This window comes from Cloacibacterium sp. Arc13 (genome assembly GCF_041431305.1).
GTDB lineage: Bacteria > Bacteroidota > Bacteroidia > Flavobacteriales > Weeksellaceae > Cloacibacterium > Cloacibacterium caeni_B.
In genome coordinates, this window is sequence record NZ_JASMRM010000005.1 from 1 (window position 1) to 115,343 (window position 115,343).

Sequence of the window (115,343 nt, forward strand, 5' to 3'; positions counted from 1 at the left end):
TTTTTAATCCTAAAATAATTTGTCGTTTGTTCATTCTTTTACACTTTTTTGTGTAAAGCTATTTTAGGACAAGACAGTAGGATAAAATCTCTCTTTGGAAATCATAAGTGGGAACCAAACTCACCCTAAAAATGGTCTCCGTTTCGTTCTCCGCGATTACGGTTTGGGAATGATGCAGTGGCAAAGCTTTGACATAATTGGCTTGTTCACGGTCAAATTTCAAGAGAATTTCCTGTGTTTCTTTGCCCAAAGTACTGATGATGCCAAAAGAATTTTTATACGCCTTTTCTATATCAATATTCTCTCTTTTGAAAGAAGTATTGCTGATATTGAGGTCAGAAATGCGGTCTAATCCGTAAGTTTTCAGGAAAAAAGAGGGGTTTTTGGACTGATAATCGGCTGCCAAAAGATACCAACGGTTTTTAAATTCCTTCAACGCATAAGGCATAACGACTTTGCTAGACTTTTCGTTTTCCCAAAATTTTTGATAGGTAAAAGAAAGTACTTTCTTCTGGGTAATGGCATGAATCAAACCATTAAGGTGTTCTAAACCTCTGGCTCTTCTCGGCTCGAAAAACATCACATCTGCTTTTCCTTTGGTTTCGCGGTAAGCTTCTACCAATAGCAATTGGTCAAATACGCTCTCTTGGGAAAGTTCCAGTTCTTCTTCCTCTATGAAGTGGGCATTTTTCTTTCGGGAATAAGAAATCTGAATCCCAAATACATCTGCAATCGCCAGTTTATCTCGCTGAAAAGTGCGTTCGGTAAATTTGAGTTCCAGTCCTTTTTCTGCAAACTGCGATTCTAGATAATCTGCAATTTCTGGATAAGTGGCGCCTCGGTCTTTTCTTCTGCGTAAAAACTCTTCTATAAAGAGCAGTCTGAGCATTTGTTCGTTTTTTGCCATGGAAAATAGATTAAGGTTAAGGTTGAGGCAAAGGTAAGGAAGTAAAACGTCAAAAGGTGACGTTTTTAGAACTTTTCAAATCTTTTGATGCTAAATTCTGTTCTTTTACCATCACCGTAATACGTAAATCTATTGGGAATTTTCCGTCTGAATTCGACTTAGCTCTTTTTATATAAAAGAGAATAGATCACTTAGTGTTTCCTAGTGGTGACTTATAGGTTAAAATTAAACTAGCTCTATGGTACCTACAAGATGTTCAAAATATGTACTCCCTTTAATACTGGGATAAAACAAGATTAGGGGACTGTTATTTTGATAAATTTGGGGTCTCCATATTAGAAAGACACCTATATTTTTAAACAGAAAACCTCTTTCTTTTAAAGTGAAATTCTGAGGAAATTTTTCACTAGAAAAAATAGAAATCGGGGTCTTATGAAAAGGTTCTTAAAAATAGGTGACTCCGAAAAAGACACCCACATATTGAGAATTATTAATAAACTTTGAAAGTCCAGCTCAACAAAAAACCCTTTAAATATAAAGATTTAAAGGGTTTTGTTGCAAATTGCATTTTTAAATGCGATCCGGACGGGACTTGTTATTTTTTCAAAAAAGCCCTATCCATAAGCTTTATATTGTTCTCTTGTTTAAGAGGTCACCGAATAGGTCACTTTTTTAAACAATCAAGAGATCGTCGTTTTTACTGGTGCAAATATAGATCATTTTTAATTATTTCCAAACTAAGAACATCCTTTTTTTCTTCTACAGTATGCAATCAACAGATAATCAATTGTTTTATTTATAATACTTCTTTGTTATAGATAAAAAAGAGAGAAATTATTGATTCACTACGGCTCAGTCAACAATTGTATGTCAATTTATATGTTTTTGGGATCAAACAATTCTCAGATCTGTCATAATTTTTTAGTTTAAAATCATAAAATCAAATTATTATTTAAAAAAAATTATACTAATTTATTTTTTCTCCAAATTTATAAAATCGGAAAAATCCGATTCATCTACTTTAAAATCAGCACTTTTGATAATAGTTTTAACTTGTAAAATAAAATAATTAAACTAATCCAGTCACATAAAAATATATAAATCTAAGTACTTACATCAGCCCTATTTAATTTCCTTGAGAAGCCGCATTCAAATAATCATCACTGATATCTTTTTCCTTTTTAAAATCTTTTCCAAACTTATAACTGAAGCTGATCCCGAAAGAACGAAGCGGTAAATAACGTATAGAAGATGAGCTGTAATCACCAGTCTCAACAGTTGTCGCCTGTTTGATATACTTGTTGAAAGGATTGGTTGTTGTAATTCCAATACTTGCTTTTTTATTCCAGAACTGTTTTCTCGCTGCTATACTGTAAGTGATCGACTGTGGATTTTTACCCTGAATATTTTTCGCCGCAGAATTATAATTCCCAAATGCTTCTACGATAAAATCTTTTGGAAATAAGTAATTCAGATTTAAATTCAGGCGGTAACGCATTCCCATATCAACGTTCCCAAAATAATTACTGACGATATATCGGTGAAAAACCATCATATTACCACGAAGATTTAATTTATTATTTAAAAAAGCAACAGAACCTGACAATATTCCACCAGAATTATATTCCTTGCCGATGTTATCTCTTCTGGTTACTGAAACATTTGTATAATTTATACCGCTTACCGTATAAATTGGGTAAAAAGTAGTGATTTGTTTCAGATCCTGACTGTTGATCCTTTCTGTAAGGGTGAATGAAAGATTAGCGCCGTTTTCAAAATTCTTATTGTAACCTAATTCCATATTATCCCCTATTTCCGGCTTCAATGCAGGATTTCCTGTTGTGATATTATGAGGATCGCTGAAATTTAAGAATGGGTTTAATTCAGCATATTCCGGTCTTTCAACTCTTCTTGTATAGGCTAATTTTATCGTTTCGCCACTGTCAAATTTATGAGACAAAATGAATGACGGCACGAGCAAACTGTATGATGGAATATTGGTATTCTGATAATCTATTTTTACCGTCGTATATTCGTAACGTGCCCCTGCTCTTACATCCAGCCAGTTATTAAATAATTTTAATGAAGAGGAAACATATGCGGCATAAACTCCCATATCATATTTCAAACGGTAAGACTGGAAAGGATCAAATTCATATTGTCTTGAAAAAGCATCCAAAACATTCACATCCGTATTTGTTGTAATGTGCTGGAAAATTGCTTTTGTACCCATTTCCAATGTAATTTGGTCATTGATCGGCTGCACATAATCGACCGACAAATTATGACTGGTATCCGTTCCCGGATTTCTCCCCGAAATACCATCATAAGGAGATAAAGCTGCTGCAAGACTTTGAGTTTGTAAATAATTACTTTTAGGTGATCCGTAGCTTACAACGAAATCTGCTGTCAATTCCTGTCCTTCTCTTTGGAATATTTTTCGATAGCTCAAATTTCCATCAATAGAATTTACCGAAGAACGGTTGTCTGAAGCTCTGTAACCAATGATCGACTGGTCAGTTGAATTAGAAAAATCAGCAATATATTGTTGCTGATTAATGAAACCGATGCTTTTGTTGGCAAAATCGTTGTAAGAAATGGAACCGCTTAATGTGTTCGTTTTGTTGATTGTCCAGTCAAAGCCCAATCCTGTACGATAACCGTGTCTCTGAAAATCGGTGTAGCCGTCCTGCAATAATCGGGTTTGAGTGGTAGCTGTATGAGAAATCCTGTCTTGTGAAAAAGGTGTTCTGGATTTCAACTGTGCATTTCCGCTGAAAAAGGTATTTAAGCTGAAATTATTATTTCTGAAGTTCAGATTTAATGAGCCCGTTTCAAAACGTGTTCCCGCAGACGCAGTGATCAATCCGTTGATGTCTTTTACTTTGCTTTCGTTCAGAACAATATTGATGATTCCGCCAGTTCCCTGCGCATCGTATTTTGATCCGGGACTAGTTATTGCTTCAATACTTTTGATCTGACTTGCAGGAATAGAAGCCAGCGCATCGGCAAGACTATTCCCAAATATGCTTGAAGGTTTTCCGTTGATCAGGAATCTGACATTCGGATTTCCCTGTAACTCCACAATTCCGTCTGCATCCACCGTTACCTGTGGAACCTTTCTCAAAACATCAATTGCAGCTCCACTTTGTGAGGTTACGTCATTGGCAACATTGTAGACTATTTTATCAACTTTATTTTCGACAATAGGTTTTTTTCCATTGATAATAACTTCCTGAATGGTTTTAACCTGATGGTCTTTTAAAGTGTCAGATGCTTTTTTGTCTATAGTTTGAGCACAGACTAACGTTGTCGATATTAAAGCGAAAAGAATTGATAGTTTTTTCAAAGCGATGTTTATGATGAGGCAAAAATGAAATTCAATTCTGAAAACATTTTGAATTCGACTAAAAAATCAAAATATTTTATAGATGACCGGATCTTTATTATTTAAACGCAAGTAAAATAGTTCCGCCGATAATCAACAAAGCCCCGATCGCAGTTTTCAATGTTAATGTTTCTTTAAAAAAGAAGATTGATAAAATAATAGCAATAGCTACACTTAATTTATCTACCGCCGCGACTTGCGAAACTTTGCCTATCTGTAAAGCCTTAAAATAAAACAGCCAGGATAACCCAGTTGCGACACCGGAAAGGACAAGAAAAATAAGATTGAATTTTGATAATGATCCAATATCGTTAGACTCGCCTTTTATAAAAACAATGCTCCAGACCAATACCAAAATAATTACTGTTCTAATTCCAGTTGCTAAATTAGAATTGATATTGGATACTCCCATTTTTGCAAAAATTGCTGTGAATGCAGCAAAAACAGCTGAAAGCAAGGCATAATAGAACCACATATTTTTATTTTTTGACATCAATTAAAAGGTTTTAACAAAACCAATCCCTACACTTTTATTCTGATAAAAAGGCATTACCATAGTGGCTGAATTTTGATTTTTCCCTCCTATCAAATGATTGATTTTAGGATATAACCAATAAGCCAGTTCCGTGGAAAGAATACCGAATCCGGCTCCGCCAACGACATCTCCAACCCAATGCTTATCATTCAACATTCTGTAAACTCCCGTAAAAACAGCGAGTGAATATCCAGAAATTCCGAGCCAGAAATTGGTGTCCTTGTACTCTCGGAACATAAACTGTGCAGAGGCAAACGCAATCGCTGTATGACCTGAAGGGAAAGAAAGATTATTGGATTGATCCGGTCTTTCTTCCTTTACCATATGCTTTAATGGAACTACAAACGCTGATGTAATCAACATCGAAGTTCCGTAAATGATACTTCTGTCACGGAAATTATGTTTTCCTTCTACCCCAAAAGCATTTAATCCATAGACCAAAGCGGCAGGTGCGAATTGGGTGTAATTATCCAGTCTGATGTGATCCGGTTTGTGTTCATTGATCTCATCTCTAGTAGAGAAATTCAATTGTTTAATCCCTTTTACTGACAAACTTGCAACGCCGTAGCCTATTAAGGCCGCAGGAACAATCAATCTTTTATAATTAAGATGATCTGTTTCTGTATTCAGTTCAACGATGCTATCTTGCTTTGTTTCCTGAACCTGAATGGTATCATTACTTTGGGCAGAAATTTTTCCAAATGTTGAAAATAATATGAAAATGCTAAAAACTGTTTTTTGAGTGAATTTTGACATCTTATGTTTATTAATTTGATTTAAAATTTATTTAGGACAATGCATCTGAATGTTGGTCTCTTTAAACTTCGAAAGAACTTCTTGACCAAAATCTGTGTAATAGGTATGTTCTGAGATAAACCAACAGTTCTTTTTGAGCCATTCCTCGTCAGTGTAGATCAGTTTTAGAAATATTTCAAATTCCCTTCTCAATGCCTTTTCATACTTTGGATAATTCGCTCTTGTCAAATGATACAGATCAGCATCACATAACACTTTTTCGATTAGTGAAGAAGGTTTGGGCGGATATTTTGTGGATTCAATGCAGTTTAAAACTGAACTGATAAAACCGTTCTCGCATCCATAGTTTTCTAAAAAATCCTTGGCTATTTTCTTACTTTCGTTTTCGTGACCGAGATATGTGTTTGCATACCCACAATCGTGGAACCAGGCAGCAACTTCTAAAGCAAGAGTTTCATTGTCAGAAAGATCGCATTGAGAGCCAATTTCTCTCGCCGCAGCAACAACTTCATAGGTATGGTTGATGTTATGAAAAACAAGCTCATTCGAAAGATTTTCTGAAAGAAACAATATCACATAGCTGCTTACAGCTTCTACTAGATTGTTCATATCAGCATTGAATATTTAATTAAAATTTATAACTATACCCTAATCTTACCACCTGAGTTTCGTAATAATCATCGCTTATGTAAGCAAATCCATTACCCTGAATTTTCTTCTTAATGACCATTGTATTCAGCAAATCGGTTGCGTTTACAAACAGTTCTCCTTTTCCATTCTGAACTGATTTTTTTACACCTAGATCCATTGAAAATCTCGAACCTATTTTCCCTTGCGGAATGATATCCGGAGCCAGATAAACAGCTGTTAGCTGAGCATCAAAACCTTTAGACAATTTAAAAACGTTGTTCAATTTTACATTTCCGGAAATGGCAGTTTCCTGATTGGTAGAAAAAATATTGGGTTGTGGATAAAGATTTTCCACCGAAAATGCATCTATCTGATTTCTGTAGATATTTCCATTGATATTGAAAGAATAGGCTTTCGAAACTTTCTGATTCCATATCATTTCCAATCCTGAATTATAACTTTTCCCTGCATTTTGAAACACCGTATAGATCAAAGTACTTTCAGGAACAATACTTGAAATTCTGGTAATTGTTCCGTTTGCAAAACGATGATAAAGAGCAGAATACAAATAACCGTTATCCCAATTATATTTGTGTCCCAATTCAATCGAATTGGTAAATTGCGGTCTCAATTGTGGGTTTCCAACTTTAATGATTTCAGCATCATCGTATTTAGGGAAAATTCGGATATCAACTTCATTCGGTCGGTCTACTCTCCTATTGTAAAATATCGATAACTTATTGTGGTCGTTTAATTTATAAGCCAATCTCAGGTTTGGAAACGGCTGTGTATAATTGTAGCTGTCACTTTTGTAAGTCGGATGATTTGGATTGACGTCATACTGAATTTTCACATATTCGAGTCTTACACCAAGCTCGGCTTCCCATTTTTCATTTTCAAAAATATAATTACCATAAATGGCAGGAATTAATTCTTTATAGGTCGCCCAACCTCCCGCATTAATATCCAAAACAGAATTGACGCCCGGAATAAAATTCATATTGGTTGGAATACTTCTGTTTCTCAGCTTAATTCCCGTTTCGATTCGTCCGTATTTCAAAGGTTTTACATAATCAATAGTAAAATCATAAACCTGTTCGTCTGACAATAATTTAAAAGCATCTTTTCCTGTTGAAGTAGGCAAATAATTATCATAGAAATATTTCTCGTCTTCTCTATGGAATGTATAATTAAATCCGACATTCAGTAAATGTCCGGCATCTTTGAATTTGTGCTGATAAGAAGCCGTTCCCATAATTGTGGTTTTCAACTCATCCTCCAAAAACTGCCAAAGACGAAGACGCTGTGAAAAATCTCTATAAAAAAAAGGTTGGTCTCCTCGGTCAATAATCTTTTCACTTCCGTATAATCCTGAAATTGTCAAGGTATTTTGAGCATCTATATTCCAGTCGATTCCGGCTTTTGTTGTGAGATAATTTGTGTTTCTGTTTCTTTTTAATTGTGAATTGATGATTGTTCCGTCGTCGTAAGTTCGCTTTACAAATTCATTTTTATTTAATGTTTCCGTGTATAAATTATCAGCCTGAAGAAAAATATTAATCTTATCTTTTCTGTAATTAAGCGAAAGAGAAGGGTTGATTTTTGGCGTAATCGTATATTGAGGTCTTATCGTCGGCAGATTTTCTTTTCTTACCCAATAAGAACCCGTTCCATAAGTAAAACCAACTTTTCCGTTCCAGCCGTTTTTATTGTTTTTCATCATTATAATATTGATGATACCTGCATTTCCGTTGGCATCATATTTTGAAGACGGATTGTTGATGATCTCGATTTTATCAATCGCAGAAGCCGGAATATTATCCAATCCTGATTGGCTTCCAAACCCCATAAGAGCGGTCTGTTTACCATCAATTAAAACAGTTACTTTATCATTTCCACGCAATTGCACTTTTCCGTCCTGAACAGTTACGCCAGGAAGATTTTGCATACTTTGCAAAACAGAACCTCCACTTTGGCTGATATTATCTGCAACAGAATAGGTCTTTTTATCAAGCTGATTGCTGATTTCATTTTTTTTCGAAGCTGTCATAACAACTTCTTCGATTTTTGTTTCTTTATCAGCTTCTTGTTCAAGTTCTATTGGTGGAATCTCTAAAAACTCAGATAAACTTCCTACAAAAAGTGGCTGCCTCTGCTTTCGAAATCCCGAGAGCGAAAATTCCAATTGGTAATTTCCAGGCTTGATTCCTGTTAACGAGAATCTTCCTTCTTCATTGGTAATTGTTCCTGCTACAAATGCGGTATCTTTTTCTGTTCTTGCCAAGACATTCACGTAAGACAAAGCCAGCTTGTTTGTTTTATTTTTAATCAATCCGGAAATTGTTATTCCCGCAACCTGAGCATACGCTATAGAAGAGCATAATACCGTTATTAAAAAAAGCAATAATCTGATTCTATACATTACATTTATTTTGATACAATATTCAGTAATGATTTAGAAGAAATTTTGAATTTTAAAAAATCAGAACAACCGATTTGAAAAAAGAAAGCCACTTTTACAAGTAGCTTTTCTAATTCTTTTTACTTTCTATCAGAACTTAATCTTTTGCAAGTTTCACAAAGTGACCTTTGGCATCAAACAAAACGTCTCCACTTTTAACTTCTGCTTCGTACATGACAGAACCATCAGCTTTAGTAATTTTAGAAGCTTCCTTGATTTTGCCTAATTGCTTTTTTGCTACATAAGATGAAGCCATCGCCGGAAGCTGGCTCACTTTAATCTCTGTTTCTTTTTCCTCCCAAACGCCTTGTGCATTGTAGAGAACGCTCATTTCTTCTCCATTATACTTAAAGCCTGCTTCATATTTCCCATTTTCGTTTTCCCATTTTGCATCTTTAACTGCCGGAAATTGTTTTTGAAACCCTTTCTGAACTAATGCAGGAATATCCTTCTGTTGAATTTTTTGTGCACTGACGAAAACTACACCAGTAGTCACTGTTAATAGAAATGCTAATTTTTTCATTTTAATTTAATTTTAAATTTGTAGTACAATATTCAGGGATGATTTAGAAGAAATTTTGAACTTTTAGCTTTTGAAAGCTTTTTAATATTTATTGATTGTTTATTTCTTCTTGTTTTAAATTGATTTTGTTGAGCAATGTTGGCAGAACGATGAGTAAAAGTGGCAATGCAACGATAAATCCGCCGATAACAGCAATCGCCAAAGGTTGGTGCATTTGCGCTCCTGTTCCAATTCCCAATGCTAAAGGCATTAAGGCGATAATAGCTCCCAAAGCGGTCATTAATTTTGGTCGAAGTCTTGTACTGATGGCATAAATAATGGCTTCTTCCTTGGTTTTTGCAGCTAAACTTTCGTGGAATTGCAGATACGTGAAGATGGCGTTTTCTCCAATGATTCCGACCATCATAATAAGTCCTGTGTAACTTCCGACATTTAAAGGGGTGTTGGTTAAATACAGTAATAAAATACCTCCTGAAAGTCCCAGAACTGACACAAATAAGATGATAAGCGCCACCAAAACGTTCCTAAACAGAAACAGCATCACAGAAAAAACTAATAAGCTGGAAACCACCAAAATAATCAGCAATTCTTTAAAAGATTGCTGCTGTTCAGCATACGCACCACCATAAACTACAGAATATCCGCTCGGCAGTTTTATTTTCTGATTAATCTGATTCTGAATTTCTTGAATAGTTCCACCCAAATTTCCATTATCCAGTCTTGCGGTTACAATACCTAATGTTTGTAGATCTTCTCTGTTAACTTCGGCTGAACCGGTTACAACGCTTACGGTTGCAAATTCGCTCAAAGGTTTCAAAGTTCCGTTTGGCAAAGCAATCATACTGTTGTTGATCTCGCTTAAAGACTGGTTGCTTTTTTCGTTGTACAATAATCGTATCGGCGTGTATTGAACTTTGTCAAAGATATTTCCGGCTACATTTCCGTCCAAATTAGCTTGCAATTGTTTTTGAAAATCAGGTAAAGAAATATTGTATTGGGCTAAAACAGAAAGTTTTGGGCTTACAACCATTGATGGTCCTGAAATGATAATTCCGTCGAATACATCGGCTGTTCCGTTGACTTTACTTACAACGTTTGCTATTTTTTTTGAATAGTCTTCAATGATTTTCTGATCGGTTCCAAAAATTTTAATTTCAATAGGCTGAACACTGCTCATCAAATCACCCAGCATATCTGTGATAACTTGTCCAAAATCTACGGTTAAAGGCAACCCGGAAGCATCAATTTTAGCACGGATATCGTCGGTAACTTCATTCGTGGTTTTACTTCTGCTTTTCTTTAACTGAATTAAATAATCACCTCTGTTAGGTTCAGTAATAAAGAATCCCATTTGAGTTCCTGTTCGTCGGCTGTACGCCTGAACTTCGGGTGTTGAAGTGATGATTTTCTCGACTTCTTTCAGCTCTCTGTCGGTTTCTTCCAATGAAGTTCCGGGAGGCGAATTGTAATCTAAAACAATACTTCCTTCATCCATATCCGGTAAAAATCCGGTGCTGATATTGGGAAGAATAATCGCTGGGGCAATAATCAACACTAAAATAAAAGCATAACTGAATAATGGTTTTCTGATAAAAAATCCCACCCATTTTCTTTCTTTTACGTCGTGATGTTGAAGATTTTTTTCTTTTTTCTTTCCTGATGACAAGAGTAAGTAAACGATTGGCAGTAATATCCAGGTTGCAAAAAAAGAACAGATTAATGTGATAATCATCGTGTCGGTCATTACTTTAAAATAAGCTCCAGCTACTCCACTCATTAACATAAAAGGCAAGAAAATCACAATCGTACTGAGTGAAGAACCGACCATTGCTTTTAACAAATAATTAATCGCTTTTTGCACCAATATTTTTGAAGATTCTTCGGGATGTTCCTCGTGGGTTCTATGGATTTGTTCAACCACAACAATCGCATCATCAATGATTAATCCTATCGCAGCGGCAATTGCTCCCAAAGTCATAATATTGAACGTCTGCCCCATCGTATAAAGTACAAGCATCGTAAGACTTAACGTAATCGGAATTGTAATTAAAATAACCGCACTTGCCTTCCAAGAACGAAGAAAAATAATCGCCACGATAATTGCTAAAACCAATCCTATCCACAAAGCATCGGTAACACTTTTAATGGAATCATTCACAAAATCTGCCTGAACATAATACGGTTTTAAGACAATATCTTTCGGCAAGGTTTTTTGCAGTTCGGTAATTTTTGCTTCCATTGCTTTGCTAAGATCTACCACATTCGCATTGGGTTGTTGGATAATGGCAATCAGAATACTTTCCTGTCCGTTGGCATTGACTTTTATATATTGTTTTGCATTATGAACATTGATTTGTGCAATATCACTCAACAAAACGATACGGTTTCCATTATTGCTTACAACAAGATTTTTAAGCTGACTTTCATTGCGAATCTGGGCATCCGTAAGCGTTAAATATAAATAGCGAAAATCTGAGGAATATCCATTTGATTTAATAAAATTGCTACTGTTGATTGCTTGTTCCACCGAAGCAGGAGTAACACCCAATCTCGCCATCATCGACTGATTCATCACCACACGAAATTCCTTGTCCTGTCCACCGATAATTCTCACTTCACTTACTCCGGCAACTTGTGAAAGAAATGGTTTGATGGTGTACAGCGCCAATTGTTTCAGCTCAATCGGATCTTTTGAAGTTGAATTCAACGAATATCCCATTACGGGAAGAATCGACGGATTCATTTTTTCAACAGAAATATTAATATCTGGTGGTAATTGATTTCGAACTTCATTCACACTGCTTTCGATCTGTTGTTTGGCTAAATCGACATTCACATTCCAATCCATAAAGGCGGAAATTTCACAACTTCCTCGGCTCGTTGTGCTTTTTAAAACCTGTAAATCGGGAACTCTTTTTACGGCATCTTCCAAAACTTTGGTCACACCGACTGTCATTTGGTTTACAGGTTGTTGTCCTGCATCAGCAATGATCTTTATTTTTGGAAAAGTAATCTGCGGAAATAAAGCCGATTGAATTTTGGTATAAGAATAGATTCCGCCCGCCAGTATTAAAAAAATTAATACCAACAACGGACTTTTATAGGTTACAAAAAAGGACTTTTTCATAAAGTTATTGTTTTTGTATTTTAACAATAGCAGTATCGCTCAATCCGAAATTTCCTGAGACAACCACTCTATCTTTTGTTGTCAAATTCCCTGATTTTATTTGAATATATTGATCGGTTTCCACACCTTTGGTGATTTCTGTTTTCACGGCTGTTGTGTCATTAATTAATTTCATGACCCAAAAAGAAGATTGCGTTTCATCGCTTACAACCGCCATTTTAGGAACAGAAAGTCCGAAAGCAGAAGTTTTAGAAAAGCTTATCGTCCCAATCAGATTTTCAGGAATGTTATTATTGTTTGAAACTTGTAAAAGTACTTTTACGGTTTGGGAAACTGCATCAACGGAAGGCATCACTTTTGCGATTCTTCCCTGCAACACTGTATCGTCGGGTAAAGTAATTGGTAAAGAACCTTTATTTTTTATGATTTGAAGATATTCGTAAGGCACATCTACCACAAAACCAAAACTGCTTGCATCGGTAATCGTCGCCAAAACTTCGCCATCCTGCACATAATCTCCGATTTGATGATTCAGCATTGCAACATAGCCTGTTGCAGGACTTGTCACCGTTGTTGCTCCGTTGAAACGGAAGGATTTATCTAATTTATTGATGGTATTTCCCAACGCTCTTGCTTCTTTGGTCTGCAACCCGAAAAGTACAGCGCCTTTACCAACACGGTCTGCCAATTTGATGGTCACTTTTGTAATATAACCGTTGCTGTTGGCTTTTACATCAGATTTTAACAAATAAGTTGCCGTTGCATTCAGCGTGATCATATTGTTGAGTTGAGCTGTATCAGAAGGATAGGCAACCGTAACCAATGTTTTGGGTTTTGCATCTGTAGGAGCCGTTTCACTTGTTTTATTACAACTGAAAACAACAAGGGAGAATATGATGAGGGTGATTATTTTTTTCATAATTATTGAATGATTAAATATTGCAATTGGTTTTTCAGGTTGAATAAAGTCGTATTATACTGAATGATATTTCCTTTTAAATTCAATAAATTATTAATGGACAGAATAAAATCCACCATTCTTACATCGCCTGTAGGAAGCTGTTTGGCATTGGCTTCCACCAAAGTTTTGGCATAAGTCGTTTGTTCGTTTGCTGTGTTGATGATCTTATTATATTGCTCAATCTGATTATTGATTTGAAGAATCTGCTGCTGATATTGTCTTTGGGTCTGCTCAAGATATTTTTGGCGGGTTTGCAGCGATAATTGATTTTGCTGTAACAACATTTTTTTCTGATGACCATCATAAATCGGAATGGTGACACCAACTCCTACACTCAGTCCAAAATTTTTATACGGAGTTGTTGTAAATGAAGACTGATAACCGCTGTCTGAAAATGCTGTTATTTTTGGTTTGTAATCGTATTGGATTATTTTGGCGTCGTTAGCTAATTTTAAACTATCTGCCTGAAAAGCCTTTTGATACATACTTTTGTCAAAAGAAGTAGAATTCAGTTTTTCAGTAAAATATGGAGCTTCAACAGGCTCGAAAGTATCATCTACAATTCCTGATAAATATTTTAACAAAGAATAATTATTTTGCCAATCGGCTTTTTGCTGTTGTAATGTGAGTTCGTTCTGTTGAAGGGTAACTTTAAAGGTCAGATAGTCCGTTTGTTTGAAAACCGCAGCCTGAGTCAATTTTTTCAAAACAATATCTTCCTGATTTAATAAATGAATAATTTCCTTGCTTACATTATACTGTTGCTGACTTGCATAAGTCGTAATATACTGGTCGGTAATCTGTTTATTAAGCGTTTGAAGACTGATATTTTTCTGGGCTAAAACCTGTGCAATACTTGCATTAACACCGGTAAGTCTCGTATTCAGGTTATTCCGGCTGATGAATTCTTTGGCAACTCTTACGCCTGCAAAAATCGATTGTCCGTTTGTCAGTGCGCTGTCGTATCCCCAACCTTTAATATTGGGTGAATATCCCGCTGTTCCCTCTCCTGTAACAATGAATCCGTAAGTTGCTCTCAATTTTAAACTGTCGATTCGGTTGGATAGTACCTGATTGTTAAAATCATTTAAAACCGGACTGTTCGTTTTTGCCGTTTCAAGGAAATATGATAACGTGTTTTTTGATTGTGCATTTATTTTAAAACAACAGAAAAACAACATCAAAAACAAAAAAACACGAACGAGATATGTACGAAAAGTAACCATATTCTGTAAATTATATGGTAAAGATGAGACCCGATTTTGTAGAAATTCTGAATTACCTATTTATATTTCCATTATTTCTAACATAGAAATGTGCCATAATTAAAACACAGAGAATACCTAAAATAAATCCGCCTAAAACATCTGTAAACCAATGCGCTCCAAGATATACTCTCGAAACAGCCCCTAAAAAAATCATAGAAAGACAAATGATAATCAGAAATAATTTGACCTTATATTTAATCTTTTTTAAATGAAGTATAATCAATATCAACGCACCAAAAAATACAGTATAAAACAAAACGTGACCGCTTGGAAAGCTCTGGTATTTTGTTTCTTCCAAAAGAACAACCAAATCTTTAGACGGACGTGGTCTGTTGATAAGCACTTTAAACCCTAACCCTAAAATTCCGGACAAAAGTGTAGAAACCATCAAAACAGCTTCTTTTTTTAATCTTAAAATAAAAAAGACAAGTGAAGTTATACCGACCATTACAACCGAAACCGATGTTCTGCCAAACCAGCTCAGCCAAATCATCAGTGTATTAAGGTTAGGAGTTTGTTTTTCCTGTATTTCTTCTGAAATATGGATGTCCAAATATTCCAGAGGCAGAAAGAAAACATTATAGCTTAATATTATAAAAGCTATTAAAAGTGTAATAAGCGTGGCTCGAAATAAAAGCCTTTTGTTATTTTGCAGAAAAGTTATCAATCTCATAATTCAGGAATTAACTGACACAAATTAATATCCTAATTCTGAATTAATTTTGAATCTCAGGTTTTAAAAATTGATTGAAATTCAAATTTTAAAACCTTATTAGCCGACAAGAGATTGATAATATCATCAATCTCTTGTAAGGTTTTTATATTTCAGAATATTTTATTTAGCTTTCATTTTTCCATTCTTAAATCTCACACTCGCAGTCTGATAATAAGAAATGGTTTGAGAGGCAAATTCCTGATTTTTTGTTTTTATTTCTGATAAAGTCTGTTTTTCATTTCCTGAAACTCCAAACTGTTTTAACCTTTTTCTATCGTCAATCTGTGTGAAAATATTACCTTTCAGCATTCCCAATGTTCTGTAATTGCCAATAAAAGCTCTTTCTTCTCCAACTTTTGTTTGATTGATGTCTTTTCCATACAAACTTGTGTTGTAATTCCAACCGAGATATCCGAATAAAGTCGGCATCAAATCGATCTGTGAAGTCAAACGATCAATTCTTGTTGGTTGTTGCTGTGGAAGATTATAAATAATTGCAGGTATGTGATGTCTGTCGATATTGATCTCCCACTTCCCGGCACTGCTTGCACAATGGTCTGCAACGATTACGAATACCGTATTTTTGAACCAAGGTTTTGTCTTCGCATCCGCGATGAACTTTCCTAAAGCATAATCTGTATATTTTACTGCAGCATTTCTGTCACCTTGTGGAAGATCAATTTTTCCGGCCGGGAAAGTGTAAGGTTTATGATTGGAAGTCGTCATCACAAACTGGAAAAACGGTTTGTTTGCTTTAGCACTTTTATCAGCGTATTTGATAGATTGATTATAAAGATCCTCATCACAGATTCCCCAGGCATTTTCAAATTTCACTTCGTTATCAGGAATTGCAAATCTTTGTGTTTTAATCTCGTCTGATAAAGGATTTCCTCTGTTTCTGTCAACAATATCAAATCCCTGTCCACCAAAAAAAGTATTCATATTATCAAAATAGCCATCGCCACCATAAATAAAGTAAGGTTGATAATCTTTTGATTTCACAATCGTAGAAACGGAAAATAGATTCTGATTATTAGGTCTTCTTACGATGCTATTTCCCGGAGTTGGAGGAACAGATAATGTCAAAGCTTCCATTCCGCGAACAGTTCTGGTTCCTGTTGCATAAAGGTTTGTGAAGAAAATACTTTCGTTCGACAACTTTTCATAGTTAGGTGTAAGATGATCTTTATTGCCAAATTCTGTCAGAAAATCTGCGCTGAAACTTTCTATGGCAATAAGGATGATATTAGGTTTTTGTTCATTATTTCCTGTGGTGAGCCTTGATATATCATCATATTTTGCGGTTGTATATTTTTGATTTTCCTGTAAAAGATTCTTCTTAACTATTGAATAGGCTACTTTCTCCGGAAGTTTTGGGTAGAAGGTTTCATAATCAAGCTCGTTTGATTTGAAGGCAGTTACAAAAGAAAAAGCACCGTTTTTACCCAATTCATTTACCACCAAATTATTACTGAAATCCGCCTGCTTGTTTTTCATCACCAAGCCTAAAATAATGGCAATTGCCAAAACCGGAACTGCATAAAATAAACGATTATTGATAGAATTTTTATCAGAAAAAGTATTTTTGAAGATATTCAGTTTTTTAAATAAAACAAATGTAAGGACGATCAATCCTACCAAAACAACTCCAATCACAGGTAAAGGATAAGACTGATTGATGTTTTCGACAACTTCATAAGTGTAAATAAGATAATCTACCGCAATAAAATTGAACCTCACGCCAAACTCATCCCAAAAAGGTATTTCTGCCAAAAGGCTAAAATAAATAATAATGAAAATCAAGCTTAGATAAAAATAGGTGAAGATTTTATCAAACAAAGATCCGATCCATCTTTTCGGAAAGATCAAAAGATAAAAGGCGTAAAATGCCAAAAACAAGGAACCCATCGTCAGGTCAAAAACGAACCCTGTGAAAAAAGCTCGCAAAATATGTAGGAAATTAAGCTCAAGATCTTTTAAAGACCAGATCAGTAATATTATCCTAATTACAAATGCTAAAAAAACATATAAACTCAGAACACCAAACAGTGTTGAAAATCTGCCATTGAATAACTTTTTCATAAGTAAGGGTAATAGATAAGAGTGAGTAATATTAAAACTGAGATCACAGCAAATGTCATAGCTCCGGAAGCGATGTCTTTTACAAAACCGATTTTTTTATGATATTCCGGATGAACGAAATCGCAGAGTTTTTCTACTGCGGTATTAAGGCTTTCTGCCGTGAGAATAAGTCCAAAGCCAAGTATCTGAAACATCCACTCAACTTTTGTGATTTTAAAATAGAAGCCTAAAACAACGAAAACAACCCCGATGAAAGACTGTGTCATTATCGAATGTTCCGTTGTCAGCAACAGAAATGCACCTTTAAAGGTGTATTTAAGGCTTTTTGCCCTTCCTTTCAAAAAACTATCATTAATATTTTTCATATCAATGATTTGAAATTTGGAAAGAGATCTTTAGCAAAGGTCGTTTGCAGTTATAAATATGGAAGAACGGTTGCATAAATTAAATTATGCAGCAAAACTAAAAGTGAATTTTGAAGAAATTTTGAATTTTACAGTTTTACAGAAAAAATGTGCAAATTATTTTCAAATTTATAACTGATCGTCCAGTGATGGAATTTGCAAATCTCACTGATGATGGCTAATCCCAAACCACTTCCGCTATTCTCAGCGGTAAGCTTAGAAAATCTTTTGAACAAAAGATCTGTATTTAATTTTTCAGTTCCGGAATTGGCAACTTCAAATACTGAATTTGTCAATTTCACCGATAATGCTCCATCACGTGAAGTATGACGAATTGCATTCAAAATCAGGTTATTGATAAGAACTTCAGTTAATCCGCTGTTTCCATTTACTTTGATGCCTGAAGAAATATTTTCTGTAACAGAAATATTCTTTTGCTCAAAATGTTCATTAAAGACATCAAAACTTTGGTGCAATAGATCGTCCAGCATAATGCTTTCAGAATTATCGAATTGGCTGTTATCTATCTTTGCTAATAACAAAAGGTTCTTATTAATTCTTGAACTTCTTGTTAAAGCTTTGTTCATTTCCTCGGCAATGTTGTATTGCTTTTCGGTCAGGTTTGCATCTTGCAGTAGAAGATCAAGTTTATTTTTCAAGATGGCCAACGGAGTCTGCAACTCGTGAGACGCGTTTTCTGTAAACTCTTTCTGCGTTTTATAAACGGATACGTTATGAGTAATTAATTTTCGTAATGACTGATTTAATTCTTCAAATTCTGCAGTGTCTGTCTTGTCAAATTCAATCTGAGTCTGTGTGTTTAAATTAAAATTCTTCAGTTTATCAAGTGTGTTTCTAAAAGGTTTCCAGATTGTTTTGGACAATCTCCTGTTAAGTATAAATAATCCTGTCACAATCAAAAGAAAAAAGAATAATGTAATGAGACCAATGATCATTACAGTGCCTTCCGTTTCCTCAATATTGGTCTCTATTGTAAAAAGATAAGGTTGTTTTTTTATATAAATGACCTTTTTAAGACATCGGTAGCGTTCAATCGTCGGGTCCGCAGAAAAAGGTTTGTATTTTTCAGTTGTAAAAAGTGAGTCTTTCCTTAAATGATTGGAAGTTATTTTTTCAATATTGGTTCCTGGCTGGATATGATTCCACAAGGTAATACTGTTCTGTATTTCTTCTATGGAAGCATTCATCTTGTTAAATTCATAGCCTGTTTTTTCTGCAACGATCGCGTTGTGTTCGTCAAGTTCATCCTGCCATATTGCATCGACTACAAAATAGTATACTGGGATACTGAAAACCAGAACAATCATTACAAAAATCAAAAACGGTCTAGTAGTTTTACTTAATAGTGGCTTCATAATTAAATATTTTCCCATTTATACCCCGTCCCATAAACTGTTTTCAAGTAATGGTCACAGCCTGCTTCATACAGTTTCTTTTTAAGATTTTTGACGTGCGCATAGACAAAATCGTGATTATCCAGCATATCCGCAAAATCACCGGAGAGATGCTCTGCTAAGGTGCTTTTAGAAATAACTTTATTCTTGTTTCCAATAAAGTAAATAAGAAGGTCAAACTCTTTTTTTGTTAGGATGATCGTTTGATTATTAATAGTAACAGTTTTTGCTAAAAGATCGATCTCTAATTCATTCTGCTTTACAACATTTGAGTTATTGAACTGTTTTCTTCTTATAATTGAATAGATCCTTGCCATTAATTCTGAAAGATGAAAAGGTTTTGTAAGATAATCGTCTGCCCCTAACTGCAATCCTTTTATTTTATCATCCAGAGCATTCTTCGCCGAAATAATAATGACCCCATCCTGTTTATTCTGCCTTTTTAATTCTTCTAAAATGGCAAGTCCATTGCCGTCCGGAAGCATAATATCTAATAAGATACAGTCATACTGGAAAGTTTCAACCTTCTCCATTGCTTCACCAAAAGTGGGTGCGAATTCACAAATATAGTTTTCGCCTGAAAGATATTCTGAGATACTTTTAGCTAACTCGGTTTCGTCTTCTATAATCAGGATTTTCATTTTGCTAATTTACATTTTGAATTTCGAAGAAATTTTGAAGAGCTATAGAAAGATCAATAATTTATTATCTTTTCCTAATTACAGTAATTGTATTATCCCTATTTTCCTTTTGATTAAAAACTATATTTAAAGAATTCGTAACATTACCAATTAAATTTACCTTAAGTAAACTATTATATAAAACACTATTCTCATTGGCTCTTTCTCTCACATAGTCCCTATTTTCATTCACTTTAAGCTGTTCCTCTTTTTCTATTCTGTATTGAACTACTAAATTTTCTCTAACTGCTGGAAGTTCTTCCAGCTCTTTATCCAGTTCTGCAATTTTATCTTCAGTGGTTTTGGTTTGAAATTCAATTTGAGTAACATCTATTCCTTTCTGAGCTAAATTTTCAATTACTTCTTGTACTTGAACTTTATGAAGGTCAATTGTTTTTTGATATGCTGGTAATTGGGTTGCCCAATATTCAGCATTTGCATCGCCATTTTCCGAATAGCCTTCAATTCTATTATATGAATGCTCAGCTTTGGTAACTAACTCTTGAACTTTCAAAACATCTTCGTATTTTCTCAAGACAAAAGCACTATCTGCGAGATGCTTATTTTTTTCGCTTTCAATCCTTTTTTTCATTAATTCGATTTCAATGTTGGCTCTGGTTTCGGGATTGGTAATGATGGATGTTTTAAGCTCTTGTGTACTTATGTCCGAAATATCCAAAACATCGGCTCCTTTTTTCATCGCTTCTAAATATCTTGCCTGTTTGGATTGCAATTTTTGAAGCATAAAAACATCAATACTGTCATTGGTCAACATAAAATTGATTCTCACATTTTCGTTTTTATTTCCTTGCCTCCACGCTCGTCCTTCCACTTGTCGAAGTGAAGTAAAATTATAGGGCAAAGTAAGCATATAAACATCGGTTGTGTTTTCCTGAAGGTTCATTCCTTCCTGAATGGCTTCACTACCAATAACTACTTTTATTTTTCCTTCATTAAAATCATTTTGAATAGAAATTCTTTGATTTTTATTGGTCGCTCCGGTAATAATGCCGATTTCTTCGGGTTTGTAACCGATTTCTTTAATGAGATATTCTTTTAGTTTAGGAAATTGAGCAACCGCCAATTCAGAATAAATAATTTGTCCCGATTCCGGAATGTCATTTTTATTTTGTTGAATTAAATCCATTGTTTGTTTCAACTTTGGAGAATTTTCGACAAATTCTTTTACAGAAGGTTCGTCACCTTCAAAATAAGGAGATAAATACGGCGAAATCGCAATCAGTCGGGCATTGAGAATATGAGTAAGAATTGCACCCTTTTCAGTTTCGCTGAAATTTTCATTGAGCAAGTCATATTGTTCTTTTGTGAGATCATTCTGCTCAATTTTATACTCTTTGTTGATTTTATTCGGACGGATCAATTCAGGGTTATCCTCCTCTCCTTTTATATCAATGAATTCCGAAAGTAACTGCTGAAAAAGCGAATTGTTTTTAAATCTCCGAACATTGGCTTTAAACTTCACATCGCCCTTTGCATCAATTTCCATATCATTATCCGCTTCCATAAAGGTCTCGAAGAATGTATTGACGTTGAAATATCCCGATTCTTCCAACCGTTTATTCGCAATCAGAGATAAAATCGAATAATATTCTAAGGGTTTGTTGGTAAAAGGAGTCGCAGAAAGCAAAGTAACATTTCTTCCGTCATTTTTGTCTTGAATATATTGCGCAGCCATCCAGGTATTAATTCCCAATTTGGAAGTCTGTTGGTTTTGACTTCTAAAATCGGAAGCAAATCTGCGATCTTCAATTTTTACTTTTCCTACTATATGATTCGCATTGTGAACTTCATCGTAAGTCAAATGGTCGAATCCAAAATCTTCCCAATCATAGATCTTTCCACGCTTCATTTTTCCCTCAATCTCCTTTTCTTTCTGAAGTTCAATTTGGATGTCCCTTTCCGTATTGGTAACACCTTTCAGTTCGCTTGTAGAGATGTAGCTGAATTTTGAAGAAAGTTCTTCGGTTATTTCTGATGAAAACCCGATATTATTAAAACCTTCATAAGTAACGATCGTAATTTCTCCGTCTTTGTTGTCAAATTTTGAGAGATCATAATCTTTCCCCAAATTCCCTAAAACATTAACTTTAGCATTGGGAACGGTTTCAAAAATGGTTTCCACCCACTGTTTCAGAATACTGTCATTCGGAACAACGATTATTGGTCTTTTAGCATTTGCTCTCTCCATTGCTTCGTGCATTGAAAGGATTCCTGATAATGTTTTGCCAAAACCCACTTCGTGAGCTAAGAGCCCTACTCCTTTTGTTGTTTGTCTTCCGATTCCTGCTTTCTGAACTTCGGTCAAACGCAATTCCTGACCTTTGAAATGCATATAGATTCTGGAAAATAATGGGAATTTAGAATAATCCGGAACGTGAATGTTATTGTAGTTTCGATTAAAGTCTTTTACAAAGCGATTTCTAATATCATCGGAAAGTTCCTCCCGGACAAATTTGTAAAACAAATCATTCGCAGCAGCTTTTCGCCTTTCTCTGACTAACGCATTCCTCTCTTTATCGCTTCCTGTAACTGTTTCATTATCTACAAAACTTTTTACTTCCCAAGCTGAAGAACCCGCAAAGGCTTCACTTGACAAAGTGCCGAGAAAATCTTTGAATTTTTCTGCAAGATTGTAATCTACAATGACTGATTCAGTACGTTTTGTAATATGATTATATTGGTCTTTTTCTGTTTGGCCTAACTCAAAATTGTGTACAAACTCGTGGTTCGGACTGATATAAATCTCATCTAGCGATTTCGCTTTTGGTAGTACATTTTCTAATAATGCTTTTTGTTTTTCGTATTGACCGGCAGTGCCGGCGCCAATTTTATCATTAATTAAAAAATTGGAAGCCGAACTTCGGCAAAAATCCCGCTCCAGCTGTTCCAGTTTTGCGTAAATATTTCCTTCAGTATAATAAAAATCGTGAACCCAGTTTCCATCAATGAAGTTCGCAAACTGATGGTGCTTTCCACGATTATTTAATGTGCCGTCATAAGAGGTATCTCTGAATGCTTCAATTTGTTCTTTCGTAATATCAGAACTATTTTGCAAGGAAGTATTTACAATTTCATCCTGTTTTGAGAATTGATATTTTAAAACACCTTTCTTTATTTCCGGTTTTGTTTGAAGTTTATACTCGTTCTGATTTTTGGTATTGTAAATAGAAATAATCCTATCACTTTTTTCAATCAATTCTTTTAATTTTTCATCAGAAAACGATTTCGGCTTTGTGATTAGATCTTCGCGCAGTTTTTGATACTTGCTAATTTCAGTCGTAATTGTGGGAGATTTAAACTTGATGTCATTAAGTTTGGAAAGTACCTGGTCAATTTTTTCTTGAGTTTCTCTTACATTGAGTTCATTTTCATTTTGGTTTGTAATCCTCGTAGAATCTTCGATTTCTGCACTTCCTTTTTTGGGTACAGGAACTTTATTTTCAGCTTTAGGTTCTTCCTCTAAAAACAAATCTTCAAACAGATTTCCGATCCGCTGGGTTTCATTCCTATTTTTAAACTGTTCAATCTTAAATAAAGCTTCATCTAAATTACCGTGAATATATTTTTCTAATCGACCAAAACGGTTGGTTTTTTCTCGGGTTTCTCCCAAAATTCTTGTTGGATTATTTTCAAAATAATTAGAAATATCCGTCGAGATATTTTGAGTGTTTTTTCTTAGAATGATAATGTCGGTTCCGATTTGTGTTCCTGCAAAAGCGCCATTGGGTAAACGGAAACCTTCCAAAACACTAGCATTCTGCAAATTCTTTTGTCGGTTGAGCCAACCTGATGGAAGAACCATCGCCAAAACGCCGTTTGGTTTTAAAGAGTCAAGTGAACGTTTAACGAAATAATCTTCGTATTTTGAAATTTTAGGCTCTTCTCCCAACCCTTTGTAAAGTCCCCGATGTTCACCATAGGGCGGATTTCCAATTACCAAATCGTATTGCTGAGAAAAGTCCTTTTTATTTCCTTTTTCGTCAATGAATTCAGTTTCAAACGAACGAAGATTGATGTCAGCTTCGGGATGCAGAATCTTGGCAATTTTTGCGGTGGCGTCGTTGATTTCAAATCCTGTAATTTTAGAATTTACAGGTAATTCGTGAGTAGCATAAATGAAATTTCCAGTTCCAACACTTGGTTCTAAAACGGAAATTTCTTTTTGAGTTTTGAAATGGTCTTTTATTAAATTACGAACCGAATCTACAATTTTATCCTGCGTATAATATTCGTCTAAAATCCCTCTTCCTTCTTTTGCCGTTCCGCCACTTTGGAATTGGTTGCAAATTTCTATTAAGTCATCAGTGATGTTAAGATTTTTCTTCAGATTAATTTTGTGATCGTCGGAAACAAAACAAGTTGCAGAAACTACTTCTGCAACTTGATCATTATTCAGTTTTTGCCCTTTATATTTTGAAATAATAGCATCTAACTCTACATTATTTGTTGAATTTTCACTTACCTCGGAAAGTCCTCCATCGGGTCTTCTTCTATCGGATACAGTTCTCCCGGGTACGATTCCGCCCACGGAAGGTCCTTGAGTCTCTCCAACATTATTCTGTTGTGAGTCGTTATAGGATCCTCTTCCTCGGTCTCGGTTTCCCAAATTGCTCCGCTCTGTGCCTGCAAGTCCATTTCCAACATTGTTGCTGCCCACTGCTTGTCCGCTTCCGTAACTTCCGTTTTGCTCGGATTGGATCTTATGGATAAGTTCTCCAGTGTTGTGTTCAGGTGTTCCGTTTCCCACTTGCTGAGAATCGGATGCTGCTCCGGATTCAATTGCATTGCTTTCATTTTCAGAAATTTTTGATTCAACTAAATTAATATTTTTATTTTGAAGACTTAATTTGTTTTGTAAATATTCGCTCAGGTCTTGATTCCCATTTTCAGAAATTTCATACAACGGACGAACGTCTTTGATATTTTTGCCATTAAATTCTGTAAGAATTTTCCTGGTTATTGCATTTCCCGTTCTATCCCCGCTCAGACAAAGAAACATTTTACCATCATAATTCTGGTATCTATTGAGGAACTTTTTGCTATTTGAACCTGAATTAAGGGTTATAAGTGTTCTATTATTGACTTGCTTGTTCAATTGAAGAAGCTCCAAGAATGAAAGCGTATCCTTACTGTTTGTGAAAACAATAAGTTCCTTTTTATTTCCTTCAACTACAGAAATGTCATCATTTATCTCATTAAAAAAATCTTCATCTTTCACTTTTTTCTGTTTTTTATGAAGTGGTTAAATTCAAAAATTTCTTTGGCTTCACTGTCCCAGTTTTTTCTCGGTATTAATTGAAGCGTCACAAATATGTCCGTCTTTTTATTGTAAGAATCAATCCTTTCGAGCCTTCCGTGGTAGTCCTTTTCCGCGTGTTTGTAAATGGAGTATGGTAAAATTGTATCTGTTGGATAAATGTAAAACCGGGTGTACATCCAAGGAGAATTGATTTCAAATCGTTTGTATTTTTTCTTAAACAAAACCGTATCACTCAGATTTTTTCTGTTTCTGTAATTGGGGATTTTTTCCTGAGAAAACAATGTTCCTCCTTTTTTCTTTTCAATCGGAAGCGGCTTTTGTTTCTTTATGATGTCTGACAGAATAATTTTGCCGGGATTTTCATTTTCAATGGTATAGTACAATGAATCTTTAATGAAATAGATCTGTTGGGTTATTTCGGGAGCATCAGCATCTGAAATCCTTTCTATAATAGAATCCCCTGAATAATTAAGGCTTGACAAATGAAAACTTTGGATGTTGTCCAGATTTTTGGAAACATCAAAATAGACATTGGAGACAACATCGATTCCCCCTTTTTCGGATTTGATTTCTTTGTGGCAGGAATAGCTTACAAAAAGAAAAAATAGACCAGGTAGTATTAAAATTTTTTTCATAAAAATAGAGTTTAAAAAAGCGGCAGCCCAAATAATTTGGGTTACCGCTAAGAAATAAATGATTGGTTGTACGTCTTATCTATCTTTTAATACTTTGTTCTTTCACGTTATTTTTTTCGTGCTTGTTGTCTTGTTCCAAACCTTCTAAAGGCTTGTTGGTATTGATTCTGTTCATATCGGAATCATACAGATTCAGATTTTTGTATTGCGGATTCAGCACCGCTTTGCCTTCTACCACTTTATCGTCCAATTCAAATTTTACCTTGACGATATTTCCTTTTTCCAAAGATTTTATGGTACTTTCCTTCCATTCTGGCTTATCGAATATCAGTTTGGATTTTTCTACGATCTGAGCCGTATCAACACCATAATTTTTGTAAAAATTCTGGAAATTATAATTTCCTTTTTCAATTTTGGGTTCGTTAAAATTCAGTTTGGCAAATGCCGGTTCTATTTTTTCTGTTTTCGGATTGTGAAATTCTATTTTTACCGTACGCCCTTCCAAAAGGTTGATTGCTTCTTTAGCAGTAAATGTATTTACCCTGTTAACAGGAAAATTGTGGGAGATAACGTCGCCATTTTCTTTAGTGAGTTTTGCATTATAAAAATTCATAAAGACACTCCCATTTTCTATCTTATTAAATTTTAATGTGAATTCCATTTCATTTCCTGGCATCGTTTTGTCGGAAGTGGTCTTAATTTCAAACTCTTTTTCGGGAGCATTAATCCCATTTTCTAAATCTTTGTGCAGTTGTTCTCCTTCTCCGAAACCAAGATATTTTAACTGAAATTTCGGATACTGAGATGGTTCATATTCGTTCTGTGTTTCCATAATGTTTGGGTTTTGATTGTTAAATTTTATATCATTCATTGTTAATATTCTGTGTCTTGAAAAAACATTTTCATCCAGATAATTTTTTAGAATTTCACCGCTATCCAATAATTCGTAGGATTCCCCATATAGCTGTTTTTCCAATAGGCCGAAAGCCAATTCGTATTTGTCATTTTGTGACAACGTATGACCATCAATAACATTTGGGATTGTGTCCATTTGTGCCTTTGTAAGAGAATAATCTCCATCTGTTGTTCCAAATTCCATTTTTTCTGAATAAGCTTTTCTTTGGTTCGCTGTGATCTGCAAGTTCTCCAGTATGAATTCGTTTTCTTTCATAAAGATCCTGTAATTGAGAATATCATCTTTTTCCTCTTCGGAAAGTTTCGGATAAAAATTATTTTGCACCGCTTTTGCTTTTAAGTCGTTTTCGACATAGCTTTTGAATTCGTTCAAACTTTTTGGAGCATCATAAAAATCTCTCATACCTGTCCATTCTTTGCTGCCATACGGTAATCTATATTCCTGCGTTTGCAGATCATAGCTGTAGTAACTATAACCACCTGGGCTTTTCAGAGATCCGCTCCCATCATCGTAGTCGCGCCATACCCAGCCATCCGGAAGGTCAGATGCAGGAATTAAATTTTCATCAAAGCCTTCATCCGAAAAAAAGCCTGCATCTTCCAGATCAGTCATTTCAACTTGATGGCCTCCTTCTAATGATAACTTTGTAGCTTCAACTTCATAATTTCGATAATGATGAGCTTGCTTTTCATCAATTTGTGTATTGGTCAATCCGGAACTTAAATCAGTTTTTTTCTCCAATTCCTGAGCCCAGAGATCAGAGAGAAATTTCTGCTTTATTGACTCGTTACTTATAGTAATTTCAGTAGACTCCCTGTTATTTTGCAAAATCAACTGTTTATTGGCTAGTTGCTGCTTTTCAATAAATCTGACTAATTCAGCAGGATTGTTAAATGTATCCCTAATAACGAGATCGGGATTTGAATTAAAAATTGATTTCAATGTAAAATTTGAACCTTGAATAAATTCTCTTCCCTTAGATTGGTGAATGGACATAAAATTTTTCTCTTTATCAGTAAATATCCTCTCTCCGTCCCGAAAAAACTGTTCAGGTGAAGTGTTTTCCATTTCCTTCACAAAATTTTTATAAGCCTTCGTTCTCGGAACTATATTCTTATCAAACCAGGTTAGATTATCTTCCATTTTATTTACCTTCTAAACTTTCTTGATTTCTCCACTTCTTCGTCATGCTCCTGCTCATCGTCTCTTCTTTGATTGGCATCCTGATAAACATCCGGATCGTTCACATTCAGCTGAATGTCGGAATCATCTGCTTTGGAGATTTGTTTTTGGCTTGTAGCGATGCTGTTCACGGAATTGATCTCTCTGGAAACGATGTTGAGATCATTCGTTATCTCCTTGGCTATTTCAGGATACTGGTCTATCTTTTCCAAAAGATAACTTTTCAGTTTCAGCAATTCATTTTTATAACGATTCAGTTCTTCCGTATCCTTTTTATCGGCAATGATGGCAGTAAGCTCCGTAGCGTTTTTGATGAAGTCAAACTCAACAACTTTGCTGGTTTCTTTGTCGAAAACGAAGGCTTTTTTCTCAAGCGTCGAAAACTCCGGTAACAGCGTGTTTGAAAGCTTTTGAATATCGGTATATTCAACTCTGTTCATACTGTTGTTAAGAATTTCCGGTAGTTTTTTATCTCGCTCTAAAAAGATGACCTTCAGTTGGGTATTATTATCCGTAAGCTGAAAAGTTGCCCTGTTTTTGTCGTTGTCCGCCACAATGGTGTATCCCTTCAGAAATTTCTGAATATCATCTGCATTCAGTTTTTTAGAGAATGACAGATCTTCATTGATAATACCGTATTTTTTTAGTTCGTCTGTTGGTAAAGTATTAGTGTTCATAATGGTTTGCTATTAAATTGTTTACTTTTATGAGGTCATTTAAAAAATGAGAAGGGTTGATGCTTTGTCCGAATTCTTTCACCGAAAAATGCAGATGTGGACCTGTGGAGTTTCCTGAGTTTCCACTTTTCCCAATGATAAAGCCTGCTTTTACTTGTTCTCCTGCCCGATAATATATTTCTGAGAGATGTAGGTAAGAGGTTTGAAAACGGTCAAAATGTTTTACTTTTATAAAATTTCCACCGCCTTTAGAATCCCAGCCTGTTGCAGTAACAATTCCATCCATTACAGAATAGACATTCTCATAGCTGGCTTTTAGGTCGATCCCATTGTGCTTTTTTTTTGTTCCGAAAATAGGATGCGTTCTTGTTCCATAGGAAGATGTAACTGTTATTTTGTTTTTAAGGGGCATCACAATTTTTGAAAAAAAATCTTTCGGCTCATCAACAAAATCATACGTGGTAGAAAATTTTTGTTTTTTTGATGTTTGCCCTGTTTCTCCTGCTCTATTCACTGCTTGCAGCATCAAAGAATCTTTCAGTTTTTCAAACTCATTTTTTCGCAGTTCTTTTGCACTGCTATATTCTTTAATCAACATTTTCAAAGAATCGATTTGACTCGATAACCACTTCGTCGAACCTTTGGTTTCATTTTTTAAATCTGATTTTGTGGTGATATTTAAAACTTGCTTCCAAGATTTCTTAGCCTTCTTTTGGTTTACCGGCTCTTCGATATTAGATTTTTCTGATACATTCGGATTTTCAGATTTCTTTTGTATTGTTGCTGTAATCGTATTGAATTGCGCAAATGATAAGCAACTGCAGGACAATCCCATCAAAGTAAATATGTATTTTAGTTTTTTCATTTTATGCAGCTTTTATATTTTCATTTACAATGAGTTCCACTTCTTTATTGATTTTTCTAAAATTGGTCATCAACACTTCTTCTTTTCGGTTAACCCCTTTTTTATCAACAAAAGAGTAATATGAAGGCATTTTCACATAGTTTTTTTCTTCTTCTTGAATGGCTTTCCTATCCAAATTAATTTTACCGCTGACTGCAGAGGTTTTGTACTCCTCAGCATCATTTTCTACTCCCTGTGCGATCATTCCAACCATTTCCCCGGTTTTCAAGGCTGCTATTTTACCTGCCGGAATCATATGATCCATCTTTTCATTGATACTGGTGGTTGTTCCTTGCTGTGAAATGGATTGTGAGTATGACTTCTGTTTAATTTTCCCAAATAGTTTTTCTAACCAATCGAGTGTATTTTTGTCTCTTGCGGACCCGGAAAGAATATTTCCGACAATGGCAGAAATTGTATCAGCAACTTCTTTTTTGTAGAACTGTCTGAGCTGCGGAATTTCTTGTAATCCAAGCATTACAGCGACTTTATTGCTTCTTGCAGTAGCTACGATGTTGTCAATTTTGTGGATATAGATGGTGGGAAACTCATCAGCTATAATGCCTCCAGGTAAATTGTGTTTGGAATTAATCAATCTTAAAGTCCTGTTTAATACTGAAGAATACAATGCAGAATTAATATCCTGTGTTCCCGGGTCTGATGCCAGAATAATAATTGACGGATTATCTCTGTCGGTTATTTTAAGCTCCACTTCGTCTCCCGAAAACACCCAGAAACTTTCTTTTGTTGCCAATCTTGAAAGGAAAATTTTCAGTGTTCCGATTTGTCCTTCCAGTTGGTCAAATGCTTTGTTGTCATAAGCCGTTTTGAAAGGAGACAGCAAAGAGAAAATTTCTTCATTGGTAAAAAGAGTATCGAAAATTTCTTTATAGCTTCTATTCATAAAGGAAAGAATATGAGGCAGATCAGAATATTTTCCATTTTCGAATGTTGCAAAAAAATAAATGCAGGACGAAAGGAAATTTATCGCAGATTGGGTAAAGAAAGCTTCAGAACCACCTCCGGAACTGGAACCACCTTTTTGCAAAGATGAAACCATCGATTCTGCCATTTCCTGGGCTTCTGCTAAAGTTTGAATGTACTTTTTATGAAATGGATTTACTCTTTTTGATTTTTCCACCTCGTTCAGATTAATGACGTGGAAATTGTAATGATAATCTGATTCTTTACTTTTTTTCAACAAGTAATGATAGTATGCAATCTGTGCCAAATCTGGAAACTTAAAATCATAAATACAAAGACAGAAATCTTTGGCGATCATCTGTCGGATTGCAGGATTGATGACTCCGAAAGATTTTCCGCTTCCCGGTGTTCCGATGACCATTGTTCCTCTAAAAGGATTGATGTTCATCCAACCTTTATTGCTTTTGTTTTTGTAACGGAACAAGTATGGAATATTGATTGTGACATCCGATGTTACCAATTCCTGATTTTGGTCGAAAGATTCTTCTTCAACATTCCATCGGTCTTTTCCCATTTTCTGCTGCACCAATTTTGAAATACTGTCCGCACCCATTTGAAGAATAACGGCTCCTAAAAAAGAAAGAACAGCATAAATTACCTGATAGAGATTGAAGCCGGGAAATACTTTTGAAAGCTTTGCATTTCCTGCCTCATTTTGCCATATCAGCGAAGAGAAAATCATCAGCAATCCCAAAATCATAGGAGCGACAATTTCTGTAGCAACATTGAGGTCTTTCTTTTTCTTGGCTTTTGTACCAATCGCAACTAATCCTATCAAAATCAAGGTTGCAAATTTGGCGTTGATTGGTGGGTAGATAAAACTCAGCTTTGAAAAATTTTTCAATAAGTTGGAGAGAACCGGAATATTGGCATTCAGATAAAAAAGCGAAGCACAATCTAATGCAACGACCGCATAAACAGCTTTTTGTAGAAAGCCATAAATCTTGATTTGATGTTGTTGTTCTTGCATTAAGAATAATTTTCGAAATATTGATTCAGTAATTTGTGTTCTTCCAGTAAACTATCGTGTAGCTTCTGTTGCCGTTCCTGCAAATTTTTATGATGTTCCTGTATTTTAACAAGTTTCGCATTCAACAGATTCAATCGATTAATTAATTCTTGTCCTCTTTTTTCGACGCTCTCCACAATGTATGAGCGACTTGCCTCTTCAATATTTTTCAACAGGTTATCTTTAAACTCACTGAAATGCTTTTCCAATTTATAGTTCTCAAGTTCCCTTTCTAGTTTTCTATTTTTCCCTTTTTCAAAAATTATATCTAAAACCACTAATACAAGCATGGTAAGTAATAGGACGATATAAAGATTTTTCACATTATCAATTAAGTATTCCATAATAAAAAAATTAAAAAGTATCGGCTTTAAGAATTTCGGAATAGTTGACCTTCATTTCGATGGTGCGTCCTGAGAGTTGTTCTTCAATCAGACGAATCATCATTACCTTACTGTTTGGGTATGTAAATTTTTTGAAAACATAAATGTTCCTGAAATTTTTCCTGAAATGTTTTTGAGGATTCAGTTGAAAAAGCGGGGTCATTTCTACACTTTGGTTGTTGGTTGCTTTATGGATTTTTTTGTCTTCCAAGGAGAATTTGAAATCCTCAATATCGTAACTCAGATTAGAGTTATTTTTGATGGTCATATCCAAAAAGATGTAATCACTGATCACATAGACATTATTGAGTTGAAAGCTGAGTTTTAGGTTTTTTTCTTCCCTTATCGGATTTTTCTCAGATTTTTTTTTAATAATGTCCATTGCGAATTTTCTTAATTCAAGATTTGAAAATGTCATTTTATCAAACTCTATGGGTTGCATCGCTTCGGGTTGAATATGGATATTTGTAATCGTATTGAGGTTGTCCTGGTTTCTGTAAACAACTTTGTATTGAGCGATGAAAGACTGCGCAACAACGGTTATAACTCCGATTTTATCTCCATTAAAAGAAACGGAAGGTATTTTGATTTTTTCTTTCTCATCAGAATTAGGATTGTCTGTGATCTTTATTCTGGCAATATTGCTAGTGGGCAAATCTCCAGTCAGTTTTTCTGTTGAAAGATCCACATACTGAATGGGCTCCGGCGAAATAATATGCAAGTTGATTCCTTCAGTAATTTCAATTTCCGGTAAGTCGGAAATAATTTGCTCTTTGGTTGCTGTTTGTGCAGTGAGTAAGTTTGCTATGAAAATTAAAAGGGTGTATAATAAAGTTTTCATTGTTTTATTTTTTTTGGTTTTGTGAATCTTTCAGTTGTTTTTCGTCGATTAAAAAGACATAGGAATTGTACTTCAACTTTGCTTTATTCTCTTTGATCAGGTTGGCGATTGACTTAGATGTTGATGTAAAAAGGCTGGATCCAATGCTTGAGAAGAATCCTTTTCCACCCATATCCATCTGAGTGCCCTGTACGGAGTTACTTCCCATCTCCCTCATCATATCTCTGAAAACACTTTGTGGAACATACAATCCTTTCATCCCATCAACATCGTAAATGGAGAGATTGACAGGATATATTTCTCCTTTAGTAAAGACTGAAACAATGCTGAGATTGACCCTTTGCATTGAAAATCCTGAGATCTGCCCATACAATATCGAACCCTTTCCTATTTTTTTATTCCCTACAAAAATGTCTTCCAGCAAGCGGAACCTGATCCTGCTTCCTAAAAATCCTTTGTTGTTTTCGTCAATGACCGCTTTGATAAAGCTGTTTTCTTTTTCCTTATAGAAAGCATTAAACCCACTGTTAATACCGGATTTACTGACATTGAAAGTTGAATTGAGAAAATCTTCCATCTTATCCTTATTTGATTTCAGTCTTTGCTCTGCTGCCAATTTGCTCTGATACTCGGGATCACGAGATTTTTCTAAAGAATCCATCACGAGCATTTGTTCTTTCAGATATTTTACAGGGTCTGGTTGGACACTTTGTGTCTTTTCTTTAGGTATATCAGCGTATTTTTCTTCGTGGTTTCCGTAGGATTTGTCATTCAGCATTTTAATGATTTCTGAAGACCTGTTGTAATCTTTGTCATCCCTCTGTGATTGATTTGGTTTGTAATACGAGGATTGATTTTCTTTTGCCTGGTATCTGTTTTGTCTACCGTTTTCTGCTTTTAAGGAGTCAATTTTTCTTTTTTGGTCCAGTGACAATTGGTCATCATAGTTCAATAAACTATCTTCTTCTTTATTCAAACCACCAAGCATCGTTCTGTTATCCTCTTTTTTGAAAAAAGCATCATACGCATCATTTTTGTTCATAATGGAATCCTGCGTATCGCCCAATGAAATAGACAATTCTTTTGGCTTGTCTTTTTCAGAAGTGTCCTCTTTGAGAAACTGAGCGCCTACATAGCCGAAAAGAAAAAGAAATGGCAGAGCCAAAAGCGGCAAAACATATTTTTTTTCTTTAAAATTTATTTTTTTAACGTCCATTTTTTAGTTTTTGGTATTGGTTAAACAAGTAGTCAATTCGTAAGCTGTCTTCTTTTTCAAGAGCGTTTTGGTCTCTTTTTACTTTTAAAGTTTTCAGTTCGTTCACAATCTTCTCCATCTCTTTATCATTATTTAAGGATGTATTTTGACTCATCTTACTTTTTGAATAGAGAACAGGAGGCCTTATTTTGAAAGCCGTTTCGGAAGGGAAAAAGACACCTTGAATGAGAGATCCTACAAATGAAACCGACAGGAAAATCATTGAATACGTAAAGAATTTCTTTGGATTTTGCACTGCCCATTGTAGCCATTTCTGACCCTTTTTTTTAAATGTAGTTTCCATTTTTAGTAAGAGTTTTTATTTTGATTGGATAGTTCTTCATTATTGATGATTCTCCAGTTTTTAAGAATCACACCGTGAGGATTATTGGGACTTCTGATGATGTCTTCAAAGAAACCTTCGGTGATGAGCTTTCTGGTAATGACAGAAGATTTTCTTGTGATCATCTGTTTCCCGAAAAAAGCGAATTTCTTCTGTTCCATATTGAGAGCAATAGAATCGGTATGGATACTTACCATCGAACTGGAGGCGATGATCTGATTGTAAAATCCTTTTTCCTTTAAGTTGGTATATTCTTTTTTTCCGCTGTCATCAATGAGGTACAAGGACTTTTGAATATTATCCTTGATGTAGGTGTCATCGGGAGCAAGTGTGAAAAACAATCTATGGAATAATTCTATTTGTGCTTTGTATTCAACAGGTCGGTTCAGCAAGACATCAGTCTGCTTGGCAAGTACAGGAACGCCATTGTCTAAAATGTAAATTGATTTTCTGGAATCTTCAATCATTCTGTATGCAAAGAAAAATCCTGCAATAACAATGAAAACAGCAAAAGCAATGGTCGAGATTGAAACAATCTTGTTGATTTTAATTCTTTGTTCTATATTTTTAATAAGCATCTTTATTTTAGTTGTTGGTTGATAGTATTTGGTTGATGGTTGTCTGTTGATGGTTGTCGGTAATTCGTAATTTCTAATTAATGATTACATTTATTTCCCGTTTTTCATAGCTTCCTTAACCCTTCCCGAAGCGGAACCTGCTGCTGCACTTGCTGCTACTGAAGCACCTCCTGTTTTGGCAGCCAATATTGCTGTTTTTGCACTACTAGCCATTTTTCCTGCGGCACTTTTCATTTTCGTCATCGCCCCGGCTCCTCCGGCTGAAACGATACTGTCTGCAATAGTTGGAGTCATTAAAACCCCGATGCCTGTTACAACATAGGCAACACAGGTAAAGAGCTGGTTATAGATCATTCCGGAATTTGAAACGTAAACCATTAAAGCGTCCAAGTTGGTAATCGTTCCATTGGATAAAAGGGTATCATACCTTTCGATCTCCATTGTATAACCGGAAGCGATCAATTGCTGACCGATGTTGATGATCGTGTAGGCAACAAAAGTGTAAAGATTAATGTTGATGAATTTTGAGACCCAACTATATAATGAATTTTCAAATCCGGGAATAAGAGCCATTCCAACAGCTATCGGTCCTAAAATAATTAAAATGTAAGACCATATTTTTTGAATGAAGAAAATGAGATATACACAAATCCGAAGAATGGAAAGGCAACAAAATTCGATGAGTTCTGCGACTAATTTTTGCATTTGGAACTCCATTCTTATCGACCATTCTTTGATAGGCTGAATGAGTTTATCCAATCCCTCGCTGATATCAAACCACGAATCATCTGCATCTTCGGTAGTGTTCTCAATTACTTCCTGCTTCGCATCTTCTTCCGCTTTCAGTTTGATGACAGCATCGAGCAATTGCTGTTGCTTTTTGAATCTCTCGACCCGCAAATCATTAACTTCAGATTCTATCTCGCTGAAAATTGAAATCCCTGGTTCGGCAATGGCCTCAAATGGTGCCTGAATCATACTGACAAATCCACTCCAGTAAACAAGCGTAAATCCTATGAGAATTGGTTTCAGCATCGGGGTAATTTCCCATTCCCGGTCTCCGGCTGCCATTTGCCACCCCATATATCCGAGATACATCAATGCTCCCAAACCGCCTATAGCTCGTCCTACCAAAGCAGAACCGGCGGCACTATCCTGTACACTGTTGTCTAATTTGGTAAAAACCTCCATAAACCATTTCTCAAAAGCACCGTCACCTTTTAAAAATTGGAGTAAATTACTGTAATCGCTATCTGTTTGGGCAAAACCCATAACCGGTAAAAGAATTGCCAATAAGCAAAAGGTTAATGTTATCGTTTTATTCATTTTTAAAATCGGTGTTTATAATAATTCATCATATTTTGAACAATTTGCTGGTCTGATGCCGGTGTCCACGCAGGTGGCAAGGCATAATTGGAATGATTTTTTAAAATATTTTTATAATCTGTAAGCAGTGTTGTCTTGTTGTTGTAATCCTTTAATTCCCGTACAAATTTTCGCCATTTGATCAGGGTTTCGTGGTACATAATGAACCGTTTTCCCCTTGGCATATCCATGCTTCTCGACATTGAATATTTTTCTTTGATCAGATCCAGTTCTTCCTGAAGTCTTTTGATTGTTCCCATTGTGCTGAGTGTTTCAAAAGTTTGCTGGTCTTTCAGCCGCCATTCGATAAAATTTTGTGGTGTATCGGGAAATTCGGTAATGGGTTTTAGCATTCGTTTGTAATACAATAACCAAAGAGGATCGGCATCGACCGTTGCGGAAGTCCAATGGGCAAAATCCTGAACGCTTCTTTTATGAATAGTGTCTGAAGCTGCTTTTATTTTTTTTGCTTCTTCCTCCTGAAATTTTAATTGAGCGAATCTTTGATTTTGCACTCCGGTAGGTTTTAATGGTCGAATGTCTTCGCCATCTTTATAATCCCTGTTAATTTTCGGAGCCCACATTCCCCAAACCGTGGCGTAGGCAAAATTGGTTTGAATGCCTAAAAAATATTTTGGGTAAGGTCTCCAATCTCCCCAATCTTGAAAGACCATTCTTTTATGCTGGGCAACAATGGAAGGGTCATTCAATCTCTTTACACTCAATTGTGCAAACACAGTGGCTGCAAAAAAGAGCAACTGAAATAGACTGATTTTTTTTAGTAGATTTTCCATAATTTTTTAATTAAAGAGGTACTGGTATTTAGTGATGATGTCGCCAACAATGGCTTTGTCTATATTGATGTAATTGCGGAGAACCGGAACCTGATACAGGTAAGGTATTTTCTTGGCATTCTCTAACCGCAAATTGATGTACAGAATATTTCCGTTGATATTTCTGACACGGGTAAATATCTTTTCAATAAGCATTTCCCTATCCATAGCATCCATCAGAAAATCTTTATCTTCATTGAGAATATCCTGGGTAACTTCCTGCTGAAGTTTGATCGTTTGCTTGCCTATCTCAACATAATATTTTGATACCAAGACGGCGTATTCAGGATGTTGTGCCGATAAATCCAGCATTTTGTTGGAGTTCGTCACTATTTTACCCAAATATTGATAGAGGTAAATGAGTTTTTTACTCTGGGTCAGGGCTGAATTCACATTTTTCAGTTGTTGATAGATGTATTCCTGAATGGCTATGATCTGCGTTATCTTATTATTGACATCGTCATACAGTTCTTTTTGCTTTTCATACGAATCCAAAAAAGTCTGTTCACTTCCCAATCGAACGCCGTGATTTACGGTGATCTGTGATAAAAGTTTGTCATTGATAACTATCTGCTGGCTTTTTACGGATGCAACAGTGAAGAATAAAACTCCGGAAAAAAATAGTTTTTTCATTTTAGAAAGATTTGATGTTATCCATGATGCTTTCAACTACTTGCTTATCCCTATTGACATAATATTGAAAGGCTCTTTTGTTACGTTTTACTTTGGCTTTAATATCTCTTATCTTGAGCAGCATATGCGTAGAATTCCTGCTTATTGTCTTTAGTTCCCCTAAAGCATAGTCCAATAATACTTTACGTTCTGATTTTTCCATTTGGTTGATGGCTCCGTAAGACAAAATGATCCCTGTTACTAACCTTGTTACCATTTGCAGATCATCAACAAATTGAACCTGGGAAGGCAATACCGCAATAATTGAATAAGGAGCATCACTTATTTCATTGATAATAGCAGTCTGATTGTTTGTTATTTTGGTTATTTCCCTGCTCATTGCTATTCCTGTCGGTACAGCTTGAATGGCAAATGAAATAATCCGCAATCTGTCCTGAACTTTGGTAATCTTTTCCTTGAATTGGTTCCATTGGGTTCTATTAGCTGTTTCTACGGTAGCATTGGCAATTTGTTTTTGTCGCATTTCTTTTTGCCTGTCGTGTTCTTTCATCGTGGCATTGATTTCTATATCCATCATCGGAAATGATACATTTTCCTGTTGCCAAGCCGGTGTAGAGCCACCACCGGAGGATGTCAATACGAAATAAACTACAGGAATAAGCAAACTGACAACAATTTTCTTTTTGACTCCGCATAGTCGGCAAATCTCATTTTTCGATTTCATCATAGAAAAATTTAAAAATTCCGTTTGTACCTGTTCATTATGTTTTCAACAATAGCTTTGTCTGTATTGATGTAGCCTGCAAATGGATTAATGGAATTCCAGAATCCCAATCGATTGGCTTTTTCCAGTCGTAGTTTTATCGCCAAAAGCCATAGTTTCAGATTTTTGACATTACCTGAAATATTATGAAGAATTTTGTAGCGGTCTCCTGCTGTTGCAAGATTCAGCTCTCCGGAAGCGAGAATATCAGAAACATCTGTAACAATCTTTAGACTTTGCTCATACGTTTTTTGTGAAGCTTTCACCCCAAAAATGGCATACTCAGGATGTTCTGATGCTAGTTGTATCACTTGTGATGAATAATTGTAGCATTTATTAAGTTCAGAGTAGATTTCCTGTGCCTGAATTCCATTTTGTAAAGTGCCGGAAACCTCTTTTAAACCCTTCAGAATTTTATTCTGAATGTCATTAGCTGCCACCATCTGAGTCCCCACCCAGGTCTGTGCGTCCTTTAATTTTGAAGTTTCATCAATGACTTCGTTCTGTTTGGCTTTTAGATTTTCAGAATAAAGAATCATTGCCGCTGTTACCGTAGGGTCGATGTAAGTGTTTTGAGCGAATCCCATTGTCCCCCAGAAGGAGAAAATTAGTAGAAAAACCTTCAATATAATATGGTTCGCCAGAGATGAAACGTGACGAAATCCTCTTGGTAAATTTATAGGTCTAAACGTTTTCATAAGCGTAATTTTGTTTACTGATTAATTCTGAAAAACTGATATTGCGGTCTTCTAATTCCTGTGTGATAGTCTTGAAGACATTCTTCCCTTTGTGTTCATTTTTCATCATTCTGTAGAAAGAATTGATTTTATCATCCAATGGATTTTGATATAAGTTCACCAGTGACACTAAGTTTTCCAGACTGTCTCCGAAGGTTTTGAGATCACCAACTATTTTGCGCAATGCTTCATCATAGTCGCCATATTGACATACATAATATTCAACTGCCGATTTTTCCGGTTTTTCTGTAGTGTAGGTGAGATATTGCTCCAATGAAACCTCATTTCCATAGACCTCTCCTTTTGAACCTCTTTTTAAGTAAAATTCTTTGAATCGGCTTCTCCCGAATTTGTTGTTGAGATTGTTGATGGTAAAAATCTTGTTTTGCTCTACTTTATTGAGCGATAGCAATGAAGCGATTTTATCAAAGTTGTCTTTGAACTTCGTCTGGTCAAGCAATATAAAAGTGTCCGAATTATTGATGATGGAATCTTTAACCACTGCATTTCCAATAATGTCATCCAGTTCCTGCGTTACCACCACCGCTTCTCCCCAAAATTTCCTCACCGTTTTATATAAATAAAGAATGTATCCACCCATCAATTTACTAGCAATGGCCTTCCACGCTTCTTCGATTATTAAGGCTTTTCTGCGGTCTTTTCTGAGTCTCATTTTCTGAATAAAAGTGTCCATAATAATGAGCGTTACTATCGGAAACAATTTCGGATTATCCTTAACATTATCAATTTCAAAAACAATAAAAGATTCGTCAAAAAGCGTATTATCGGCACTTTCATTTAAAGTGGTTCCGTACCTTCCGCCTTTGTAAAAATCTTTCAGTACAAATAAAAAGGTGCGGAGATTGAATTCCTTTTCTATGATATTGTGTTTCTTATTATTCAGGTAAATAGGAAGAAATTGATCGCAATAATCATAAAACCCATTGAACGAAAGTTCTTTTACAACCAGCTTTTCTTCCAGTTCTTTTATTTTTCTGATAATGGCTTTTCTAAAGGATTCATTCCATTCTTCAGCTGATCTGGGTTGCCTGATGATATCATTCGACCTGATTAAAATCAACTGCGTTTCATTGTATATTTTCCTTCTTTCTTCATCGTTCAGCGTGTCATACGCTTCATAAACCTTGTAGAAATTTTCGCTTTCATATTCCGGGTTATTAATGTTCTTGTCGGGATGATAAAATTTCAATAATTTTCTTCCCGCTTCCTTTATTTCATCGGAACTGGCATCGAAAGTAATTCCCAAAATGTCATAGTAAGTATACTGTCCTTTGGCTTCGTTTTCATATTCAGAAAAAAGATCATCTTCGTGAATGTTGTATTTACCCAGATAGAGAATGAGTTCTTCAGAAGTTTTATTTTCATACCACTCTGTTCCTGAGTTGAAGTATTGATGGTAATAAGACATCAAAACATTATCTAAAATGGATTTTTGAGCCGATGACATTGCAGCATCGGGACCTTGCCAGATCAGAAAGATCAGGTTGGTCAAAAATTCTATTTTTTCGATATTAAATTCTTTTTGATCCATCAGAAAAGGATTCATAGTAATCGGTTTTTCTTCTGTGTATTGGATGTATCTTCCTCCTTTGTATTTACAAGTTCCTGAATAAGAATCTCCAGTGTCAACAATAACTACGTCATAGTTATACGTGAGATATTGCTCTATAATATTGTTCATCAAAAATGACTTTCCGGAACCTGATGGTCCTAATACAAATTTATTTCTGTTATTAATTCTTCCTGTTTTCATCGGTAAATCCGAAGGATCAACTTTCAGCGGAACACCTTGTCTATCGGTAAATCGTAAATAGAAATTGGATTCTTCATTCACGGGGTAACTTTCTTTAAAAAAAAAACACAAGGCCGCTTCGCTTGTCGTCATAAATAGATCGTATTCCCTAAGTTCTGTTCCATTGCCAGGAATGGCTGATCGCCAGAGTTCGAGTTGGTTGTAGGCATTTTTAGAAACAATAATTCCTTTCGTGAATAATTTGTTTTCAATCATCGACTGAATATTTTCCATTTTCTCCAGTGTTTCTGCGGAAAATAAGATTGAAAAATGAGCATTGACAACGAGCTGTCCGTCAATCGCTATATTATGAAGCAGGGTCTGAATTTCATCTGCTATAATCGCGTTGGACGGAGAATTGTTAGCTGCTCCTTCGTGTTTTTTCTTCTTTTTATCAAGCTCCCTTTGTTGTTGTGCCTGAAGCGGAATGGTAATGATCTGATTGTAGACAATGGTCTCATAATCTTCCAGTTCATTAATAAAACTAAAATTATCAACCGCCGTTTCAGCTGCCGCACCGTTTCCTCCGAGAAAAGAGTAAGGCTCAATTTCTGAAGGCAGATCAATATTTTCTACATCCACGTAAGAAATATTCTTCACGAATCGGTTCCCAATCTGTAAAAATTCGTTGGTGCTTTTGATATTATCAAATGTTGGAGATTCGGAAAACTGCATCGACAAAACTCCGGAAATGTAGTATTCGAAATCTTTCTCAAATAGAAACTCAGGTTCACAATTGTTCTGCTTCAAAAGCATCAATACTTTTTGGCACTTATCCCTTAATTCTTTGTAGCTTTTATCCGAAAAATGATAATGCTTCATTTTCTTTTTCAGCTTATCATCGATGATATCTGTAAAGAAAAGAACCGTTTCAATGGTTTTGAAAAGCCTGCCGTCAAAATGTTCCGAATATTTTTGTTGTAGAAATTGGTTTGATTGTTCAGCGGTGTATCTTTTTTTAGAAAAAATATCGAGCTTCTGAACAATTCTTCCTTCTCCAATGATCGACACCACCTGATTTAACACCGTGTGGAAATTGAGATAGCTGTCAGGATCTGCCGAATATTGTTCGACAATATTTTTTACCTTAATCCCAATAATAGGGTTTCCGTATTGTCCGAAAAGAACATCAAAATCCCAATTGAAATCTTTTCCATAATCGTATCCAATAAATGGGATGCTAAAGGCTTGTTTTTTTGCTGTTGCCATTCTTAAGAAGTTTATTATTATGTAATCTTTTTGGAAAAATTAAAATCTGATCGAAGTTTTTGGTTTTATCATACAAACCATACTTATCCTGTCTTTTGAAAATGAAGTAAACACCTCCCGCAGTGACTGCAAGACCAAGCAGAGAGCCTAATAGACCGAACTTTGAGAGTACCAATGCTGAAATCACCCCGCCTCCGATAACGCCGACTGCATAAATGATGTACTTCCCTTTGAGCCCGAAGAATACAAGGGGTTTTTTCAACCCCTTGTAAAGATAGAATCCCATACTAGGCAAAGAATGCTGTTACAAATTCCGGAACTACAATCAAGAAGATCATCGCTCCTCCATAACCAAGGATCTCTTTGTTGACATCCTGGTCACCATTCGTCCATTTGTTATACACACGAAGACCTCCGATGAAACCGACCAATCCACCCACTGCTTTCAAGATCAGCTTTACGGGATCCCAATAATCTGTAATATCACTTGCTGCGTTGGAGATAGCGGTTGCTCCTCCTTGTGCAAATGCTGGGGTTATTGCCATAATTGCCAAGGCTAGGGTTAGAACTTTTTTTGTTGTCACGTTTTTTGTGAAAAAATTTTTCATCATAATTCAAAAAATTTATAAAGGGTTAATAATCAATTGAGTGTTAAATTTTGGGCATAGAAGTCCCGGACAACGGATGGAAATCCGCTGTTAATTCTAATAATCAGTGCGTTAGATTTTGTTTAAGTTGGCTAACTACATCGTGGATTGATAAACTTTGTATCCATCGTAGTTCGCCACCATTTGAACCAAGGTTTCAGAAAGATTAAGCATCGCCTTCCAATCTTTTATTCTGGAAGTTTCCTGGTCTGCACTAACCGTGATTGGGTTTTCGCTAATCACTTCGTTAGGTTTCTCGTTTTCAATTTCGTCTGGTATTTCTTCTTTCTGGTCAAAATACGCATCGCTTAATTCAGCTTTTTGAGGGTAAGGTTGGTTTTCAATTTCCGTGGAATCCTTTTTTGATGGATTGTCGAATTCATCCAAATCTTGTTCAGATTCAAATAGTTCCCTCAAATGCTCCAGATCTTGTCTTTCTTCATTTCCTTCAGTGATATCAGAATGGACTGGATTTTTATTAAAGGATTTGGGAGTGTTGAGATTTTCTACATCTTCAATCCCTATAGTTGCAGTAAGATCTTCGTACTGCTCGGAAATTTCGGACAACGAAAATTCCTCCGTCTCTTCTTTATAGATTTCTTTTTCTTTTTTTAGAAACAGATCGTATAAGATATTTCCGGCGTAATACGTCAGATAAACAGCTAAGATGCAAAGCGAGATTTTTATCATTTTTACTGAAGTTATAGAGATTAATACTTAGGTATATTTTTTATTTCAAAGGGTGATCTTCAATGTTTGATTAATATATTCTATCAATTCATCGAAAGATTTTCTTACCCCGTATTTTTGTTCGTAGGTCAGCTTTCTGGTATCAATCTTTTGCAGGGCATTTTTTTTGAATACAGGATTTTCTAGCAGCAATCCGAATTTTTTCAGCTCAATGTCCATTCCTTCCTGATTCAGATACTTGTAGCCCTTATCATATTTGGAGCGGATAAATACTCTTTCTGCCTCACTTTCCAATAGTCCCAGCATATTGATAAAGACCAATGTGGACTTGACAGAAACATCTGAATACTCAAATGGAATCACGATAAAATCACTGTAAATGAGCAGATCGCTGTATTTTGCATCGAGTGTCCCTGCCAAGTCAAAAAGGTTGATCTCATCGCTATCTTTTAAATTAATGAGGGTCTCAAAGTCTGAAAATGGCTGTTGGTCTTCATCGCCAATAATTTCCACTTCATATAATTTCGGACTTTCCGATAATTCATCATCTTTCCATTTGTAGTAAAATGATTTCTGATAATCAAAATCAAAAACATTGATTTTCCTTTCCGAAATTGCCGAAATGTAATTGGCAAAAGCGATGGCTAATGTCGTTTTTCCGGTTCCTCCTTTTTGTGTGGCAAATGTGATGATCATTGGGTCTAGTTTTTTGTTTTTAGTTGAATGTTGTTGGACTGGAGAAGATTTTTCTATCAACCGACAACTACCAATTTTATCGTCTTTTTTTTCGTCTTTTTTTGAGTTCATTTTCGGCAGGGTCTTTTGCAGTTCCCGAACTTTTCATTAACTCAAACAGCATCTTGTTAACGGCTTTGTTTAATTCTGATTTCTCATTGTTTTCGGTCCGGTTTTCTGTCTGCACTTCATTTACACCTGTCGGATTCAGAAATTTTTGATATTCCTTTTCTCCGATTAATGGTTGAAGTTCACCCACGTAATGGAATCTGGTATGAACAGCATACAGCTTTCCGTCTTCAGCAGTCGTTATAGAAATATCTTTTTTTTCATCATTTGTGTTTTTTTGATTTCTAATAAAATCCTTTACTTCAAACTGGACTTTTCGATAGGTTTCCAGATCTTTCTTTCCTTTGTTCTCAAAAAGCATAAAATCCTTGATTTGCGTTTCCGGATTGTTTTTATTGAAAAATTGAAACAGGATATTTTTTGTTTCCTGACTGCGGGTATTATAATCCTTCAGTATTTCAAAAGTCTTCTTATCCAGCCTGTCATAAGTAAATTCAAACACTTCATTCATTTTCAGTAGATCACTTCCTTTATATACTTTTCCTGTTTTGTGGTCGATTAAAGTGTAGCCAAAAGGATTTTTATCTTCTTTATGATGAAAAACCATATCGATCCCGAAAACATCTTTCAGCTTCTTTTGGAGTTCACTTTCAAAACTGATTTTTATTTTTAATTCATTTTCTCGTAACTTTTCCTTTGGGAGCATCGATTGCTGTTGCCTATCATCTTCCACTTTAAAAACCTTGGTGGAATACAATTCTTTGTATTTGCTTAGTATGGCTTTGATCTGCTTTGCCCTTTTATCATTTTTACTGTTATCAAAAACAATCTGATTTCCTGAAAGTGTTTGCTGTATTACGCCGTTTTTTAAAATGTTAAAAGAATTTTCATCATTTGTGTTTTTGCCTATCTTATATCCATTTCTATTGAGTAGAGTTTCTAACTGATTAAGCGAACTTATTTTGTAGTTCAGCAGTTTTTCCAGTTCTTCTTCCGGTTTCTGACCATACAATTTTTCCATTGTAACGCTTAATGCTTTTTGGGCTTTAAGCCTTTCATAACTGTCATTGATCTTTTTCCCTGTCTGTTTATCAACCCGGGTTGAAACAATGTGTACGTGATTATTATCTGTATCCTTATGAAAAACCACAATAAAAGGCTGTCCGCTATATTTCATTTCATCCATAAAATTCTCCGCTATCTTAGTAAGCTCTTCTTTCGAATGTCCTTGAAATTTCGTAGAGATCATCGCATGAAATTGAGGCTTTAATACTTTCTTGTTCCCAATCGAAATAGCTCTCAAATAGTCTCTTACTTCTTCCTTGCTGCTTGATTCGTTAATGAAGGAAGGAAAATTTTTCATCAGCATTAATTCTCCAGTTCCTTTATCAATTTTCTTATCATTATAATGAACTCCTGGAAAACTGGGACCTGCCGGATCCATAATCTTAACAATCATCTTGATAGCTTTGCGTAGATTTTTGTAAACATTTCATTCTGTTCTTTCTTCAGAATGATGATCTCTGATAACTTATTCGAAAAATTTCTAAGTTCAGTTTCGCTGATAAATTTTTGACTATTTGCTATTTTTGCAACCTGATTGATATTATTTTCAATCTTTCCGAAGATGTTATCCTGTTTTTCTATGAACGCCAATATTTTCCTTCTCTCATCATTTAAAATCCTGTTCTCAACAGAGTCGATGATTAAGCTTGTCAGAGAAATTTGTTTTTTGGAACAAAGATTTTTCCAGTCTTTCTTTTTTTGACTCTTTATCCTGATCAAAATCACCTCATCTTTTAATTCGTCCATACTCAGTTTCAAATCAAGTTTGATCTAATGAATGCTATTACTAAATAGGCATGAAGATGACCGCTGCAATTGCCATAATGCCCACAACAATGGAACTCACGACTTTTACTTTTTTCACTTCCCTGATGTGTTTTTTATCAATTGATATAAAATCTCCTTTATTGGAAATGCCGTAAATACTTTTGCTGTCAATTGATGTTATTTTTATTTTATGAATTTTTGTAGTGAAATCTTGGACTTCATAGTGATGATTTAATTCTAAAGAATTATCTTTTAATGGTTTGCCAGGATTCGAAACAATAGATTTACAGGATGTGAGACACATACAAATAACCAGGATAATGAGTTTGAAATAGATTGTCATTGTTCTGTTTTTTAGATTATGAAATGCTTGGTAGAAGTCTTTTATTACATTGATCTTAGGGTATTACCCAACTCGCTACTCCATTCACACTTTTCAGAATATACGTTCCGGTCGAGGGAGGGTTAGGAACTGTCTCTGTTGCAAAACCAAATGAGCCATCAGCTTTGGCAACTACTTTTTTTGTATAGGATGAATCTCCGTCTGCATTGGGCATTTGGGAAGGTGTAACGCTTAGCTTGCCATTGATATTTAACCATCTTTCAGAAAAATCCCCCGAGATCAAAGCAAATTTGTAATCCGTATAATTGTTCGTGATACTATCCCAAAAGCTGGTTGAACTTGTTGTAACGGGGGTTGAATGTATAGCTAGTTTATTACTTACGCTTCTGTTTCCTGTGGCCGGACTACCAGCGCCAATGCCAATGAAAATATTGTTAGACCCTGTTCGGTTTCCTGTTCCTGACAGATAGCCAATAGATATGTTATCATTTCCTGACGTAATGTAGGACATCGCTCCTGGACCAATTCCAATATTTCTGCTTCCGGAAATCACTCCGTTTGCAATCCCATTCAATGCCGAAACTCCTGCGCCATAATTGAGCTTGCCCGTTACTTCGCCTTGAGACATTGCATAAGCACTGGCTGAGTTTCCTTTTCCTGACGTTATATTAGAATCTGTCGCAAAAATAGAATTGTAGTCACCGGTGATGGGACTTCTGGAAATGCCCAGTATGTAATTTTCTTTCTCATCAAAATTAAGATGAAGACTGTTCTTGACAATAAGTTCAACCGTAGAAGTGTTGCCCTTGAGTGCAACTGTATTTAGTGGGTCTTCTTGTATAAATGACTTCCATAGATCACCGTCAAAATAATACAACCCGGACTTTGTGATATGAATGACCTGACCGGATAAATTAGTAGCTGGAGATGTTACAAACACGACAGCTCCTTTTTTTGCAGATGAATATGTTTTTGCTGCGAGTTGGTTTCCTGTAATCCGTGGAGGAATAATCCCGTCATAATGATTGGTGTCATTTGGTTTCCCTACAACTTCTAAAGTGGCCTCGGGCGTCTGGGTGTTGATGCCAATCTGTCCCTGTATTGATATTGCTATGAAAGGCAGAAAAAAATAAATTAATGTTTTCATTTTATTTTTTATTAAAATTCATTTGGTCTTAAGAATCGTATTAACTGTTTTAATTTGTATTAATTGCTATAATTTTAGCATCCTATTGTAGATAGGGTCTAATCCAATTTGAGTAACCCTGAACTTCTCCATAAGTATAATATGATGTTGATATTGCGCCTAAAGAAGCTTGAGGAATTTTTATGGTAAAATTTTCAAGCAAGGCAGGAATAAGCATTGTTGAATTCTCAGGATGTAAAAAAACAATCTGGTTAGGGATATACCCTATGTCACTAAAGATATCCGGAATATTTATAAGTGCATCTGAAGTAATTGGTTCTGAATCAGTCGACCTGAATATTTGAAATTTTACATTGACGATACCATTAACTTTTCTGAATGATACGGATCCTTTTAGTCCTCCATAATTTTTGGTTCCAATCGTATAGAATTTGGAAGCCATTAAATAGGCATTAGTATTTCCATTATAATTAACCGGAGCGAACCAGGTAGAAGTTGCACTAAGAGCTGCAGTACTGTTATGGTCAAATGTTAATAGAATTCTATATTCAGTGGGTTGCTTTTCCTTTGAAAATGTTTGCCACAAATTGCCATCAAAATAATATAATCCGGGTTCAGTTATTTGAATGACTTGTCCCGATAAATTGGTAGCCGGAGATGTTACAAAGACGACAGATCCTTTTTTTGAAGATGAATATGTTTTTGCCGCAAGTTGGTCTCCTGCAATCCTTGGAGGAATTATTCCATCATAATGATTGGCATCATTTGGTTTTCCTACAACTTCTAAAGTCGCTTCAGGCGTTTGGGTATTGATGCCGACCTGACCTTGGATTGATAGTACAATTAATGTTAGTAGAAGATGACTCAATTTTTTCATTAGTATTTTGATTAAAAATTCTGTGACAAAATTGGGCGTTAAAACCTTCTAAAACAATAGTATTCAATGGGTTTGGGCTAAATAAGAATAATCTGGATTAGTCTGGAAACTTCCCTGGATTAAAAAAGAATGATCTGGATTAATTTGGATTCTTCAAAATATTTATTGTAATATTGCAATATTAAACTTTGCAATTATGGGAGCTACTAAAACAGAACATTTTACGGATAAACAAAATCAAATTGCAACTATTGCAAAAGCATTAGGGCATCCTGCCAGAATAGCTATTATTGAGTATTTGATGAAAGTCAATGAGTGTATTTGTGGCGACATCGTGAATGAATTACCCTTAGCTCAACCTACCGTTTCTCAGCATTTGAAAGAACTGAAAAATGCCGGGATCATAAAAGGTAACATTTCCGGAAACGCTATCTGCTATTGTATAGACGAAAAGACCATCGAAATTCTCAACACTTATTTTTCCGCAATAGTACAAACTGTTACCAAATCAAAATGCTGTTAAGCGTTTTTTTACCTTAATATATCGCAATATTGCATTTAACCTATAAGCATTTAATTATGAAATTATCAGAAATAAAACAAATTTTACCAACATTAGAAAATGTTGAATTCCAATTAGAAAATGGAACTTTTGTTCCGGAACATTTTCACGTTACGGAAGTAGGAATGATCAATAAAAACTTTATTGATTGTGGCGGTGTCATCCGTTCAGAGAAGGTTGTCAATTTCCAGCTTTGGAATGCAGACGATTTTGAACATCGTCTGAAGCCTAACAAATTACTCAACATTATCAAACTTTCCGAGGATAAATTAGGAATCGAGGATTTCGATATTGAAGTGGAATATCAGAGTGATACTATTGGAAAATATGATCTAGAATTCAATGGGAAAACATTTATTCTAAAAAATAAAACTACAGCTTGTTTAGCACAGGATGCTTGCGGAATCCCATCAGAAAAAGAAAAAAAGAATCTAATTGAACTTGGTGTAAACCAAAACAGTTCTTGTACGCCTGGCGGAGGTTGCTGCTAAACATAATTTACTCACTAATCTGCCATTATAAAATAATCAAAACCAAAGATTAATGGATGAAATATACGACGTCGTTGTTATTGGAGGAGGACAAAGCGCTTTAGCCTGCGGATATTATTTGAGAAGAGCTAAACTGAATTATGTAATATTGGATAAACAAAATATATCTGGAGGTGCCTGGCTTCATACTTGGGACAGTCTAACCCTTTTTTCACCAGCCGATTACAGTTCCTTGCCTGGCTGGGCGATGCCGAAATCTAAAAATAAATTTCCTCCTAAGCAAGAAGTAATAAATTACTTACAGCAATACGAAGCACACTATCAGCTGAATATAAGACGGGGATTTGAGGTTAATAATATCAAAAAAAATGGAGATTTTTTTATCGTTGATATACAACAGAACACTATAAAAGCTAAGTCAATTATCTCAGCAACCGGAACCTGGGGAAACCCTACTATTCCAAACATAGATGGCATCGAAAGTTTTAAAGGAATACAAATTCATTCCGGAAACTACAAAAATCCAGAGAACTTTATAGGAATGAAAACTTTAGTCATTGGTGAAGGGAATTCCGGTGCACAGATTGTAGCTGAAGTTTCAAGATTTACTGAAACAAAATGGTCTACAAAAAGAGAACCTCAATTTCTTCCAGACAATGTAGATGGTTATTACCTATTTAATGTTGCGTCAGCGAAATACAAAGCGGAAAAAGAAGGAAAACCCTTTGATGCATCGCAGTACAATTTAGGAAATATCGTTATGGTTCCTCCTGTTAAAGAAGCTCAGAAAAGAGGCGTTTTAGTTTCAAGCGGTTCATTTCATAAAATTTATGATCAAGGCGTGGTATGGGATGATGGAAATTCAGAAGAGTTTGATGCTTTTGTCTGGTGCACAGGCTTTGGTTATGACACCGCCTACTTAAGATCAATCGTCCGTATAGATGAAAGAGGTATCGCTAAAACCACAGATAGCAGATCTTTGGAAATGGAAGGTTTATGGTTTGTTGGCTATGGTAACTGGACAGGCTACGCATCTGCAACATTAATTGGTATAAACAGATCTGCAAAACAAACAATAATTGAAATAGAAGAATTCTTAAATAAAAATAAATAAAATGAAAATTGCATTATTCAGCGACATTCACGCTAATCTCCCTGCATTGGAAGCATTCTTTGCAGATGTTGAAAAAAGAAATCCCGACAGCATTTATTGCTTGGGAGATTTAGTAGGTTACAATATTTGGCCAAACGAAGTGGTCAATGAAATCCGTAAAAGAAGAATACCAACTATTGCAGGCAACTACGATTTTGGCATTGGGAGAATGAGTAATGAATGCGGTTGCGCCTACAAAACAGATGCTGAGAAGGACAACGGAAATATCTCCATTTCATTTACCAATTCTTTGATGAAAGATGATGAAAGGGCGTACCTGCGCACACTTCCAGCACATATAAAAGTAGAATTTCAACTGAACGAAGACAAACTGAACCTGCTTTTGGTACACGGGAGTCCGAGAAAAATAAATGAATATCTTTTCGAAGACCGTGAAGAAAAAAGTATGCTTCGTATTATGGAACAAGCCGATGCCGACATTATGTGTTTCGGACATACACACAAACCATATCATAGAGTTTTAAATTCGGGTATTGATGGACAAGATCATTTTCGTCACGCAGTAAATATCGGTTCCGTTGGGAAGCCGAAAGACAATGATATCAGAGGTGGTTATGTGATGTTGACAGTTGATGAAAACAGTTCTGTTTTGAACAAAGAAAGCATCAGTGTAGAATTTATCCGCTTCGACTATGACTTTGAAAAGGCAGCAAAGGCAGTGGAGGACAGCCCTCTTCCAAACGAGTATGCAGAAAATCTAAGACGTGGCTATTAATTGTTAAAATCTAAAAAAATGGAACTTCCAAAAGATCTACATTATTCAAAAGAACATACTTGGGTACGAATCGACAATAAAACTGCAACTGTCGGTATTACAGCATTTGCTCAAAATGAATTGGGAGAAATCGTATATGTTGACTTACCGAATATTAATCATAATTTCAAACAAGACGAAGTATTTGGTTCTGTAGAGGCCATTAAAACCGTCAGCGACCTATTTATGCCTCTTTCAGGGAAAATAATTGAAACCAATGAGCAACTTTTAAAAGAGCCAACGCTTGTAAATTCTAATCCATTTGATAATGGCTGGATGGTGAAAATTGAAATTGAAGACCTGAGAGAAACTGAAAATTTATTAACAGCGGAACAATACGCTCAACTAAATAATTAGAAGATGCAACCAAAATTAAAATTCCTCGACCGCTTTCTTACCCTATGGATTTTTTTAGCGATGCTTTTGGGTGTTGGCTTGGGATATTTCTTTCCTGATATTTCGACTGTCACAAATTCTTTGTCTGTCGGAACAACTAATATTCCTTTAGCAATAGGCTTGATTTTGATGATGTATCCACCGTTGGCAAAAGTGGATTATACTCTATTACCAATGGCTTTTAAAGACAAGAGAGTAATGTCGGTATCTCTACTGCTAAATTGGATCATCAGCCCTATTTTAATGTTTGTATTAGCTATCATTTTTCTACGGGATGAGCCAGACTATATGATTGGTCTAATTTTGATCGGTCTGGCAAGATGTATTGCAATGGTAATTGTCTGGAACGATTTAGCAAAAGGTAATCGGGAGTACGCAGCTCTGCTAATCGCATTAAACAGTATTTTCCAATTGGTGTTTTATAGTTTTTATGTTTGGCTTTTTATTAATGTATTACCACAAAAACTGGGCTTAGGAAATTTTAACATTGCTGTGCCAATGAAGGATGTTGCCGAGAGTGTATTCATTTATTTAGGGATCCCATTTATTGCAGGATTTTTGAGCCGTTACTTCTTGATTAAATTAAAAGGAAAAGAGTGGTTCAATAGGAAATTCATTCCGGCTATTTCACCTATTACTTTGTATGCTTTGCTGTTTACAATCGTATTGATGTTCAGTTTGAAGGGAGACAAAATTTTAGAGCTACCAATGGACGTTGTTAAAGTTGCAATACCATTAGTAATTTACTTTGTTCTTACATTCTTCATCAGCTTTTTCATTAGTAAGGCATTGAAAGTACCCTACGACAAAAATGCATCTATTGCTTTTACAGCGACTGGAAATAATTTTGAATTAGCGATTGCTGTTGCTATAGCAGTTTTTGGAATTCATTCCTCACAAGCATTTGTAGGGGTCATCGGTCCTCTTGTGGAAGTACCTGTTTTAATTTTATTGGTAAGGGTTAGTTTGTGGCTGAAGAAAAAGTATTATCCCTGAAAAACATTATTATAATGTCTGTCAATAGTATTTTCTAAAAACTATTTTGTACATTTGTTGAAAGGAAATGGTGCTCTTCCTTACCCAACCGCCCTAAAAAAGCTGATGACGCCTGATTAGACAATGTTAACACATTTAATCAGGTAAATTATGTCCAAAAATCAGCATTTTAGATCCAACAGCAAAGCAGCTCAGCTTCACACAAAGATCTTTTTCCGTAAATACCCTACTCTCCCATACATCGTTAAATGGTTTTTAATCAGTTCCATCATTGGGATCTGTGTAGGGTCTGCCTCGGCAGGTTTTCTGGTATCACTGGACTGGGCTACGAATTTCAGGGAGAATCATCTGTGGCTCATTGCTTTTCTGCCAATTGCAGGTCTGTTAATCGGCTTGCTTTACAATTATCTGGGGAAGGATATTGAGGCTGGAAATAATTTATTGATTGACAGCATCCACAATCCAAAGGAAATTATTCCTTTCAGGATGGCACCCTTTGTTTATTTAGGAACGATTGCAACCCACTTTTTTGGAGGTTCCGCAGGTAGAGAGGGAACGGCATTGCAGATGGCGGGAGCAATCGCTGATCAATTCACAAAACCTTTCAGACTAACTGAACCTGAGCGCAAAATACTACTGATCTCGGCTATTGCTGCTGGTTTCGGTTCTATATTCGGAACACCTTTGGCGGGTGCCTTGTTCGGTCTCGAAGTATTTCTGATAGGAAGAATAAAATATGATGCGATATTTCCTGCGTTTGCTTCAGCAATACTGGCAGACCTGGTCACTAACCTCTGGCAGGTTAAACACACCCATTATCATATCGACCTTGTTCCCCAATTGGAAGCTTTGCCAATCATCTATAGTATACTGGCAGGGATCTTATTCGGCCTTTGTGCAGCGACCTTTAGCAAGGTCATCCATTATGTTACTTCTATTTTCAAATCCAGAATATCTTTTCCGCCGCTCCGCCCTTTTGTGGGAGGGATCATAGTTGCCGTCGCTGTGTTTGCAATGGGAACCACGAAATATATCGGATTGGGTATTCCGACCATTGTTCAATCTTTTGAGCAGCAATTACCGCCTTACGATTTTGCATTGAAGATGGCCTTTACCATTATTACCCTCGCAGCAGGATTCAAAGGTGGCGAAGTAACGCCTTTATTCTTTATCGGAGCTACTTTGGGAAGTGCCTTGTCATTATTCATCCCTCTTCCGACAGGTCTTTTGGCAGGGATGGGATTTGTGGCGGTATTTGCAGGGGCAACCAATACCCCTTTAGCCTGTATGCTGATGGGAATAGAACTCTTCGGGGCTGAAAGCGGAATCTATATGGCCATTGCCTGCGTGGTATCATATCTTCTTTCCGGTCATAACAGCATTTACGGCAAACAGGTCATCGGGGAAGCAAAACATTCCAGATTTCAAAATCAGTCCGGAAAAAATATAAACGAAACCAAATAAATGAACACAATGGAAAATAAACCAACAGTGATCGCAAGGATTTATTTCGAATACGGAGCATCTGTAAAAGATCAATCGTTTTGGAAAAGATTATGGAACAATTCACTAAGTGAATTGTTGTTAAAGAAGGCAAAAGAGAGCAAAATAGAGCAAGCCAACATCTTTATCGCAAAATCAGGTTACCTGAATTATAAGACTATTACGTACAATATTTCGGAAATTCCTGCTTTGGAGAATCCTGCCTGTCTTGAACTTATTGATAATAAAAGTAAGATCGACCAATTTTTAAAATTGAATAAAGACCATTTAAAACAAACTAAAATATTACTTATTCAACCTAGTTCTGAAATATTATTAACCTAAATACATCAAAAAATATTATGAAAATTACAAAAGTACACGCAAGAGAAGTACTCGATTCCAGAGGAAACCCGACAGTTGAAGCAGAGATCACCATCAATGGTGAGTTTAAAGGGAGAGCAATCTCTCCTTCAGGAGCCAGCACAGGAGAAAAGGAAGCTGTGGAGTTAAGAGATAACGATAAAACACGCTATCAGGGCAAAGGCGTTTCAAAAGCAGTCAGTAATGTCAATACTATTATTGCTAATGCACTGGTCGGTAAAGAAATGCTTCTTCAAAACGATGTAGATGCCTTGATGATCTCGTTGGATGGGACGCCCAACAAATCTAATCTCGGTGCCAATGGCATTTTAGCCGTTTCCATTGCTTATGCCAAAGCATCAGCTGCCTTTAACAAGATCCCACTGTACCGACAATTCAGGGATGAATCAACATATACCATGCCTGTACCTTGTATGAATGTGATCAATGGCGGAAGACACGCTGACAATAATATCGATTTTCAGGAATTTATGATTGCACCACACAATGCCCCAAACTTTAAGGAGAGTATTCGAATGGGTGAAGAGGTCTTCCACACCTTAAAAGAAATTTTAAAGGGAAAAGGATATTACACAGGAGTTGGCGATGAAGGAGGATTTGCACCAAATCTAAAATCCAATGAAGAAGCCGTTGATGTCATTTTAGAAGCGATTACCAAAGCCGGTTTTACGCCTGGAAAAGATGTGTCGTTATGCTTAGATCCTGCAACAAGTGAGATGTGGAACAATGACAAATATGAATTTTTCAAAAGCACCAAAGAACAAAAAACAAGTGAACAGATGATTGAACTTTGGGAAAGCTGGACATCACAATATCCGATTGTTTTGTTGGAAGACGGTCTTGGAGAAAATGACTGGAAAGGCTGGCAGCAATTGACGGAGAGATTAGGAAACAAAGTAGAACTGGTGGGAGATGATATTTTCTGTACGAATCCAAAGATTCTACAGGAAGGCATTGACCAAAAAATTGGAAACTCTGTTTTGATAAAATTAAATCAAATTGGAACCGTTACAGAAACTCTGGAAACGATTGACCTGGCCTATAAAAACAATTACAACTGCTTTATCTCGCACCGAAGCGGAGAAACAGAAGATACAACAATCGCCGACTTGACAGTGGCAGTTGGTGCAGGGCATTTGAAAACAGGAAGTGGCTGCCGAAGTGAGCGGGTTTCAAAATTCAATCAACTATTGAGAATTGAGGAGGAGCTTGGAAGTGCAGCAAAGTTTGCGGGAATCAAAGCGTTTAAATAATACACAAAATATCAAATTTATTGAAGGCTAATTTCAATACTAAAAAGTTAGCCTTTTAATATCACATATTCTCACACAACACTTTATGAAACAATATCAAATTTTCGCCATCATTTCGATGATATTTGCAGGTTTAACCTCAGTCATAGCAAAAGCAGGACTGAAAAATGTTGCATCAGATACAGGTTTGGCTGTCCGGACTTCATTTGTGTTTTTTCTAATTTGGCTCAATATATTCGCATTTAATAACGCCAAAGATTTTTCAAATCTTACCAAAAAAGATATTTTATTGCTGGGATTTTCGGGAATTACGACCACAATTTCGTGGATATTCTATTACAGGGCAATGAAGGTGGGTAATGTTTCAGAAATAGCATTAATAGACAAGGGAAGTATAATTATTACGCTGGCTCTTTCCTTTTTCTTCCTAAACGAGCAATTTACCTGGAAAATTGCTGTGGGCGGTTTTATGATCATCGGGGGAATATTAATATTGACTCTCAAATAAAAATAACAACAACTTAAAATATTCATTATTAAGACATTACTATGCTCGAAAATATAAACCAACTCGACACTCAGCTTTTTCTTTTTATAAACCGAAAGCACAATTCATTTTTTGATCCGATTATGTATTGGGCAAGTGATAAACTGTTTTGGATACCATTTTATACTTTTCTTTTGTATATCATTATGAGAGAATTTAAAAAGAAAAGTGCTTACGTACTTTTGGCAATTGCTTTTCTGATCACGATCTGTGACCAGACCGCATCTCATCTTATAAAAAATGCGTTCAAAAGACTAAGACCATCACATGAACCATCTCTCGAAAATTTGATACATTTAAGCAAAGCAGGACCAGGTGGTCAGTATGGTTTTATATCGTCTCACTCTGCGAACGCATTTGGCTTAGCAACATTCCTAATCTTTTTGCTACCAAGAAAATATAATTGGCTAAAATATGTTTTAGTCTGCTGGGCTGTTTTGGTTGCATACAGCCGTATTTACAACGGTGTTCATTATCCTACGGATGTTATTGTGGCAGCATTCTTGGGAATTTTTTATGGAATTATCGTTGCTCTCTTTTTACAAAAAAAAACATCTTAGATAACTTTCTCATGGAATTCTTGAGATGAACCTTTCGGTAAGATTAATAAATTTAATTATTTAAACTAAAAAAAACAAGTTCCGCAGTTTTTTCCCCTTTTTGCAAAAAAGGCAAGATCGTCTTTGGATATCAAACTTGAAAAGTTTGTATATACAAAGACACATCTTGCTCTTCAAAACGCTCATACTTTTCAGAGTTCTCAAAAACAAAGTAACCTATTGATTATAAATAATTTCATAATAAAATGCTTCAGAAACAAAAAAAAATTTTAACCTGTATCTCTTTTGAGTAGGTTCTAAAATTAAGTTGTAGCTAATTTGAGCAGGTTTAGAAATATAACCTATATCTGTTTTGCGCAAGTTTTTAGAAATGAGCTGTAGCTGTTTTGAGCAGGTTTATGAAATATAACCTGTACCTCTTTTGAGCAAGTTTTTAAAAATGAGCTGTATCTACTTTGAGCAGTTTTATAAATACAACCTGTATCTCTTTTGAGCAGGTTCTAGAATTAAGCTGTATCTACTTTGAGTAGGTTTAGAAATATAACCTGTACCTTTTTTGAGCAAGTTTTTAGAAATGAGTTGTATCTACTTTGAGCAGGTTTATAAAATATAACCTGCATCTCTTTTGAGCAGGTTTTTAGAAATGAATTGTATCTACTTTGAGCAGGTTCTAAAATTAAGCTGTATCTATTTTGCGCAGTCTTTAGAAGTATTTTTTGATTTCTGCATTTTGTTTTGGGAAGCAAAATAGAATGCATTACCGGTATTCATATCCAAATAAATATCCAAAATCTTTGCTTAGGGAATATTATTTCTAAGCATTTTTCGGTATTCCCAAGGTGAAACAGCATTACTGTCCTGCCACAAACCCAGTTTTTGAGATTTCGCATCCTGTTCCATTTTTTCTAAAGACTGGTCTTTAGAAAAATAGTAATACCACCAACCCAAGCCTGCTTTTATGATTTCTGCCGAAAGGTATTTCCCGTTATCATAATAAACTTTGGCAATGGTTCTTCCATAGCGGTCAGTATCGGTTTCTCTAAAAGATATTTGTTTTTCAAAAACCTGTTCCGAGGTAAACTGTTTAGCATTCTTTCCGAATGCCTGTCTGCTTTCGGGACAATCCACTTCTGCCTGCCGAAGCTTTTTTTGAATATTTCCTTCCAATAGTACCGTAATAGTATCTCCATCCGAAATACCTATAACTTTTGCTAGGATTTGAGAAAAAGCAATAAATGGGAATAGTAAAAATAAAAATATCAGCTTTTTCATCACCTGTTTTCTATTTGGTTTTTTAAAATTTGTATATCATTTTTTAAAGATAAGAACATTGCCTGTACATCCGGTTGGCTATTATTCCAAAGCCCCAGATCATCCCTGTTGATACTGCATTCATATTCCCAGATTTCCAGTACATCCGACCACTCAATTTCGTAAGAATTGTAAAAGCTATTATCAGCGTTTACCACCGTTCCGTACTCATTTTGGTCGGCATATCGTTTATAAGTCATCCCTTCCCTTGTAATAAAAAGATATGTTTTCCCGATTTTAAGATCATTTCTGCTTTCAATATATTTTCCTACGATAAAAGTCCGGTCATTATAGGGTGGCATAGAATCTCCTTCAACAGGAAAGGCTCTGTATATTCCGTTCCTCAGAAATGGCAAAGACATATGCTGTAAACTTTCAATGTATTCCGGATCACTATAACCTTCCAAATAACCCATGGAAGCCTTATGAGGAATGATTTCAATTTTATTATCTCCTGCCTCGTCCACTAATATGGGCAGAACAATACGATTATCCGGGAGCTTTATGACATCTTCTAAAGAATATTTTCTCACATCTACGGTAAGCATGAGATCAATACTTACAGAGAATAACTTAGATATTTTCACCAAAACATCGAATGGTGGCTCTGAGCGTCCATCTTCATACTTTGAATAACGAACCCTGCTTATCCCAAGGTGATCTGCTGCACCTTGCTGAGATAAATTTCTCTTGTTCCTTAGAAACCTTATGTTATCTGAAAAAATCGACATTGATACAAATTGTATCTGCAAATATAATAAAAATGATACAAAATGAATATAATTTTGTCAGCATGAAACGAGCGATTGCACATATGGACTTAGATACATTTTTCGTATCGTGTGAACGTCTGAAAAACTCAGGTTTGGTAGGTGTTCCTCTCATCATTGGTGGCGGGGAGAGAGGTGTTGTAGCATCCTGTTCTTACGAAACCAGATACTTTGGGGTACGAAGTGCGATGCCGATAAAAATGGCGTTGAGGCTTTGCCCCGAAGCTAAAGTAATCAAAGGGGATATGGAAATGTATTCCAATATGTCCAGAACGGTGACTGAAATTATTCAGGAAAAAGTACCTGTTCTTGAGAAAGCAAGCATTGATGAATTTTATATGGATTTGTCAGGAATGGATAAATTTTTCGGGTGCTACCAATGGACTACCGAGATTGCAGAATCCGTTACTAAAAATACAGGACTGCCGATCAGTTTTGCCCTTTCCACCAATAAAACTGTTTCCAAAATAGGAACCGGAGAATCCAAGCCTACAGGCAAATTAGAAATTAACGAGCAACAAGTAAAACCATTCCTCAATCCACTTTCTATAAAAAAAATTCCAATGGTTGGAAATGTAACTTTTCAGCTGCTCTCCCGAATTGGCATAAGGAATATCGGTACGCTTTCTGAAATGCCTATAGAAGTTTTACAGCAACTCATTGGAAAAAATGGCTCTGAGCTTTGGAAAAAGGCAAACGGAATTGATGAAACACCTGTTATCCCCTATTCTGAAAGGAAATCTATTTCTACGGAAAATACGTTTTCACAAGATACTATTGATATTGAAGGTATCAAAAGTATATTATCGGGAATGGTAGAACAGCTCTGCTTTCAGCTTAGAAAAGAAAAATGGCTGGCTTCAGTAGTAGTGGTGAAAATCAGATATTCCAATTTCGATACGGAAACCAAACAGTACAAAATTTCCTACACTTCTTCTGACCATACACTGCGCAAGTATGTATTAGAACTATTCAATAAACTTTATACCCGAAGAATGAGAATCCGTTTAATCGGAATAAAATTTACTGATTTGGTGCACGGATGTCATCAGATGGATTTATTTGAAGATACTCAGGAGCTTATGAGTCTTTACCAAACAATGGATAAGATTAAAGTAAGATTTGGTGCAAAAAGCATAAGGCTGGGTGCAGGATTATTAACATCATAATTTTTGCCATGTTTTTGAATTGTCATTCTTATCACAGCCTGCGTTACGGAACGATTTCCGTAAAGGAACTCGTTCAGCAATATGTTGGGATGGGTATTGATACGGTTGCTCTAACAGACATCAATACCATTACAGGAATTTATGATTTTCACAGGTTGTGTAAGAAACATCATATAAAACCAATCGTTGGTGTCGAAATCAGAAACGACAATCAACTTTATTACATTTGTCTGGCAAAAAACAGAACCGGAATTGCAGAAATCAACAGGCTTCTGACCGAACAGAATTGTGAAGGAAAAGAATTACCTATATACCATCCGTCATTTTCAGAAGTGATTGTGATCTATCCTTTCAATAACTTTCCTGCTGAACTACACCAAAACGAATATATCGGAGTGCGACCTGAAGAGGTGAACCTATTGATGAATGCATCCCTCAAAAAGTATATTTCGAAAATGGTCATTTTGCAGCCTGTTACTTTCAGTACAAAAAAGGAATATAATCTCCATAAAATACTTAGGGCGATTGACCGGAATACTTTGGTCACAAAACTGGAAGAGAATGATTACTGCAAGAAAAGTGAAACTTTTATTCCGCCTTCCCAGCTTCTGAATAAGTTTCAACAATACCCTCAAATCATTCAAAACACAAAATGGATTTTGGAACAATGCCATTTTGAATTTGATTATTCGACACCTAAGAATAAAAAACATTTTACGGATAGTAAGGAAAATGATTTCAATTTATTAAAGCGGCTTGCCTACAAAGGGTTAAAAAAAAGGTATCCCAATAATGACGAAACAGCAAAAGCAAGGGTAGAAAAAGAGTTGAATGTAATTCATCAGCTGAATTTTTGTGCCTATTTCCTGATTACCTGGGATATAGTCCAATACAGCAACAAAATGGGATTTATGCACGTGGGAAGAGGTAGCGGAGCCAATAGTATTATTGCCTATTGTCTGGGAATTACCGACATCTGCCCTTTGGAACTCGATCTCTATTTTGAAAGATTCCTGAATCTGAACCGGAAAACTCCGCCTGATTTTGATATTGACTGGAGCTGGCAGGAACGGGACATCATTTTGCGGTATATTTTTGATAAATATGGCAAAGACCATGTTGCTTTCTGTGGAACCAATGTTGAGTTTAAATACAAATCTATTTTACGGGAGGTCGGAAAAGTATTCGGATTGCCAAAGGAAGAACTGGACGCCTTAACCACAAAACCTATTGAGCAGCACGATGATAACTCCGTATCACGTCTGGTGCATCAATATGGTAAGCTTTTAGAGAAATTTCCTAATCAAAGGAGTATGCACTCCTGCGGAATTCTAATTTCTGAGGAACCTATAACCAATTTTACCGCTCTGGAAATGCCGCCGAAGGGTTTTCCAATTGTTCAGTTCGATATGCACGTTGCAGAAGAAATAGGATTGGAAAAATTTGACATCCTTTCCCAAAGAGGTTTAGGAACAATTGACGATGCTGTAAAGCTGATTGAGGAAAAACAGGGTATAAAAGTTAATATCAGAGATGTACGCCTATCCAAAGATGAAGCTAAATGCAATGAATATTTAAGCAAAGGAAAAACAATCGGTTGTTTCTATATTGAAAGTCCTGCCATGAGAGGATTGCTCCGGAGATTGCAATGTGATAATTACAAAGTACTGGTGGCAGCTTCTTCCATTATCAGACCGGGTGTTGCCCAAAGCGGGATGATGAAAGAATACATCTTCAGGCATAATAATCCTGATCAATTTGAATACTTCCACGAGGTTTTTAAAAAAGAACTCGGGGAAACCTATGGAATCATGGTTTATCAGGAAGACGTGATTAAAATTGCACTTCATTTCGGAGGGCTTTCTGCTCCTGACGGGGATATTTTACGCAGGGCAATGAGCGGAAAAGGAAGGTCGCTGTCTGCTTTGCAAAAGGTGAAAGACCATTTCTTTGAATCCTGTAAGGCGCTGGGGCATCCGGAACAGTTATCCAAAGAAGTATACCGCCAGATTGAATCTTTTGCGGGATATTCGTTTTGCAAGGCACATTCTGCTTCTTATGCTGTGGAAAGCTACCAAAGTCTGTATCTGAAAGTCTACTACCCTATTGAATTTATGGTATCCGCCATTAATAATGGTGGTGGTTTTTACCGAACGGAAGTTTACATTCACGAAACCCGAATGTCGGGAGCAACTATTCAAAATCCCTGTGTGAATTCGAGTGAGTTCAAAACTACACTTTACGGAAAACAGGTGTATCTGGGTTTAATGCACATTGAAAAACTGGAAAGTAAAATTGCCCAATTAATTCCTGAAGAGAGAAAAATCAACGGCGATTATCTGTCATTGGAAAATTTTGTGAAAAGGATTCCTATCGGAATTGAAAACCTGCAAATCCTGATTTTTATAGGGGCATTCCGGTTTACAGGAAAACAAAAGCACGAACTATTGATTGAAGCGAGGTTTCTTTTAGCAGGAAATAAGCCCAACTACAGGCACCCGACTTTACTTGAAGGACCACAGAAAAACTATACACTCCCCAAGGTCAGCAGACATCCTTTGGAAGATGCCTTTGATGAAATTGAAATATTGGGATTTCCGGTTTCGGTAAGCCCGTTTGATTTACTTCAGACAAAATACAGGGGAAGTATAATGGCAAAAGATCTGACAAAGTATCATAAAAAACAGGTTAAAATGCTGGCGTATCTGATTTCAAGGAAACACGTTCCTACCAAAAGAGGAGCAATGTATTTCGGAACATGGATTGATGCGGAAGGTGAATATTTCGATACGGCTCATTTTCCGGATAACCTTACTCAGTATCCGTTTCAGGGAGGTGGTTGCTATTTGCTGTTAGGAACAGTGGAAGTGGATTTTCATTTTCCTTCAATAACTATTTTGAAAATGGCAAAAATGCCTTTCATTCCTGATCCGAGATATGCTTTGGATAAGGATAAGTCTTTGGAAATACATCATAATATTAAAGAAGATGTCAGTATGACCTCAAGAAAGCCCTATCCGCAGACACACGAAATCGGATTACCCAGAATGAAGATGAAATAATCACGAAGTCAATAACTGCCTGATAGTAAGAGTTACAGCCAATCAGTTCATAATAAGATCAAAATTAAAAACGGATTGTTATATATTTATCAGGACTTTTATATATTTGTCTTGCAAAATTACCAGTGCCTCAATATCAGTAAGTGTAGTGTCTGCGCTTTTTTGTGCATTCTACGAAATAAATGCCCAAAATATGAGTGCAGACATCAATAAAAAGTCATTCATTTCTCAAAATACTTTAATGACTATGGAAGAAAATTCTATAAAAGACCTAAGTATTTCAGAACAAAAAGTCATTGATATGACAAACAGATTTTATCTTGAAATTTCTAAAAATCTCCTTTCTGACAGAGAATATGAAATTTTAGAAAAAATACTTATTAAAAAAAGTACGTTGAATAAAGTTTGTGAAGAATACGGAATCTGTGCTGAAAGGATACGGCAGATTTATACTGAAGTATTTTTTAAAATAAAATCTGTATCAGAAATATTTAAAGATATAGATGCTCTAAAAAATATGAGAAATCAGCTTCGGAATGAATGTATTTCACGAAGAAAAAAAATTCCTCAAAAAAAACAAAAAATAAAAATATCTCTGAATAAGAAGCTTATCAACAGTGGTTTCCCGTTCAGCAAAAGGCTATGGAATATATTGAGTTCTATAGATTGTCATACTTTAGAGGATCTAACTAAAGTGCCACTGGAAAACTATTTAAAAGTAAGAGGTTTTAAAGGAAAATGTATGAAAGAAATTTTACAATTCATCGAATTTGAGAATATTGAAAATGAATTTGAAGGCTTCCATAAATTAAAAAAAATATATAATTCATAATACCCCGCAAACTTTTTTCAAAAACATTACCGCCAAAGTAGAGCTATGTTTTGGAAATGGGGTTGCTCCGATTTTCGCAAAAATGCGTTTCCGACCAAAGGGAGGAAATGCATTTTTGCCCACTTTAACCTTTTTTGAGTGTCTTACAATAAATTATCTTTGCTTTCATTATTATTCCAGTAAAAATCTTCCAATTTCCAAGTATGGTTTCTAATTTGATACACCAAATCTTTTAATTCATCGGAATAGTCAGTTTCACCAAATTTCATTTCTATTTCAGTTTGTATAGTCCACAAAGACCTACTCAAAAAATTAATATATTTTTTTAATTCATCAATTCTATCTGAAGAAAGCGAAACGTTTTCTCCAATAATATAATTTTCAGTAACAAACATATCGCTTGAAATGAAGTATTCTCCATCTGTACTTTTTACAAAGCCTAAATTTAATGCTACTTTTTCGGAAGCTTCAAAATTAGCCAAACCAATTTCAAGCTCTTTTATGGTTATTCTTTGTTCATCTCTGGTAAGAAACAAATGAGGAAGTATTGTATTCTTCATTGCTTCTGTCAAATGCCCTTTACCTCTAAAATCGGGATGAACAAACCAATGCAAATCTCTTTTCATATCAAATACAATGGCAACAAAAATATTCTCATTATTCTTTATCAAATAAAAAATGTCCGGTCCATCATAGGAAGTTACACTATCGGTCAATTTTGGCTTGTCCAACCAAATTTTAGCAAAATCAACATTAGAACTTATTGGTCTACAATAAATCAAACTAGACGATGTATCATTTTTATTTAATTTTTCAATTAACGACTGAAGAGAATCACTTGTCATGCTATCAATAATTATGTTTAAGGTTTCACCATTCTATTTCATAAATATCATCGTCATCGTCTAACTCTAAATCTTCAATGGCACAATTATGTTTTTTTGCTTCAGATTGAAGAAAATTAAGTAAACCTTTGTATTCCTCGGTAGAATATATAGACGTTCTAAGTAGGTCAGCTAATTTTCTGAAAGAATTCTTTCCACCTTTCATTTCAAAAAATGTTGCGTTTATATTTCTCATATAAAGATATAAATATTCGTTTCCCGCATCGATAGCATCATTCAAAAATGGTAATAGTTTTTTTGCTCCTATAGAATCATAGCTTTCCATTGCCCTTTCAATCCAATATTCGAGGTGTAAAAACATTGCTATTTCTCCTTTATTGCTTTCTACCATTCTCATATTATATCTCAATGCCGCTATAGAAAATACAATGTGTACCCAAGAAACTTTAAAGCCTAAATATGGAATTTCTTCAAAGGAATAATGACTACTATTTCTGGTTAGCCTACTTCCATATGATGCTTTTCGGATTTCATAAGAAAAACTGCTAATCAATTTATTTTTGTCTTCATAACCTTTGATGTGAAGGAGATTTTCATCATTCCAAAATTTTGAAATAACTTCATATAAGTATTCCAAATCTTCACGAGTTCCCCATAACTCAACCCCTAATCCTTTTTTTGTTGGTACAGCATAAATCATTTTAGATAGATTTGTTTTAGACAAATATAAACAAAGAGAATTTTTCTAAAAAATAATATTTACTTTCAAAATATAAATCCCGCAACCTTTTTTCAAAAACATTACCTCCAAAATAAGGCTATGTTTTTGAAATGGGGTTGCTCCGATTTCCGCAAAAATACGTTTCCGACCATAGGGAGGAAATGTATTTTTGCCGTCCGCCCCGATTTTCGGGGTTGTAGCTAGACGGCTTGTTTTACAGTTTTATCGGTTGGGAATGGAAATTTTTCAGATTAAGAAAAAATCCCCTGTTTTCGGTCAGCCCATTACGAAATAGATTCCATAAAAGTGAACTTCCCATTTGTGCCAATACCGAATTAATATACAAATCCTGCTTTTCCAATGCTTCTGCAAGTGAACAGCTTGGGGTATCGTCCTGTTCTTCGGATTGTTTCAAAAGTTCTCCAAATTCTTCCGTAACAAATGGAAGATTTGACACCGTTTCATATTTCTCGGATTTGGGCTGTCTGATGTCCCCAACTGTTGAAAGCAATACCTGTCCTGTAAATTGGCTATTCCCCATATCAATCCAATATTTCGGTTCGTTGTTGTAATTCCTGTACTCGTTTTTTCCTTTCAGAATTTCTGCAACTTCAAACCTTGCTTTTACGCTGTCCACACAGGTAACTGTAATGGTTGCCTTTGCATTTTCGGGAAATCTTTCAAAACGGTCTTTTTCAAATTTTACAGTTTCGGCTTTCCAACTTGTCCCGAAAAAACGATTTACACGATTGATTAAGGCAACAGATTTATACAATCCTGTTTCACTTTCTGCAAAACGCTGTCTGCCTAAATTGGCATTTGTGATAATATCATCATCCCATAAACGAACCTGCAATCCTGCGTGTCTTAGTTCAATTAAGGAATGGTTCATTTCCGCTAAAGCGGTTAAAACTTTTGAACCTGTTCCTCCTGCTCCAATAAGGTTTACCGAAATCGGATTGGTAGGATTCAGTAAGTCGTTATCTACAAAATGAACTGTTGGTTTTGTTATATTCATCATAATAGATTTTTGAGGGTTTTATTGTTCTTCTTTAATATGTCGGCAGGAAAATCTTCATTTTTTTCCATTAATTTTTTCCAAAGATTTACACAGTTTCCTTTTATCGGATTGTAGTTGTCCAGTAAGTGACTGAAATAAGAATTGAAAAAATAATCTTCCCAAGCGGTGGTCAATTCTTCTACGGAAGCTGAATTTTTGATATTGACATCCACCGTTCCCATACATACTGCTCCGTCCTCATACACATTGAAAAATGGGGCATAATACAAAGGTGTTTTTTCTGTTGGTCTTTTGTCACTTGTCAATGCAAAAACCGAAAGGTTTTCTTTATCGGCAAACCAAAGCATTGCAGGAACATGGGCTTTTCCATTGGGAATTTCCAAATTCTTCACAAAATACATCTGTCGCTCCTGTGATTTAGTGTACCAAAGTACAGAACCGTTTTGGCTAGGGTCGATATTCAGAATGTTGATTGGTAAAATCCCTTTTGATTTTAGAAAAGTTTTGTCCTTTTCTTCATCAGTATGTAATGATTTTGCTAATGCTTTTGCTTCATTTACGGTCAAAGGATGGGCGTTGATTGGATTGCCATTCCTATCCATATCAAAATGCTCGACATACATCGTTGCATTGTTATCTAAGGATTCATAAAAAACCAATGCAGATTTTGGCTCATATAATGCCCCGAAGTCATTTGCTATATCAATTATTTCGTTCATTTTTATTATTTTAAGGAGTTAATATTTTATATAAATCTTCCATTAGGGTAAAAAAGCGATTTTCAAAATTAAAATCTGCTTTGCTCAATTCAGTTCCATTAATAGGAGTATATATGGTAGGCTCTTCAATACTTCCGTATTCGTTGAACTCTGCATTAATGCTTTCTTCTATATTATCATATAGGCAACCTTTAGTATCGGCAACAAATGAAATATACATATCCATACCGATTGCTCTATTTTCATCATCATCAAAATATGGGTTTTTATCGGGGGTTGGCTGATTTCTGAAAATGCTTGTTTCCGGATATTCCGTATAAAGGGTAAAAGCATCGGAAGCCACTTTATAGCAATCGTGGTCGAAATCAGTACGGCTTTTAAAATGGTTCAAACGCTTTTCAAATAGTTCCAGATTTTTACGGTTAAATAGTTTTTTCTCTATCTTGTCGCCTATTGTTTTTGAGATTTTAAATTCACGTCTGAACTCCTGCATATCTTCTTCAGCTTCATCGCCCTGTTCTATCCAATCCTCGTGCATTTCGTATATCCAATACATATAACTGTTCTGTTGTCTGTAATACGGTACATCTGCAATATGATACAGATAACTGCAAACCGAAAGCAGTAATTGAGCATTCTGTTTATGTTTTGGGTCTTTCAGCATTTGAAAAAGCGGTACAATGGGAACATAATAAAGAGATGTTCCTGTATAATATCGTTCCTCTTTCACAAAAAGAATTTTTCGATTGTTCCGTATCAGCTTAAAACTATTCCAATCTTCATTGACCTGCTCCACTTTATTTTCTAAATCCCACATCGCCAAAGCTATATTATAAGGAAATCCAAAATCTTTGGTCTGCATCGGCTCTATATTGTATTGTCGGGCAAAATTGGAAAGGGATTGATAAAAATCCCTTTCTATTTTTAACCTTTCTTTACAATCCTGTACGGTTGGCATTTCTTCCTGTTTTGGAAGAAAACGACACTTCAGAAAACCATTGAAAGCATTGCTGTCGGTACGGATTTCTGTTGGTCTTTCTGTATTTCGTGTGCTGTTTTGGGTCTTTGAAGCCACTTTGCGAAGTCGCCCAATTGCCAATGTAATATTTGTTGTTCTTTTTCTTCGGGAAGACTGATTTTTCCCGATATGATGTTGCGTTGCATAGTTCATCGTTTTAAAATTTTGGTTTAACCTTTTGTACCCATTACGCTCTCGAATTTGTATTCTACAGCATCATCTTTGATTTGTGGTGCGGAAACTTTGGCAGTAGTTAAAATAGGATAAGTATTGGCGTAAAAATTCATTACGGCTTCTACACTCCATTTGGGTTCGGGGTCAGTCAGTTTTATTTCCTGTCCGTTGTCTTTCAGTATGAAAACTCTTTCTAATAGGGTTGCTAATAACATTGTTCTGATTTTTGAGATTAAACATTTTCATTGGCAGGTTCTGTAAAAAGACTTGGGGCAAAATGCTTTTCGTATTCAGCCTGCTTCTTGCGAATAGTTTCTGCGAAATCGGGGTTTTCCGATACTTTCGGAAGTGCTGACCACGCTTCTTTGTATTTACTCTCTTTTTCGAGTGCTTCGGCTTTCTGAAAAGCATCTTTGTATTTCTTCTCTTTGGCTTCTTTTTCCTTTTTCTCCTTGTCGGTCTTTTCTTTTTCCATTGCAGATTTCTTTTTGACTTCTTCCAGTTGCTTCATGAAGCTTTCCATATCTACCATTAGTCCCGAAGCAGTCTGTAATGGTGCAGAAATACTATCAAAAAAACCGTTGTCTAATTCTTCTGCCGTGCCCTTTAGATTTAAGGGCGGTATCAATTTTCTTGCTTCATCCCCGCACTGCTCATTATTGAGCAGTACAGAAAGGACAAAACTGTTTTCTTCTGTTGGTCTTAGGGTGAAGTGTAAATCACCTGTAAGATTTAATTTCGCTATATGTCTGAAAAAATTGGTTTGCATTGTTTAAAATTTTTATTGCTGTTTAATAGATTTTAGGTAAATGTCATAGCGTTCCGTTATATCCTTTCCTTTTCTGAAATTCAACTTTGTATAACTGAAATGCTCTTCAAAAAACTTAACTTCTTTAGTAATTAGGTTAATCGTGTATCGGTACGTTGCGTTGGTTCGCCTTTCATCCATCGTACAATGTTCTGATAGTAGAGCCATTTCCTGTTCGCTATCGTCAAATGAAAGAAGTGGCAATAAAATTTGTTCTACAATATAACCCTGTTCGGGTGCGGAACTGCTATCGGCAACACATATAATGGATTTTCCATTGCTCAATTTGATATGTAAGTTTGAACGTGTCATAACTATTGATTTTTAATAATCTTAAACTGATTTTTGATTTTTCGTTCCAAAAGGATTTGCAAGATTTCGCTATCGCTTTCATATTCTTTGTCCTCAAAATGATAGCAATCGTTTTCTTCATCATACTCATATTGTTCAAAATCTTCGTCTTCGAGATAAATGTCTTGAAGTATTTCATTGTGATGTATTGCCTGTCCGTAGATAAGATTTCCCATCTCTTCGTAATCCTGCACAAAATCTACTTTGTAATATTCTGCTATCTCTTGGATAATTTCAATATTGGGCGACCATCTGGTCTGATACTGAAATACTGTTGTTTCTTCATTATCAAAATACAAATCGAAAAAATATCCGCCATTGTATTGATTTACAAAGTCGGGAAGTTGCCCTTTTTGTTCCTGCTGTTCTTTTGTTGCCATGCTTTGAAACAGCCATTTTATCTGTTCTATCGTTTCGGGATTACCCTCGAAAACCACTGTATTACTGCACCAGTTTGCCATAATTTCTGATTCTTAAAGATTATTCGATTTCATAAATGTATGTTCCACTTGTTTTGAATGGATTGATTCCTTGTGTCATTCTGATTTCTGATTTGAATATTTTAGAAAGTTTCCTTGCATAGCGTATTGCTGTGATTCTATCGCAATGAGTTTGGTAATAAACCTCAATGTTTTCCCATTCTCTTTTGTCGTTTCGATTTTTCATTTGAAAATTAAATTGTGCTTCCATAATTCTCTGTGATTAGGTTAAAATGGCAAATCGTCATCAGTTTCATCAGCAAAAGGATTACTATTGTTATTTTGTGGATTTACCGTTGATGCATTATTGAATTCAGATTTTTGCTTTCCACCATGCAATTTGATGTTTGATGTACGGAAGTTCAATCCCGATTTGATTTCTCCGTCCTTTCCTATCCACGCACTACTGCTTGTTCTACCCGATAATTCCACTAAAGTTCCTTTAGTAAGAAACTCTGCTATTTTGGTATTTATCCAATAAGAGCAATTGTAATAGGTGGTTTGTTCTTTACGTTCCCCTTGTTTGGTTTTGTAGCTGTCATTAATGGCTACCGAAAAGTTCACGACTTTTTTGTCGTTTTTTAAGATGTTGATTACTGCATTTTGAGTAATTCTGCCTACGATGATGTTCATAATTTTTCGATTTAGTTTGTTAATTTTTTAATTGATTTTTTGTCTGTTATTGGTTGAAATTTTCGAGTGAATTGATTAGGTATCGAGGACACTCGGCTTTTTTCTTTTTCCGTATTTTCCAAGTTGGAAATGCGGTATTTTTTGTTGGTTTTTATTTTTGTTTTTACCGTTGATGTCAAAGAACGTCTTGGGTTGAATTGATTCGTACAACTGAGGTTCCGGCTTTTTCTTTGCCGATGATTACAGCACAGTATCAGGTACACAAAACCCGATTCAATTCCCGTAATTGCTTACAAGTTTTGAATCGGGCTTGAAATTTTTTTGTCCGAAGGATTTAGGAGTGTCTGAAAAGATTTTTGGAACTTGTGGAGAAAATGTTTTTAGAAACCCAAAAAGATTTTTTTGAGTGAATGATGCTGTGCTACATTTGCAACAGTAAAAAGTAAAACCGCAGTCAGGAAATCATTCAACGACGTTTTGTCAACGTAAAACCAAAAAGGAAACCCCTGAAGAAAATGGCTTTTCCAACGTCTTTTGAAGATTGAAAAAATTAGTTATAGTCAGATTTTTATTTAGTTTCTTTTTTAAAAAATATATTTAAAAAGTTTACATTAAAAAACTGATAACCTTAATCAATTTTACAAGTGAATTTTTAAAAGAAAATTTAAAAAATACAACTATTCAGAAAAATACAGAAAAACAGGTTGACAAAAATAATAGCAACACAGAGAGTTTTCAGAAGGTCTAAGTCGAAAATTCAAATCATGAAATTGAATAATAAATTTTTAATCTCTCAAGTTCTTTCATCATGTATCTAAATTCAATATACTCTAGTTAAGAAACCAAAATATTATTTTTAATACGACGTGTTTTGTCGTTACTATGGCGGAAATTTGTTTCATAACGACAAAATAAGAACTAAAATGATTTTTAATTTATTCCAAAATCTAAAACAATTAAAAATTAATAAGTATTTTATCAATATTGTATTTTATACTAGTAAAAATAATTATTTTTGGTTTATGATTGATAAAAAACTAAGACTTGAAACTTCAATTAGTAATTCTGGAGAAATTTTTAATCTTAATAACATTCAAATTCTTAAAAATAAAAATTACTATATAAAAGATATACCATTAGATGGTGATGCTCCAAAACAATTCATTTTTGTGTATGAGTATATTAAAAATTCAAAATTAAAAAAGAAAAACTTAGAGACATGGACCCCATATATTGCAAAAACAGCCGAAAAATGGTATCCTCATGAATCTATTATAGAATTTGCAATAAATAGGATTGGTGATATTTTATGTCTGAAAATGAATGAAGCTAGACTAGTGATTGCGAATAATCAAATAAGATTTTTAAGTAAATTTTTTTTAAGTTCTGAAGAAGAAGTCTTAGTTCATGCTGCAGATATTTGTGGTGAATATATAGGAAACTTTGATGAAGCTAGATATATAGCAAATAATAGAAAAATGGCAAGAGAACTATTTACTTTTGAGTTTGTAAAAGATGCTATTAGAAATGTTTTTCCTGATGAATTTGAATATATCATGCAAGAGTTTGTTAAAATGCTGACTTTTGATGCTATTGTAGGTAACAATGATAGACACTTTTACAATTGGGGTATAATAAGGAATATCAAAAATACAAAAAATAGTGTTATCTTTGCACCAATATATGACTCGGCACGAGGATTGCTTTGGAATTTTGACGAAGCAAATATTGAAAAGTATCTTATTAATTATGATAGAGATAATGGAACTTTAATAGATAAATATTTAAAGAATTCATGTCCAAGAATTAGTATAGAAGATGATAAATCAATTAATCATTTTGAATTAATCAAATTTCTGTGGAATTATAATGATGAATTCAAATCCATAATTGAAGAGCTTATAAACGACGAAATGGAAAATAATATATTAAATTTATTAGAAAAAGAGATTTTTATTTATTTTTCAGAGCAAAGAAAAAAAATTATACGAATTATTATTAAAGAAAGATTTCAAAAATTAAAAAGTAAATTATGTTAGGATTAGGACGTATTTTAGCAATTTTACGAAAAGAAGGAGCTTCTGTACCAGTAGACGAAATTATAGATGCTTCTAAGGGTTATGAATTACAACCAATTGTAAAGAGTTTTAACTTATTTTTAAAAGATTTAAAAGTAGGGGTATTGTCGTATTCGAAAGAAAATGGAACATGGTATTTTGAATATTCGGAAGAATTTAAACATAATAGTAATAATTATAATTTAATAATAGGCTTTCCAGATATAAATAAACGATATGAGAGTGATCGCTTATGGCCATTTTTTAACATTCGTATTCCAGGATTAAAACAGCCTAAGGTTAAAGAAATATTAATAAAAGAAAATATTAGTCCTGACGATAATGTTCAATTATTAGAACGATTTGGAAAAAGATCCATTAGTAATCCATTTGAACTGGAAGTAAACGTTTAATAAATGTTTTAATTTAATATAATGAAACCCTCTAAAATAGAGGGTTTCTTGTTTTTCAGCCTTAAATCTTTCTTATATATTTTTATACTAAAAATAAAATCAATACTAAAATAAATCGTGCTTTTTGCATTATTGTCAACCTAAAATTACCATAACGAATTAGTTTTATTCGACTTTTTTAAGATTATGCCATTTTAAAGCATCTGTTCTACTTGTAATAATACTGAAAGATCTTTTGGTTTTACTTGCTGCTTTTTTAGCTTTTTCTAAAACTATTTCATAATCTTTTTTATCTAGATCAAATGGTATTACTTTATTGTAGAAATATTCTCCATCAGGTAAATGATATTCTATATTATCATCACTTTCAATTGTTTTATTAAAGTCTTCTCTTTCCATTTCTTGATGAAGAATTTCATAGTCATCTGAATCAGCATTATGCAACTCAATCCTAGTAATAAATCTTGCCATGAATAAATATATTTTTGTTAGATCCAAAAATAATTAAAGATGTATAAAGTATTTTACGGTAATCCGTAAAGAGTAAAAATTTCCTTAATTTAAGATTGGTATAAACTAGTATACTATTATCAAATATAATTAGAAATTAGGAAGGGATACCGTGCAAGGTTCTGCCACAATCATTTTATTGTTCTCTTAAGAACAGAATGGATGGAACTTAGGGTAAGTTTAGATAGCTTAGTATTCCAAAACGGCTTATTTTTATTAATGACCAAAAGTTTTTTATCATACATATCAAATTCGGTCACAAAACAAGAATAAAGTAGTTTGACCATAGAGATGGGTACGTTCTTTTGATTATGACGCAACGTGCAATACAAAGAGGATGAGGCATCACTTTTAACATATAGGTATTGGGATAAAATCTGTTCCTTTAAAAATATTTTTCTCCCCTTGGAAGTCCAGCCACTTAAACGCTTTACCCTTCCTTTGTCTGAAACGGCGAAACGGTCTTCAAAACCAGGTATTACCTTCCAAAGCTCTTCCGGCAGATCTTTCAAAGATAGATTCATGCAGGCAGGCGGATTATTCTTATCAATGGTTGGTTTCCCAAGTCTGTTCCAGAGTAATTTATTGAGTATAGGAATTGAATGGTCAGGTTTTGGAGTAACCAGAAAATCTTCTTTTTCCGGAGGCTGGCTTTTTAAAAACCATCGAAAACCTCCCGCTGTTAAAAATTCTTTATTGATAACGTCCATGATTCTTTCACATCTTATACCGATCGTTTTTTCAGCATCATACATACTTTCAAAACTTGCTACCAGCTCACCTTCAACGGTATATTGACAAACGGACTGTAAATAAATCGTATTTCGGTTTCTGGCGCGGTTCATGCTGAAAGTTTTATACCGATTTTCACTACATGAAATTTTCTCCAGATTACTCCAATGCAAATGAAGCCTGTTACCATCTTTGCAGGAAATGATAATATTGCGGTCATTAAAATCAAATTTTTCAATGAAATGATAATACACCAAACGAGCAACAGACTTTCGGTAGTTCTCCCCTTCTGAAGATAAAGTGCAATGAACCTGATAAAAATTACTTTGAAGATACTGATTAAACTGTTTTACGAATGTCAGCTTCATAATCATCTCAGGTTCTTTTTTTCCCTTTTTCTTACCGGGTAAAAAAGTCCAGCGCTCAAGACTCTTTAAACGCCCATAATTAGATATTGCATAATTCTCAAAATCATCAATCAACTTCCATTCTTCATCAGGAAGGTCTGTTAAAGAGGTATTGTAAAGTACTTCTTTAACATATTGATCTTCTAATTCAAATAGCAGTTTCATTGCTAATTTTAATTAATATGAATATAGATAAAATTTCTCAGTAAAATTAATGTATAACTGGTAAAAAAAATGTAAATCCTTCTGCAATGTGCTACAGAATGCAATAAACGATTATATTTGCAAACCTATTAAATAATTTATAAAACATTCTTATGAAAGAACTTATTGAAAAAATTAATGCTGAATTTGCAGCATTTTCTAAAGACGCTGAACAACAAGTTGAAAAAGGAAACAAGGCAGCTGGAACAAGAGCAAGAAAATCTGCTCTGGAATTAAGCAAATTGTGCAAAGATTTCAGAAAAGTTTCTGTAGAAGAATCCAAAAAATAAACTTGTCAAAACTAACTTCCCTGCTTTACAAGCAGGGATTTTTATATCCAGAACAGGATACAGATAATACTTTTTAATTTTCCTTTTTGCAAAACCACTCATTCAAATCCTTATAACCATGGTAAATTAAAGAACAGTCTTCCACATTCTGATATTGATTTTGAATTCTTGCTTTAACTGTGTTTCCATTGGCATCATTATCAAGAAACAAAGAAATTTTATCATATTTCTTAAGCTTTTTTTCGACTTTGTAAAGCATTACCGTAGAGTTTAAGATCAGATAATCACAATTAGAGTGTTCTCTTTCAAGATTCCTGAAGGTTAAATAGTCAAAAAAGCCCTCGAAAACGGCAATCTCACTGTTCGGATTATTTTCACTTTCAATCAATGTAATATCTTTATTCCCTAGGCAAATTTTAGAATAAAGATTTCGGATTTCAAAACCACCAGAATTGTTCTGGAAACCGATCCCGAAATATTTCTTCCCTTCTAATTCGTAATGAATTTCCTTAATCAGAAGCTTTTGCTCAAAAACTTTTCTGGATTTCAAATACTGAATTAAAGCAGGATGCCGTATTTCTTTAATTTCTAAAATTTTATATGATGTTTGAAATTGTATTTCTTTATTCAAAGATTCATTTTGCATTGAAAAATTAAATGTCGAAAGGTATTTCAACGCTTCCGAAACAGAACATTTTTTCATCAGTTGCACAATAGAAATCACATCATAGCTTTTTCCGGTTCCAAAGTCAAACGCTGTATTTTTCACAAAATCAACGGAAAGACTGGGAACTTTTTCTTCTCTGTCCAATGCGAAATAAAATGCGGTCTTCCTGTTTTCTTTAACAGGAAAAAGATGAAAAGATTCGAGAACGGTTCTGATTCCTATTTTTTGTTTGATTTCTTCGCAATTCATTTTTTTTCTTTTTTAAAGCAATTTTTTTATCCACATTTTCCTTTTAAATAAAAAAAGACTTTTTAATTACTTTTATAATACTTTTAATTACGTGCTGCATCGCCCTATGGAAAAGGGTTTCAGTCACTTTTTCGGTGAGTGCAATTCCGAATTCCGGTGAGTGCAATTCCGAAAGTGGAGTGAGCGCAATTCCGAAAACTACCCCTATTTATGGTGAGTGCAATTCCGAATTCAATTTTTAGTTTTCGGTTGATATTTGGTATTATCCACAATATTTTATGGTTATCCACTTTTTTGAAGGATTCAAAAACATGGGAGTGAGTGCAATTCCGAATTCGCAGTCAAAAAATCGAATATTTTAACATTTTCTTAACTTTAGTGAGTGCAATTCCGAATTCCGGGTGAGTGCAATTCCGAAATCAGACAATGATCGGGTAACCGTTGGGGAGTATTTCTCCCATTTTGGTAGTCCTGTATAATTTTATAATGAGCTCCTGAATTTCATTCAGAAAAGCAATTCCCCGAAATTCTGTTGTTTTAATTCCTTTCATTCGATTTATCTGGATAAACTCTTTGAAAGCTTTTTCTATCAATACCCTGGTTTGTGGAATATGCCTGTACTGATGAAAGAACTGCAACATTTCAATTTCCTTCAAACCATATCTTTTTTTGAAATACATCAATCTTCGGTTGATTTTTTGACTCTGTTCAGGAAACGTTTCGCCTGACCCGGGTGGAATTTTTGTATTTATAGATAGATTATTGCTATCTAAAATCGTTTTTGTCAAAAATGGAATAATGGAAATTGAATCCTTGTTGTAGGTATAGTTGAACGATAATGTATTGAAAGTATTCAAACCGATTCTTGCGGGTTTTAAAAATTTAAAGCAAAAATCCTTAGTTGTTTTGTAATTCAATCCAAACTTTTTATTCAGTGTATGGAGTTTTAAAACCGTTCCGTTTTCAGGAAGCTTTGAAAGCCATATCGCAAAAATAATATGCTTATTGTTTCTGATATTGTAGACCAGATTGTATAGGATATAGTTGTATTCAGGGATAATCATCAGCCTTTTCAGCCAATAGCTGCTGATGAGAAAACTGGTAAAGCCTCGCTGGTCATAGCTCGGAGTGGAGATTAAGCCGCCAAAGGTTTTAATCTCCTTCCCTTTTGAATTGAGTGATTTGTACCACGCCATTTTGAATTTGGCAAGAAATTCATAGGCATCTATCACCTGCTTTGTTGAACCGCTAGGAGAGATTTTACTATTCCTGATCTTAATGGAAGCAAAAATATTGTTCTCGGTTTCAAATTCTTCATCAAATAATGACAGTTGTTTCGGACGGTCTTCAGGACGAAACTGCTCACTGCTGATTATGGAAATAATATTGAAGATCACCCGAAGCGCATTGATGGGGATATCCGCAGCCTGATGGTCTTCAAAAATAAAATCATCCACAAAATGGTTTCCCAGACGTATTTTGTCAGGAACTTTTTCAGTTTTATCTTCAAATTTTTTACGGACAAGCCTTATATCTTTTTCGGGAACAGCCATTATCGTATTCTGCTATGTTTAATTAATCATCTTAAATTGTAATTTTCAATCATCCGTATTCAATCACAATTCAATTTTTTACCTTTCTGTCTTATAGAATGGATACAGTTTTTTTGGTCATTCAACTTTTTTGGATCAGAAGATTTAGGTCGTTTGATATCTGGAATTGAGTCAATACGCATGGTATTGTCATCGGTCTTATTGATCATATAAGGAAAAGTATTTTTCAAAGAAGATTTCCAGTTGGTAATGGGCCTGTCCGAAACACTTCGCCAATGATTACCAACCCAGGATAAGTATTTTTTCTCAATCTCGGAGTCCAGCGATGTTTCGTAGCCCTCCAACGTTTGGGCAAACGCTATAAATTCTTCCAGAGAAGGAATATCAGTCGCTTCAAAATGATATTTTAATGGATTAACAGGTAAAGGTTCGCTTTGTTGTACTGTTATTTCCTCTGTATTTTGAATAGGTACAACAACCGATGATGCATTTTCATCTTTTTTAACTATTGAAGGATTGATTTTTTTTCTGGTTTTTACCTTTTGAGCTTTTTCAGATTCGGAAATCTGCGCATCATAATCTGGCAGTAATTGGTAGGAACAAGCTCTCCCCTTCTTATTTTTATACTGAATTAATCCAATGCTACCCAGCTTTTCTTTTGTTGGTTTTATCGTATTTCTTGCCAGTCCTAAAACTTTACTGACATCAACATCGGAAACAATTATATCATATCCTTTGTTATCATTTCCTAATTTTAGCAGATACAGATACATTGCAATGGCATTGGAGCCGAGATGCATTTTTTGGTTCAAATCCCAAAATCTTTGTATAAGTTCCTGATAGTGCTTCATTATTTTTTGGCAAAAAGCTTTAATGCCTTTTCTTTGTTAATGATGATGATATTCCCTCTTTGAATAATGGCATTATTTAATATACCGGAAGACTTAATCTCCGAAGCTTTTGAAACAGAACAGCCAAGTAGCTTTGCCAATCCTTTCAGTCCATACTCATATTTGCCTTCAGAGCTAAGTTCTTTGCAAACTTCCAGAAATTCTTCAACCGTAAGCTTCCAGATAGGGGTTAGTGGATCTATGTTTTTCATTGACTGTTATTTTTAGTTCGTACGTTTCTATCACTTTTCTTCAGTTCAGAAATCCAGTTCCTTGCGGCAGCCTCCCAACTGGTCATTAATTTACTGTTGTACAATAACCAATTCCTGGATTGATAAAAGGAATAAAAAGCAGATGCTTCTGCAGAAGGAAAATCCCGCTCGTTAAAATAGAGTTCTACTTCATTAAACATCGGTGCGGTAAAATGGTACTCCTTTCCCGAAAATGCTTTTTGATCCTGAACTAAAGTACTTTCAACTATCGCTTCGCTGTCAAAATTTGTCATTTCAATTAAACTGCCCCTGTATGCGTTATAGCTGGGGGAATAAATGATGAATCCTGCCTGATGCAGTTCTCTGATACATTTATGGTAGGTAGCCAAAGATTTTATTTTACTCACTTTCATGACATCTTCACGGTTAATCCGAAAAGGATTCCGAAAGCTGTTGAAACTCCACAATTGAAAAAGTGAAACGTACATGCTGATATGAGATGGAAGCAAGCGATCATCTTTAATTATGCGTTCAAAAAAATCGATGATATTTTTAGTCTGGTTCATATAATTCAGATTAAAAATTAAGATTGGGTGCCTTCCATTAGCTTCTGAATATCTTTGTAATTGTAATAGAGGGTTCCCCCCACCTTACTACAGGACAAAGTCCCATTGATCCTCAGATTCTGTAAGGTTCCTGAAGATATATTGAGTAGCTTTTTGACCTCGGAAGTCCGAAGCCATAATTTTTGTTCTGTACTATTCTCTTTGAGAAGATGTCTGATACCTTCCAGAAGTTCAGTTTTAAACTGCTGAAGGTCTTCCTTGGTAATAACTGATATATCCATGATTTCAAGATTGTTTTGTCTGACAAAATTTCAAAATCACAGAAAATATCTTTCGGTAGCTTTTCGGTACTACCGAAAGATTTCTTTGTATCAGCTATTAATAAACAGGTTTACAAGTAAAAATCAATGGAATTATTCATTGAAAGCTCAAGAAAAGCTGGAAAATCAGATATAATAAAATAAATATCTGCTTTTCATCGTAAAAATTGGTCTAAAAACATCATAATTCATATTATACATCCAAATCCTCAAGAAACTGGTCTAAATTTTTCTTAAGTAACGTTATAAATTTGGTTCTGTCGGTTTTTCGTAATCTTATTTCACCTAATGTTTTGTGGTAATTGCCTAAATTAATATTCAAAGCGTTTTCCGCCCACCTGAAAATTTCGGCAAGATCTGAATGACCTCCGTTGAAACATTTGGTTTGATGAAGTGAATACAACAACTCGATTAAGGCAACCTTCGGAGCCGTCCATTCCAGGTTCTTAATATGAGCTATTGAACTTTCCTGACGGTCTTTTGAATCGATTTTACCTGTTAAGTACTGATCTAATAAATCATTCCCAAGAATTTGAGAAACAATATGGTCGTGAGAAGTTGAGAATCCTTCATCATAGCTGTACAGTTCCGGACTGAGCTTTAGTTTGAAATCAATTTTGAAACGGAGAAAGTATTTCTTATCCAGATAGGTAGATTTCCGACGGTAGTAGCTGATAAATTCTTTTTGCTCATTATAGAAATACAAAAGATTAGCTCTTTCTTTTTCATAATAGGCTTGTAATGCATGAGGATCAGCATAAGGCTTGGAGGCTTCTATTGCCAAAACTTTGGAGTAATAAATATACACCGCTACGAATTGCGGTTTGGTTTTCTTGAAAAAAAAAATCTCATCACTCCAATCCGAGAACCGGTACTGCTTTAAAATATCCTTAAGTTGCCTAATGGCTGTGTCGGTTTCCATCAGGATCTCTTCAGCCCGAATGACAATATCATTATCGCTTCTGTTAATCTGGTCTACGGTTGTTGTCAGTTGTTTCCATAGCTGATCAATTTTCTTTCTGAAATTTTCTCGGTTCATACGTCTATTTTTTTATTTAATGTTACTTTTAACGTAAAAACCGGACTAATGGTAAAAAAATCAGGATTTTTCCAGTTCTTCCTTTCTCTTTCTTATAAAATCAACCGGTCTCATACCATTGATCTCCATAAAATGTATGGAAAAAACCTGCCTGCTTGTCATTCCGCATTCTTCAGCAAGACTATCAATTGAATAATTGAGGTATTTGCTATTCTCCAAAAGCAGATTGGTGATGTATTGAATACGCAAAACTTTAAGGTATCTATTAAATGTCATCTGATAATGTTCATTGAGAACATATGATAATTGCGTACGATGACTTCCTATCATCTTAGCAACAATTGGAAGGGTAAGATTTTTCTTGAGAAAAAATTTTTTGTTTTCAAAAAGTTCCAGATGGCTTTTGACTTCATCAATGATTTCCTGATTGTATGTGCTTCTCCCATAGGAAGGAATATTGGAAGTACCTTCGAAAGCATCATATTTTTTAGAATCATTAAATCTTTGCAATAATTCCTGATACTTAATGTCAATTTCATGCTCTCTTTTTTTTGAATTCCGAAATCTCCAAATTGAAAAACCTGCTAATAGCAATAAAAGAATACCAATGGCAATGGAAATATATAAAAGTACAAGACCATTATGATGCTCCTCTTCAAGTTGCTTTTTCTCTGCTAATAAAGTACCGGTATCATATTCACGGTAGATTTTTGAAGACAGCATGGCAAAGTCGGCATTGATGATGGAGTCCGCCTTTAAAAGCTGATTGGTATAATATAGCTGCTTTTTAGAGTTCCGGCTTTGCTTGGCATCTTTGATCAGATATTCATAACCTTCCCTGATCTCCGGGGTAATAAACCGAAATTTATTGACCAGTGAATCTACTTTATTAAGATAATGCAATGACTTTGTTCTGTTGCCTCTCTGCCAATACAGCTTTCCCAGGTAAAAATAGACGGTATTCAATGACGTATAATCCTGATTATGGATTAAAATATCCTGCGAAAGCTCAAGATGTGTTAAAGCTTCATCCGATTTTCCTGCTTTTAAAAGCTGAACTCCTTTCCCTTTCTGAAAATATCCATACTCTATAGAAAGTTCACTCGTATTTTGCAGTCTTTCCAGACCAATAGTAATAAGGGAATCTTCTTTGCGGTATAAATGCAGGTTTTTATAGCAGGTACTTAAACGGTAAATACTGTTGAAATATCCGGATTCATTATTGAGCTTCAGATTAGGATGAATATTTTCCGACATATGACTTTCAAAGTAGCCGGCGGCTTCTTCAAAATGCTCAGCTGCTTCCTTATAATACCCCAAATAGCATTTGACCATTCCTAAATGGTAGATGATTTTATTTTTAAGGTAATCATCCTTTGAATCTTTTGAAAATTTAAACGCAAGAAGATACTGATCTAAAGCTAATCTATACTGTCTTCGGTTGTAATAATAAATAATTCCTTTTCCAAGGTAAGCTCTGGAAATCTGACTCGGATTATTGTACTTTTTTGCAGTAATAATCGTACTGTCTGCATAGGAGAGTTTTCTATCTATACTTTTGTTATAGTAAATCGCTTCCTCATATCCTTCAATCAGTTTACTTAAATTACGTTCATTCTTTGCTTTATCAATATACCTATTGACAAAAGACATTGCCCTATCGTCATTTTCAGAATAAGACTCAAACAGACCATAAATTTTATCATAAGATTCTTTGAGGTATTTTTCCTGTCGTTCCTGACCTTGTATGGATAACAAAATCAAATTAAAAATAATCAATAATATCTTATTATTATAGAACATAATGGAAAAATATATTCAAATTTAATAAAAGTCATCAATTAAACGATTGTTTTAGTCCTCTTAAACAGTAAATAATTATATATTGACTTTAATTAAAAAAGATTAGTAAAAAGCAAAAATAAGCAAAACGGTTAAAACCTTTGCTATACAAGGCTTTATAAAAAGAGTAGTCTTAGTTCAGAAGTCGGTGTCTGATAGGTTTGGGGCTTAAATTGACAAGGTTAGGTTACTAATTCGTTACCGATTGACAAAGGTAATGATATGGCTTAACTGATTATATTTCAGTCTTTTGCGCCCTTTTCTACATTCCCTTGTAACTCAATGTAATTTAATTTTAAACATTAAACATTTGAGTTATGGAGCAGACAAAAAAATCGACGTTCAAACTGCTTTTCTATTTGAAAAAGAACGAACTGAAAAAGAACGGTAATGCCCCGATTATGGCACGTATTACCATTGACGGAACCCCTAAGACTTTCGGAACAAAGTTAGAAATTGACCCCAATAATTGGGATTTGAAACACGGAAGAGTTCAGGGAAAAAGTGCGCAGGCACTAAGCATTAATAAAAAACTGGATAACATACGTGGGCGTATCGACAAGATTTATGAAGATATGCTGAAGCACGAGGGCTTTGCGACCGCCCAAAAAGTAAAGCTATCTTTTTTAGGTGTTGGTGTAATGGATGATGCAATACTTAAAGTCTTCAACGACCAAAATGAGGATTTTAAAAAACTGGTCGAAAAGGAAGAACGCTCACAAAGCACCTACAACAAGTATATCACAGTTTACAATCATCTTACCACGTTTATCAAAGAACGCTATCATCGTGATGTCTTGTCCTAAAATAGCTTTACACAAAAAAGTGTAAAAGAATGAATAAACGACAAATTATTTTAGGATTATATTTGAACAGCAAACGAATTTTAGTATTAATATAAAAAGTGTAAACTTTTTTTAGGACGTGACAAAATTTTACGTGATAAATTTCGACGACCCACGCAAGAGCCACCGTTGCAACCCGCTCAATCCCGACTTTATGACGGATATTTCAGATGCCTACGAAGCCGCATATACCATAATGCTGAACCTTAACAGGTCGTGGATACAGAAGCAAGGGGATTTTTTCGTGGAAAGCCCAATTATCTTATTGGCTGCTATTATTTGGTATCTGAAAATCTATGAGGATGGCAAGTATTGTACATTCCCACACGCTATTGAATTACTGAATAAAAAGTATTCGGACGTATTCACGATTTTAACATCATACCCCGATTTGGAAAATTATTTGTCGCCCTTTATGGATGCGTGGCAAGGCGGAGCGCAAGACCAGTTGCAAGGACAAATAGCATCGGCAAAAATTCCGCTATCAAGAATGATCAGCCCACAACTATACTGGGTAATGACAGGCGATGATTTTACGCTTGACATCAACAACCCGAAAGAACCTAAAATTTTGTGCGTGGGTAACAATCCCGACCGTCAAAATATTTATTCAGCAGCGTTGGGTTTGTACAATTCAAGGATTGTAAAACTGATTAATAAAAAGGGACAGCTAAAGAGTTCGGTTATCATAGATGAGTTGCCCACGATTTATTTCAGGGGACTGGACAATCTTATCGCAACGGCGAGAAGTAATAAGGTAGCGGTATGTTTGGGCTTTCAGGATTTTCCGCAATTAACAAGGGATTACGGCGACAAGGAAAGCAAGGTAATACAGAATACTGTCGGTAATATATTCAGTGGTCAGGTGGTTGGCGAAACAGCAAAAAGCCTTTCGGAACGTTTCGGTAAAGTATTACAGAAACGCCAAAGTATGACCATTAACCGCAATGATAAATCTACCTCTATTTCGACACAGTTAGACAGCCTTATTCCGGCTTCCAAAATCTCAACACTTACACAAGGTTTGTTTGTTGGTTCTGTATCAGATAACTTTGATGAACGTATCGAGCAGAAGATATTTCACGCCGAAATTGTAGTGGACAATGAAAAGGTAGCGGCAGAAAGCAAAGCCTATCAGCAAATACCGCAAATCTTATCTTTTGTAAATGAGCAGGGCGAGGATAAGATGAAGCAGGAAATAGAAAACAATTACAAGCAGATAAAATCAGACATTCTGAATATTGTTGTTAGTGAAATGGAGCGTATCAAGAATGACCGTAACTTACAGCATTTGGTGCAGAAAGAATGATTATACTAAATATTTTTGTGATTTTTCTATTAATATATTGTTAGAAGAATTAAAAGTAACAGCACCATTACGTCAACATATAAAATGCCAAATTTTAATACTCATAATTTAGCATTTGCTTAAATAAACAAATTAGTTACATTTGCATTATGGATAATACTTCTTGTACACGACAACAGGCAGACATTAAACAAATCAATCGCTGTAAAGAAAGAGTTTCGGAACTCCACAGTTCGTTTGACTATTTGTCGAACGCACTTGAATTGACTGGAAACAATGTAAGACTGAAAATTCTGTTTCTTCTTTATGAAGAAAAACGACTTTGTGTTTGTGATGTGAGTGAAATTCTTGGAATGACAATTTCAGCGATTTCTCAGCACTTGAGAAAACTTAAAGACCGAAAGCTTATTGAAACCGAAAGAGAGGCGCAAACCATTTTTTACTCATTGACAAAAGAGTATGAGAAAATGTTGGACCCATTTTTTAAAATACTTGACGATAAAAAAAATTTAGAAACAATATGGTAACGGACGGAAAACTAATTGGGACTGGACTTTTGACAGCAATAGCAGCTTCATTATGTTGCATTACACCTGTTTTGGCTCTCATAGCAGGAACAAGTGGACTTGCTTCAACTTTCTCTTGGCTCGAACCTTTTCGTCCATATTTTATCGGGTTAACTATTTTAGTGCTTGCTTTTGCTTGGTATCAAAAATTGAAACCGCAAAAGAAAATTGACTGCAACTGTGAAACAACTGAAAAATCAAACTTTATGAAAACAAAATCATTTTTAGGAATTATTACCGTTATGGCGGCTTTACTTTTATCATTTCCGCTTTATGCTCACATCTTTTTTCCAAAGACCGAAAGTAAAGCAATTATTACCCAAACTTCCAAAATTCAGAAAGTTGAGTTTACAATCAAAGGGATGACTTGTTCAGGTTGTGAACACCACGTTAAAACGGAAGTTAGTAAACTAAAAGGAATTGTGGAAGTTGTGGTTTCTTATGAGAAAGGCAATGCCATTGTTAAGTTTGACAACAAACAAACAAGTATTATAGAAATTGAAAAAGCTATCAATTCGACAGGTTATAAATCACTAAAAAGTAAAATTATATCATAATGGAAATTAAATTACAATCAATTATAACTTGCCCAAATTGCGGATACAAAAAAGAGGAAACAATGCCAACAGATGCTTGCCAATATTTTTATGAATGTGAAAATTGCAAGACAAGATTAAAACCATTACAAGGCGATTGTTGTGTGTATTGTAGTTATGCCAGTGTTCCTTGTCCATCAATACAACAGGATAAAAAATGTTGCTATTAGAAACCAATTAAGAGAAAAAAATGTTCAGTTTTTTCAAAAAATATTTTCAAAAATTTAAGAAGAATACTTATGCTATCAACAGAAAAAACATTATCAGAAGTAATTGAAGTACTAAGACAAAGGGGTTATACGGAAGACTTTAATCTATTGGAAGAAAACATTTCGTACAAAATAGACGGAGAGAAAGTTAATTTAAGGGACATTGTTATTGATAAAATTTATCGTTTTACTGGGCTTAATGACTTGGAAGATGAGGCTATCTTATATGCGATGAGAAACCAAAAAGATGGAGCAAAAGGTGTTTTCGTAAATGGTTATGGTACATACTCTGACAGTGCAGCAAACAGCATCATTGAGCAAATATCAGTTGACGAGGACGATAATGATGATTGGACGATAGAAAATTAAATCACAATGACTGAATTAGAAAAAATTTTACAGCAAAAAGCTATAAAACCCACCGCTATGCGTTTGTTGGTAGCAGAAAAGCTATTGAAACAACAATATGCAGTAAGTCATAAAGAATTGGCGGAGCAATTTGAAAAAGCTGATAATGTAACGCTATTCAGAACGCTGAAAACTTTTTTAGAGCACAAACTTATCCATACTATTGACGACGGAACAGGAGTTGTAAAATATGCACTTTGTCAATCGGGTTGCAATTGCAAACCTTCAGAACAGCATACGCATTTTCATTGCTCCCAGTGCCAGCGAACTTTTTGTCTTACCGATACCGAAATTCCAAACATCAATATTCCACAAAATTTTAAATTAGAAGGCATCAATTTGGTACTTAAAGGACGATGTGACAGATGCAACTAACATGCTATGAAACTTTGCAATCGGATTGCAAGGATTATTTTTCTATATTTGTACTATAAATGAGATGGATAATCACAATATTGACTTTTTACCTGATGGTACTTTCTTCATTGCCTTGTAGCGATGGAAGTAATCAGTGTGAGGATACCATTCCTAAAATTGAAACCGTTCAATCTCACGACCACAATCAAGATAGCGATGACAATTGCAGTCCTTTTTGTTATTGCAATTGTTGTAGTATAAGTATTGCTACTTACCATTTCAAACCTTTTGAAATCAAGCAACCTAAACCCACTCTTGTTGTTAAAAAAATTACACTTCGTGATTTTACTTTAATTTCCTTCTACTCAGGAAGTATTTGGCAACCGCCAAAGATTAATGCTTAATATTTTTTAGCAAATGCATTTATAGGTGGGGCGTTTGGCATTTCCTCCACTAATAAAGAAGCGTACTATCTAAGTCGTGCATTTAGCTGTTCTTTTTGCAATATACAGAAAGAACTTATATCCACTATTATTAATCATTAATCAAATGAATTGTGTTAGACAGTATCATAAAATTCAGTATTAAAAACAAGCTTGTCATTGGAATAATGACCTTGTTACTTATCATTTGGGGAAGTTGGAGTATTACCAAATTACCCATTGATGCCGTACCCGATATTACTAATAATCAGGTGCAAATAATTACGGTTTGCCCTACATTGGCAGGGCAAGAAGTAGAACAATTAGTAACCTTCCCTATTGAGCAAAGCATTGCCAATATTCCAGATATAGAAGAAACAAGGAGTATTTCAAGATTTGGCTTATCGGTAATTACAGTAGTATTTAAAGATAAAGTAGACATTTATTTTGCCCGTCAGCTTATCAATGAAAAACTAAAAGAAGCAGAGGAAAATATACCTAAAGGTATTGGCAAGCCAGAACTTGCACCAGTAAGTACCGGATTGGGAGAAGTCTATCAATACATCATCCATCCGAAAAAAGGCAGTGAAAAAAAATACAATGCAAAAGACCTACGCACAATGCAGGATTGGATTGTAGCTCGTCAGCTTTTCGGTACACCCGGAATTGCTGAAGTAAATAGTTTTGGAGGCGAACTGAAACAATACGAAGTAGCCGTAAATCCAAATCGCTTAAAAGCAATGGGTGTAAGCGTTACCGATATTTTTACCGCATTAGAAAAAAACAACCAAAATACTGGCGGTGCTTATATTGATAAGAAACCAAATGCTTATTTCATTAGGGGGATTGGCTTGGTTACTTCATTAGATGATGTAAAAAATATCAGTGTAAAAAATAATGTAGGCAGTATTCCCATTTTTATAAAAGACGTAGCAGATGTACGTTTTGGAAATGCGGTAAGATATGGAGCTATGACCTACAATGGCGAAGTGGATGCCGTAGGTGGTGTAGTGATGATGCTTAAGGGGTCAAACAGCAACGAGGTTGTTAACCGTATCAAAGAAAAATTGCCTATTATTCAAAAATCCTTACCCGAAGATATTATTATTGAACCTTATTTAGACCGTACAGAATTAGTTGGCCGAGCAATAAGTACTGTAGAAAAAAACTTGATAGAAGGTGCATTGATTGTCATTTTTGTTTTGGTTCTTTTCTTGGGGAATTTTAGAGCGGGATTGATAGTAGCATCCGCTATTCCTTTGGCAATGCTATTTGCTTTGGCTTTAATGAATGTGTTTGGCGTAAGTGCCAATTTAATGAGTTTGGGAGCAATAGATTTTGGATTAATTGTAGATGGTGCGGTAATTATTGTAGAAGCCACATTGCATCATTTAGGTTTAAGGAAATCTACACAAAGGCTCACACAGCAAGAAATGGATAATGAAGTATTTACCTCAGCTTCCAAAATTCGTAATAGTGCAGCCTTTGGTGAAATCATTATCCTTATAGTTTACATTCCTATCCTTACGTTGGTTGGTGTAGAAGGTAAAATGTTTAGACCAATGGCACAAACAGTAGGTTTTGCAATCTTTGGAGCGTTGATTTTGTCTTTGACCTACATCCCGATGATGTGTGCTTTGTTTCTATCAAAAAATCCTACGCATAAAGAAACTATTTCAGATCGAATGATGAATTGGCTACAAAGAAAATACCAGCCATTGTTAGAAAAAGCCATCAGAATAAAATATTGGCTAGTAGGTATAACCGTTGCCATATTTGCTTTTAGCCTTTTTTTATTCAGCCGAATGGGTGGCGAATTTATACCACAGTTACAGGAAGGAGATTTTGCCTTTCATTGCATTTTGCCACAAGGAAGTTCATTGAGCCAGAGTATAGAAACCTCAATGCAAGCTTCAAGAATTATTAAAGAATTTGACGAAGTAAAAATGGTAGTAGGCAAAACCGGAGCCGCAGAAGTACCAACCGACCCAATGCCACCTGAAGCGACAGATTTAATGGTTATTTTAAAACCGCAAAGTGAATGGAAATCACATAGAACTTATGATGAATTAGCTGATGCTATTAATGAAAAACTGGAAGCAATACCTGGTGTATTTTTCGAAAAGAACCAGCCAATACAAATGCGTTTCAATGAGTTGATGACAGGTATTAGGCAAGATGTTGCAGTAAAAATATTTGGAGAAAATTTAGATACGCTTGCCTTGAATGCTGATAAGGTTAGTAAGGTTATACAAACAGTAGAAGGCGCTACATCTCCACAAGTAGAACGTGTGAGTGGCTTACCGCAAATAAATGTGGAATATGACCGTACTCGCTTAGCCAATTATGGGATAACGGTAGAAGATGTAAACAATGTAGTAAGCACTGCATTTGCAGGAAAAAGTGCTGGTGTAGTATATGAAAACGAAAGAAGATTTGAATTAGTCGTTCGGCTGGATAGTGTTTACCGTAACAGTATCGAAGATGTAAACAATTTGATGATACCAACTTCAACTGGTAATCAAATTCCGCTTTCGCAAGTAGCAACTATTGATTACAAATTAGGACCGGCACAGATAAGCCGTGAAGCAGGAAAACGTAGAATTGTAATCGGGTTCAACGTTGTAGGCAGGGATGTACAAAGTGTGGTAGAAGAAATTCAGCAAAAATTAAATACACAGGTAAAATTACCACCGGGCTACTATTTCACGTATGGCGGTCAATTTGAAAACTTGCAGGAAGCCAGTAACCGATTAATGATAGCCGTTCCGGTTTCTTTGTTATTGATTTTTGTATTGCTTTATTTCACGTTCCGTTCCTTTAAACAGGCAGGCTTAATATTTACAGCTATCCCAATGAGTGCGATCGGTGGTATATTGGCTTTATTACTTCGTGGTATGCCGTTCAGCATCAGTGCAGGAATTGGATTTATTGCTTTGTTTGGTGTAGCAGTACTCAATGGAATTGTATTGATAGGCACTTTCAACCAATTAGAAAAAGAAGGTGTAAGAGATGTTTTCAAACGAGTAATAGAAGGAACTAAAATCCGACTGCGACCAGTATTGATGACAGCAACTGTAGCCAGTTTAGGATTTTTACCAATGGCATTAAGCAGTAGTGCTGGTGCAGAAGTACAAAAGCCTTTAGCCACTGTAGTAATTGGCGGATTAGTTACAGCAACATTCCTTACCCTATTTGTACTGCCATTACTCTATATCATTTTCAATTCAAAAATTAAATTAAAAAGAAAGCCACAAGTGAAACCCATTGTAACCATAATTGTATTGCTTTTATCAATGGTAGGCTTTACAGCAAATGCACAGACAAAAAGTTTAACTAACGTTGACGATGCGATAAATATTGCACTTCAAAATAATCAAACCATAAAAGCTTCAGATTTAGAAATTGATGCCAGCAAAGCCTTAAAAAAAACTGCTGGAGAATTACCCAAACTTGATTTTAATGCACAGTTGGGGCAGTACAACAGTATCAAATTCGACCAGTCTTTTCAGGTGTCGCAAACCATTCCATTTCCATCATTATTTGGAGCAAAAAAACAATTGATTAATGCCGAAATAAAAGGTAAAGAATTACAGAAAAATCTTTCAGTGTTGGAGTTGAAAAATCAAGTACGTACTTATTATTATCAAATTTTGTACTTGCAACACAATCAAAAACAGTTACAGCAATTGGATAGTTTGTACAACGATTTTATTAAAATAGCCCAGCTTCGCTATAAAACGGGAGACACCAAAAAAGTGGACATCAGCACCTCGGAAGCTAAGAAAGGCGAAATCAATTTATTGTTAAAACAAAATGGAGTGTTCTTATCCAATGCTGTTGCCAATCTGAAAACATTGATGAACACAAAAGACGATTTTTCCATTGCAGAAAACGGAATATTTCAGCCTCTACAAATCAGTAATTTGTTGGATAATGAAGCCGTAGCAAATCATCCTGCCATTCAATCTTTGTATCAGGATGCCATTATTGCCGAGCAAACCAAAAAGGTAGAACGTTCGCAAGGTTTACCAGATTTTACGATTGGCTACGTCAATCAGTCTTTAATTGGTTTTCAAAATGTAAACGGATCCGAACAATTTTTCAATGGTGGAAACCGATTTAGTTCTGTAAACATTGGTATTGCTATTCCCATCACTTATGGTGCTACCAAAGCCAGAATAAAATCTTTAGATTACAGAAAACAAGCAGCCGAAGCCAATGCACAGCAACAGCAAAAAACATTAGCTACGCAAATGCAAAATGCCTTGCAACAATACCAGCAAGACTTACAGCAGTTCAATTATTTTGAGAAAGAAGCATTGCCCAATGCCAAGGAAATTGTATCAGCAGCACAATTGGGTTACAGAACAGGCGAAATCAGTTATGTAGAATATCTTTTTGCACTGCAAACTGCCACCGATATTCAGTTGAATTACCTCAAAAGTATTCAGCAAGTAAACCAATCTGTAATCACTATTTATTCATTCATCAATCAATAAGAAAAAATGAAATTCAATATAAATAAAATCACGTTTATAGCAACGATAGTTGTTTTAATATTTAGCTTTTCGGCTTGTAAGAACGATAAGCAAAACGAAGGTCAATCTACAGAAGCAGCAGCAACCGAAAAAGCTGAAGCTCCTCACGAGGAAGAAGCACCAACCATTGCCACACTAACTGAAGAACAAATAAAAACGGTAGGCATACAATTGGGCGTAGTAGAGCAAAAAGAATTAACGGCAACCATCCGAGCAAATGGTTTGCTGAAAGTTCCCAATAACAACAAAGCCAACGCAACTTCTTTGTATGGTGGTGTAATAAAAACACTGAACGTACAAATTGGAGATTATGTGAAAAAAGGACAAGTAATAGCCACTATTGCCAATCCGCAGTTTATACAATTGCAGGAAGAATACTTGAGTACTGCCAGCAGAATAACTTTTGCTGAACAAGAATTGGCAAGGCAAAAAGAACTAAACCAAGGCAATGCAGGAGCGAAAAAAAATCTACAAAGTGCCACAGCCGAACTCAATAGTTTACGTACCAGAAGAGCTTCCTTACAACAACAGATACAATTAATGGGCATCAATCCAGGTTCTGTTTCAAATGGTAATCTAAAATCGACATTGGTTGTAACCAGTCCTTTGAATGGTACGGTTAGCAACGTTTTTGCCAAGATAGGAAGTTATGCAGATGTATCTTCGCCTGTGATAGAAATTGTAGATAACAGTTCATTGCATTTGGATTTACAGGTTTTTGAAAAAGATTTACCACAGGTAAAAGTGGGGCAAACCATTCACTTTACTATAACAAACAATCCATCAGCCGAATATGATGCTACTGTTTTTAGTATTGGTTCATCATTTGAAAATGATAGTAAAACTATAGCCGTACACTGCCGTGTAAATGGCAATAAAAAGGGTTTAATTGACGGAATGAACATCACAGGAATTGTAAGCCTTAACAATGTAACTACTCCTGCTGTACCCAATGATGCCATTGTAAATGCTGATGGCAAATTTTATGTTTTTGTACAAACCGATAAAAAAGCAGAAGAACACCACGAAGAAGGAGAAGAAGAAGGAAGTCAAAAAGAGGGCGAAGAAAAAAAACATAAAAATAGTAAGAATTTTGAAAAAGTAGAAGTACTGAAAGGCGTGTCTGATATGGGTTATACCGCAGTAACTTTTGTAAACGAAATTCCTGCAAATGCAAAAATTGTAACAAAAGGAGCATTCTTTGTAAATGCAAAATTGAGCAATACTGGTGGTCACGAACATTAATTTTTTTGTTATGAAAAATATTGAACAGAAACTTTTAAAAAAAAACACCAACCCTACCAGTATGCGGATTTTGGTGTATGACTTTTTGGAAGAACAACAGATAGCGATGTCATTATCTGAAATAGAAAGTCATTTTTATAAAGCAGATAGAATTACTATTTATAGAACCCTGAAAACTTTCGAGGAAAAAGGTATTGTACATAGTATTCAAGACAATAACACGAGTAAGTATATTTTATGTGACGATGGGTGCGATGAGAAAACTCATAAAGATTGGCATCTGCACTTCTACTGTAAAATTTGTAAACAGACAACCTGTAAAGAAGATTTTACAATACCACAGGAAATTAACTATGAGTTTAGAATTGACGAGATAAAACTATTTGGCAAGGGTATTTGCGAGAAGTGCTTAAAGGAGAGTTTGCAATAGCATTGCAGGCTCTCTATAATTAACTTTGATATTAAAAAGAAAGATATGGAACATAAACATAAATATGATGCACAAGGCAAACAGCTTTGTTGCACACCTCAAGAAGAAAAAATAAATACCGATGCTAAAATGCTATTGGAAAAACATCACGACGATGATGGACACAACCACGAACACACCGATGATGACGGTCATAACCACGGAAGTACCGATAAATCTACCTTTCAAATGTTTTTACCTGCTATCATCAGTTTCGTATTATTGATGATAGCCATTGCTTTCGATAATTGGGTGCCGCAATCTTGGTTTACAGGTTGGGTAAGAATTGTTTGGTATGTAGTAGCGTATGCACCAGTTGGATTACCCGTAATTAAAGAAGCATTTGAAAGCATCAGAAAAGGCGATGTATTTTCAGAGTTTTTATTAATGAGTATTGCAACCATCGGAGCTTTTGTCATTGGCGAATACCCTGAGGGTGTTGCTGTAATGTTGTTTTATGCCGTTGGCGAAGTATTCCAGACTTTGGCAGTAACAAGAGCGAAAGCTAACATTAAAATGTTGCTCGATCAAAGACCAGATGAAGTAACTATTTTAGAAAATAATCAAGCTAAGACCATAAAAGCAGAAACCGCAAGTATTGGCAATATAATTCAATTAAAACCCGGAGAAAAATTAGGACTAGATGGAGAATTATTATCCGAAACCGCTTCATTCAATACAGCAGCACTAACAGGAGAAAGTAAGCCCGACACCAAAACCAAAGGTGAAACCGTATTGGCGGGAATGATAAATTTAACGACCGTTGCACAGGTAAAAGTAACGACTGCTTATACTGATAGCAAACTTTCTAAAATTTTGGAATTGGTACAAAATGCCACTGCACAAAAAGCACCAACAGAATTATTCATTCGAAAATTCGCAAAAATCTACACACCGATTGTTGTATTGTTGGCAGTGCTAATTACCATAATACCTTATTTTTTTGTGAGCGATTACGTTTTTAGTCAATGGTTGTACAGAGCATTGGTGTTTTTGGTTATTTCTTGTCCTTGTGCCTTGGTCATAAGCATTCCTTTGGGTTATTTTGGTGGAATTGGAGCAGCTTCCAAAAATGGAATTTTGTTTAAAGGAAGCAACTTTTTAGATGCCATTGCCGATATTAAAAATGTAGTAATGGACAAAACGGGTACAATGACCGAGGGCGTTTTCAAGGTACAAGAAGTGGTATTAAAATCTGAATTTAATAAAGATGAAATCCTGAAAATGGTCAACGCTTTAGAAAGCCAAAGTACACATCCGGTCGCGACCGCTATTCATCAATACGTAGGCGAAATTGATAACTCAATAAGGTTAGATAATACCGAAGAAATTGCAGGTCACGGTTTGAAAGCCAATGTAAACGGAAAAGAATTATTGGTAGGGAATTTTAAGTTGATGGATAAATTCAATATCAGTTATGATTTAGACCCAACCACAATTGTGTACACTTTAATTGCCATTGCTTACGATGGAAAATTTGCAGGATATATTACCATTGCAGACAGCATCAAAGAAGATGCACAGCTTACAATTGACAAACTGAAAGCATTAGGTGTAAAGACCACAATGTTAAGCGGAGACAAAAGCACCGTAGTAAAATTTGTTGCCGATAAATTAGGAATTAATAATGCCTTTGGCGATTTATTACCCGAAGACAAAGTAAATAAAGTAAAAGAAATAAAAGCCCAAAACGAAACCGTAGCATTCGTAGGCGATGGAGTGAACGACGCACCAGTAGTAGCTTTGAGCGATGTAGGAATTGCAATGGGCGGTCTAGGAAGCGATGCCACCATAGAAACTGCTGATGTGGTTATTCAGGACGATAAGCCGAGTAAAATACCAATGGCAATCACTATCGGTAAACAGACAAAGAAAATAGTTTGGCAGAATATCATATTAGCATTTGCTGTAAAAGCAATCGTGTTGGTTTTAGGAGCTGGGGGCTTAGCGACTATGTGGGAGGCGGTTTTTGCCGATGTTGGTGTTGCATTATTAGCTATCCTGAACGCAATAAGAATACAGAAAATGAAATTTTAATATAACCCATTTATGAGTTTTGAAAATAGAAGAGAAATACGCAAAAAGTTATTATTTAATTTGTCATACCTCTATTTAGAAAGCCTATGAAAAGGATAACATTGTTAAAATCGAAGACTTAATTGGCTATGATTGTTTTCGCTTCTGCAATAGTTGATAATACGTAACTTTTTATCGACCAGTATATTTTTTAGGAAACGGCAACTTTTTTTCGAGCTATCCTTGTTGTGACGGCAGTTGTGGGAGATGTTTTTTACTGATACGAGAATGTAAATCACAAAAAACGTAAAACGATATAAAAAACCAATCTAAATTTGTAACTTTGTTGCGTTGAAAAATTATAGAATACATATAGGCATTTTGACATTGTTCTGTTTGGTTTTCTTTATGATGCCAAGTCAGAGCTATGCCTGTTCCAAAAATTCAACAAAGACCGAGCAGTCTTCCTGCTCAAAGGAGAAATCCAAAAAATCAGAACATAAAAAAGGTTGCAAGAGCAAATCCTGTAAAAAATGCAAAAGTGACAAATGCGGGGGCGGTTGTTCACACAGCTCTTGCAGGTGCGGTGCTTCAACCACTTCCCTAAATGTCCCAACCATAATCGAATTAAAGGCAAAAAATCACTTAGCAGCGGCTAAAAAGCAAAAATTCGGTTTCAAAGAAGCCTACTATTCTTCGGGCTTTTTCTCCATTTGGCTACCGCCTAAAATAAGCTAAAACTATGGCCTGATAGCCATAGGTGTGCCTTGTCAAAAGCTATTTCGGCTTTTGCAAATCCCCTATTTGTACTATTTATTTAAAATTCAAGGGAAATGGGTTTGCTAATACCCCTTTTCCGAAAATGTATATTATTATGAAATCATTATCAAAAATAGTGATGGTAATCGCCGTATTACTATCATCAATAAACGGCTTCGCACAAATCAAGAATGCGAAAACAGAAACCGTAAAGATTTATGGCAATTGTGGTATGTGCAAAACCACCATCGAAAAAGCAGGTAACGTAAAAAAGGTAGCCAGTGTGGACTGGAACAAAGATACCAAGATAGCTACGCTCACCTATGACGGCGACAAAACAAATCAGGATGAAATCCTGAAACGTATCGCTTTGGCTGGTTATGACAGTGAGAAGTTCCGTGCGCCGGATGACGCATATGCTAAACTGGCTGGTTGCTGCCAGTATGATAGACCAGTGAAGACGGTTGCCAAAAACAAGGAGGCGGGAATGGACATGAATGCCGGACATGGCAATCACGACCATAGCCAAATGGCAGCTAACAAAGATGCAGCCCAAAACCAATCACAGCTAAAGGCTGTATTTGACAACTACTTTTCAGTGAAAGATGCTTTGATAAAAACCGATGCAGCGACCGCATCTGCCAAAGCCGCTGAATTGGCTACATCCCTTAAAGCAGTCGATATGAATAAGCTATCAGCAGAGGAACATACGGCTTGGATGAAAGTAATGCAGGACTTAACGGCCAATGCGGAAAGCATTTCAAAATCAAAAGACGTTGCAAAACAAAGAAGTGCTTTTGCGGCACTTTCGGGAAGCATCTACACACTGGCTAAAGTGTCTAAACAGGACACCCCCGTTTATTACCAGCACTGTCCTATGTACAATGGAGGTAAGGGAGCCAATTGGCTAAGTAAAGAGAATGCCGTTAAAAATCCATATTACGGCTCACAGATGCTTACCTGCGGCAGTACGGTCGAAACCATTAAATAACAGGTCTGAAAGCTATGGTACAGTACAATGACATGGTGCAGGCACTTAAAGACCTAAGACAGCGTGGGTACAGTATGGACTTTAGTCTGTTGCCGGACTGCCTTTACTGTGCGTCAAAGAGCCTGAAACTAAAACCGGAGGATTTTACGGTTACGGAAACTCATAGGTTTGAAAGCCTCGACAGTAGTCCTGATAACAATGCCGTGATTTATGCCATATCGTCCAATGACGGTAAGAGCAAAGGGGTACTTGTTGATGCCTATGGTACTTATGCTGAAGAAATGTCCCATGAGATGGTAAAAAAATTAAATGCAACATAACTTTTAAAATCCCTTGTTATGAAAAAATACACGTGTCCTATGCACCCGCAGGTGCTAAAAGACGAACCAGGCAAATGCCCTCTTTGTGGCATGGCATTGGTTCACGTTGGCGGTACGTCAGCTTCTCATGAACACACATCAGAACATGGGCATTCCGGGCATTCTCAACATGGCCATGCTGATGAAAACTTTAATAAACATGAGGGACATCATACAGGCGATTTCCTCACACGTTTTTGGATAAGCCTTGTCATTACAATCCCTATCCTGCTCCTGTCGCACATGATACAGCAATGGTTGGGTTTCTCCCTTGTTTTCAATGGCGATAAATATGTGCTGCTGGCATTGGGTACGGTGATTTATAGCTATGGAGGCTTGCCATTCCTAAAAGGAATGATTGGCGAGATAAAAGCCAAGGCCATAGGCATGATGACCCTTGTCGCCATTGCCATATCCGTAGCCTATGTCTATTCCGTAGCCGTTGTATTTGGCTTGCAGGGTATGGACTTCTTTTGGGAACTGGCAACCCTTATTGACATCATGCTGTTAGGGCATTGGCTGGAAATGCGTTCCCAAATGGCTGCTTCACGGGCATTGCAGTCATTGGTGGCTTTGCTGCCCAACGATGTTACCGTGGAACGTGGCGGAGAAGCCGTAAAGATAAAGCTCGAAGACCTGCAAAGCGGTGAAACGGCTATCATAAAACCGGGTGAAAAAATTCCAGCCGATGGATTGGTACTGGAGGGGCTTTCGTATATCAACGAGAGTATGCTTACCGGAGAAAGTGTTCCCGTAAAAAAGGAAAAAGACGGAAAGGTCATCGCAGGCTCTATCAATGGCGATGGTGCGCTGAAAGTCAAGGTAACAGCCGTGGGAAAAGACAGCTACCTGAACAGGGTTATCAATCTTGTGCAGGAAGCGCAGGCTACCAAGTCTAATACACAGAACCTTGCGGACAAAGTTGCCAAATGGCTCACCTTTATTGCCATTGCCGTTGGCATAGGCACATTTGCCTATTGGTATGCAAGCAGTGGAGATATTGCCTTTGCGCTTGAAAGAATGGTGACGGTGATGGTAACGGCCTGCCCGCACGCATTGGGCGTGGCTATCCCGTTGGTGGTCGCCATTTCCACAACGCTATCGGCGACCAATGGTCTGCTCATCCGCAACCGCACAGCATTTGAAACCACCCGAAAACTTTCCACTGTCATTTTTGATAAGACCGGAACGCTCACCAAAGGTTCCCATGCCGTAGAAAAGGTTATACCGTTAACAGACGAATATAATGCCGATGAGGTTATCCAGTATGCTGCCGCAGTACAGCAAAATTCGGAACACCATATCGCAAAAGGCATTATGGCTACATTGAAAGAAAAGAGGCTTCCTTTATGGAAGTCTGAAAACTTTAGCTATATGCAGGGTATAGGTGTAAAAGGTGTTGTAAACGGAAAGAGTGTTGTAGCTGGTGGCCCGAATTACTTCACCGAAAACCACCTTTCTTTGCCGGAAATTCCAACCGAAATTAATCAGGAAGCCGAAACAGTAAACTTTGTTCTCATTGATGACCGGGTAATCGGCCTCATTACTTTGGCAGACAGCATCCGTGAGGGGTCGGCACAGGCGATTGAGGAACTCAAAAAAATGGGCATCAAGTCCTTTCTGCTCACGGGGGATAACGACAGGATTGCTGCTGCCGTAGCCGGAAAATTGGGTATGGACGGGTATTTGGCCAATGTGCTTCCGCATAACAAGCAGGAGAAAGTAAAGGAGTTTCAGGCAAAAGGCGAAATCGTAGCAATGACTGGTGATGGTGTAAATGATGCACCTGCACTGGCACAGGCAGATGTGGGCATTGCCGTGGGTTCCGGTACGGACGTGGCTGCCGAAACAGCGGATATCATATTGGTAGACAGCGACCCGAGGGATGTGGTCAAACTGATTGACTTCGGCAAACTTACCTACAAAAAGATGGTACAGAACCTGATATGGGCGGTTGGCTACAACGTGGTGGCAATACCGCTTGCGGCAGGCGTACTCTATCCGAATTTTGTTTTAAGTCCCGCTATGGGTGCTGTGCTGATGAGTGTAAGCACCATTGTAGTGGCTATTAACGCAAGTTTTTTAAAAATCAAAAAATAAATAAAAATGAAAAATCTAACATTATCAATCATTGCTGTTATCATGGCATTTGTAACAGTATCATGCAATCAGGCATCCAACAAAAACGAGCAGTCTTCAAGTGATACTGCTGTTGTATCACAAGAACAGTCAGCTTCCCAACCAAAAGAGGATGATACGGTAGCTGCGCCCGTTGTGAGTGAAACTCCGAGCGGTCAGGAAGCAAAAGCAACAGGAAAAGAAGAAGCAAAAAACTTTTCTATTGCGCCCATAGTTACCGATTATCTATCATTAAAGAACGCACTTGCTTCAGATAATGACAAAGCTGCCGCCAATGCAGGAAAAAAGCTGTTGGGTACTTTGAATAAGGTGGATATGAAAACTATTCCAGCCGATAAGCATAAAGAGTTTATGGAAATTTTTGAAAGTGCAAAAGAAAATGCCGAGCACATTGGCGAAAATGCTGGGAAGATAGACCACCAAAGAGAACATTTAGCGTCGCTTAGCGAAGATTTGAAAGACCTGGTTAGTTTGTTCGGCACATCACAAACATTGTATCAAGACCATTGCCCGATGTTCAATGACGGGAAAGGAGCTGTTTGGTTCAGCGAAAGCAAAGAAATCAAAAACCCTTACTACGGTTCTAAAATGCTGACCTGCGGTAAGGTGGAAAAAACAATTAACAGCAAATAAAATTTAGGGTTATGGAAAATATGCAGAACAACCACCATACAGGTCATGCTTCAGGGCATGGTGCGCACAATTCAAGCCATGCTTCAGCCATGTACAAACGCTTTGCGATTATGGCTGTCGTAATGTTCGGTGCAATGTATTTTATTATGTACGCTATGATAGACGGGTTGCGCAACCTTATACCCAATATCAACAATTTGTATATGACCCTGCTGATGACTTCGGCAATGTTGCTTATCGAATTAGTGGTAATGAAAGTAATGTACCCCAACAGGAAGATGAATTGGGCGATAGCCATCATCTCGGTTGCTGTTGGCATCTTTTCATGGTTTGGTATCAGGGAACAAATCAATGTCGGGGACAAGCAGTTTGCAAAGGGTATGATACCCCATCACGCAGCAGCCATATTGATGTCCGAAAAGGCACACCTGACCGACCCGGAACTGATAGAGCTGCAAAAAAATATACTTAAAACCCAAGCGGAAGAAATTGAACTAATGAAGCGCAAGCTAAAAGAGTTTGAAGAAAGTAAATAATAAAATTTAAAAAAACAAGTTTGGACATGAACAAAATAATAATTGGCTTTATTTCCTTATTAACCCTGCTATTCACCGCTTGCGGTCAGGCGGGGTCAAATAAGGATGAAGCGGAACAGCAGCATTCGCAGGCAACTCCGGAAAGCAACGGACATACTACCCAAATAGGTGAATTGGTTCCATCGGATGAAGTCTGCATGGTCAACGATGCCTATATCGGCAAAAAGCAGTTTGAAGTAAAATTTGATGGTAAAACCTATTACGGATGTTGCGAAATGTGTAAGGAACGTATTCCAAAAGATGCGACCGTGCGGATGGCGATAGACCCCTATTCCCATAAGCAGGTAGACAAAGCTAATGCGGTGATTGCTGTGACAGGAAATAACGGTGAAGTTTCTTATTTTGAAAACAAGGAGAATTATGCCAAGTATGTGAAAAAACAGTAGACACAAAAAGATGAAGCCACAATAAAATAATTATGACCATAAAGAAGAAAATCATATTGGGGCTGGCTGTCGTCCTGATTGCCATACAGTTCTTTCAGCCCTTACGGAACCAGGCGGTTGAAGTGCCAGCCACCCATATCGAAAGGGTGTACGCCGTACCCCAAAATGTAAAGGCTATCCTTGTTCAGTCCTGTTATGACTGCCATAGCAACAATACCCATTATCCGTGGTACAGCCGTATCCAGCCCGGCGCATGGTACATGGCAGAGCATATAAAAAAGGGGAAAGAGGAACTCAACTTTAGCGAATTTGGCGACTATTCTGTCCGCAGGCAGCGAAACAAGTTCAGGGCTATGGCCGGGCAGGTTAAGGACGGGGAAATGCCGTTGTCATCATACACACTAATTCATCGCAATGCAGTATTGTCACCGGAGGATAAGCAGGTTTTGATAGCGTGGTTTAGCACAATGGAAGACAGCATTAAATAAAATTTTTCAAATCATGAACAGATATAATAAAATACCTATAAGAATTTTGCAAACAGTGCTGATACTGCTTTGCACGCAAACGCTGTTTGCACAGAGAGTGGTGCATTACGAGCTGTATGTAAAAGATACGCTTGTCAACTATGCAGGTAAGCAAAAAAGGGCAATTGCCGTAAACGGGCAAATCCCCATGCCCACCCTTACCTTTACCGAGGGCGACACTGCCGAAATAGTGGTGCACAACCAATTGAAAGAAAGCACATCACTTCACTGGCATGGTGTGTTCCTGCCCAATAAAGAAGACGGTGTGCCCTGGCTTACACAAAAACCCATCGCACCGGGCACAACCTACACCTACCGTTTTCCGATTATCCAGCATGGTACGCACTGGTACCATTCCCACTCAGGATTGCAGGAGCAGATTGGCATGTACGGAAGTTTTATCATGAAGAAAAGAAGCGATGATAAGACATTCAGAAAAGGAATTGACGATTTGCCGACCGTTCCAATTATATTAAGTGAGTGGACAAATCTTAACCCCGATAATATCAACCGTATGCTACACAATGCAAATGATTGGGCGGCCATTAAGAAAGGCGCAACACAATCATATGTTGAAGCTATTAAGGAGGGAAAATTAGGGGTAAAGGTAAAAAACGAGTGGAAGCGGATGCTGGCGATGGATGTCAGTGACGTTTACTATGATAAAATCCTAATAAATGGTAGCCATAGCACCGATTTGAAAACAATTGATGGTAAAAAGCTAAAAGCAGGCGACAAAGTCAGATTGCGTGTTTCCAATGGAGGGGCGTCTTCATATTTCTGGCTACGGTATGCTGGAGGAAAAATTACAGTAGTAGCGAATGATGGGAATGATGTTGAGCCTGTAGAGGTGGACAGGTTAATCATTGCCGTTTCTGAAACTTACGATATTGTAGTGACTATCCCTCAAGATGGTTTGGCTTACGAGTTCTTAGCAACAACCGAAGACAGGACACAATCTGCGAGTTACTTTATAGGTGATGGAGTCAAACAGCTTATTTCTCCACTCCCACGATTGAAGTATTTCGAGGGGATGAAGATGATGAACGATATGATGAAAATGAATGGCGATTTGAACGATATGGGCATGAAGATGAGCCTTAACCAAATGGACATGAATGTAGTGATGTATCCCGAAATTACCGGAGATGCAACAAAAAAAGCAGACCACAGTAAGCATGAGGGTATGGATATGGATAACGACGCTAACCGTTACAACGCTAATGCCTTGGGAGACATCAAAACATTAAATTATGCTATGTTGCAATCACCTTATAACACCTCTCTTCCAAATGATGCGCCCGTAAAAGAGTTGAAATTCACACTTACTGGCAACATGAACCGCTATGTATGGAGCATGGATAATAAAATACTTTCGGAAACTGACAAAATACCTGTAAAAAAAGGAGAAATTCTACGGATTACCATTTATAATAATTCAATGATGCGGCATCCAATGCATCTTCACGGATTTGATTTCAGGGTGATAAACGGAAAAGGCGAAAAATCGCCGCTTAAAAATGTGTTGGATATCATGCCTATGGAAACAGATACCATTGAGTTTTTAGCAAATGAGGAAGGTGATTGGTTCTTTCATTGCCATATATTATATCACATGATGGCGGGAATGAACAGGGTCTTTGAAGTTGGAGACTACAATAACCCCTATCTACCCGACAAGGCAAAAGCCTATAAAGAATTGCAAAGAGAAAGTAATATGCCTCATTTTATGGCACAAAACGATTTTGCAACCAATGGTAATGATGGAGAAGCTATGCTAATGAATGCACGCTACCAATTAGGAACAGAATGGCGTTTAGGCTATAATAGTATGCACGGTTATGAAGTAGAAACCCATTTAGGTAGATACATTGGAAAGATGCAATGGTTCATGCCCTTTGTAGGTTTTGATTACCGCTACCGTAAAATGGGAGAAGATGAACACGAAAAGAACATATTTGGACAAACCAACAAGAAAGACACCCGCAGGGCGTTCAGTTTAGGGTTTATGTATACGTTACCTATGCTGGTCAATTTTCAGGCAGAAGTATATCATGATGGAATTGTGAGATTGCAGTTAATGCGTGAAGATATACCAATTTCAAAAAGACTAAGAGGTGGTTTTATGGTGAATACCGACTTAGAGTATATGGGAGAACTTAGGTATATCATTAATAAGAATATAGGTATACGTACCCACTATGATAGCGATATGGGCTTTGGTGTGGGGCTGGCATTGACTTATTAAAATTAAATAACTAAGGGTTGTAAACTGCATAACCGTAAAAAAATATCGGTAAAAAAAAGGAGGTGATGCAGGTGTAATTCGCAAAGACTAACCTGCATCATACTACAACCCTTTAAAGTATGCAACAAAAATCTATCTATCGTTCCATCATCAATACAGTAGAGGTTGAATTTTTTTAAGCAGTAATTGCATCATAAGCTAATACGAACAGTGTTAGCTTTTCTGTATTAACCAATAATATATTACATCAAAATGAAGCGAATGGATAAATTTTACAATGAAACATATCTTAAATTGGAAACTGCAATCCAGGAACTGGAGATTGAAACCGACTGCCCCATAAAAAGAATTGAAGCCGTTATACACCATATCATACAAAGCCTTGCCGACTTAAAGGACTTTGTACTGAAAAATGACTTTAAGAATATGGAAGAAGAAATCCATTTTTTCAAGTATCAGAAACCTGTTATTGTTTCAAAGCTCATCTACTACAATGCCATCTATAAAATCGAAACAAGAAGACCCTACGGGAACAAGCGTACCAAGAAATATTTTACCAAAGAACTGAAAAAGCTAAAAAGGTTCTTTGAAAACAACCTTGATTTTTACAAGTATTACCGCAGCAATAATTCTTTCGTTGACGAAAAATTCTTTGTGCGTGGCAAGCACGATATAAGGCTGTGGTTAGACACATTTTATTTTGAAGCAGACCATCGTTTTTCTACTTCACACGATTATAAGGTTGCCAAGATTATTGCCAATGACCTGATACAAGTTTATTTGGAAGACAGGCTCAATAACATCAATGTGAAAAGGGGTTCGGACAATTCATTGAAATGGACGGCAAGTAAAACGGCACTGACGGAACTCATATATGCACTGTACTCCCACGGTGTATTTAACAATGGGAATACAGACATAAAATTGATAGCTAAAACTTTTGAAGAAGCCTTTAATATTGAGTTAGGCGATTTTTACCACACGTTTATGGAACTGAAAGCCCGTAAGATAAACCGAACCAAATTCCTTGACAGCCTGTGTGTAGCCCTAATAAAAAAAATGGACGAAAAGGACGAAAAGTAACGACTATTATAATACGCCACGAGGTGAATGAACGCCTTTTGTCCGTATAATGCTTTCCTGCACCTTTGGGGCTTCATTCTGCTTTTCTGCCTGCTCCGAAGCATCTTGTTTGGTTTCCGGCGTAATAGATAGCTGTATCTTTCTTTCTACGGCAGCCAGTTCCGTTTTAAGCTCACTCAATCGGCTTTCCTTAGACCAAGTACCGTTAACCACTTCCTGAAGTATAGGCAGGTCTTTTTGTATTTCTGCGATTTTTTCCTGTTCCTGCTTTACAAAGCCCGGCAGCTTTTCCAAAGCCCTCAAAAAATTCATTGCGGCAGTTTCGGGGTTTTTTGCCATCAGACCGTTATTGTAGGTGTACTTGATATTGCCTTCGCCCTGTCACGTCCTAAAAAAAGTTTACACTTTTTATATTAATACTAAAATTCGTTTACAGTTCAAATATAATCCTAAAATAATTTGTCGTTTATTCATTCTTTTACACTTTTTTGTGTAAAGCTATTTTAGGACAAGACAATAAAAATAACCACTTTTTTAGTGGGAAGGAAAGATACTTTCTTCCCTTTGGAAGGATACTTTCTGCCCGCTAACATTTTTCCATACTCTCAAACCTGCCTAATTTAGTCACCAGAATTCTAAATCAAAATCCGGCGCCGGGATAACTTTTTAAAACCACTAACTAAAAATTATGAAAAAGTATATCTCATTTTTAAGCTTTACTGCTGCATTCTTCATGCAGTCATGTGAAAGATCTGATTCTGAAGCATATATTACAGAACAAGGGAATCAAAGTATGAAAACCATAAGCCACAAAGAATCTTTAAAGACAGAGAATAATAGCTTCTCTGCGAAAGATGATTCGGATAGCCTCGAAGATGATTCAAAAGATGAACCCAAAAGGGACAAACAGCATTGGAAAATTGCTAAGGATAGCATCCTTTAACTTTTAGTCATCTTATTTAGCGCCTAAAAGGGACAGGAATGGAAAACCAAAAAGTATATCTGGTCACAGGAAGGAAATGCACCATAAGTGGAGAATGGGAAATCGAAGGAAGAATCAGCACGCTTGTATATATTTCAAAAGGAGAAATAATGCCGGCATACTGTAGTAAAAGTGTAAAATGGATTTTAATCAGAAAAGGATAAATAACAGAAGGATGGATACCAAGAGAACAAGAATCACAACATTCATCAGCATTTTTTTTATACTGCTGTTTTGTTATGCCGCGATCAGTAAAATCATGGATTTTGAAAAATTTCAGATTCAAATGACTGAATCACCATTGTTAAGTGCTTTCGCTGGATTTTTACCTTATGTACTTATCATTTCTGAATTCATCATTGCAGAATTGCTGTGTTACAGGATAACCCAAAATGCTGGACTCTTAGCAAGCTTTATCCTGATGCTATTTTTCACAGGATATATTGCACACATGCTCCTCACATCAGAAAATTTACCCTGTTCCTGTGGTGGAATATTAGAAAAAATGAGCTGGACACAGCACCTGTATTTCAACATCGGATGTGCTGTTCTTGCTGCCATTGCCTTAGGGATTAACATTAGAAACAGCAGGCCTGCTGATTAAGATAGTTACCATAGTGCTGACTATGGAAGAACACGACTGGAATTTTGTTTTTTAGTTTAACCTTAAAATTAGACAACCGAAAGCTGTTTAACCATCCGAGAATTTTAAATGTATCTATTAACAAGACTTTGTTTGAGAATACAATTTCTCAGACAGGTTTCTAAAGTTTTCAAGGGAATCTTTTTTGATGTATAAAAAGACCAGTATCATGAAAATGAAAACATTTTTAAAAACCAATGCTTTAGCCATTATGGCATTGCTATTTGCAGGAAGCATCATGTCATTTAAAATCGCTGAGGACAATGCCGATTCTACAACCTATTTCTATAATAGCGAAGATGTATCTACAGGAGCTTTTGCCAATGTATCTCATTGGCAAACTACCAATGCTTCAGAATGTGAAAATTATGGGGACAGACCTTGTAGTATTGTTGTACCAGAAGGACAGAACTTAAATAGTATTTTATCTGGCAAAACCAATGATCAGGTACTCTTAATGAGCACGAATCGTAAACCTTAACAATTATTGAGCGATAAAAGTAATCGTAAGATAAAAGGAGGGCTGACCATTACAGGTCAGCCTTTTCTTTTTTTACTCTTTTTACACTTAGTTTTTTATCCTGTTTTTCCTCCGTTAGTTTTATGATTTACTATTATCTCGGATTCTGAGGCATTCCCGTTAAAGCAATAATATCTTCTGGAATGGCAATCGCATATTTAAGATCGTTGGGTAGCAACGTGTACGTTTGTCCGCCTATTGTTCTTGTGAGGGTTATTGCATCACCATCACGGTTATAACGTTTCAAATCTGCCCATCGAATTCCTCTGAACAAAAGTTCCTTTCGTCTTTCCTCTTTGATGATTTGCAAAGCTTCTTCTTTTGTACTTGCTGAAAAAGGAACGAAAGTTCCCGTTTTCCATCTTGTGATGAGTAAACTGTTGAGCATATCCATTGCATGAGCAATATCATTTGTTCTGGCATACGATTCTGCTGCAATTAAGTACAGTTCATCCATAGTTATCCCTGTCATCTTTCCCGAGGAGCTTCCAGTGTAATTTCCTTTGAATGTAATATCTCCATTAGTGCTGACTCTAAAAAAGGCTGCTTTTCTCAAATCATTGGCTTGGTAAGACTGATACAAACTCAAAGGTACTTTTGCAACCGCAAAACGGATGGGACCAGAATTTCGCATGATAGCTCTGAGCAATACTTCCACATTCATATTACTTATAGGATAAGAAGCTGATACATTGAGGGTATTAAAATTGATGAGACTATTTTGCAAACTCAAAGCCTCTAAGGCGTAGGTTAAAGCCTTTTCATTATCTCCCATATATTGGTAGGTTCTTGCCAAATATCCTAAAGCAACAACTTTTGAAGGTCTTGAGGTAGCAATTTGCTTAACAGGAAGAAGATTTACCGCTTCGTGCAGGTCTTTCAAAATTTGCTCAAAAGTTTGTTGTACCGAAGACCTTACAGAAGGAATATTCATATCAGGATCTAAGCGAATGGGCATCCCTAAGTCTTTCTCAGCAGTAGCTTTATTGTACACAGGACACCAAACTTGCGCAGCATCCAGATAACGAATAGCCCTTATTACCAAAGCTTGTCCTCTTACATTTTCAGCTCCCGAAATAGCATAAGTATCCAGATTATTCAATACCGCATTAGAAATATAAATAGCTCTGTAAGCATAAGACCAATCATTCCCTACTCCCTGATTGGTAGATAGATAATCATTTTGCCATGTATATAGTCGCCTATCTTCCTGATACATCATAGCGTTATAGTCTGCATCTGATAAATAAAAATCATCACTTGAAGCCATGCCACTCGATGCAAAGTTGGTAAGTACATCTGTAAATCGGTCTAATAATGCCTGGTTATCTTCAAGAGTCATAGGAACAGCAAGCGTAGTGTCTGATTTTTCATCTAAAAAACGGTTACAGCCCGTCAACACATTTAAAACAAATAAAAATCCTAATATGAATTTAATAGCTCTTGTTTTAAATAAAAATATTTTTAATGATGTTTTCATAATTTTCATGTTGTAATATTGAATTTATACGATTAGAAGTTGGCACGAAGCCCAATGGTATATACTGCAGGTGGTTTTAATCCTGTAGTTTCGTAATTAAAATCGGGATCTATCCCGCTTTTGTTGGCTTTCCACAGAATTCCTAGATTGCTCAGATTGATGAATACATTTAGGTTTTCAAATACTTTTGATTTCCAAGTACTTTGGTCAAAACGATAGTTGAAATTGATATATTGCAAGCGGATATGGTCTGCTTTCTCCACCAGAACACTAGAACCACGATAAAAAGAATCTCTGTTATAATCACTCATTAATGTATTGGAAGGAACGTTTGTAAAAGCCTCGTCTCCTTCTTTCTGCCATCTGTAAGCAAAATCGCTGTGCCCAAGCCAACTGTTGTATAGATTGGTATAGTTAATAGAGCTTCTTCTGAAGTAGTAGCCCATTTTATAGACAATACCAATATCCAGACTGAAATTTTTATAGCTCACAGAGTTGATAAAAGAGCCATACACCGTTGGGATGGCAGAACCAAAATATTCTAAATCATTTATTTTAGTTCCTGCTCCTACCAAAGCGGAATAATCTTTACTCACTGCTCCATTTAGATAGCCCATAGGATCGCCTGTTTTAGGGTCTAATCCTGCCCATTGATAGGCAAATATGGAGTACACAGGTTTTCCCTCTATTCCTGCGATGGGTACGGAATCACCATTTCCGATAAACTGACTGGCTACAGGATCTGCTAGGTAATATTTCGTCACCTGGTCATGATAAGTACTGAAATTGAAAATGGTATTCCATTTCACCGCTTTATCAATATTAAGGGTATTCAATGTAATATCAAATCCTTGTCCTTTTATTTCTGCTACATTAGAAAGCATATAACCTACACCTGTGGTATAATCTAGCTGAGCAGGACCAAAGAGATTGTTTCCTTTTTTGGTAAAATACTCTACAGAGCCACTGATTCTGTTATTTCGGGTAGAAAAATCCAATGCTGCATTAATCATTCTTGAAGTTTCCCAACGGAGCTGAGGATTGTAATAATTTTCGAATCTTGCCATAGGAGTTCCTGTATAACTAGAGTTAATGATGTCATAAGTAATGGTACTCACAGCAACCATTGCAGGGTCTATATTTCCATTAAAACCATAAGAACCTCTCAGCTTTAAGGTCGGAAGCCAATCTATTTTATAAAAAGATTCTTTAGAAATATCCCATAAACCGCCCACAGACCAAAAAGGATTCCACTGGTCATTGGTGGTAAGCCCGAAAAGATTACTGGCGTCTCTTCTAAAGCTTCCCGAAAGAGTATATTTGCCATTATAGGTATATGCTGCATTGGCGAATAAAGAAACAAATCTTGTAATACGTTTTCCCTGAGACTCCTGTCTTTGTATAAAATCCGAACTGCCACTAGGAAGCATTGGATATTGGTGGGTGTAATCTATGTTTACAGAAGACATTTTATTTTCATTATATCCATAAGAACGATTGCTGTTATATGTTCTTTGGGCATCACGGCTTTCCCCTCCTGCAATAGCGGAGAGTTGATGCTTGTCCCATTTACTGGAGTAGCTGAGCTGTCCTCTGACATTGTTGGTAATGGTTAAGCCATTTGAAACATCAATGATGCCTCCTTTAGGAACAATGAAAATAACATTACCGTTGCTATCTATCTGCGAAAATCTGTTGACATAATTGCGGGCATAATAACTTTCGGCAGTATGAAGATTGTTGGAGTTGTCATTCTGACGTTGATACTGGTATTTAATATCTGCTTCTAGTCCCTTCACAATTTTATAATTAACACCTGCATTAATCATCACTTCTGATATTTTTGTTTTTACCTGATTGTATTGCCAATCCGTTAAAGGATAATAATTCCAGTCTAAAAGTTTACCACTCCCGAAGCTGTCTTTGTAATTCTGGTCGTACAAAGAGTTCACCACCAAAGGATTGCCTTGTTCATCTGCCAGTTGCATATAAGGAACAAAGGAATTTCTGCCCATGATAACTCCTCCATAAGCGGTGCGTCCGCTCTTGGTATTGGTTTCGGTGTAATAAATTCCACTTGTTATTTGGAGCTTTTTTAGAGGTTTCCAGATATTTTGAAATCTAAGATTGGTTCTGTTGTATTTTTCGCCAAGGTTTCCGGTATTGTCATCAAATCCTAGTGAAGAACTCCAAGAAAAGTCTTGGGCGCCACCTGTGACACCTAAATAATACTGTTTTTTTTCTGAGGGCAAATACATATACCTTCGGAACTGTTCTTTTGCATCAATATTCTTAAGCTGCTCAATCTGACGATTGGCTTCGTTAGAAGAAATCAATCCGTTTTTTGCTTTGTTTAGCAGGTCGACTACAGGAGATAAAACAGGATGTGAGGAAGAATTGATGTCGCTGTCATAAAAACCTTGGTTGAAAAGGCTTCTTTCAACTTCTATAAAATCGGATGATGAAATGGTTTTAAGATAGCCGAAGTCTGGCTTGGGGCTATAGCTGGTATTCATCGTGAATTCAACATGTACAGGTTGGTTGAATTTTCCTGTTTTGGTGGTGATGACTATCACGCCATTGGCTGCTCTTGCTCCCCAAATACTGGATGCGGAAGCATCTTTCAGCACGGTAATGCTTTCTACCATATTAGGGTTGATATTGCTGATGTTTCCTTCATAAGGGAAATCATCTACCACAATTAAAGGAGAGGTAGGACCTTTGATGGTGCTAAGACCTCGTATCATTAACTTGGGGGTATCAGAACTGCCTCTCTCTAATATCACCCCTCCTGCAATATTAGAGAGTCTCTCAAGGATATTGGTACTGACTTGTTGGTTCAGTAATTTTTCATTGCTAAAGCTAAAAGAACCGGTTGCTCTTTCTTTGGGAATTTTCTGGTATCCCGTTGAAATGTTTACGGCTTCAATTTCTTTTACCTTGTAAGGCAATATTATTTTTAAAGGACTTTTCAGTGGTAATGTTACTTCAATGGTCTTAGCCTCATAACCTTTATGAGAAACGCTGAGGGTTAGTTTTTTTTCTTTCGTTTGAAAATTAAAGAAGCCCTTTTCATCGGTCAGAACAACTGTTTTTGAAGGTTGAATGGTGACTATTGCTCCTTTTAAGGGGATGGAATTTTCTTCCGTTATCACATGTCCCGAAAGGCTTTGTTGCGCCATCAGTGGAACTGCACTGCACAGCAATACAGGTAAATAGAGTTTTTTCATAGCAAATATTTAGATTTTAATTTTTAATTTTTTCAATTAAGATTTGTACTTCTAACTTCATACTTTGTACTTTCTACTTCTCACTTATTACCAGCATATCCAGTACTCGTTCTGCTTCTACCAAGTCTAAGTCATACCTCATCAGTTCTTTTCTAATCGAATTCAAATCAGATATAGCACCCATTGTCAAATCAATATTATTGGGATATCCTGTTTCATCTACAATAGGCAATGATATAGTAGGAACAGCATTCAGACTGTTGACCAAAGCGTACAAAGAAGTATTTTGTAAATTTGTTTTGGATAAGGAAAAGAGGAAGGACATTTCAGAACCTTTGGTTTTGAGTTTATCTACAGTTGATGTTCTTTTCAGCACCAGACATTTAACTTTTCTTTTTTCTATGATAGTCTTATAATCGGCAAAACGGCTTAGGTTCTCAAGCATTAAAGGATAAAGAGAGTCTGCCTTAGATTGAGGTACAATATATTCGTAATTATAAAGGCTTTTATCCTCAACACGTCTTTCAGGATTTTTAAATTCTATTATTCTGCGTTTTTCGTTGAAAGATTGATTTTTTTTCTGGAATATTTCATTAGCTATTGCTGAAGCAATTTCCCAAAAAGAAAAATTGGTAAATTGTCTGCCATATACGATTTGTCCCGACCTATGAAAGCCAGAGCCAAAGCCCATTCCTCGGATTCTTCCTTTGGCAAAAAGAGAATAGCTAATCATAGACAAATCTTTCTCATTATCAAAATTCTCCGAAAGCATCAAAGGTCTATCTCTGCTCATTTGTACTACCGTCCGAAGGGAAGAATTTTCTCCTCCTAATACTTCCTGTATGGTTTTTTCTGTAACCTGTGCACCATCTGTGGTATTGAGCATTTTTCCGTCTTTTATCCAGATAATATAAGGAACGCCTTTGTGTGGAAAGAGCTGATGAAACATTTTGTCGCCTGCTACGGAAACTACATTTTTATAACGCTGTCCGTTTTTAGAGGCAAAGAATTTTTCTAAAACCAAACGATCTTGGTTGCTCACAGCAAGGATTTTTATTTTATCACCAAATTGTTTTTGCAGTTCCTCCATTTTAGGAAAGTTGAGTAAACAACTGCTGCACCAGGTATTCCAGAAGTCCAGAAGGATGAGTTTGTCTTTATCCTGACTGAGGGTAATGGTTTTCTGAGGATGGTTGACCAATTGTAAAGGGGTTGACCAGATGTTTTCAGGGAGGGATTCTCCTATTTTTAGAGATTTGTTCTGGGCAAAGCTGGTGGTAGCTGCCACAAGAGTAAAGGCTAGGGACAAGAATCCCCTGCAAAAAATATTTTTCATATTTTTGTTATGGTTTAATTCGTTAAACTTGGCTCTTTTCTGCATCGTGTAAATTCCACTCTACTATATTGCAGAAAGGGCTTTTTTTATTAATTCTTGATAGTTTGATATTTTTTACTGTCTGTTTCTTGGGGGTAAGGTTTTTTTAATGACTGTAAAGGAGGAAGCTTTGCTGATAGCCTTAACTTCCTGCCCATACAAGCCGAAAAATTAATATGAATGAATGTTTTTTCTCGTGTAAGCTGTAAAGCCGCAATAAGTTGTACACCTTATTGTATCCTGCGTTTGATACTGTATTTTTGAAAAGCGGCTTAGAAAAATGTAGAGAAAGCGGACAACATTGGAAACAAAACGGCATGGGAAACTCTACATATCCGATCTGGGGTACTGGTATACCTTACGTACAGATAAGAGAGAAACCCACGCCTAGGTCGTGAGCTTCCTGCCTATACTCTCGTACGTTAAAAATTACCAGTTTTCAGATCGAGATTCTAAGCAATAGCTTCTAATATTCTTTGAAGTATCGCAAAATTACATCATTAGATGTAATGTTTTTACAAATATAACAAAATTTTTAAAATATGTACTATAGTACATAATATTTTTTAATGTTTTTCAGTCACTTTGAATCATGAATGAATCATTAGACGAAATAGAAAGATACGTTATAAAACGTGTCAAAGAAATACGCGAATCAAAAGGAGTTACCCAAGAGGAACTTTCTCTTTCTATTGGAAAGAATATTGGTTTTATTTCACAGATAGAAGCTCCTTCAAAAAAAGCAAAATATAATTTAATTCATTTAAACATAATTGCGATAGCGCTAGGATGCTCTATAAAAGATTTCATACCTGATAAACCGATTCCTGAGAAGAAATATGATATTAAAGAAATTAAATCTAAAAAATCTAATATTTTTTAGGAGCTTACAAAAAAAACATCATCTCGTGTTATGAAATACCAGTTTTAGGGGCGAGAATATTGAAATCAATATTTATAAGGTTGTGTTTAAGTAAGTAACTTACACTAAGAAATAGATTAACTTTTTTTAATAATACTAATTCTAGAGTATAAGGATTTTGTCATAATAAATACAACAACTCCAATTTTCATCAAACAAGATATGAAACTAGAAAAAAAGAATTCGAATATCTTGATATATTTTAAAAATATAAAGAGAAGACATTTAATCATAAGAAAGCACTAAAATTAATGTCCAATCAATCTTCAATGTAGCATAAGGAAGTATAAATTATATCACAATTTGCAAGTTCACTATTAATTACAATGTAATGTAATGTAACATAACAACCAAGCATAATTTAGTTTAAATTTCTGTATTCACTAGGAGAAATACCTGTTTTTTGTTTGAAAAGTCGGGTAAAATGTTTAAAAATAGTAAAAAGTTATTTCCGAAATTTTTCCAATATTTGTTAATAAAAGTCACTCTA

The 115,343-nt window shown here is 35.8% G+C and carries 110 protein-coding genes, 3 pseudogenes and 1 riboswitch; of the genes and pseudogenes, 44 read left to right on the top strand and 69 right to left on the bottom strand.

The window, feature by feature from the left end:
- Nucleotides 1-58: 58 nt before the first annotated feature.
- From QO190_RS05325 to QO190_RS05525, 41 genes are all read right to left on the bottom strand, one after another.
- The gene (locus tag QO190_RS05325; protein WP_371462000.1) at nt 59-907 is read right to left on the bottom strand and encodes a helix-turn-helix transcriptional regulator; all 849 of its coding nucleotides are present in this window, start codon (nt 905-907) and stop codon (nt 59-61) included.
- A gap of 1,126 nt (nt 908-2,033) precedes the next feature.
- Nucleotides 2,034-4,256, bottom strand: coding sequence for an outer membrane beta-barrel protein (locus QO190_RS05330; RefSeq protein WP_371462001.1), 2,223 nt, complete (start codon nt 4,254-4,256; stop codon nt 2,034-2,036).
- Between the two features lie 97 nt (nt 4,257-4,353).
- Complete coding sequence (locus QO190_RS05335; protein ID WP_034979987.1) at nt 4,354-4,770, bottom strand: EamA family transporter; 417 nt, start codon at nt 4,768-4,770, stop codon at nt 4,354-4,356.
- 21 nt (nt 4,771-4,791) lie between these two features.
- Nucleotides 4,792-5,586, bottom strand: coding sequence for a phosphatase PAP2 family protein (locus tag QO190_RS05340; RefSeq protein ID WP_371462002.1), 795 nt, complete (start codon nt 5,584-5,586; stop codon nt 4,792-4,794).
- Between the two features lie 27 nt (nt 5,587-5,613).
- Nucleotides 5,614-6,195: an HD domain-containing protein gene (locus QO190_RS05345; protein WP_371462003.1), complete on the bottom strand. Its 582-nt coding sequence runs from the start codon at nt 6,193-6,195 to the stop codon at nt 5,614-5,616.
- 19 nt (nt 6,196-6,214) lie between these two features.
- Entirely contained in the window at nt 6,215-8,638 is a 2,424-nt protein-coding gene (locus QO190_RS05350) for a TonB-dependent receptor domain-containing protein (protein WP_371462004.1), read from the bottom strand.
- 136 nt (nt 8,639-8,774) lie between these two features.
- Nucleotides 8,775-9,200, bottom strand: a complete 426-nt coding sequence (locus tag QO190_RS05355; RefSeq protein WP_371462005.1) for a PepSY-like domain-containing protein — start codon at nt 9,198-9,200, stop codon at nt 8,775-8,777.
- Nucleotides 9,201-9,288: 88 nt separating this feature from the next.
- Nucleotides 9,289-12,327, bottom strand: coding sequence for an efflux RND transporter permease subunit (locus QO190_RS05360; RefSeq protein ID WP_371462006.1), 3,039 nt, complete (start codon nt 12,325-12,327; stop codon nt 9,289-9,291).
- 4 nt (nt 12,328-12,331) lie between these two features.
- Nucleotides 12,332-13,246 (bottom strand): efflux RND transporter periplasmic adaptor subunit, encoded by a 915-nt coding sequence (locus QO190_RS05365; protein ID WP_371462007.1) that lies wholly within the window; start codon nt 13,244-13,246, stop codon nt 12,332-12,334.
- A 2-nt stretch (nt 13,247-13,248) separates the two neighbouring features.
- The gene (locus QO190_RS05370; protein WP_371462008.1) at nt 13,249-14,328 is read right to left on the bottom strand and encodes a TolC family protein; all 1,080 of its coding nucleotides are present in this window, start codon (nt 14,326-14,328) and stop codon (nt 13,249-13,251) included.
- 238 nt (nt 14,329-14,566) lie between these two features.
- Nucleotides 14,567-15,229: a phosphatase PAP2 family protein gene (locus QO190_RS05375; protein ID WP_371462009.1), complete on the bottom strand. Its 663-nt coding sequence runs from the start codon at nt 15,227-15,229 to the stop codon at nt 14,567-14,569.
- 162 nt (nt 15,230-15,391) lie between these two features.
- Nucleotides 15,392-17,074, bottom strand: a complete 1,683-nt coding sequence (locus tag QO190_RS05380) for an LTA synthase family protein (RefSeq protein WP_371481273.1) — start codon at nt 17,072-17,074, stop codon at nt 15,392-15,394.
- Between the two features lie 275 nt (nt 17,075-17,349).
- Complete coding sequence (locus QO190_RS05385; RefSeq protein WP_371462011.1) at nt 17,350-17,718, bottom strand: diacylglycerol kinase family protein; 369 nt, start codon at nt 17,716-17,718, stop codon at nt 17,350-17,352.
- 128 nt (nt 17,719-17,846) lie between these two features.
- On the bottom strand, nt 17,847-19,133 hold the full coding sequence (locus QO190_RS05390; protein ID WP_371462012.1) for a sensor histidine kinase: 1,287 nt from the start codon (nt 19,131-19,133) through the stop codon (nt 17,847-17,849).
- A 2-nt stretch (nt 19,134-19,135) separates the two neighbouring features.
- Nucleotides 19,136-19,813 carry a response regulator transcription factor gene (locus tag QO190_RS05395; protein WP_371462013.1) on the bottom strand — a complete coding sequence of 226 codons (678 nt, stop codon included), beginning with the start codon at nt 19,811-19,813 and terminating at the stop codon, nt 19,136-19,138.
- Nucleotides 19,814-19,877: 64 nt separating this feature from the next.
- Nucleotides 19,878-25,091 carry an Eco57I restriction-modification methylase domain-containing protein gene (locus QO190_RS05400; RefSeq protein WP_371462014.1) on the bottom strand — a complete coding sequence of 1,738 codons (5,214 nt, stop codon included), beginning with the start codon at nt 25,089-25,091 and terminating at the stop codon, nt 19,878-19,880.
- Complete coding sequence (locus tag QO190_RS05405) at nt 25,088-25,768, bottom strand: hypothetical protein (protein WP_371462015.1); 681 nt, start codon at nt 25,766-25,768, stop codon at nt 25,088-25,090. Before QO190_RS05405 ends, QO190_RS05400 begins: the two co-directional genes overlap by 4 nt.
- Nucleotides 25,769-25,847: 79 nt before the next feature.
- On the bottom strand, nt 25,848-27,827 hold the full coding sequence (locus QO190_RS05410) for a hypothetical protein (protein WP_371462016.1): 1,980 nt from the start codon (nt 27,825-27,827) through the stop codon (nt 25,848-25,850).
- Between the two features lie 5 nt (nt 27,828-27,832).
- Nucleotides 27,833-28,543 carry a hypothetical protein gene (locus tag QO190_RS05415; RefSeq protein WP_371462017.1) on the bottom strand — a complete coding sequence of 237 codons (711 nt, stop codon included), beginning with the start codon at nt 28,541-28,543 and terminating at the stop codon, nt 27,833-27,835.
- The gene (locus tag QO190_RS05420; protein ID WP_371462018.1) at nt 28,533-29,408 is read right to left on the bottom strand and encodes a M23 family metallopeptidase; all 876 of its coding nucleotides are present in this window, start codon (nt 29,406-29,408) and stop codon (nt 28,533-28,535) included. Before QO190_RS05420 ends, QO190_RS05415 begins: the two co-directional genes overlap by 11 nt.
- A gap of 1 nt (nt 29,409) precedes the next feature.
- Complete coding sequence (locus QO190_RS05425) at nt 29,410-31,401, bottom strand: type IV secretion system DNA-binding domain-containing protein (protein ID WP_371462019.1); 1,992 nt, start codon at nt 31,399-31,401, stop codon at nt 29,410-29,412.
- Entirely contained in the window at nt 31,401-31,784 is a 384-nt protein-coding gene (locus QO190_RS05430) for a hypothetical protein (RefSeq protein ID WP_371462020.1), read from the bottom strand. The genes QO190_RS05425 and QO190_RS05430 overlap by 1 nt, the downstream gene beginning before the upstream one ends.
- 10 nt (nt 31,785-31,794) lie before the next feature.
- Nucleotides 31,795-32,664: a DUF4138 domain-containing protein gene (locus tag QO190_RS05435; RefSeq protein WP_371462021.1), complete on the bottom strand. Its 870-nt coding sequence runs from the start codon at nt 32,662-32,664 to the stop codon at nt 31,795-31,797.
- A 4-nt stretch (nt 32,665-32,668) separates the two neighbouring features.
- Nucleotides 32,669-33,880, bottom strand: coding sequence for a conjugative transposon protein TraM (traM, locus tag QO190_RS05440; protein ID WP_371462022.1), 1,212 nt, complete (start codon nt 33,878-33,880; stop codon nt 32,669-32,671).
- Nucleotides 33,870-34,223: a hypothetical protein gene (locus tag QO190_RS05445; protein ID WP_371462023.1), complete on the bottom strand. Its 354-nt coding sequence runs from the start codon at nt 34,221-34,223 to the stop codon at nt 33,870-33,872. The genes traM and QO190_RS05445 overlap by 11 nt, the downstream gene beginning before the upstream one ends.
- Before the next feature lie 2 nt (nt 34,224-34,225).
- Nucleotides 34,226-34,840, bottom strand: coding sequence for a conjugative transposon protein TraK (traK, locus tag QO190_RS05450; protein WP_371462024.1), 615 nt, complete (start codon nt 34,838-34,840; stop codon nt 34,226-34,228).
- A 90-nt stretch (nt 34,841-34,930) separates the two neighbouring features.
- Entirely contained in the window at nt 34,931-36,166 is a 1,236-nt protein-coding gene (locus QO190_RS05455; protein ID WP_371462025.1) for a hypothetical protein, read from the bottom strand.
- A gap of 2 nt (nt 36,167-36,168) precedes the next feature.
- Nucleotides 36,169-36,999, bottom strand: coding sequence for a hypothetical protein (locus tag QO190_RS05460; protein WP_371462026.1), 831 nt, complete (start codon nt 36,997-36,999; stop codon nt 36,169-36,171).
- Nucleotides 37,000-37,005: 6 nt separating this feature from the next.
- Nucleotides 37,006-37,671, bottom strand: a complete 666-nt coding sequence (locus QO190_RS05465; RefSeq protein ID WP_027381115.1) for a hypothetical protein — start codon at nt 37,669-37,671, stop codon at nt 37,006-37,008.
- Between the two features lies 1 nt (nt 37,672).
- Nucleotides 37,673-38,398 (bottom strand): hypothetical protein, encoded by a 726-nt coding sequence (locus tag QO190_RS05470; protein WP_371462027.1) that lies wholly within the window; start codon nt 38,396-38,398, stop codon nt 37,673-37,675.
- 8 nt (nt 38,399-38,406) lie between these two features.
- Complete coding sequence (locus QO190_RS05475; RefSeq protein WP_371462028.1) at nt 38,407-39,021, bottom strand: hypothetical protein; 615 nt, start codon at nt 39,019-39,021, stop codon at nt 38,407-38,409.
- A gap of 97 nt (nt 39,022-39,118) precedes the next feature.
- Nucleotides 39,119-42,193: a TraG family conjugative transposon ATPase gene (locus QO190_RS05480; RefSeq protein ID WP_371462029.1), complete on the bottom strand. Its 3,075-nt coding sequence runs from the start codon at nt 42,191-42,193 to the stop codon at nt 39,119-39,121.
- Nucleotides 42,165-42,479 carry a DUF4133 domain-containing protein gene (locus tag QO190_RS05485; protein ID WP_027381119.1) on the bottom strand — a complete coding sequence of 105 codons (315 nt, stop codon included), beginning with the start codon at nt 42,477-42,479 and terminating at the stop codon, nt 42,165-42,167. The genes QO190_RS05480 and QO190_RS05485 overlap by 29 nt, the downstream gene beginning before the upstream one ends.
- Nucleotide 42,480: 1 nt before the next feature.
- Complete coding sequence (locus QO190_RS05490; protein ID WP_371462110.1) at nt 42,481-42,801, bottom strand: DUF4134 domain-containing protein; 321 nt, start codon at nt 42,799-42,801, stop codon at nt 42,481-42,483.
- A gap of 135 nt (nt 42,802-42,936) precedes the next feature.
- On the bottom strand, nt 42,937-43,530 hold the full coding sequence (locus QO190_RS05495; RefSeq protein ID WP_371462030.1) for a hypothetical protein: 594 nt from the start codon (nt 43,528-43,530) through the stop codon (nt 42,937-42,939).
- Nucleotides 43,531-43,575: 45 nt separating this feature from the next.
- On the bottom strand, nt 43,576-44,226 hold the full coding sequence (locus QO190_RS05500) for a ParA family protein (RefSeq protein ID WP_371462111.1): 651 nt from the start codon (nt 44,224-44,226) through the stop codon (nt 43,576-43,578).
- Nucleotides 44,227-44,302: 76 nt separating this feature from the next.
- Nucleotides 44,303-45,793, bottom strand: a complete 1,491-nt coding sequence (locus QO190_RS05505) for a relaxase/mobilization nuclease domain-containing protein (protein ID WP_371462031.1) — start codon at nt 45,791-45,793, stop codon at nt 44,303-44,305.
- Entirely contained in the window at nt 45,790-46,146 is a 357-nt protein-coding gene (locus QO190_RS05510) for a hypothetical protein (RefSeq protein ID WP_371462032.1), read from the bottom strand. The genes QO190_RS05505 and QO190_RS05510 overlap by 4 nt, the downstream gene beginning before the upstream one ends.
- A 40-nt stretch (nt 46,147-46,186) precedes the next feature.
- Nucleotides 46,187-46,510, bottom strand: coding sequence for a bacteriophage spanin2 family protein (locus tag QO190_RS05515; RefSeq protein ID WP_371462033.1), 324 nt, complete (start codon nt 46,508-46,510; stop codon nt 46,187-46,189).
- A 55-nt stretch (nt 46,511-46,565) separates the two neighbouring features.
- Complete coding sequence (locus QO190_RS05520) at nt 46,566-47,657, bottom strand: hypothetical protein (protein ID WP_027381126.1); 1,092 nt, start codon at nt 47,655-47,657, stop codon at nt 46,566-46,568.
- Nucleotides 47,658-47,739: 82 nt separating this feature from the next.
- Nucleotides 47,740-48,534: a hypothetical protein gene (locus QO190_RS05525; RefSeq protein WP_371462034.1), complete on the bottom strand. Its 795-nt coding sequence runs from the start codon at nt 48,532-48,534 to the stop codon at nt 47,740-47,742.
- A 196-nt stretch (nt 48,535-48,730) separates the two neighbouring features.
- On the opposite strand from QO190_RS05525, the gene QO190_RS05530 reads away from it, so the two are divergent.
- The 11 genes from QO190_RS05530 (at nt 48,731) to QO190_RS05580 (ending at nt 57,133) form a co-directional block, all read left to right on the top strand.
- Complete coding sequence (locus QO190_RS05530; RefSeq protein ID WP_002981116.1) at nt 48,731-49,057, top strand: helix-turn-helix transcriptional regulator; 327 nt, start codon at nt 48,731-48,733, stop codon at nt 49,055-49,057.
- Between the two features lie 56 nt (nt 49,058-49,113).
- Nucleotides 49,114-49,587 (top strand): DUF6428 family protein, encoded by a 474-nt coding sequence (locus tag QO190_RS05535; protein ID WP_213197400.1) that lies wholly within the window; start codon nt 49,114-49,116, stop codon nt 49,585-49,587.
- Nucleotides 49,588-49,639: 52 nt separating this feature from the next.
- A complete protein-coding gene (locus QO190_RS05540; protein WP_213197399.1) occupies nt 49,640-50,701 on the top strand; it encodes an ArsO family NAD(P)H-dependent flavin-containing monooxygenase in 1,062 nt (353 codons plus the stop codon).
- Nucleotide 50,702: 1 nt separating this feature from the next.
- A complete protein-coding gene (locus QO190_RS05545; RefSeq protein ID WP_027381130.1) occupies nt 50,703-51,476 on the top strand; it encodes a metallophosphoesterase in 774 nt (257 codons plus the stop codon).
- A gap of 18 nt (nt 51,477-51,494) precedes the next feature.
- Nucleotides 51,495-51,872: a glycine cleavage system protein GcvH gene (gcvH, locus tag QO190_RS05550; protein ID WP_371462035.1), complete on the top strand. Its 378-nt coding sequence runs from the start codon at nt 51,495-51,497 to the stop codon at nt 51,870-51,872.
- 3 nt (nt 51,873-51,875) lie between these two features.
- The gene (gene arsB, locus QO190_RS05555; RefSeq protein ID WP_371462036.1) at nt 51,876-52,907 is read left to right on the top strand and encodes an ACR3 family arsenite efflux transporter; all 1,032 of its coding nucleotides are present in this window, start codon (nt 51,876-51,878) and stop codon (nt 52,905-52,907) included.
- 54 nt (nt 52,908-52,961) lie between these two features.
- Nucleotides 52,962-53,029: riboswitch (Fluoride riboswitch) on the top strand.
- Between the two features lie 28 nt (nt 53,030-53,057).
- Nucleotides 53,058-54,371 (top strand): voltage-gated chloride channel family protein, encoded by a 1,314-nt coding sequence (locus tag QO190_RS05560; protein ID WP_371462037.1) that lies wholly within the window; start codon nt 53,058-53,060, stop codon nt 54,369-54,371.
- Between the two features lie 9 nt (nt 54,372-54,380).
- Nucleotides 54,381-54,734, top strand: coding sequence for a DUF190 domain-containing protein (locus QO190_RS05565; RefSeq protein WP_371462038.1), 354 nt, complete (start codon nt 54,381-54,383; stop codon nt 54,732-54,734).
- A gap of 17 nt (nt 54,735-54,751) precedes the next feature.
- Complete coding sequence (gene eno, locus QO190_RS05570) at nt 54,752-56,026, top strand: phosphopyruvate hydratase (protein ID WP_027381135.1); 1,275 nt, start codon at nt 54,752-54,754, stop codon at nt 56,024-56,026.
- An 85-nt stretch (nt 56,027-56,111) separates the two neighbouring features.
- Entirely contained in the window at nt 56,112-56,534 is a 423-nt protein-coding gene (locus QO190_RS05575) for an EamA family transporter (RefSeq protein WP_027381136.1), read from the top strand.
- 185 nt (nt 56,535-56,719) lie between these two features.
- The gene (locus tag QO190_RS05580; RefSeq protein ID WP_371481278.1) at nt 56,720-57,133 is read left to right on the top strand and encodes a phosphatase PAP2 family protein; all 414 of its coding nucleotides are present in this window, start codon (nt 56,720-56,722) and stop codon (nt 57,131-57,133) included.
- Nucleotides 57,134-57,931: 798 nt separating this feature from the next.
- Here QO190_RS05580 and QO190_RS05585 read toward each other — a convergent pair.
- Together QO190_RS05585 and QO190_RS05590 are read right to left on the bottom strand one after the other, a co-directional pair.
- On the bottom strand, nt 57,932-58,405 hold the full coding sequence (locus tag QO190_RS05585) for a thermonuclease family protein (RefSeq protein ID WP_371462039.1): 474 nt from the start codon (nt 58,403-58,405) through the stop codon (nt 57,932-57,934).
- Nucleotides 58,405-59,175: an XRE family transcriptional regulator gene (locus QO190_RS05590; RefSeq protein WP_371462040.1), complete on the bottom strand. Its 771-nt coding sequence runs from the start codon at nt 59,173-59,175 to the stop codon at nt 58,405-58,407. Before QO190_RS05590 ends, QO190_RS05585 begins: the two co-directional genes overlap by 1 nt.
- 62 nt (nt 59,176-59,237) lie before the next feature.
- Between QO190_RS05590 and dinB the strand changes: the two genes are divergently transcribed.
- The 3 genes from dinB (at nt 59,238) to QO190_RS05605 (ending at nt 64,277) form a co-directional block, all read left to right on the top strand.
- Complete coding sequence (gene dinB, locus QO190_RS05595) at nt 59,238-60,383, top strand: DNA polymerase IV (protein ID WP_371462112.1); 1,146 nt, start codon at nt 59,238-59,240, stop codon at nt 60,381-60,383.
- An 8-nt stretch (nt 60,384-60,391) separates the two neighbouring features.
- Nucleotides 60,392-63,445 carry a DNA polymerase III subunit alpha gene (locus QO190_RS05600; protein ID WP_371462041.1) on the top strand — a complete coding sequence of 1,018 codons (3,054 nt, stop codon included), beginning with the start codon at nt 60,392-60,394 and terminating at the stop codon, nt 63,443-63,445.
- Nucleotides 63,446-63,638: 193 nt separating this feature from the next.
- Entirely contained in the window at nt 63,639-64,277 is a 639-nt protein-coding gene (locus QO190_RS05605; protein ID WP_371462042.1) for a hypothetical protein, read from the top strand.
- A 143-nt stretch (nt 64,278-64,420) separates the two neighbouring features.
- Here the strand turns inward: QO190_RS05605 and QO190_RS05610 are convergent, their stop codons facing one another.
- The 11 genes from QO190_RS05610 to QO190_RS05660 form a co-directional block, all read right to left on the bottom strand.
- Nucleotides 64,421-65,122: a GNAT family N-acetyltransferase gene (locus tag QO190_RS05610; RefSeq protein WP_281715102.1), complete on the bottom strand. Its 702-nt coding sequence runs from the start codon at nt 65,120-65,122 to the stop codon at nt 64,421-64,423.
- Between the two features lie 25 nt (nt 65,123-65,147).
- Nucleotides 65,148-65,822, bottom strand: a complete 675-nt coding sequence (locus tag QO190_RS05615) for a hypothetical protein (protein WP_371462043.1) — start codon at nt 65,820-65,822, stop codon at nt 65,148-65,150.
- A 235-nt stretch (nt 65,823-66,057) separates the two neighbouring features.
- The gene (locus QO190_RS05620; RefSeq protein WP_371462113.1) at nt 66,058-66,861 is read right to left on the bottom strand and encodes a PRTRC system ThiF family protein; all 804 of its coding nucleotides are present in this window, start codon (nt 66,859-66,861) and stop codon (nt 66,058-66,060) included.
- The gene (locus QO190_RS05625) at nt 66,861-67,583 is read right to left on the bottom strand and encodes a PRTRC system protein B (protein ID WP_371462044.1); all 723 of its coding nucleotides are present in this window, start codon (nt 67,581-67,583) and stop codon (nt 66,861-66,863) included. Before QO190_RS05625 ends, QO190_RS05620 begins: the two co-directional genes overlap by 1 nt.
- Nucleotides 67,584-67,593: 10 nt before the next feature.
- Nucleotides 67,594-68,754, bottom strand: coding sequence for a hypothetical protein (locus QO190_RS05630; protein ID WP_371462045.1), 1,161 nt, complete (start codon nt 68,752-68,754; stop codon nt 67,594-67,596).
- Nucleotides 68,755-68,771: 17 nt separating this feature from the next.
- Nucleotides 68,772-68,990 (bottom strand): PRTRC system protein C, encoded by a 219-nt coding sequence (locus QO190_RS05635; RefSeq protein WP_371462046.1) that lies wholly within the window; start codon nt 68,988-68,990, stop codon nt 68,772-68,774.
- A gap of 17 nt (nt 68,991-69,007) precedes the next feature.
- Nucleotides 69,008-69,544, bottom strand: a complete 537-nt coding sequence (locus QO190_RS05640) for a PRTRC system protein E (protein ID WP_371462047.1) — start codon at nt 69,542-69,544, stop codon at nt 69,008-69,010.
- A 12-nt stretch (nt 69,545-69,556) separates the two neighbouring features.
- On the bottom strand, nt 69,557-69,895 hold the full coding sequence (locus QO190_RS05645) for a penicillin-binding protein (protein ID WP_371462048.1): 339 nt from the start codon (nt 69,893-69,895) through the stop codon (nt 69,557-69,559).
- 2 nt (nt 69,896-69,897) lie between these two features.
- Nucleotides 69,898-70,395: a hypothetical protein gene (locus QO190_RS05650; protein WP_371462049.1), complete on the bottom strand. Its 498-nt coding sequence runs from the start codon at nt 70,393-70,395 to the stop codon at nt 69,898-69,900.
- A gap of 19 nt (nt 70,396-70,414) precedes the next feature.
- A complete protein-coding gene (locus QO190_RS05655; protein ID WP_281715094.1) occupies nt 70,415-70,600 on the bottom strand; it encodes an addiction module toxin RelE in 186 nt (61 codons plus the stop codon).
- A gap of 41 nt (nt 70,601-70,641) precedes the next feature.
- A complete protein-coding gene (locus tag QO190_RS05660; RefSeq protein ID WP_281715093.1) occupies nt 70,642-71,046 on the bottom strand; it encodes a single-stranded DNA-binding protein in 405 nt (134 codons plus the stop codon).
- A gap of 923 nt (nt 71,047-71,969) precedes the next feature.
- Here QO190_RS05660 and QO190_RS05665 point away from each other — a divergent pair.
- Nucleotides 71,970-73,085: a HipA domain-containing protein gene (locus tag QO190_RS05665; RefSeq protein ID WP_371462051.1), complete on the top strand. Its 1,116-nt coding sequence runs from the start codon at nt 71,970-71,972 to the stop codon at nt 73,083-73,085.
- Nucleotides 73,079-73,516 carry a HipA N-terminal domain-containing protein gene (locus tag QO190_RS05670; RefSeq protein ID WP_371462052.1) on the top strand — a complete coding sequence of 146 codons (438 nt, stop codon included), beginning with the start codon at nt 73,079-73,081 and terminating at the stop codon, nt 73,514-73,516. The genes QO190_RS05665 and QO190_RS05670 overlap by 7 nt, the downstream gene beginning before the upstream one ends.
- Nucleotides 73,517-73,681: 165 nt before the next feature.
- Here the strand turns inward: QO190_RS05670 and QO190_RS05675 are convergent, their stop codons facing one another.
- Together QO190_RS05675 and QO190_RS05680 are read right to left on the bottom strand one after the other, a co-directional pair.
- Nucleotides 73,682-73,987 (bottom strand): hypothetical protein, encoded by a 306-nt coding sequence (locus QO190_RS05675; RefSeq protein WP_371462053.1) that lies wholly within the window; start codon nt 73,985-73,987, stop codon nt 73,682-73,684.
- 170 nt (nt 73,988-74,157) lie between these two features.
- Nucleotides 74,158-75,330: an NUMOD4 domain-containing protein gene (locus tag QO190_RS05680; RefSeq protein WP_371462054.1), complete on the bottom strand. Its 1,173-nt coding sequence runs from the start codon at nt 75,328-75,330 to the stop codon at nt 74,158-74,160.
- Nucleotides 75,331-75,482: 152 nt separating this feature from the next.
- Between QO190_RS05680 and QO190_RS05685 the strand changes: the two genes are divergently transcribed.
- Nucleotides 75,483-75,659: a histone H1 gene (locus tag QO190_RS05685; protein WP_371462055.1), complete on the top strand. Its 177-nt coding sequence runs from the start codon at nt 75,483-75,485 to the stop codon at nt 75,657-75,659.
- A gap of 73 nt (nt 75,660-75,732) precedes the next feature.
- On the opposite strand, the gene QO190_RS05690 is transcribed toward QO190_RS05685, so the two are convergent.
- The 8 genes from QO190_RS05690 to QO190_RS05725 form a co-directional block, all read right to left on the bottom strand.
- Nucleotides 75,733-76,575, bottom strand: a complete 843-nt coding sequence (locus tag QO190_RS05690) for a toprim domain-containing protein (protein WP_371462056.1) — start codon at nt 76,573-76,575, stop codon at nt 75,733-75,735.
- Nucleotides 76,576-76,994: 419 nt separating this feature from the next.
- On the bottom strand, nt 76,995-78,128 hold the full coding sequence (locus QO190_RS05695; protein ID WP_371462057.1) for a hypothetical protein: 1,134 nt from the start codon (nt 78,126-78,128) through the stop codon (nt 76,995-76,997).
- A gap of 59 nt (nt 78,129-78,187) precedes the next feature.
- The gene (locus QO190_RS05700) at nt 78,188-78,979 is read right to left on the bottom strand and encodes a hypothetical protein (RefSeq protein WP_371462058.1); all 792 of its coding nucleotides are present in this window, start codon (nt 78,977-78,979) and stop codon (nt 78,188-78,190) included.
- Nucleotides 78,979-79,230, bottom strand: a complete 252-nt coding sequence (locus QO190_RS05705) for a DUF3853 family protein (protein ID WP_371462059.1) — start codon at nt 79,228-79,230, stop codon at nt 78,979-78,981. Before QO190_RS05705 ends, QO190_RS05700 begins: the two co-directional genes overlap by 1 nt.
- Complete coding sequence (locus tag QO190_RS05710; RefSeq protein WP_371481276.1) at nt 79,227-79,643, bottom strand: hypothetical protein; 417 nt, start codon at nt 79,641-79,643, stop codon at nt 79,227-79,229. Before QO190_RS05710 ends, QO190_RS05705 begins: the two co-directional genes overlap by 4 nt.
- Nucleotides 79,644-79,813: 170 nt before the next feature.
- On the bottom strand, nt 79,814-80,077 hold the full coding sequence (locus QO190_RS05715) for a helix-turn-helix domain-containing protein (RefSeq protein WP_371462061.1): 264 nt from the start codon (nt 80,075-80,077) through the stop codon (nt 79,814-79,816).
- A 232-nt stretch (nt 80,078-80,309) separates the two neighbouring features.
- Complete coding sequence (locus QO190_RS05720; protein WP_371462062.1) at nt 80,310-81,155, bottom strand: RteC domain-containing protein; 846 nt, start codon at nt 81,153-81,155, stop codon at nt 80,310-80,312.
- Between the two features lie 60 nt (nt 81,156-81,215).
- On the bottom strand, nt 81,216-82,958 hold the full coding sequence (locus QO190_RS05725; RefSeq protein WP_371462063.1) for a helix-turn-helix domain-containing protein: 1,743 nt from the start codon (nt 82,956-82,958) through the stop codon (nt 81,216-81,218).
- Nucleotides 82,959-83,314: 356 nt separating this feature from the next.
- Here QO190_RS05725 and QO190_RS05730 point away from each other — a divergent pair.
- The 22 genes and pseudogenes from QO190_RS05730 to QO190_RS05835 all read left to right on the top strand — a co-directional run.
- Nucleotides 83,315-83,791: pseudogene (locus tag QO190_RS05730) on the top strand (Arm DNA-binding domain-containing protein); the annotation flags it as partial.
- Between the two features lie 136 nt (nt 83,792-83,927).
- Nucleotides 83,928-85,151: pseudogene (locus QO190_RS05735) on the top strand (TraM recognition domain-containing protein); the annotation flags it as partial.
- A gap of 149 nt (nt 85,152-85,300) precedes the next feature.
- On the top strand, nt 85,301-85,678 hold the full coding sequence (locus QO190_RS05740) for a metalloregulator ArsR/SmtB family transcription factor (RefSeq protein ID WP_024566613.1): 378 nt from the start codon (nt 85,301-85,303) through the stop codon (nt 85,676-85,678).
- The gene (gene merTP / locus QO190_RS05745; protein ID WP_024566614.1) at nt 85,672-86,274 is read left to right on the top strand and encodes a mercuric transport protein MerTP; all 603 of its coding nucleotides are present in this window, start codon (nt 85,672-85,674) and stop codon (nt 86,272-86,274) included. The genes QO190_RS05740 and merTP overlap by 7 nt, the downstream gene beginning before the upstream one ends.
- Nucleotides 86,274-86,483 carry a GDCCVxC domain-containing (seleno)protein gene (locus tag QO190_RS05750; protein WP_078679374.1) on the top strand — a complete coding sequence of 70 codons (210 nt, stop codon included), beginning with the start codon at nt 86,274-86,276 and terminating at the stop codon, nt 86,481-86,483. The genes merTP and QO190_RS05750 overlap by 1 nt, the downstream gene beginning before the upstream one ends.
- Before the next feature lie 69 nt (nt 86,484-86,552).
- Nucleotides 86,553-86,891 (top strand): hypothetical protein, encoded by a 339-nt coding sequence (locus tag QO190_RS05755; protein WP_024566615.1) that lies wholly within the window; start codon nt 86,553-86,555, stop codon nt 86,889-86,891.
- 6 nt (nt 86,892-86,897) lie between these two features.
- Nucleotides 86,898-87,305 carry a Fur family transcriptional regulator gene (locus tag QO190_RS05760; RefSeq protein WP_371462064.1) on the top strand — a complete coding sequence of 136 codons (408 nt, stop codon included), beginning with the start codon at nt 86,898-86,900 and terminating at the stop codon, nt 87,303-87,305.
- Nucleotides 87,306-87,364: 59 nt separating this feature from the next.
- Complete coding sequence (locus tag QO190_RS05765) at nt 87,365-87,691, top strand: DUF6660 family protein (protein WP_371462065.1); 327 nt, start codon at nt 87,365-87,367, stop codon at nt 87,689-87,691.
- A 152-nt stretch (nt 87,692-87,843) separates the two neighbouring features.
- Nucleotides 87,844-92,211 carry a CusA/CzcA family heavy metal efflux RND transporter gene (locus QO190_RS05770; RefSeq protein WP_371462066.1) on the top strand — a complete coding sequence of 1,456 codons (4,368 nt, stop codon included), beginning with the start codon at nt 87,844-87,846 and terminating at the stop codon, nt 92,209-92,211.
- 6 nt (nt 92,212-92,217) lie between these two features.
- Entirely contained in the window at nt 92,218-93,495 is a 1,278-nt protein-coding gene (locus tag QO190_RS05775) for an efflux RND transporter periplasmic adaptor subunit (protein ID WP_371462067.1), read from the top strand.
- 10 nt (nt 93,496-93,505) lie between these two features.
- Nucleotides 93,506-93,925, top strand: coding sequence for a Fur family transcriptional regulator (locus QO190_RS05780; protein WP_371462068.1), 420 nt, complete (start codon nt 93,506-93,508; stop codon nt 93,923-93,925).
- Nucleotides 93,926-93,970: 45 nt separating this feature from the next.
- The gene (locus QO190_RS05785) at nt 93,971-96,001 is read left to right on the top strand and encodes a heavy metal translocating P-type ATPase (RefSeq protein WP_371462069.1); all 2,031 of its coding nucleotides are present in this window, start codon (nt 93,971-93,973) and stop codon (nt 95,999-96,001) included.
- A gap of 406 nt (nt 96,002-96,407) precedes the next feature.
- Nucleotides 96,408-96,587, top strand: a complete 180-nt coding sequence (locus tag QO190_RS05790; RefSeq protein WP_027374963.1) for a hypothetical protein — start codon at nt 96,408-96,410, stop codon at nt 96,585-96,587.
- 267 nt (nt 96,588-96,854) lie between these two features.
- On the top strand, nt 96,855-97,730 hold the full coding sequence (locus QO190_RS05795; protein WP_371462070.1) for a DUF3347 domain-containing protein: 876 nt from the start codon (nt 96,855-96,857) through the stop codon (nt 97,728-97,730).
- Between the two features lie 14 nt (nt 97,731-97,744).
- A complete protein-coding gene (locus QO190_RS05800) occupies nt 97,745-98,050 on the top strand; it encodes a phosphoribosylpyrophosphate synthetase (protein ID WP_223053843.1) in 306 nt (101 codons plus the stop codon).
- Nucleotides 98,051-98,068: 18 nt separating this feature from the next.
- A complete protein-coding gene (locus QO190_RS05805) occupies nt 98,069-100,189 on the top strand; it encodes a heavy metal translocating P-type ATPase (protein ID WP_371462071.1) in 2,121 nt (706 codons plus the stop codon).
- 6 nt (nt 100,190-100,195) lie between these two features.
- Nucleotides 100,196-100,861: a DUF3347 domain-containing protein gene (locus tag QO190_RS05810; protein ID WP_371462072.1), complete on the top strand. Its 666-nt coding sequence runs from the start codon at nt 100,196-100,198 to the stop codon at nt 100,859-100,861.
- A gap of 11 nt (nt 100,862-100,872) precedes the next feature.
- Entirely contained in the window at nt 100,873-101,397 is a 525-nt protein-coding gene (locus tag QO190_RS05815) for a DUF305 domain-containing protein (RefSeq protein ID WP_286801645.1), read from the top strand.
- Between the two features lie 26 nt (nt 101,398-101,423).
- The gene (locus QO190_RS05820) at nt 101,424-101,843 is read left to right on the top strand and encodes a hypothetical protein (RefSeq protein ID WP_070566707.1); all 420 of its coding nucleotides are present in this window, start codon (nt 101,424-101,426) and stop codon (nt 101,841-101,843) included.
- A 32-nt stretch (nt 101,844-101,875) separates the two neighbouring features.
- Nucleotides 101,876-102,331, top strand: a complete 456-nt coding sequence (locus QO190_RS05825) for a heme-binding domain-containing protein (RefSeq protein WP_070566710.1) — start codon at nt 101,876-101,878, stop codon at nt 102,329-102,331.
- 13 nt (nt 102,332-102,344) lie between these two features.
- Entirely contained in the window at nt 102,345-104,618 is a 2,274-nt protein-coding gene (locus QO190_RS05830) for a multicopper oxidase family protein (RefSeq protein ID WP_024566633.1), read from the top strand.
- A gap of 261 nt (nt 104,619-104,879) precedes the next feature.
- Entirely contained in the window at nt 104,880-105,701 is an 822-nt protein-coding gene (locus QO190_RS05835; protein WP_371462073.1) for an RteC domain-containing protein, read from the top strand.
- A 6-nt stretch (nt 105,702-105,707) separates the two neighbouring features.
- Here QO190_RS05835 and QO190_RS05840 read toward each other — a convergent pair.
- Nucleotides 105,708-106,082 (bottom strand): annotated as a pseudogene (locus QO190_RS05840) (helicase); the annotation flags it as partial.
- A gap of 307 nt (nt 106,083-106,389) precedes the next feature.
- Between QO190_RS05840 and QO190_RS05845 the strand changes: the two are divergent.
- The 4 genes from QO190_RS05845 (at nt 106,390) to QO190_RS05860 (ending at nt 107,807) form a co-directional block, all read left to right on the top strand.
- Complete coding sequence (locus tag QO190_RS05845; protein ID WP_371462074.1) at nt 106,390-106,644, top strand: hypothetical protein; 255 nt, start codon at nt 106,390-106,392, stop codon at nt 106,642-106,644.
- A 38-nt stretch (nt 106,645-106,682) separates the two neighbouring features.
- On the top strand, nt 106,683-106,847 hold the full coding sequence (locus QO190_RS05850; protein WP_371462075.1) for a hypothetical protein: 165 nt from the start codon (nt 106,683-106,685) through the stop codon (nt 106,845-106,847).
- An 11-nt stretch (nt 106,848-106,858) separates the two neighbouring features.
- The gene (locus QO190_RS05855; protein WP_371462076.1) at nt 106,859-107,287 is read left to right on the top strand and encodes a MauE/DoxX family redox-associated membrane protein; all 429 of its coding nucleotides are present in this window, start codon (nt 106,859-106,861) and stop codon (nt 107,285-107,287) included.
- 187 nt (nt 107,288-107,474) lie between these two features.
- The gene (locus QO190_RS05860) at nt 107,475-107,807 is read left to right on the top strand and encodes a hypothetical protein (protein WP_371462077.1); all 333 of its coding nucleotides are present in this window, start codon (nt 107,475-107,477) and stop codon (nt 107,805-107,807) included.
- Nucleotides 107,808-107,940: 133 nt separating this feature from the next.
- Here the strand turns inward: QO190_RS05860 and QO190_RS05865 are convergent, their stop codons facing one another.
- From QO190_RS05865 to QO190_RS05875, 3 genes are all read right to left on the bottom strand, one after another.
- A complete protein-coding gene (locus QO190_RS05865) occupies nt 107,941-109,326 on the bottom strand; it encodes a RagB/SusD family nutrient uptake outer membrane protein (RefSeq protein WP_371462078.1) in 1,386 nt (461 codons plus the stop codon).
- Nucleotides 109,327-109,358: 32 nt separating this feature from the next.
- Nucleotides 109,359-112,556 (bottom strand): SusC/RagA family TonB-linked outer membrane protein, encoded by a 3,198-nt coding sequence (locus QO190_RS05870; RefSeq protein WP_371462079.1) that lies wholly within the window; start codon nt 112,554-112,556, stop codon nt 109,359-109,361.
- Between the two features lie 73 nt (nt 112,557-112,629).
- Nucleotides 112,630-113,844 carry a TlpA family protein disulfide reductase gene (locus QO190_RS05875; protein WP_371462080.1) on the bottom strand — a complete coding sequence of 405 codons (1,215 nt, stop codon included), beginning with the start codon at nt 113,842-113,844 and terminating at the stop codon, nt 112,630-112,632.
- 679 nt (nt 113,845-114,523) lie between these two features.
- On the opposite strand from QO190_RS05875, the gene QO190_RS05880 reads away from it, so the two are divergent.
- Complete coding sequence (locus QO190_RS05880; RefSeq protein ID WP_371462081.1) at nt 114,524-114,814, top strand: helix-turn-helix domain-containing protein; 291 nt, start codon at nt 114,524-114,526, stop codon at nt 114,812-114,814.
- 400 nt (nt 114,815-115,214) lie between these two features.
- Here QO190_RS05880 and QO190_RS05885 read toward each other — a convergent pair whose 3' ends face one another.
- Nucleotides 115,215-115,289, bottom strand: a complete 75-nt coding sequence (locus QO190_RS05885) for an AraC family transcriptional regulator (RefSeq protein ID WP_371462114.1) — start codon at nt 115,287-115,289, stop codon at nt 115,215-115,217.
- Nucleotides 115,290-115,343: the final 54 nt, after the last annotated feature.

What these genes read in the sequence shown, in the direction of transcription:
- QO190_RS05325 (WP_371462000.1), bottom strand. Translation starts at nt 907, where the DNA reads ATGGCAAAAAACGAACAAATGCTCAGACTGCTCTTTATAGAAGAGTTT.
- QO190_RS05335 (WP_034979987.1), bottom strand. Translation starts at nt 4,770, where the DNA reads ATGTGGTTCTATTATGCCTTGCTTTCAGCTGTTTTTGCTGCATTCACA.
- QO190_RS05340 (WP_371462002.1), bottom strand. Translation starts at nt 5,586, where the DNA reads ATGTCAAAATTCACTCAAAAAACAGTTTTTAGCATTTTCATATTATTT.
- QO190_RS05345 (WP_371462003.1), bottom strand. Translation starts at nt 6,195, where the DNA reads ATGAACAATCTAGTAGAAGCTGTAAGCAGCTATGTGATATTGTTTCTT.
- QO190_RS05350 (WP_371462004.1), bottom strand. Translation starts at nt 8,638, where the DNA reads ATGTATAGAATCAGATTATTGCTTTTTTTAATAACGGTATTATGCTCT.
- QO190_RS05355 (WP_371462005.1), bottom strand. Translation starts at nt 9,200, where the DNA reads ATGAAAAAATTAGCATTTCTATTAACAGTGACTACTGGTGTAGTTTTC.
- QO190_RS05360 (WP_371462006.1), bottom strand. Translation starts at nt 12,327, where the DNA reads ATGAAAAAGTCCTTTTTTGTAACCTATAAAAGTCCGTTGTTGGTATTA.
- QO190_RS05365 (WP_371462007.1), bottom strand. Translation starts at nt 13,246, where the DNA reads ATGAAAAAAATAATCACCCTCATCATATTCTCCCTTGTTGTTTTCAGT.
- QO190_RS05375 (WP_371462009.1), bottom strand. Translation starts at nt 15,229, where the DNA reads ATGAGATTGATAACTTTTCTGCAAAATAACAAAAGGCTTTTATTTCGA.
- QO190_RS05385 (WP_371462011.1), bottom strand. Translation starts at nt 17,718, where the DNA reads ATGAAAAATATTAATGATAGTTTTTTGAAAGGAAGGGCAAAAAGCCTT.
- QO190_RS05390 (WP_371462012.1), bottom strand. Translation starts at nt 19,133, where the DNA reads ATGAAGCCACTATTAAGTAAAACTACTAGACCGTTTTTGATTTTTGTA.
- QO190_RS05395 (WP_371462013.1), bottom strand. Translation starts at nt 19,813, where the DNA reads ATGAAAATCCTGATTATAGAAGACGAAACCGAGTTAGCTAAAAGTATC.
- QO190_RS05405 (WP_371462015.1), bottom strand. Translation starts at nt 25,768, where the DNA reads ATGAAAAAAATTTTAATACTACCTGGTCTATTTTTTCTTTTTGTAAGC.
- QO190_RS05410 (WP_371462016.1), bottom strand. Translation starts at nt 27,827, where the DNA reads ATGGAAGATAATCTAACCTGGTTTGATAAGAATATAGTTCCGAGAACG.
- QO190_RS05415 (WP_371462017.1), bottom strand. Translation starts at nt 28,543, where the DNA reads ATGAACACTAATACTTTACCAACAGACGAACTAAAAAAATACGGTATT.
- QO190_RS05420 (WP_371462018.1), bottom strand. Translation starts at nt 29,408, where the DNA reads ATGAAAAAACTAAAATACATATTTACTTTGATGGGATTGTCCTGCAGT.
- QO190_RS05425 (WP_371462019.1), bottom strand. Translation starts at nt 31,401, where the DNA reads ATGCAAGAACAACAACATCAAATCAAGATTTATGGCTTTCTACAAAAA.
- QO190_RS05430 (WP_371462020.1), bottom strand. Translation starts at nt 31,784, where the DNA reads ATGGAATACTTAATTGATAATGTGAAAAATCTTTATATCGTCCTATTA.
- QO190_RS05435 (WP_371462021.1), bottom strand. Translation starts at nt 32,664, where the DNA reads ATGAAAACTTTATTATACACCCTTTTAATTTTCATAGCAAACTTACTC.
- traM (WP_371462022.1), bottom strand. Translation starts at nt 33,880, where the DNA reads ATGGACGTTAAAAAAATAAATTTTAAAGAAAAAAAATATGTTTTGCCG.
- QO190_RS05445 (WP_371462023.1), bottom strand. Translation starts at nt 34,223, where the DNA reads ATGGAAACTACATTTAAAAAAAAGGGTCAGAAATGGCTACAATGGGCA.
- traK (WP_371462024.1), bottom strand. Translation starts at nt 34,840, where the DNA reads ATGCTTATTAAAAATATAGAACAAAGAATTAAAATCAACAAGATTGTT.
- QO190_RS05455 (WP_371462025.1), bottom strand. Translation starts at nt 36,166, where the DNA reads ATGAATAAAACGATAACATTAACCTTTTGCTTATTGGCAATTCTTTTA.
- QO190_RS05460 (WP_371462026.1), bottom strand. Translation starts at nt 36,999, where the DNA reads ATGGAAAATCTACTAAAAAAAATCAGTCTATTTCAGTTGCTCTTTTTT.
- QO190_RS05465 (WP_027381115.1), bottom strand. Translation starts at nt 37,671, where the DNA reads ATGAAAAAACTATTTTTTTCCGGAGTTTTATTCTTCACTGTTGCATCC.
- QO190_RS05470 (WP_371462027.1), bottom strand. Translation starts at nt 38,398, where the DNA reads ATGATGAAATCGAAAAATGAGATTTGCCGACTATGCGGAGTCAAAAAG.
- QO190_RS05475 (WP_371462028.1), bottom strand. Translation starts at nt 39,021, where the DNA reads ATGGGATTCGCTCAAAACACTTACATCGACCCTACGGTAACAGCGGCA.
- QO190_RS05480 (WP_371462029.1), bottom strand. Translation starts at nt 42,193, where the DNA reads ATGGCAACAGCAAAAAAACAAGCCTTTAGCATCCCATTTATTGGATAC.
- QO190_RS05485 (WP_027381119.1), bottom strand. Translation starts at nt 42,479, where the DNA reads ATGGGATTCTATCTTTACAAGGGGTTGAAAAAACCCCTTGTATTCTTC.
- QO190_RS05490 (WP_371462110.1), bottom strand. Translation starts at nt 42,801, where the DNA reads ATGAAAAATTTTTTCACAAAAAACGTGACAACAAAAAAAGTTCTAACC.
- QO190_RS05495 (WP_371462030.1), bottom strand. Translation starts at nt 43,530, where the DNA reads ATGATAAAAATCTCGCTTTGCATCTTAGCTGTTTATCTGACGTATTAC.
- QO190_RS05500 (WP_371462111.1), bottom strand. Translation starts at nt 44,226, where the DNA reads ATGATCATCACATTTGCCACACAAAAAGGAGGAACCGGAAAAACGACA.
- QO190_RS05505 (WP_371462031.1), bottom strand. Translation starts at nt 45,793, where the DNA reads ATGATTGTTAAGATTATGGATCCGGCAGGTCCCAGTTTTCCAGGAGTT.
- QO190_RS05510 (WP_371462032.1), bottom strand. Translation starts at nt 46,146, where the DNA reads ATGGACGAATTAAAAGATGAGGTGATTTTGATCAGGATAAAGAGTCAA.
- QO190_RS05515 (WP_371462033.1), bottom strand. Translation starts at nt 46,510, where the DNA reads ATGACAATCTATTTCAAACTCATTATCCTGGTTATTTGTATGTGTCTC.
- QO190_RS05520 (WP_027381126.1), bottom strand. Translation starts at nt 47,657, where the DNA reads ATGAAAACATTAATTTATTTTTTTCTGCCTTTCATAGCAATATCAATA.
- QO190_RS05525 (WP_371462034.1), bottom strand. Translation starts at nt 48,534, where the DNA reads ATGAAAAAATTGAGTCATCTTCTACTAACATTAATTGTACTATCAATC.
- QO190_RS05530 (WP_002981116.1), top strand. Translation starts at nt 48,731, where the DNA reads ATGGGAGCTACTAAAACAGAACATTTTACGGATAAACAAAATCAAATT.
- QO190_RS05535 (WP_213197400.1), top strand. Translation starts at nt 49,114, where the DNA reads ATGAAATTATCAGAAATAAAACAAATTTTACCAACATTAGAAAATGTT.
- QO190_RS05540 (WP_213197399.1), top strand. Translation starts at nt 49,640, where the DNA reads ATGGATGAAATATACGACGTCGTTGTTATTGGAGGAGGACAAAGCGCT.
- QO190_RS05545 (WP_027381130.1), top strand. Translation starts at nt 50,703, where the DNA reads ATGAAAATTGCATTATTCAGCGACATTCACGCTAATCTCCCTGCATTG.
- gcvH (WP_371462035.1), top strand. Translation starts at nt 51,495, where the DNA reads ATGGAACTTCCAAAAGATCTACATTATTCAAAAGAACATACTTGGGTA.
- arsB (WP_371462036.1), top strand. Translation starts at nt 51,876, where the DNA reads ATGCAACCAAAATTAAAATTCCTCGACCGCTTTCTTACCCTATGGATT.
- QO190_RS05560 (WP_371462037.1), top strand. Translation starts at nt 53,058, where the DNA reads ATGTCCAAAAATCAGCATTTTAGATCCAACAGCAAAGCAGCTCAGCTT.
- QO190_RS05565 (WP_371462038.1), top strand. Translation starts at nt 54,381, where the DNA reads ATGGAAAATAAACCAACAGTGATCGCAAGGATTTATTTCGAATACGGA.
- eno (WP_027381135.1), top strand. Translation starts at nt 54,752, where the DNA reads ATGAAAATTACAAAAGTACACGCAAGAGAAGTACTCGATTCCAGAGGA.
- QO190_RS05575 (WP_027381136.1), top strand. Translation starts at nt 56,112, where the DNA reads ATGAAACAATATCAAATTTTCGCCATCATTTCGATGATATTTGCAGGT.
- QO190_RS05580 (WP_371481278.1), top strand. Translation starts at nt 56,720, where the DNA reads ATGAGAGAATTTAAAAAGAAAAGTGCTTACGTACTTTTGGCAATTGCT.
- QO190_RS05585 (WP_371462039.1), bottom strand. Translation starts at nt 58,405, where the DNA reads ATGAAAAAGCTGATATTTTTATTTTTACTATTCCCATTTATTGCTTTT.
- QO190_RS05590 (WP_371462040.1), bottom strand. Translation starts at nt 59,175, where the DNA reads ATGTCGATTTTTTCAGATAACATAAGGTTTCTAAGGAACAAGAGAAAT.
- dinB (WP_371462112.1), top strand. Translation starts at nt 59,238, where the DNA reads ATGAAACGAGCGATTGCACATATGGACTTAGATACATTTTTCGTATCG.
- QO190_RS05600 (WP_371462041.1), top strand. Translation starts at nt 60,392, where the DNA reads ATGTTTTTGAATTGTCATTCTTATCACAGCCTGCGTTACGGAACGATT.
- QO190_RS05605 (WP_371462042.1), top strand. Translation starts at nt 63,639, where the DNA reads ATGAGTGCAGACATCAATAAAAAGTCATTCATTTCTCAAAATACTTTA.
- QO190_RS05610 (WP_281715102.1), bottom strand. Translation starts at nt 65,122, where the DNA reads ATGACAAGTGATTCTCTTCAGTCGTTAATTGAAAAATTAAATAAAAAT.
- QO190_RS05615 (WP_371462043.1), bottom strand. Translation starts at nt 65,822, where the DNA reads ATGATTTATGCTGTACCAACAAAAAAAGGATTAGGGGTTGAGTTATGG.
- QO190_RS05620 (WP_371462113.1), bottom strand. Translation starts at nt 66,861, where the DNA reads ATGAATATAACAAAACCAACAGTTCATTTTGTAGATAACGACTTACTG.
- QO190_RS05625 (WP_371462044.1), bottom strand. Translation starts at nt 67,583, where the DNA reads ATGAACGAAATAATTGATATAGCAAATGACTTCGGGGCATTATATGAG.
- QO190_RS05630 (WP_371462045.1), bottom strand. Translation starts at nt 68,754, where the DNA reads ATGAACTATGCAACGCAACATCATATCGGGAAAAATCAGTCTTCCCGA.
- QO190_RS05635 (WP_371462046.1), bottom strand. Translation starts at nt 68,990, where the DNA reads ATGTTATTAGCAACCCTATTAGAAAGAGTTTTCATACTGAAAGACAAC.
- QO190_RS05640 (WP_371462047.1), bottom strand. Translation starts at nt 69,544, where the DNA reads ATGCAAACCAATTTTTTCAGACATATAGCGAAATTAAATCTTACAGGT.
- QO190_RS05645 (WP_371462048.1), bottom strand. Translation starts at nt 69,895, where the DNA reads ATGACACGTTCAAACTTACATATCAAATTGAGCAATGGAAAATCCATT.
- QO190_RS05650 (WP_371462049.1), bottom strand. Translation starts at nt 70,395, where the DNA reads ATGGCAAACTGGTGCAGTAATACAGTGGTTTTCGAGGGTAATCCCGAA.
- QO190_RS05655 (WP_281715094.1), bottom strand. Translation starts at nt 70,600, where the DNA reads ATGAAAAATCGAAACGACAAAAGAGAATGGGAAAACATTGAGGTTTAT.
- QO190_RS05660 (WP_281715093.1), bottom strand. Translation starts at nt 71,046, where the DNA reads ATGAACATCATCGTAGGCAGAATTACTCAAAATGCAGTAATCAACATC.
- QO190_RS05665 (WP_371462051.1), top strand. Translation starts at nt 71,970, where the DNA reads ATGATTTTTAATTTATTCCAAAATCTAAAACAATTAAAAATTAATAAG.
- QO190_RS05670 (WP_371462052.1), top strand. Translation starts at nt 73,079, where the DNA reads ATGTTAGGATTAGGACGTATTTTAGCAATTTTACGAAAAGAAGGAGCT.
- QO190_RS05675 (WP_371462053.1), bottom strand. Translation starts at nt 73,987, where the DNA reads ATGGCAAGATTTATTACTAGGATTGAGTTGCATAATGCTGATTCAGAT.
- QO190_RS05680 (WP_371462054.1), bottom strand. Translation starts at nt 75,330, where the DNA reads ATGAAACTGCTATTTGAATTAGAAGATCAATATGTTAAAGAAGTACTT.
- QO190_RS05685 (WP_371462055.1), top strand. Translation starts at nt 75,483, where the DNA reads ATGAAAGAACTTATTGAAAAAATTAATGCTGAATTTGCAGCATTTTCT.
- QO190_RS05690 (WP_371462056.1), bottom strand. Translation starts at nt 76,575, where the DNA reads ATGAATTGCGAAGAAATCAAACAAAAAATAGGAATCAGAACCGTTCTC.
- QO190_RS05695 (WP_371462057.1), bottom strand. Translation starts at nt 78,128, where the DNA reads ATGGCTGTTCCCGAAAAAGATATAAGGCTTGTCCGTAAAAAATTTGAA.
- QO190_RS05700 (WP_371462058.1), bottom strand. Translation starts at nt 78,979, where the DNA reads ATGAAGCACTATCAGGAACTTATACAAAGATTTTGGGATTTGAACCAA.
- QO190_RS05705 (WP_371462059.1), bottom strand. Translation starts at nt 79,230, where the DNA reads ATGAAAAACATAGATCCACTAACCCCTATCTGGAAGCTTACGGTTGAA.
- QO190_RS05710 (WP_371481276.1), bottom strand. Translation starts at nt 79,643, where the DNA reads ATGAAAGTGAGTAAAATAAAATCTTTGGCTACCTACCATAAATGTATC.
- QO190_RS05715 (WP_371462061.1), bottom strand. Translation starts at nt 80,077, where the DNA reads ATGGATATATCAGTTATTACCAAGGAAGACCTTCAGCAGTTTAAAACT.
- QO190_RS05720 (WP_371462062.1), bottom strand. Translation starts at nt 81,155, where the DNA reads ATGAACCGAGAAAATTTCAGAAAGAAAATTGATCAGCTATGGAAACAA.
- QO190_RS05725 (WP_371462063.1), bottom strand. Translation starts at nt 82,958, where the DNA reads ATGTTCTATAATAATAAGATATTATTGATTATTTTTAATTTGATTTTG.
- QO190_RS05740 (WP_024566613.1), top strand. Translation starts at nt 85,301, where the DNA reads ATGGATAATACTTCTTGTACACGACAACAGGCAGACATTAAACAAATC.
- merTP (WP_024566614.1), top strand. Translation starts at nt 85,672, where the DNA reads ATGGTAACGGACGGAAAACTAATTGGGACTGGACTTTTGACAGCAATA.
- QO190_RS05750 (WP_078679374.1), top strand. Translation starts at nt 86,274, where the DNA reads ATGGAAATTAAATTACAATCAATTATAACTTGCCCAAATTGCGGATAC.
- QO190_RS05755 (WP_024566615.1), top strand. Translation starts at nt 86,553, where the DNA reads ATGCTATCAACAGAAAAAACATTATCAGAAGTAATTGAAGTACTAAGA.
- QO190_RS05760 (WP_371462064.1), top strand. Translation starts at nt 86,898, where the DNA reads ATGACTGAATTAGAAAAAATTTTACAGCAAAAAGCTATAAAACCCACC.
- QO190_RS05765 (WP_371462065.1), top strand. Translation starts at nt 87,365, where the DNA reads ATGAGATGGATAATCACAATATTGACTTTTTACCTGATGGTACTTTCT.
- QO190_RS05775 (WP_371462067.1), top strand. Translation starts at nt 92,218, where the DNA reads ATGAAATTCAATATAAATAAAATCACGTTTATAGCAACGATAGTTGTT.
- QO190_RS05780 (WP_371462068.1), top strand. Translation starts at nt 93,506, where the DNA reads ATGAAAAATATTGAACAGAAACTTTTAAAAAAAAACACCAACCCTACC.
- QO190_RS05785 (WP_371462069.1), top strand. Translation starts at nt 93,971, where the DNA reads ATGGAACATAAACATAAATATGATGCACAAGGCAAACAGCTTTGTTGC.
- QO190_RS05790 (WP_027374963.1), top strand. Translation starts at nt 96,408, where the DNA reads ATGCCTGTTCCAAAAATTCAACAAAGACCGAGCAGTCTTCCTGCTCAA.
- QO190_RS05795 (WP_371462070.1), top strand. Translation starts at nt 96,855, where the DNA reads ATGAAATCATTATCAAAAATAGTGATGGTAATCGCCGTATTACTATCA.
- QO190_RS05800 (WP_223053843.1), top strand. Translation starts at nt 97,745, where the DNA reads ATGGTACAGTACAATGACATGGTGCAGGCACTTAAAGACCTAAGACAG.
- QO190_RS05805 (WP_371462071.1), top strand. Translation starts at nt 98,069, where the DNA reads ATGAAAAAATACACGTGTCCTATGCACCCGCAGGTGCTAAAAGACGAA.
- QO190_RS05810 (WP_371462072.1), top strand. Translation starts at nt 100,196, where the DNA reads ATGAAAAATCTAACATTATCAATCATTGCTGTTATCATGGCATTTGTA.
- QO190_RS05815 (WP_286801645.1), top strand. Translation starts at nt 100,873, where the DNA reads ATGGAAAATATGCAGAACAACCACCATACAGGTCATGCTTCAGGGCAT.
- QO190_RS05820 (WP_070566707.1), top strand. Translation starts at nt 101,424, where the DNA reads ATGAACAAAATAATAATTGGCTTTATTTCCTTATTAACCCTGCTATTC.
- QO190_RS05825 (WP_070566710.1), top strand. Translation starts at nt 101,876, where the DNA reads ATGACCATAAAGAAGAAAATCATATTGGGGCTGGCTGTCGTCCTGATT.
- QO190_RS05830 (WP_024566633.1), top strand. Translation starts at nt 102,345, where the DNA reads ATGAACAGATATAATAAAATACCTATAAGAATTTTGCAAACAGTGCTG.
- QO190_RS05835 (WP_371462073.1), top strand. Translation starts at nt 104,880, where the DNA reads ATGGATAAATTTTACAATGAAACATATCTTAAATTGGAAACTGCAATC.
- QO190_RS05845 (WP_371462074.1), top strand. Translation starts at nt 106,390, where the DNA reads ATGAAAAAGTATATCTCATTTTTAAGCTTTACTGCTGCATTCTTCATG.
- QO190_RS05850 (WP_371462075.1), top strand. Translation starts at nt 106,683, where the DNA reads ATGGAAAACCAAAAAGTATATCTGGTCACAGGAAGGAAATGCACCATA.
- QO190_RS05855 (WP_371462076.1), top strand. Translation starts at nt 106,859, where the DNA reads ATGGATACCAAGAGAACAAGAATCACAACATTCATCAGCATTTTTTTT.
- QO190_RS05860 (WP_371462077.1), top strand. Translation starts at nt 107,475, where the DNA reads ATGTATAAAAAGACCAGTATCATGAAAATGAAAACATTTTTAAAAACC.
- QO190_RS05865 (WP_371462078.1), bottom strand. Translation starts at nt 109,326, where the DNA reads ATGAAAACATCATTAAAAATATTTTTATTTAAAACAAGAGCTATTAAA.
- QO190_RS05870 (WP_371462079.1), bottom strand. Translation starts at nt 112,556, where the DNA reads ATGAAAAAACTCTATTTACCTGTATTGCTGTGCAGTGCAGTTCCACTG.
- QO190_RS05880 (WP_371462081.1), top strand. Translation starts at nt 114,524, where the DNA reads ATGAATGAATCATTAGACGAAATAGAAAGATACGTTATAAAACGTGTC.